Genomic DNA, 113,833 nt, shown 5'->3' on the forward strand with positions numbered 1-113,833 from the left:
GGCGACCGGAACCGAGCTACCCCCGCAGGCCGTCGCGGCGGGGCGGCGCGCACTCGGGTGGTGGCTGCTGGGCACCGGCCGAGCGATGTTGACCCTGGCCCGCGGGCATGCACTGGAACGCACCCAGTTCGGACGCCCGCTCGCCTCGTTCCAGGCGGTCCGGCACCGGCTCGCGGAAACCCTCGTCGCGCTCGATGGCGCCGAGGCCGCGCTGGACACCGCCGAGGGCGAACTCGGGGCACTGCTGGGCAAGGCCGCAGCGGGCCAGGCCGCGCTCACCGCCGCCCGGCACTGTCAGCAGGTGCTCGGCGGCATCGGATTCACCGCCGAGCACGACTTGCACCGGCACGTCCGCCGCACCTTGGTCTTGGACGGACTGCTAGGCAGCACACGGGAACTCATCCGCGAGGCGGGCGCGCAGATTCGCACCGCGGGTCGCGCTCCTCGGATGGCGCAGTTGTAGCCGGTACCCGGCGAACGGCCCGGCACCGGAATCCACTCCGGTGCCGGGCCTTTCGGTGCGCAGCGGCGATCAGCACGCCGGCGACGTACCGCCCTGGAGGGTCATCAACGCGCAGAACGTGGCGGTGGCGACCTTCCACTGGCCGCCGTCCTTGACCGCCTGCCCGGTCTGGTCCGGCAGCACCGGATTGCCGCCCATCAGCAGCGTGTAGGTGACATCGGCGTTGTTCGCGTCCACGAGCTTCACCGCCGAGACCGTCACCGACGTGCCCTGGGACTGCGGGTTGGCCGCCTGCGCCTGGAGGATCGGCAGGAAGACATCGCCCTTCTGCACCACCGCGGCCTTCTGCTCCGGCGGCGTCGAAGGGCTGAAGAAGCCGGTGTACACGTCGGTGATCGCCTTGGTGGTCGCCGCGTCGGCCTGGGCGGGCGCCGCACTGGTCGCCGCGGCGGCCGACGTGCCGGACGCGGTGCCGGTCGATTCGTCGTCGTCGCCGCAGCCGGTCAATGCCGCGGCCGCGACGACGGCCAGGCCACAACACGCCACGGCCTTGCGAAGGATGGAATCGCGCATGGAAATCCTCGTTTTCGGAAAAGGGGACAGCGAGGGCGCCGGGCGCGTACGCGCCCGATCGCCGGTGGATCGCACGGACACGGTGTCCCTCTCGAGGCGGCAAGGGCCGTGCGAATACTGCCGGAACGCTCCGGCAGACGATGGAGCCGGAGACCGGCTTACTGCATGTTGGCCTTCATGTCGTCCAGCCGGACCAGGATCGGGAATCCGTTGACGCTCAGCGCGTTGCCGTGACCGGTCTGGTGCACGTCGAACACGGATTGGATCGCGGCGTAGAAACCCTGCACATCCAGTGTCTGGTTGACCGCGCGCTTGGCCTGGCGCAGCCCGAACGCGGGCATCGTCGCGATCTGCGCGGCCAGTTCCCTGGTCTGCCGGTCGAGTTCGGCGCGCGGCACCACCTTGTTCACCATGCCGACCTGCCGCGCCTCCTCGGCGGTCACCGGCCGGCCGGTGAACAGGATCTCCTTCGCCTTACGCGCGCCGAGTTCCCAGGTGTGGCCGTGGTATTCGACGCCGCCGATACCCATGAGCACCACCGGATCCGAGAACAGCGCGTCGTCGGCGGCCACGATGAGATCGCACGGCCAGCACAGCAGCAGGCCACCCGCGATGCACCGGCCCTGCACCGCCGCGATGGACGGTTTCGGCACGTTGCGCCAGCGCAGCGAGTACTCCAGGTAGCGGCGCGACTCCAGCCCGTAGATGCGGTCGAGGGTGATCTTGCTCGGGTCCGGCCACGATTTGTCCTTCAGATCGTGGCCCGCCGAGAAGTGCTTGCCCTCCCCGCGCAGCACGATGACCGCGACGTCGTCGTCCTGCGCGGCACGCACCCAGGCGGCGTCGAGCTGGTCGAGCAGTTCGCCGTTCTGCGCGTTGGCCGCATCCGGCCGGTCCAGGGTGATGGTGGCGATCCGGTCCGCGACCTCATAGCGAATGTACAAAACGAGCTCCTCGAGTCCGGGAAGGCCGGGCGCGTGCCCGGTCATGACGGCGCGCCGGAATGCGGCCGGGCCGGCCGGAGCGGTGTCCGACGATCATCACGGCCTGCCTCCTTCCCGCGCCGATGCCTGAATGGCTGCGAGAATAGCATTCTCGATACCGGAAAGGGTAGTCTCGTCATGAGGTCGGACACGGTGACCCAGGAACCCGATGACACACCGTTCTCCGGTACAGTGCATTCATGTTCTCTTCATATGACCGAGGACCGAGGCGCCCGTGACCAGCCCGAGCGAGAAACCGGCCTGGAAGCAGCGCGCCGTCGAGCGCTCCCTCCGCACCGCCAAGCTGCGCGCCGAGGAGCGCGTGCAACGGTTCCTGGACGCCGCCCAGGCGATCATCACCGAGAAGGGCAGCACGGACTTCACGGTGCAGGAGGTCGTCGACCGCTCCCGGCAATCCCTGCGCAGCTTCTACCTGCAGTTCGACGGCAAACACGAGCTGCTGCTCGCATTGTTCGAGGACGCCCTGAGCCGCACGTCCGAGCAGCTGCGCGCCGCCGCGGACGGCCAGACCGACCCGCTGGACAAGCTCCAGGTGGCCGTCGAGCTGTTGTTCGAGCTGTGCAGGCCGGACCCCTCGGCGCAGCGGCCGCTGTTCACCGATTTCGCACCGCAGCTGCTGATTTCGCACCCCGACCACGTGAAGGTCGCGCACGCGCCGATGCTGGCCCTGTTCACCGAACTGATGGACCTGGCCAAGGACGCCGGGCAGCTGCGGCCGGAGGTCAACTCCCGCCGGACCGCGGCGATGGTGATGCAGACCGTCATGTTCACCGCGCAGTCCGCAGGAGCCTCCGACGACGAGACACAGCATCCGATCACCGCGTCCGAAGTATGGAACTTCTGCGCGCACGGTTTCGCTCGCGGTTGAGAATACTATTCTCCTCAAGGAGAATTTGACTTACACTCGGGCTCATGCCCGATCTGTGGAGTGATCTCGTCTCCTGCCTCGACTTGTCCGCGACACCCCCCGGCGACGATGTGTTCGAGGGCCGCAATCTGCGGTTGCCCTACAGCCGGGTGTTCGGCGGCCAATTGCTCGGCCAGTTCGTCCGGGCGGCCACCGCGGGCATCCCGGACAAGTCGATCAAGTCTCTGCACACGGTGTTCGCGCGCGAGGGCCGCACCGACGAGCCGATCCGCTACCGGGTGCACCGCCACCACGCTGGCCGCTCCTTCGCCACGCTGTCGTTGGTCGCCGAGCAGTCCGCCGGCGTGGTGGCGACCGCCTCGGTCTCCCTGCACGCGGAGGAACAGGGCCCGCACCGGCAGTCCGTCGCGGCGCCGCCGGAGCTGCTGTCCGCCGAGCACAAGGTGGAGTGGGACCTGCTGCCCTGGGAGACTCGCGCGAGCGTGGACCTCGACGACCTCGGGGCCGCCCCACCGGAATTCGAGTTCTGGATGCGCACCCCGCAAGTCGATCCGGGGCTGGCGCCCGCGCTGACCGCCTACGCGACCGACCTCACGCTCATCGGCACCGCGCTGCTGCCGCTGGACGGATACGCCCAGGGCGGCAACGGCACCGCGTTCGTCTCTGCCGTCACCTCGCACACCCTCTGGTTCCATCGGCCTTTCCGCACCGACGAATGGCTGCTGCTGCGCCAGCACAGCCCGCTGCTCGCGCAGGCTCGCGCCTACGGCCGCGGCGACATCCTCACCGAGGACGGCACGTTGGTGGCCTCCTACGCCCAAGAAGCCATGGTGCGCATCCCCCAGATCTGACGACGGCGTCACTGCCGCGCGGGCAGCAACAGTTCGGCCGCGCGGTAGGCGTCGCATTCGCCCGCCGCGACGGCGGCGGCCAGCCGGTCCAGCTCGGCGTGTGCGCGCAACCGCGTCTGCGCCAGTGAGAGGATCTGCGCGCGGGCCCGCGCCGTGCGCCGCGCCGGGCTGTCGGCGCGATGGTGCGCCTCGATCGCCTCGGCCAATTCGGCGACGCGCTCGCCGCGCGCGGCGACCAAGGTGAGGATCGGCACGTCGGATTCGGCCCGCAGATCACGCACGGTCTGCTCGGCGCCCTCCCGGTCGGCCTTGTTCACCACCAGCAGGTCGGCCACCTCCAGCAGACCCGCCTTCGCGGCCTGGACCGCGTCGCCCGCACCGGGATTCAGGATCACCAGCGTGGGATCCGCGACCGCCGCGATCTCGATCTCCGACTGCCCCACCCCCACCGTCTCCAGCAGCACGACGTCGTAATGCAGCGCGGCGAGCAGCCGGATGGCGGCCGGAACCGCGGCGGCCAGCCCGCCGAGGTGTCCGCGCGTGGCCAGCGACCGGATCAGCACACCGGGGTCGTCGATGTGCTGCGCCATGCGGATCCGGTCCCCCAGCAGCGCTCCCCCGCTGTAGGGCGAGGACGGGTCGACCGCCAGGACCGCGACCCGCAGCCCGCGCGCGCGGTAGACGCCGGCCAGCGCGGCGATCGTCGTCGACTTGCCCGCTCCGGGCGGGCCGGTCACGCCGATCACCCGGATCGCGCGCGGCTCGAGTGCGGCTTGCACCTCGTCGCGGCGGTCCCCTTCGACCAGGCTCAGCAACCGGCCCGTCGCCCGCGCCGACCCGGCGCGCGCCAGGGCCAGCAACTCGGCGACGGTCGCCGACGCCAGGCTCACGCCCATCCCGCCGCGCCGCTGTGCGATGCGGTCACGGAGCGGGAACCTCGATGACCGTGGCCGCGCCCATGCCACCACCCGCGCACATCGCCGCGATTCCCAAACCGCCACCGCGACGGCGCAATTCGTGGACCAACGTGACGATCATGCGCGCTCCCGAGGCGGCCACCGGGTGCCCGAGCGAGCAGCCGCTCCCGCTGACGTTCACCTTGTCCGAATCGAGGTCCAGTGCGCGGATGGCCGCGATCGGGACCGACGCGAAGGCCTCGTTGATCTCGATCAGTCCGACCGCCGACAGCGAGATCCCCGCCCGGTAGACCGCTTTGGCGATCGCCTCGATCGGAGCGAGACCGGTATCGCCGGGATCGACGCCCACCGACGACCAGGCGCGGATGTAGCCCAGTGCGGGCAGGCCGAGCCGATCGCTGGCGATGGCGAGCGCGGCGGCGCCGTCGTTGGCGCCGGAGGCGTTGCCCGCGGTGATCGAGAAGCCCTCGATCTCCGGATGCAGCACTTTGAGCGAGGCCAGTTTCTCCAGGCTGCTGTCGCGCCGGGGATGCTCGTCGGTGTCGAACAGGCCGTGCGGGGTCTCGATGGGCACGATCTCCTCTTTGAACCGGCCCTCGTCGATGGCGGCGATCGCGTTGCGGTGCGAGCGCAGGGCCCAGGCGTCCATCTCGGCACGGGAGATGCCCGCCTTCACCGCGGCGTTCCAGCCCACGGTGATGGACATGTCCAGCGCGGGGGCGTCCGGGCGGTCCGGGTGGCTCGGCGACACCCACGGATCGATCCACTCGTCCGCGCCGACCCTGAACCGCGCTTTGGGAGCGGTGGACTCGGAATTCACCCCGCCCGCGATCACGAGTTCGTCCATGCCGGAGCGAATCCCGGCCGCCGCGGTCTGCACCGCGGACATTCCCGCCGCGCAATGCCGGTTCTGGGCCAGGCCCGGCACCCTGGTCAGCCCCGTGGTCACGGCCGCGTGCCGGGCCAGCACGCCGCCGCCGTAACGGCCCTCACCCAGGACGACGTCATCGATCCGGGCCGGGTCGAGCCCTTCGGCGATCGCGCCGACCACGTGGTGAGCCAGATCGAACGCGTTGGTGTCGCGCAGCGTTCCCTTCCGTGCGGTACCGATGGGCGTCCGCAGCGCGGACACGATGACGGCTTCGGGCATTGGGGGCCTCCATTCCGGGCGACGCGATTGTGGCGCGGCGACCTTTCGGTGATCGTGCCGACAGTTATGAGAATATTATTTTCTCAATACGAGAGTACGACTTGCAAGATAGGATTACGACATGCAGATCAGTGGAAGCTCCGCGCTCGTCGTCGGCGGGACCGGAGGACTGGGCGAGGCGACCGTACGGCGCCTGCACGCCGCCGGGGCGAAGGTCGTGGTCGCGGATGTCGCCGACGACAAGGGCAAACAGCTCGAGACCGAGCTCGGAATCCGCTATGTGCACACCGACGCCACCGACGAGGACTCCGTGCTCGCCGCCATCGCCGAGGCGCAATCGTTCGGGCCGCTGCGCATCTCGGTGGACACCCACGGCGGTCCCGCGAAAGGCGGCCGCCTGATCGGCAAGGACGGCGCGCCGCTGCCCCTCGACGGTTTCCGCACCACCATCGAGTTCTATCTGACCGCCGTGTTCAACGTGCTGCGTCTCACCGCGGCCGCGATCGCGAAGAACGACCCGCAGGAGGAGGGCGGGCGCGGCGTCATCGTGAACACCGCCTCGATCGCCGCGTTCGAAGGGCAGGTCGGTCAGCTTCCCTACGCCGCGGCCAAGGGCGGCGTGGTCGGGATGACCCTGGTGGCCGCTCGCGACCTCTCGCCGGTGGGCATCCGCGTGGTGACCATCGCCCCGGGCACCGTGAACACGCCCGCCTACGGCAAGGCCGCCGACCAATTGGAAGCGTACTGGGGGCCGCAAGTGCCGTTCCCCAAGCGTATGGGCCGTTCGGAGGAGTACGCCAAGCTGGCGACCGCCATCATCGAGAACGACTATCTCAACGGCGAAGTCATCCGGCTCGACGGCGCTCTGCGGTTCCCGCCGAAATAACCGCCGCCGCGCAGGGCGCGCCCGAACTGCCTCGGCCGCCCGCTTCGCGGCATCGCCGCCCGGAGTCGTCGATGCGACACGTGACGGCCCGGCTGCGCCGGGGAACGATTTCGCTGGTTCTACACTGACCCGGGTCGGTGAATGACGTTCTAAGCTGGAATCGACGGCCTATGCCCTGGCAGTAGGGAGCGGATGAACATCGCCAAAGCGCCTCAGCCGGAATACCGGCAGGCCCGCTTCGCCGATATCGAGGACATCGCGGCCATCGAGGCCGAGGTGTTCGCCGAGCCGTACCTGTACCTGATGCTGCGCCAGCTGTTCGACCTGCACGGATCCGAATGGCTGGTCGCCGAGGTGGAAGGCGCCGTGATCGGTTATGCGCTGACGCTGGAGAAGTCCGGCCGGGCATTGCTGTTCACCTTCGCGGTGGCCAAGCGGTACCAGGGCGAAGGGTATGGCCACGCCCTGCTGACCCGCACCTTGCAGACCTGCCGGAAGATCGGCGCCGAGGTGGTGTATCTGACCGTGCGGCCGGACAACCGGCTGGCCGGCAACCTGTTCCAGCGCGCGGGATTCGAATTCGTCGAGCACGACGACCGGTACTTCGGGCCGGGCGAGCCGCGAGACGTTTTCGAGTACCGGCTGAGGGGCCGCCCGCTAGACTCGTGACATGGGGGAGATTCCGCCCTTCGTCGCATCCGTCTCGACCCGGATCACAAGGCGCGCGGACGAATACACCGCCGAGATCGATCGGGGTGAGCGCCCCGAGCAGGCCGAGCTGGAGCGGTTCACCGCACATGCCGAGGCGATCCTCGCCGACTACGACCCGCCCAGCGCGCGGCGGCATTCCGACTCGCTGGTCTTCCGGCACCTGTACGCGGCCGCGCGGCAACCGGCGCCCGACGAGGCGGACTGGCGGGTGCCGAGCGCGATCACGGCGGCGCTGCTGGCCGCCGAGGTCGAATTCCGTGGTCCGTTGCGGCTGAGCAGCCGGCAGAACACCATGCTGGCCGAGGAGTACGAACGGCTGGGTGCCCAACTCTCGGCGGCCGGATTGCCCGCTCACGCGGCGCTGGCCTACCGGAGAGGGGCCGCGCTGTACCGGATGAACGAGGACGACGAGGCGCAGGACCGCTGCGGTCTGCGGTTGGCCCGGGCCCGCACCCTCGCGCTGCCACGGGGCCCACGGCGCTGGCCGGGGCAACTGTCGTTCATCCTGTGCGGCTACGGTTACCGGCCGTTCTGGCTGCTCGGCTGGGTGGCCGTACAGCTGGTGCTGTTCACCGTCGCCGCTCTGCTGCTGAGCGGCGATTCCTCACCGGCTGCCACCGTCTACACGTGCGTGACCGGATTCATCAATCCACTCGGCCCCGGTGACACGGAGAATCTGCGCCCGGCCGCCCGGCCGCTGTTCGCCGCCGAAGCGTGGGCGGGCACGGTATCGATGTCGGTGTTCTTCGCGCTGCTGGTGCGCAAATGGTTCCGGATGTAGCCGGAGCGGTCGCTACCATTCGGTGTCGAGCTCCTTGTGCCGCAACGCGTTCAGTGTCGCGACGGCGATCCGGTTCTGTAGCTGGGCGACGAGCGCGTTCCACTGACGGGACAATCCGGGATCGACCTGAAGCTCGCGCCACAACGCACGCATCGACGCCGGGGTGTGGGCGCCCGGCATCCACAGCCCGGCGAGATCCTCGAGCACCGGGGCCAGGATGTCGGTGCGTTCCCGGCTGTGCGACGGGAAGCGCTGGGCCTCCGCCAGCGCGGCGGTGACGACGGTCAGCAGCCAGTCGTGCGCGGCCAGATCCTCACAGAACCGTTGCGCATCATCCAGATCCGCCTCGTCGCGCACGATCAACCGGACGGTGCGGAGGGTGGCGTCGTCCAGGTGCAGGGCGGCGGCGGGGCCCGCGCTGCCCCCGATCCGGGCCGTCCAGCGCAGCCGGGTGGTTCCCGCCCGCACCGGCGGCGTCTGGTCCAGTCTCGGGTCGGCGCGCAGTCGCGTCAGCAGGCGTTCGCTGATCGAGGCCAGATCCAGTGTGTCGACGTCGGCCCGGCCGGTGAGGAACCCTTCGGCGAGAGCTGTACCGGCGGTGGCTCTTTCGGGGATGCGGCTGATGACCTCGGTCATCCCCTTCTGACTGAGGTAGTGCGACCAGGTCTGCCTGCGCCGGCCTGCCGCGCGCACCACCCTGGTGCAGGCGGTGGATTGCAGCACGCGTCCGCCGGACAGGACCGCGCCGGTGGCCACGGTTCCGACGATGTGCGCGGTCTGCTCGCCCAAGGCCAGATCACAGTCGACGCCCACCGCGGTGGTCGGCGAGACCGCCAGCGTGCCCGGCCGCTCCCGCCAGCGCACCGTGCAGCCCGGCATGAGCGCCAGCAGATCGCAGGCCTCCGCGCCGGTCAGCGCGGTCGACGACGGCAGCAGGCAGGTGCGCACTTCACCGAGGACGACCAGAGGCGTGGTCGCGGCCATGTCAAGCCCCGTCGAGCAGCAGGTGGGAGAGCCGATCGCTGACCTTGCGCGGCACCGGCACCGGCGGCACCTCGCCCGCGCCGCGGGTGATGGTCTGCTCGACCACGTCGTCGTCGAGGTCGAGGTGGTCGAGCACCAGCCGCACGGCGTGCTCGATGCCGATGTACCGCTTGGGCAGCATCGACAGCGTCTTGTAGGCGGCGAACGGCGCGGCGGACGGATTGAGCTGCACCACCGGCGGCAGATCGGACCAGCGCCGTGGCGCGAGATCCTCGCGGCGCCACGGTTGCGGATCCGCCACGGCGGCACCGTGATAGCGCAGCATGCCGAGCCGCAGCAGATGCCAGACGGCGGCCAGGAACGGGCACGACCAGCGAGTGACCGTCACCCCGTCGACGACGTGCCTGCTCCACAACTCCACGTCGAGGAAGATCGAATGCTCCCGGCGGCCGAACTCCTCCGGTGGCCGATAGGTACGCCGGCGCATGGCTTGATTGTGTTCGTCCTCCGAGGACCGGCGTCCGTTGCACAGCCAGCCCGATTCCGCGGTCGGCGGCCTGCGGCCGGTACTCGGCGGCGCGGGCTCGGCGACGATGCGCGCGGCCACCATCTCCGCCACGGGAATCGGCTCGCCGAACGCCACACCCTCGACGAACTTCGAGGCCCGCCAGCAACCGGACTCGCGCGCCAGGTAGTCGATGACCAGTCCGGATTCCTCCGCGGCGTCCAGCAGCTTGGTGAGGATGGCGGAGGGATCTGTGTCGGGATGGAAGTAGTCGTCGATCAGATAGCAGGTGCTCACGCGGGCGTTCGGGCCGAACTGCACCTTGGCCGACTCGATGAAGGCCGACACCAAGGGCACGATGCGGCGGAACTCCGCGGTGACCCGCTCGATATCGGAGGTGATCTCGTTGAGGTAGAAGTGCCCGACCTCGATAGATAAGTGCGACAACGGAACCGAAGCGATCCGAGGCTGCTCGGTCGCCTCGCTGTAGCCCTGTGTATCCCGCATCTACAGCCTCTCCCACGTGGCGATGTCGACCAGTCGGCGAGCCAGTTCGGCATAGGCCAGCGCGGTCTCGGCGTTGGCGATCTGGGCGTTCACGTCGGCGTCGAGGATGAGCTGTTCGCGCCGCTGCAACACCGGTTCCATCGGGGTGTCGCCCAGCTTCGCGGTCGCGCCGAGCCGTTTGGCGGTGGCCAGCCGTCGCAACGCGGTGTCCTGCTCCTGCAGCCACGCCGCCTGCGCCGGGCGCTGGGCCACCCCGTCCCAGTTGGCGTCGGGCACGGCGGTGCGCACATAACGCACCGAGCCGAGCAACTCCTCCGGGTCGTGGCCGCATTCGGCGCCCGCCTTCAGCAGACCGTGCGGGCCGTACACCAGACCGGCGGCGGCCACGATGTGCTGACGAGTCCAACGGTGGAAGATCAACCAGCGGGCGGTGCGCCTGCGCAGTTGCGGCAACGCGGTGGCCTGTAGAGCGATCTGCAGGGCGGCCGACCGGCCCGCGCTCAGATCCACGATCACCACGCGGAACTCCTGATCCAGCGCCACCAGCAGTTCCGCGCAGCGCTCCACCACGGCGTCGTCACCGGTGAGGAATTCGGCGCCGCCCTCGTCGCCGGGCAGCAGCACCAACCGGCCGGAGTTGGGACCGATCCGGCGCAGGTCCGGCCGATCGGTCGCCGCGCCCACGTCGACGCGGGCCACGGTTCCGCTCTCGCCGAGCAGGTAGGAATGCACGCCGCCGCGCGGCACACCGCGTTCGGCCGCACCGATCTCGAACAGCGCGCCGGCGGTGGGCGAGCCGAGGTCGAAGTCGGCGTAGGCGACGTCGAGGCCGGAAAGACACAGCCGGTAGGCGATATTGCAACTGGTCACCGAGCGTCCGGTGCCGCCCTTGTCGGAGGTGGAGAACACCAGCATGCCTGCCCCTACCGCGTCGCGTCCCGGCGGGCGTACGCCAGTTCGTCGAGTTGGACCAATGCCTGGGTGGCGAGGCTGTACGCGGTGCCCGGACGCTCGCGCAGCACCCGGCGGGCTCGGTCGAGCGATTGCCGGATGCGGGTGACCGCGGCCTGTTTCGGCGAGGATTCCTGACCCTCGACCTCCAGTTCCTCCTGATTGAGCAGATGTTCGGCCTCGCTGAGCAGGTCCACCGCGCGGGCGACCATCGCCTGGGGGGCCAGCGGGGGTTGCTCGAAGGTGCTGTACGCGATGACCAAGCACTCCATCATCCGCTCGGTGACGAACCAGGACGGCCCTTCCAGCCGCGTGTCCGCCGCGCCGACCACCCGGCCGATGTCGTCCCACAGGCCGATCACCGGGCCGTCCCGCAGCACTCGCTGGTCGAGATGATCCATCGCGGCCTCGGCCAGCGCCATCAGCCGGTCGCGGGTGTCCACGTCGGTGCGCAGGCGCGCGGCCTGCAGGCAGCGTTTGAGCAGCATGGTCGCGAAATCCGGGACGTACCAGACCAATTGGGTTCCTTCGGCGGCGTCCTCGCTGCCCGCCAGGTTCAGGCGCACACCCGGATAGTGCAGCGGCGCGGCGGGATCACCCACGGTGAACCGGCTGGTGATGCGGCCGCGGCGGGCCAGTTGGTCGAGCACCGCCACCGTGCGGGTCAGATCCTCGGTGCTCTCCCGGTAGACCAGGTCCTGGATCAGCATGGCGGTGACCACGAGACTGAAGTACTCCGATTCCTCGCCGTCGGCGGTGCGCCACGGGATGTCCTCCAGCGGCCAGCGGCCGTTGCCGAAGCGAGCCACCCTCGACCAGTAGTTGCGGGTCAGCTCGAAGCGCAGTTGCAGCGCGTCGGCGAGCGTGCGCTGCTCGTCGGTCAGCAGATCGAGTTCCCGGATGCGCTGCGACGACAGGTCGATGATGCCGTCGAGGGCGACAGCGGTGAAATACAGGTACGGACGGGGCTCGGCGTGCCCGGTCGCGCTGCTGACCCGGCCCGGCACGAGGTCGATGGGTTCGGCGCTGCGCACGATGCCCCAGCTCCAGCCGCATTCGAACAGCCGCCCGTCGTCGGCGATATCGACGTCGGTGGTCTGGCTGAGCCTGACCTCGTTGGCCGCCTGCACCCGGAGGCGTTCCAGCTGGGCCGACAGCCGTTCGATGATCTCGTCGGGCGGCGTGCGGGTCTGGTTGAGCATGTAGATGATCGACTGCCCGAACTCGGTGTTCGGCTCCGGTGTGTGGATGACGAAACTGCGGACCAGGCCCGCCATCGCGGCGGTGAGCCGCGCGCTGACCAGCTCGATCACCGCGGGGATCCGCGCGCGCAATTGCCTGGCCTCCAGCCGGACCTCACCGCTGACGAAGCGCAGGAATCCGCGCAGGAACCGCAGCGCCGCGATGCACAGGCTCAGCGACATCGAGTAGGAGTCGACCACCTCCACCGCCGATTGCGCGTCGGTGAGCGTGCCGCCGTCGCCGGAGCGCAGGTAGGAGCCGCTGGCGAAGACCGGCTCGCCATCGGGTCCGGTGTAGCGGCGCAGGTATTCTTCCACCAGGGCGACCAGAACCCCGCCGATGCGGGTCTCCTCGCCGAACGGGGCGAGCGCGGACCTGACGTCGGGACTCATGTCGTTCGGTTGGTCCAGCGCGAACGCTTCGATCTCGGTCGCGGGATACAACAGGCACAGCAGCTGCTCGGCGTCGCTGATGGAATTGGCGCCGTCGCGTCCGCCCCAGATCCACGTTCCGTCCGGATAGGAACAGGCGAGCACCGCTCGCCACAGCTCGAGCAACTGCTGCCTCGGCCGAATCCTCATCTGCTGTCGGACCTCGCCCCCGCGTTCGACCGGCCGCGCCGGACGTCGTTACATAGAGTGTGCCCCGCGGATGTTCACTTGGCCAAGCACAGTTTACGGGGGCACGGTTTGCTACGAGATGTCTTGCGGGCCACGTTCTTCGCGATCACGCGGCGAGAACGATCGCGGCCTGCGATCCGGCGTCACTCCCGTCCGGCGGTGAGGGTGGCGATCACCGCCCGGAACTCCGCGGTCTGGAAGGACAGATCCTCCGCGGTGGTCGCGTAGTCCAGGGTTGCCAGCACCGCGCGTTCCAAGTGCAGGTTCAGCAGGCGCTTGGTGCTCTCGACCGCTTGGCGTGGCAATTCGAGGATGCGTTTCGCGCAGGCGAGCGCCTCGGTGCGCGGATCGGCGACCACGTGGTTGACCAGGCCCATCTCGCGGGCCCGCGCGGCGGGGATCTTCGCGCCGGTGAGCGCGTACTCCTTGGCCAGCAGCAGGCTGGTGTGCAGCGGCCAGGTCAGCGGGCCACCGTCCGCGGCGACCAGGCCGACCTGGACGTGCGGGTCCTTCAGGTAGGCGGTCTCGGCGATGTAGGCGATGTCGCTCAGCGCGACCAGGCTGCAGCCGAGGCCCACCGCGGGGCCGTTCACCGCCGCCACCACCGGCACCCGGCACCGGGCCATGCCGAGCACGATGTCGCGGCCGTGCGCGATCGTCTCGGCGCGCAGCTCGGCATCGCTGCCCAGCTCGGCGAGATAGGTGAAGTCCCCGCCCGCCGAGAACGCCTTGCCCGCGCCGGTGAGCACCGCGACGCGCGCCTCCCGGTCGTCGGACAGGCGGGGCCAGAGCCGGGCCAGACCGGTGTGCAGGTCGTCGTTGACGGCGTTGAGCGCGTCGGGCCGGTTGAGCGTGATGATGCGGATCGGTCCGTCGGCTTCGACGTGGATCTCGTCCGGCAAGTCGTACATGGTCAAACTCCTAATCCGAGGATGCGCGAGGCGATGATGTTCTTCTGGATCTGCGAGGTGCCGCCCATGACGCTCTGGGCGCGGCTGTAGAAGTAGCTGCCGAGCAGTTCCGGATCGTCCGTACCGCCGACGGCGAGCGCGGCGTGCCCGACCGACTGGTCCACCCAGGTCATGAGCAGTTTGTCCAGTGATCCGTCGGGACCGTGCACCACGCCGTCCAACTGTTCGGACAGCCGCCGCCGCACGTGCAAGCGCAGCATCTCGGTCTGCACCGCCGCCCAGGACAGTTCCTCCGGCGCGCGACCGTCGAGCCGGGAAGCCAACTCGCGCACCAGTTTTCCGTAACGGGCCGCGTACCCGAGGGTGGACGGCTCGCGTTCGTGCCCGACGACGGTCATCGCCAGCTTCCAGCCGTCACCGGGCTCGCCGACCATCTGATCGGCGGGCACCGTCGCACCGTCGAAGAGCACTTGCCCGAACTCCCTGGTGACACCGCTGATCATGGCCAGCGGCCGCTGCTGCACGCCGGGCTGGGCCATGGCGATCACGAACGCCGAAATGCCCTTGTGCCGTGGCGCGTGCGGGTCGGTCCTGGCCAGCAGCAGACACCAGTCGGCGACGTCGGAGTAGCTGGTCCAGATCTTGTGGCCGTGCACCACGTAGTGGTCGCCGTCGCGGGTCGCGGTGGTGCGCAGCGCGGCGAGGTCGGAGCCCGCGCCCGGCTCGCTGAAACCCTGACACCAGCGCTGGGTGCCGTCGATCATGCCGGGCAGGAAGCGCCGCTGCAGTTCCTTGCTGCCGTGGCGGCCCAAGCCCTGCACGAGGTAGCCGAGGCTGGGGCGCGGCGGCGCGCCTGCGAGCGCGAGTTCCTCGTCCACGATCACGTCGTAGACCGGTGGCAGCTCGTGTCCGCCGAATTCCTTCGGCCAGGACAACCCGAAGAATCCCGCCGCGTACAGCGCGCGATGCCATTCGCCCTGGCGCGCCCAGTAGTCGTCGCCCGAAGTCGGGAACTTCCCGGCCGTCTCGGCCAGCCAGGCGCGCAGCCGCGCGCGGAATTCGGCCTCCTGCGATGAATCACGAAAGTCCAAGGTCGATCTCCTCCAGGCGAACGGGGAACAGTTCGGTCGAGACCAGCGCGCGCCGCAGGTAGACGTGGGCAAGGCACTCCCAGGTGTTGCCGATGCCGCCGTGCACCTGGATCGAGGTCTCGCAGACGGTGCGGGCAGCCCGGGCGGTGTAGACCTTGGCGATCCGCGCGGCCTGTAGCGCTCGCGCCGGAGCCAATTCGTCGACCGCCCAGGCCGCGTGCCGCAGCGCGCTGATCGCCCCTTCGATCAGCGCGCGATTCTCGGCCAGCAGATGCGCAACGGCTTGGTAGGACCCGATCGCGCGGCCGTACTGCTCGCGGACCTTCGCGTACTCGACGGCGAGATCCTGCGCGCCGCGGGCGACGCCGAGCAGGTCGGCGGTGGTCGCGGTGACGGCCAGCGCGTGCCATCGGATTGCCTCCTCGGCCGCGAGTTCCCCGATGTGCCTGCGTTCGTCCGCGACCGTCGCGGTGCGCCGGGTCAGATCCGCGCCGGGCAGTGTGGCACCCAGTGGGGCGGCCAAGACCTGCTCGCCGACGACGAGCAGCGCCTCTTCGCTGCCGCGCGCGTCGACGGCGCGGTCACCGACCGCGATCGTCCAGCCGCGATCGTCGGCGCCGCAGCGCCTGCGCAGGTCGTCGGCGAGTACCGGGCCGAGGAAGGCGACGTCGACCAGACCGCGGCCGAACTCCTCGGCCACGATCGCGACCTCGACCCCGGAGGCGCCGTCGGTGCGCAGGGCTCGCCAGCCGGTGGCCGCGACCGTTCGTTCCAGGCGCGCGAGGCGGTTCTCGTCGTCGAGGCCCGCGACCGACCCGGGGCCGAGGTCGTCGGCCAATTTCGCCGCGGCATCACGCAATTGCCGTTGTTCACTCGTCAGACGGACGTCCATAGCGCTCCTCGAGTACTCGGCGCAGCGCCTTGCCCGAGGGCAGGCGCGGGATCTCGGGCACGAACACGACGCGACGCGGCCGCTTGTACCGGGCCAGGCGCTCGCCGACCAGGGCGATCAGCTCGTCGGCGGTGACCGACTCCGCGCAGGCCACCGCCGCGACGATCGCCTCTCCGTCCGCGGCGTCGGGCTCACCGAACACGGCGCAGTCGGTCACCTCCGGGTGACCGTGCAGCACGGCCTCGATCTCGGCGGGCGCCACTTGGAAACCACGCACCTTGATCATCTCCTTGGCCCGGTCGGTGAGCCGGATCCAGCCGTCGTCGTCGACGTAACCGACGTCGCCGGTGCGGTACCAGCCGTCGTCGAAGGCGCGGGCGGTCTCCTCGGCGGGCAGGTAGCCGGCCATCACCGACTCCGCGCGGCACTGGATCTCGCCGATCTCGTTGGGCGGCAGGACTTCTCCGGTGTCCAGCGCGACCACCCGTACGCGCACGCCGGGTGCGGCCTTGCCCACCGTGTCCAGCCGCGCGTCGTCCAGCGGGTTGCACGCGATCACCGGTAGCTCGCTCGCGCCGTAGGCGGGCAACCAGCGCACTCCCGTGCGCCGGGTGACGGTCTCGGCCACGCCGACCGTCACCGGCGTCGCGCCCCACATGATGTAGCGCAGCGAACCGAGGTCGTAGGACTCGAGCCGCGGGTGCCCGGCGAGGGCGAGCGCGATCGGCGCGACGGCCATCTCGACGGTGATCCGGTCGTCCTGGATGCAGCGGAGCATCGTCTCCAGGTCGAAGCGGCGGTGCAGGCGCATCCACGCACCCGTTCGCAGCGCGGTCACGATGTTGAGCAGCCCCAGGATGTGCGAGGGCGGCGTGGCGATCTGGAGCCGGTCGCTCGCGGTGAGGCCGAGAACCTCGGTCCACTGGCGCACCGCGACCGCCAGCGACGCGTGGGTGTGCCGCACCGCCTTCGGCATTCCGGTGGTGCCGGAACTGAACACCAGCACGGCGTCCGAGGCCGGGTCCGGCGGCGCGTCGCCGCGACGGGCGGGGACGATCGGCGCGTCCAGGTGCCGCATCGGCAGCACCTCGGCCAGCACCGGATTGTCGCCGACGCCCTGGCTCGGCCCGGCGACCGCCACCGCGTGCGCGACCTCCTCGTGCTTCCACGCCGGACTGATCAGCACCGCCGCGGCGCCCAGCCGCCAGATGGCCAGCACGGCGACGACGAACTCCGGCCGGTTCGACGACATGAGCGCGACGCGGTCTCCGGCGCGCACTCCGCGCTCGGCCAGTTCGGACGCCAGACCGGCCGCGAGATCGTCGAGTTCGGTCCTGGTGTAGGCCCGCCCCTCGAAGACGAGCGCGCTCGAAGCGGTGGTCGAGAACATTTGAGAGATCCCGTCTCGTGAGTGAGAATATAATTCTCATTCGGATAGAATCTTCATACCAGGAGGACGCGGTCCATGGCGAGACCCTCTTTGTTCCAGCGCGCGACCGTGACCCGGATCGTGAAGGAGAGCGCCGACGCGCGCACGTTCGTGCTCGCGCCGCACGATGGGCCGATCCCCTACCGCGCCGGACAGTTCTGCACGTTCAAGATCGCCGTGAACGGGACGGAGCTGTTCCGGTCGTACTCGATGTCCAGCGCGCCGGAGACCGACGGCGAATTGATGACGACGGTCAAGCGGGTGCCGGGCGGGGCCGTGTCGAATTGGATGCACGACCATCTCTCCGAGGGCGACGAGGTGGAGATGACCAAGGCGGCGGGGCGGTTCTGCCTGCGCGAGACCGACGTACCGCTGCTGGGCTTCAGCGGCGGCAGCGGCATCACGCCGATCCTGTCGCTGACCAAGTGCGCGTTGGCCACCACGCGGCGGCGGGTCCGGCTGCTGTGCGCGGACCGCGACGCCGATTCGGTGCTCTTCGAAGCGGTTTTGACCGAGCTGGCGCGGCGCTACCCGGACCGGCTCGAGGTGGTGCGGCACCTGGACGCCGAGGGCGGCTTCCTCGACGCCACGGCGGTGCGCGCCTTCGTCGGGACCGATGGCCATGCCGATCACTACGTCTGCGGGCCCGAGGCTTTCATGGAGATGGTCGAACTGGCGCTCCCGGGGCCGGGGGTGGTGTTCAGCGAGCGGTTCGGTGCGCCTGCGCCCCTTCCCGACGCCGTGGACGACGCCCCGGCCGACAGCGTGACCCGCCTGTCGACGGCTCCTGCCGCACCGCCCACGGCGGCGGGCAGCGTGACGATCATCCTCAACGGCAAGAAGAAGACGGTGCCACGCAAGGACGGCGAGACTCTGCTGGAAAGCGCCCGCCGGGGCGGGCTGGCCCCGCCGTTCTCGTGCGAGGCGGGCAACTGCGCCACCTGCATCGCCAAGGTGACCACGGGAAGCGCGACGCTACGCCAGAACAACGCACTGACCGACGACGAACTGGAAGACGGCTACGTGCTCACCTGCCAGGCCGTACCGGACACCGAGACGATCACCGTCGACTACGAGTGAGCGACCGGGCGGCCCGCGCCGCCGCGAGTGCCACACCGACACCGCGGCGCGCAGCCGCAGCCGGTGGCCCCCGCCTCAGCCCCCGTGTTCCCCCAGCCTCGGCGGCGGCCCGTATCGCGGCTCGTAGCCCGCGATCCGGATGGGGCTGCCGACGAGCCGGAACTCCCCCGCCGTCACCACCGCCGACGGGCTGGCATCCAGCGCCTCCGGCAGGTCACGCACCGCGGCGGCGGGAATACCGAGCGGACGCAGCCGCCGCTCCCAGCCGGTCGCGGTATCGGCCGCGAGCGCGGCGGTCACCGCGGCCAGTACCTCGACGCGACGGGTCACCCGGTCGGCCATCAGCTCGAATCCGTCGACACCCGCCTCCGCGGCGAAGGTCTTCCAGAACCCGTCGTGGGTGACGAACAGCGCGAGATAACCCTCGGCGGTCGGGAAGATCTGCGCCGGAACGTAATACGAATGCGCCCCGAAGGGGCGGCGCTGGGGTCGCTTGCCGTCGTTCAGGTAGGCGGCGGCATGGTAGTTCAGTTGCGAGAGCATGACTTCGAACAGCGACACGTCGACCTGGCCGCCACGACCGGAGAGGATCTGCGCCAGCAGTCCCAGTGCCGCCGTGAGACCGGTCGAGTTGTCCGCCGACGAGTACCCCGGCAGTGTCGGCGGGCCCGCGGGATCACCGGTGAGGGCGGCGATCCCGGCCGCCGCCTGGATCACGTAGTCGAAGGCCGGATCGTCGCCGCCGTAGAGGCCGTAGCCGGTGATCGCGACGCAGACGATCTTCTCGTTCCACCGGCGCAACGCCTCGTAGGTCAGACCGAGCCGCCGGATCGCCGAGGGTTTGAGGTTCACCAGCAGCGCGTGTGACCCCGCGACGAGTTCGCCGAGCCGTGCTTGTCCCTGTTCGGTGCTCAATTCCACGCGGATACTGCGTTTTCCGCGGTTCAGGCTGGCGAAGTAGCTGTCGCTCACCTGACGGGAGATGTCGCCGCCCGCCGGTTCCAGCTTGGTGACTTCCGCGCCCAGATCGGCGAGCATCATGGTGGCGTAGGGGCCTGCCAGCATGGTCCCCACCTCCAGGATCCGGATCCCGGCCAGCGGTCCCGCTCCCGCAGGACTCACCGCGACGCCCTGGCGAGCTCGGCGATCATCTCCCGCGTGCGCTGCTTGGACGCCACCAGCTCGTCCCGGGTTTCGCCGATCGGCAGCAGCCGCACCGAGACATCCGTGGTGCCCGCCTCCGCGTAGCGGCGCAATCCGGCCGCGATCTGCGCTTCGTCGCCGGCCAAGCACAGGTCGCCGATGTCGCGGGCGTCGCCTTGGTCGAGCAACCGTTGATAGTTGGGGGAGATCTCGGCCTCGCCCAGAATGCGGTTGGCCCGCTCGCGCGCCTCGTCCACCCGGCCGGGCTCGCACAGGCACACCGGCAGTCCCGCGACCACACGCGGAGCCGGACGGCCCGCATCGGCCGCCGCTTTGCTGATCTTCGGGACGACGTGATCGGCGATCGCGCGCTCGTCGGCCATCCACAGCACGGTGCCGTCGGCTCGCTCGCCCGCGATGCGGAGCATCACCGGTCCCAGCGCGGCGACCAGCACCGGCACGGGCGCCACCGGCCCGAGATCGAGCGGGTTGTGCACGGTGAACGTCGCGTTCTGCACGTCCACCCGGCCCGGCCCGCGCAATCCGGCGTCCAGCACCTCGAGGTAGTCGCGGGTGTAGGCGGCCGGTTTGTCATAGGGAAGGCCGAGCATGTCCCGCACGATCCAGTGGTGCGACGGGCCCACGCCCAGCGCCAGCCTGCCCCCGGCCGCGGCATGCGCCGAAAGCGCTTGCCGGGCCAGCGCGATCGGATGTTGCGCCTGTAAAGGCACGACCGCGGTGCCCAGCTCGATCCGCGAAGTACGCAGCCCCATCGCGGCGATCGTGATCAGCGCGTCGAAATCGGTGGGGATCTGCGGAATCCACGCCGTGTCCAAACCCGCCGACTCCGCCCACTCGATGTCGCGCAGCATCCGTTCGAGCTTGCGCCCCGAATCGCCTTTCTCCGGCCCGATCATCACTCCGATGCGCACGATTCCTCCAAGCTGTCCGAAGTCGGCACCCGCCCGGTCATGGGGCCGGGTGCCCGGTCAACGCGCGGATCTCGGTGACGAGCGTCTCCAGCGGAGTGCTCGTCGGAAAGACCGCTGCCGCGCCGGCTTCCAGTAGCCGCGGCACGTCCGCCTGCGGGATGGTTCCCCCGACCACCACCGCGATGTCGCCCGCGTCGGCGGCGCGCAACGCGTCCACCACCCTGGTGGTGAGCGCGATATGCGCGCCGGAGAGGATGCTCAGGCCGACGACGGCCACATCCTCTTGCAGCGCGATGGCGACGATATCCTCCACGCGCCGGCGGATTCCGGTGTAGATGACCTCGAATCCGGCGTCGCGCAGCGTGCGGGCGACGATCTTGGCTCCGCGATCGTGCCCGTCCAGGCCCGGTTTGGCGACCAGCACACGAGCGGGCATCAGAACACCACCGGCTGCTGGAATTCGCCCCACACCGACTTCAGCGCGGCGGTCATCTCGCCGACCGTGCAATAGGCGTTCGCGCAATCGATGAGGCGGTGCATGAGGTTCTCGTCTCCTTCCGCGGCGCGCGAGAGAGCGGCCAGGGTGTCGCGGACGGTCCCGGCGTCGCGCTCGGATCGCACGCGGGCCAGCCGCTTCAACTGCCGTTCGCGCCCGTCGGCGTCGAGTTCGTAGGTGCCGATGTCCGGCGCGGGCTCGTCGGAGACGAACGTGTTCACCCCGACCACCGGGCGCTCACCCGATTCCACCGCCTGGTGCAGCCGGTAGGCCTCGTCGGCGATCAGGCCCTGCAGGTACCCGTCCTCGATGCAGCGCACCATGCCGCCGTGCCGCTCGAGGTCGTGCATGATCTCGATGATCTTGGCCTCGGTGGCGTCGGTGAGCGCCTCGACGAAGTAGGAGCCGCCGAGCGGGTCGGCCACCCTGGTCACCCCGGTCTCGTAGGCGAGCAGCTGCTGGGTGCGCAGCGCCTGCGTCGCGGATTCCTCGCTGGGCAGCGCGAACGGCTCGTCCCACGCGGCGGTGAACATCGACTGCACGCCGCCGAGCACCGAGGCCAGTGCCTCGTAGGCGACGCGAACCAGGTTGTTCTGCGCTTGGGGCGCGTAGAGCGAGGCGCCGCCCGCCACGCAGCCGAAGCGGAACATCGAGGCCTTGTCGGTGGTCGCGCCGTATCGTTCGCGCACGATGGTGGCCCACCGGCGGCGTCCGGCGCGGTATTTCGCGATCTCCTCGAAGAAGTCGCCGTGCGTGTAGAAGAAGAACGATATCTGCGGGGCGAACTGATCGATGGTCATCCGCCCGCGTTCGATCACGGTGTCGCAGTAGGTGACGCCGTCGGCCAGGGTGAAGGCCATCTCCTGCACCGCGTTCGCGCCCGCATCGCGAAAGTGCGCGCCCGCCACCGAGATCGCGTTGAATCGCGGCACCTCGGCCGCGCAGAACTCGATGGTGTCGGCGATCAAGCGCAAGGACGGCTCCGGCGGCCAGATCCAGGTGCCGCGCGAGGCGTACTCCTTGAGGATGTCGTTCTGGATCGTGCCGGTGAGTTTCGCGCGCGGCACGCCCTTCTTCTCCGCGGCCGCCACGTAGAAGGCCAGCAGGATCGCGGCGGTGCCGTTGATGGTGAAGCTGGTGCTGATCCGGTCCAGCGGGATGCCGTCGAAGAGAATTTCGGCATCGGCGAGGGTGTCGACCGCGACGCCGACCCGGCCGACTTCTTCGCTCACCTCCGGGTCGTCGGAGTCGTACCCGCACTGGGTGGGCAGATCGAGCGCGACCGACAGCCCGGTGCCGCCTTGCTCCAGCAGATACCGGTAGCGGCGGTTGGACTCCTCGGCGGTCCCGAAGCCGGAGTACTGCCGGAAGGTCCACAGCCGCCCCCGGTAGCCGGTCGCGAAATTGCCGCGGGTGAAGGGGTAGGCGCCCGGAGCGGGCGGCTCATCCCGCCGGGCGTCCGGTCCGTAGCTCGGCTCCAGCGGGATTCCGGAGGAGGTCTGCACTTGGTTGTTCATCATTGAATACCGTACTTGCGAAAAATGAGAATGCCAATACCATTCGAGTGGTACCACCGGGTCGACGTGCCCGCCACGACCGAGGAGAACGATGCCGGACCAGGACCGACAGCTGATCGATCGCACCGTGGTGGTGTCCGGCGCGAGCCGCGGCATCGGCTTGGCGATCGCCCTCGCGGCCGCCGCCGAGGGCGCGAACGTGGTGCTGCTGGCCAAGACCGCAGAACCGCACCCCCGCCTGCCGGGCACCGTGCACACGGCGGCCGCCGAGGTGGAAGCCGCGGGCGGACGCGCCGCCGCCGTGGTCGGCGACGTACGCGACGAAGCGGACGTGCGGCGCGTCGTCGACACCGCGGTGCGGCGGTTCGGCGGCATCGATGTGTGCGTGAACAACGCCAGTGCGATCGCCACCGAACCGACCGAGCGGCTGCCGGTCAAGAAGTTCGACCTGATGCACGACATCAACATCCGCGGCATGTTCCTGCTCACCCAGGCCTGCCTGCCGCATCTGCGCGACTCGGCCAACCCGCACGTGCTGACCATCGCGCCCCCGATCAACCTGAACCCCCGGTGGCTGGGCGCCCACCCGGCCTACACCCTCTCCAAGTACGGCATGACGCTGCTGTCGCAGGGCTGGGCAGCCGAATTCGCCGACGCCGGAATAGGTTTCAACTGCCTGTGGCCGCAGACCTATATCGCCACCTCGGCGGTCGCGGCCCTGGCCGACGGCGAGCGGCAACTCGCGGCCGCCCGCAGCCCGCGGATCATGGCCGACGCCGCCCTCGCCATCCTGACCCGGCCGGCCGGGCAGGTCACCGGCAACTGCTTCATCGATGCGGACGCGCTGTCGTTCTACGCCGGGGTCGACGATCTGTCCGGATACGGCGGCGGCGAAAACCCCACGCCGGATTTGTTTCTGGACTGAGCGGGAGAGCCGGTGCGGCGCTGAGGCGCTACGGTGGTGGCAGCTACGGGATCGGCGTCCAGCCCCTCCACGGGCGGAAGCCGAGGCGGCCACGCAGGCAGTCGAGGCGGTGCTGCGCCTGCGGTGCATAGGAGGGGGTCTCCGCAGCGGTTTGCACCGCCATGCAGGTCATCCGCATTTCCCGGATGTCGCGCAGAAGCTCGAATCCTTCCCACGTAGTCACGTCGAAGCCGTAGGCCTCGGCGAAGTCGTCATACTCTTCTTTGCTGATCCAGCCGAATGACGTCATGCCCACCGACGTTGCCCAACAGCAAACCCATTCCGCCCGGCCCGGCGCGTTTCGGTCAGGGACCCCAGCACCGGTTGCATACACCGCGTCGGCGTCGGCGTGCTTCAGCGGCCATAACTTCCTCGACCGGTGAAATGTCAGCGCCACGTCGACGCGCATTCCTAACCCCTTGCTGGTACCCCGGACACTCGGTGCCGCGGTGAAAGACCCGTCCAGCCGTGGTGATGATGCCGATGGTGTCATCGGGAGGCCACGGCACCTTGAACTGACTGGGTCCGTGCCCCTGGGCTTCTCTCATCGCAACGACTCCAGTTACCGTCGCCCCTCTATCATTTCTCGGAACTCCTCCGCATGCGGTCCTGCCAGGGTGTATGTAACTGCGGCCGGTTCCGCCGGTCCATGCGCGCCCTTCGGTGCTCCAGGGACAATCGACTGCACCAATGCCTTGACCTCATCGAACGTCAACGCCTGCTGCGGTGCTGACGGATTGAAGTCGTTGATCTCACCACGGTTCAACGGCGTTCCGCCGCGGCGAGGCCAGTGCAGATCCAGCAGCGACAGCGGCTCCGCGGTCAGAATGGCGGCCAGCAAGTCCTCAACGCCCATCCAGTTGTGCCCGTGCTCAGCAGCAATGGCTGCCGCCCGCTTGAGCGCCACGATGGTTCCTGGCGCTGCCCCTGTGATCGTGACGGTTGACTCATCCCGCTCGGTGGTCATAGTCGGACCCTACCGAGCGCGGTACCGGGTGTCGCCCCCGAACTCCAGGATCTCCAGCGGTTCCGGGTAGCCGTAGAAGCCGCCGAAGCACCAGATCCGGGTGGATTTGCCGGGTGCCGGACACGCGACCTTGTCCTGGCGAGTCACCGGCTGCTCGGCGCAGCGGATAACGATCCCACCACCATCGACGCAATCCGAGATCGTGATTGCCCCGGCCGACCCCACGCCCAGCAGCATGGTGGCGAGCGTCAAGGCGACAGTGACGCCGAGGCGAGACATGAAGGTACGCATCAGCAACCCCCTAACTCTCAACTACGCCCTGCCTATACGACGGGGCGTCAGTGCTCGATTCAGCTATGCGGATTGAGACATTGGCTGACGTATGCTCAGGCCGTACGCCGTCCCACCGATTCAGGGCTGTCGCTGCCGCCACATATTCGGCGAGGCTCCCGACAGCGCGGGCCGCCCTGAGGTCTACACCGAACGAATCCGGTGCTGTGCCCGTGATGTCGGCGATCATCGTCCGGGCGGTGGGCTCGATGGCGCGCTTATCGTCAACCGGGGTCCAGTGGTCGATGGCTGGCACATGGACCAGCCAGCGGCTACCGCAGCAATGCACTCGTGCCGAATACTGCACCGTTCCTCGCTTTCACGGTCGGCGGGTAAGTGCCCGGAACCAGGGACCACTGAAGCTCGAGCGGCTCTCTCGCGGGTATCGACCTGGTGCCGGGGCTCGCATCTGACGGTAAAGTGCCTGGTCACAGCCATGCGATGCTTTTGCTTGGATTTGCTCCGGCCATATCTGGGCCGTTGACCGGAGGCGTCGAGACCAGCCACGATGACGTTGCTCGAGCAAATTCAGGCACTACGAGATCCAGGACGGTCGCCATGCGTTTACGATGCCTCGGTGTTGGTAGTCAGAACGGCACGTGCCCAACGCTTTTCGTCTCTGACCACGGGACATATGTCATCCAGGGGTGGCGCATTTGTCCTGATGGTTCTGCGATCGAGATTCCTCACATGCTGCTGGGATTTCTCGAACCAGGAACCTGCCTCGGCACCAAGCTGACGGATACCGGCCGCGGTACCTTCACGCTCAGTGGGACCCCAGTGACCGATTCGGGAGCCCTGCAGCAGATGAATCTGCCCGACCATGAAACTGCCATCGAGGTGGCGAAGGGAAAGGAGATTCGGCCCGTATGAAGCTGATCCGGGGTGAGGAGTTTGTCGATCTCTTCCGCGCAGGTGAGTGGGAGCGGGCCTTTCACCTGGAGACCCGAGACGAGTACTTTGTCGCCGACGAGCACGAACCCTTCCGCAAGTTTCTCGCTGGGGAGCCCGACAACTACGAATGGTGCCGTTCCTGGGATGACCTCATAAAGGACGTCACGTCGACCGGCAAGCGGGTCCATCGGGTCCGGCTGGTCAGTGTGCCGCATGTCGATTACACGCGGTTTGGTCTCACGATCGCCCCCTTGAACATCGAGGCGGGCGAGGAGATCAAGTGGCTTCCCCGTCTTCTGATCAACCCAGCCGAGTTGGCCAGTGACGACTACTGGTTGTTCGATGACCGCCTGGTAGTCTTCGTCACCTTCAAGGAGGATGGTGACTTCGGCGGGTTTGCCGTTACCGACGATTCGGTGATTGCGGCCCACTGCACGGCGGTGCGCGACAAGGTGTGGGACGTGGGAATCCCGCACGCCGAGTACGTCGAGAGCGACTACGCCGCTGCCAAGTGACCAGCTCCAGCGTTCGTGGTGCCAGAGAGGCGTTAGGCGCCCGGCTTCGGGATCTCCGCAAAGACGCGGGCCTCTCTGGTGTCCAGCTGGCCGAGCTAGCCGGATGGCATTCCTCGAAGGTGTCGAAGATCGAGGGTGGTAAGCAGACGCCATCCGAGGATGACATCCGCGTTTGGTGCCGACACTGCAAGGCCGAGCAGCAGGTAGCCGACCTTATTGCCACCCTGCGCAACGTCGAAGCGGCGTATGTCGAATGGAAGCGAATCGCCGGTATCAAGCGCAAGCAGCAGCAACTCCACACGCTGGAGGAGGAGACGCGCCTGACTCGCTGGTTCGAGCCGGTCATCATGCCGGGCCTTCTCCAAACCCAGGACTACATGCGAGCACTACTCGGCAAAGTGACCGCGTTCTATGGCCACGACGAACCGCTGGAGGACGGAATAGCGGCCCGCCTCGACCGCCAGCAGGTCCTGCAGCGCGGCAACCACCGGTTCAACTTCGTTCTGGCCGAGCAAGTCTTGTACACCACGGTTGGCACGGACAGCGTGATGATCGGTCAGCTAGACCACCTGCTCGCAATGACGCGTCGACCGAATGTCGTCGTCAGCATGATCCCGACCATGTCCGACTACCAGGTGCCGACGACGAACTTCGTCATCTTCGATCGCAAGGTGGTCCACGTCGAGACCATCACGGCTGAGCTGACCATCACGCAGCCGCGTGAACTCATCCTCTACGAGCAAGCATTCCGGACTCTTCTGAATCAGGCCGTCGTGGGGGAAGCAGCCCGCGTGTTGATCGGTAAGGCGATGAGACAACGACGACCATAGGGACGCACCCTAGCCCTGGCACGCGGCGTAAGATCAGCCTGCTTTTATCCAGCGTTTGATCAAGACGAAATTATCGAAATGGTCCACGTCGTGAGCGACACGCATCGAACGCTCGATCGGGCCAAGCATTTGTATCCCTGACTGCCTCGATCGTCCGGCTGTCGCACGTTACGAGGAGCGCTCCGCCCAAATCCCCAGAAACTCCCGAACTTCGGGTACTGCGGCATGCGGTCGAACGGCAGTGGCTATGCCATTCAACTTCTGGTGCACACGGGTGGAGGCAATCTGGCTGATGCCGTCGAAATGGTTCGTCAGAACCCGGCAGCCTTCACCAATCTCGCCGGCTCTGACCAGGTTGCGGCTGAGCAGCACGTACCACTCGGCTTGCTCGCGCGGCCATGCCGACGATCCCTCGATGGCCGCTCTGATCTGTTCCGAGGCGGCTTTGTGGTCACCGAGGTACATCTGCATCATGCCGGTCATGCCGCTCAGCAGTGCATCAGGCAGATAGACCCATTCAGGGTCGAACCCCCGACTGGATTCGTACGCACGGTAGGCCCGACTCAGCGCATCGGTGACAGCCGTTCTATTTCCGACCGGATCTTGCATTCCTAAGGCGTCGGCTTCCCGAATCGCCATGAGCGAGCGCAGCCTCGGGCCACCGTGACTCATCGCTGCCCGCGAGGCAGTCTGGGCGTACTGCACCGCTTGCCTAGTTCCCGCAGGGGTGCCGCCGTTCAGCTCGGTAAGCAGCGAACTGGCGTTACCCAACGCATGCGCGACTGCGATTCCATCACTGGCTGCGGTGGCGGCTTGGGCGGCGTCGGCGTAGTAGCGACGCGCATCCTCCAAGCGTCCCGCGTCGTAGTGAACCCAACCCGCCGCAACCATCATCTCGGCTGCAGCGCTGGTCAGTGTTCGGCCAACGTCATCGCTGTACGTGCCGTTGTCCAGCAGCTGGACGACGTAGCGCACTTCGTTGGCCGCGACATGGCACAGCCGGTCGCCACCTACCAGTAGGTCCAGCTCGTGAATCTCGTTCACCGTTGCGTTGATCTCGGCAACCTCACCAGCGCCGATTCGGACGCTGCCCGCTGTTGACGAGGTGGCCTGCGCGGAACGACTCGCCGCCGAAGACATGGCCACGCCTGCACCGATCGCACCAGTTCGTAGGAAGTTGCGACGGTTCACATCCGCCTCCTCGTTCGACTCCACAACCAGTATGGCAAGCGGTATGTGGAGCGCCTTGGCTACTCGGCGTAGTACTCGCACATCGTGCACGGCGGCACCGTCGCGTTCGAGCTGAGAAATTGCAGGCTGAGTATAACCGAGAATGGCACCGAGATCAGCCTGCGTCATGCCGAGCGACTTGCGGATACGACGAATAACCTCACCCGTTGTCATGTGCATCCCCGCCGCCCCCGCTCTCTTCTGAACGTTCATCTGCAACATCGAATTGAATATGCGAACTCGTTGCCATGCAATGCGTTTGACCCCTGCAGCCCAGCTTATACGGTTCTCCTTATATTTCAGAACCTTCGGCTATTTGCGCCGTTGAACGGCCCGAAACACCCCTTACGGTCGGGTCGGTACCCGCCACCGAGGTGACGCCGTAACCCTCCGCGGCGCACCGGTCGCCCAACGGCGCGGTGAACCGGTGGCCTAAACAGCCCTCGGTGACGGGTACCACCGTTCACCGCCCCGACCGGAAACCACCGCACCGAGGAGAGATCCGACATGCACTCACTCGCCATTCACCAGATGACCGCGCTTCGCGGCCAGGAAAGCCACCGGGCGCCGACAGAACGGTTCAGCATCGACCAAGCGCACCAGATGATGCAGTTCCACGTCGCCTGCCGAGCCAACCGCTGCTACCTGCGCAAGGTTGCCGCACTGCACGCTCTAACCGAGTCCGGCCGCGCTGTTCCCTACGCCACCAAACCCGCGGCAATTCTGACTGCCAGTATGGATGCGGCCACGGGCGCGGCCTCGTGGTAGTGCGGCGCTGCCCGGGAATCAGCGGTAGATTCGCCAAAAAATTGGATGTCGCGCGAACAGATGAGCGAGGTCATCGACCAACTCATCGACTGGATGATCCTGTAGATCCGGGCCGAGGTCGGGTGCCCCACAAGGCACCCGACTAGCGACTTCCTACCACCCGTACACCGAGAACGGCTGACCAACGGCGATCGAGACCAGCGCCGCCCGGCAATACGCAATCATCCGGTCGGGCAGCTCGGCTGGCGAGAACCATTCCAGCGCATCGCACTTGTCCGGTTCCTGATTGGTCGGAGTCCCGGCCCAGGTCCGGACCAGGAAGAAGAACGCAGCCCGGCCGCCGGAACTAGAGTTGTGCATCACATGCGCGAATTGCACATCTTTGGGGGCGATCACCACTCCGATCTCCTCGGCGGCCTCGCGGACGAGCGCATCAACGACTGACTCGCCGGACTCGAGGTGGCCGGACGGCAGATGCCAGCTTCCATCTTCGTATCCCGTGTCGGCCCGACGGCCGAACAGGTACCGCCCCTGGTCGTCGACCAGCATCAGGTGTACGTCCCCGATCAGCTTGTGCCGCTCGGTCACTGTCGCGCTCACAGCGTTCTCCTCTCGATCCATTGGCGCCGGCTGGCGTGCGCCGCCACCCGTGCCGCCCATATTCCGATATCGAATAGCCCAGGAGTGCAAATGACCACGCCCGCTGTCCTCTACCGACGAGACGGCTATCTCAGAATCCAGCCGCAAGCGCCTGGCTGGCTGCTGGCCATCATTTCGTTCAACACCGCAGCGAGAGCTGGCAGGGCCGAAGCCCGGCTGCCAGAGTCGGAACGCCGCGGCTACTCGGCAACCCTCATCAACCGCCAGGCAGGGCGACATCGGCTTCGGGACTCGACGAGCGGGCCTGAACGGCGGAACTCGTGATGGGCGTGCAGGGCTTCGCGGATACACCGCAGTCGCGTTGCCAGTTCTATCGCACGAATTGTCAGTTGCCCACGGTGGTCGACCCGGACTCGGGTCTGATCACAATGCGGGCAGGGCCGGTGTGGGGCGTAATGATGCCTATTGCTCTCGGCCAAGCCGTGAAGGCCGACCTCGAGCAGCGGCGACTCGGCGGCGGCCCGATCCTGTCCCATCCGCGGTCCAGCACCTGGACCTTCCTGACTCGCTCGGACATCTCGCAGAAGCTGCTCGACGACACCGGCGCCGAACTGTTTCGCCATGGGGTAACTGTGCTCGGTACGGGTGTCGAGATCAGGCTGCCTACGCCGTCCGCATCGCTGAATTCCCTCCGGTACTGGGTCAGCCCCGCCCGGGGCCCATTCCGTCCGTCCGGAGTAGTGGTCGTTGAGTCGATCCGCGCACGGACCGCGCGCAGGTCGATATCGGAGTCGATGCGGCATCGGAGGCACCATGCTCTGTAACGCAGTGCAGCTACACGGCACAATCTGTTGTCCGAGATGCGGCGACGAGCTTTCGTTGGCCGGGGGCTGCCTTGGTGTCCACGTGAACGCCGACGAGTCCGACGCCTGCGACTTCTCCAGCCTCATGGACGCCGTGAAGGTGCACGCCCGATGAGCGACGAGCAGCTGACCGGAAATGACCTCGACCGATTGATCGAGGCGTTACGGCAAGTGCCAGACGCCGACGACCCGGACTCGCAAGATCAGTGGCTTGATAGCCCGGTCCACTGGTTGAGTGACAACCAGGGCAACTGGTCGCCGGTCTATGCCGACGGTCGGGTTGGCGCGCATTCGTTTTCGTTCACCCAGATGGCCGCCTTCCGGGGTGAAGACCTCGGCCCGTTCCTGGAGGCATTGATCGCCGCACAGATCGTGCCGGATACCACCGCGTCGGCTTGGACGAGTTCAGCGAAGCCTGGAAGGGAGTCATCGAATGGACGGATTCGGAGTCGACAGTGTCGGAACTGGGGCCGGACAGCCATGGCCGCTAGGAAAGTTTTCGTTACGCTCGGTCGATTCGTTCTCTGCGGCCCGCGATGGGCTGAGAGTGACCGGCGGTGCAGGTGGCGTAGCCCGCTCGTCTGGATTCGGGCTCGGTAAAACCGGCTGGTTGCTTACGAGGTGAACCACTTGATGTACTGGTTGCTCGGTTCGATGATCTTGGCGGATAAAGGCACGGACTGCTGGAGTGATCGCAGTCAGATGCCGATGGCTTCTTTCGCGGCGACCCGTATTTCATCGGGGTGGATAGGCCGTTCCGTACTGGACAGCGACTGCGTGGAGCCCCCGCGCCGGACGGCGATGATCTCGGCGCCGATGGCCACGGCCGTCTCCTCCGGTGTCCGACCGCCCAATTCCAAGCCGATCGGCGAATGCAGCCGCCGCAGTTCGTCTTCGGTGAGACCGGCGGCGCGTAACTGAAACCTGCGGTCCCGGTCGGCCCGGCGCGACCCCATCGCGCCTACGTATGCCACGGGCAGGCGCAGCGCTTCGGTGAGCACCGGGATATCGAACTTCGGATCGTGGGTCAGGACGCAGATCACCGTGCGCGCATCGACTTGCGTGCCCCGCAGATACCGGTCCGGCCAGTCCCGGACCACTTCGTCGGCGTCCGGCATCCGGGCATGATCGGCGAAGGCGGGACGCGCCTCACACACGGTGACGTGGTACCCGAGCAGCCGGCCGACCCGGCACAGCGCGGTGGCGAAATCGGTGGCGCCGAAGATCAGCATGCGCGGTGCGGGGGCGAAGGATTCGACGAACACCGTGCGCTCCCGGTCCGCGCAGCCCACGACGCGCACACCGGTCGCGCCGAGGTCGAGCATCGCGCGCGCTTGGCGCACCACCGCGTCATCGAAGTCGGCGCCGGTGGCACTCGCGGGCCCCAGCGCGCCCACGGCGCCGGAGTCCAAGTCGCGCACGAACGTCATCGGACCGTCCGGATCGAGCGCGGCCTCGACGGCCGGATACTCGCTCGGGGTGATCCGGTGCACGAAGATCTCCAGCTCTCCGCCACAGGTCAGGCCGACCGCGAAGGCGTCGGCGTCGCTGTAACCGAACGTCCGGCGGACGGGTTCGCCGGACGCGAGCACCTCTCGGCACAGCTCGTAGACCGCACCCTCCACACAACCGCCCGACAGGCTGCCGCGCACGTTCCCGGATCCGTCCACCGCCATGGTCGCGCCGGCCGGCCGGGGCGCGCTACCGGCCACGCGTACCACGGTGGCGAGCACGTACTCGGCGTTCGCGACATGCCAGCGCAGCAGGTGGGCAGCGAGTTCGCGCATGGTGAACCTCTCGGCGATCGTCGCCCCGCACGGAGGCGCCTTCCGGCCCGCCCCGTCCGGCGTCTTCGCCTGCCGAAGCGGTGAGAATGGTATTCTCATCCAATACTAGCGTCATAATCATTTTCGACATAGGCGGAATTGACAGCGTGCGAACCTCGATGCTAAACACGTGCTCAGCATTCGCGAACGGCAACCGATCGGCGCCCCGGCACGAGGCTTGCCCCCGGCTCGGGGGCCCCGCCCCCGATGTCCGGATTCGCCGGGGCGACGACCGCGATGCGGGCGCGCCGCCCGGCGCCCGAGGTGAACGGAGGACCAACCGGATGACTTCGCCCGAGCCGCCCCGCGGCCGATCCCGCTCGATGCACCTGCGAGCCCCCCGATGACCCGGACCGAGTTCAGCACCACGACCGGTGTCGTCGGCACGCGAGTGCCGCGCATCGAGGACGCGCGCCTGGTGACCGGCAAGGGAACCTTCGTCGACGACGTCACCCGGCCGGGGATGGCGCACGCGTGCTTCATCCGCAGCCCGCTCCCCCGCGCCGCGATCGGCGACATCGATGTCTCCGCCGCACTCGAACTCGACGGCGTGCTGGCCGTCTACACCGCCGCGGACCTCAATTCCGGCGTCCACGAGATCTCCTACGCGCTGGACATCGTCGGTTTCCCGCCGGTGCCACGGCCGCCGCTGGCCGAGGAGGAGGTGCGGTTCGTCGGCGACCCGGTGGCCCTGGTGATCGCGGTCGACCGGTACGTGGCCGAGGATGCCGCCGAACTGGTGGTCATCGACTACGAGCCACTGGAACCGGTGGTCGACTACGTCACCGCGGCGGATTCGCCGAACCTGGTGCACGCCGCGTTCGCCGGGAACAACGCGGGCGAATTGGGCGGACGCCCCGCCGCCGATCTGGCGCCATTGTTCGATTCGGCCGCGCATGTGGTGCGGCAGACGATCTTTCAGCAGGCATACCTGCCGGTCCCGCTGGAGACGCGCGGGATCGTCGCGGAGTGGTCGGCGCCGACCGCGGAGATGACGATCTGGAGCTCCACCCAGTCACCGCACGAAGTGCGCGGGTTCTGCGCCCGGCTGCTCGGGATCGCCGAACACCAGGTGCGCGTCATCGCCCGCGACACCGGCGGCGGATTCGGCCTCAAGCAGGTCCCGTTGCGCGAGGACGCCTGCGTCCTGCTGGCGGCACGCAAACTCGGCACCGCGGTGAAGTGGATCGAGGACCGCCAGGAGAACCTGATGGCCGCGGGCATGTCGCGCCATGAGCACGCCGACGTCGGGATGGCGTTCGACAGCGAAGGGAAGATCCTCGCCGCCGCCATCGACCACGTGCAGAACGTGGGCGCCTATCCGACGCCGTCGCCGCTAACCGGCGGGGTCGTGGTCGGGATCCTGTTCCCCGGGCCGTACCGGATCACGGACGCCTCGTTCACCGCGAAATTCCGGTACTCCAACACCGTCGGCCGCCTCGCCTACCGTGGCCCGTGGCAGTTCGAATCGGTGGCCCGCGAGATCCTGCTCGACCACGCCGCCCGGCAGATCGGCATCGACCCGATCGAGCTGCGCAGGCGGAACATGCTGCGCCGTGACGAGTTGCCGTGGGCGAACCCGAACGGCATGACCTTCGACAACATCTCACCGCTGGAAACGCTGGAGCAAGCGGTCCGGATGCTGGATTACGAAGGCTTCCGCGAGCTGCAACGCCGAGCCCGCGCCGAAGGCCGCTACCTCGGCGTCGGCACCTGCACCTATGTGGAGCCGACCACCGGCGGCAGCCCGTTCCTGAGCACCGAGGGCGCCACCATCCGCATCGAGCCGAGCGGCAAGGTGAACGTCTACGTCGCGGGCGGCTCCGCGGGCAACAGCTTGGAGACCACCGTCGTCCAGCTCGCCGCCGACGCGCTCGGGGCGGAGCTGGCGGATGTGCGAACCATCCAGGGCGACACCGCGATCACACCGTTCGGCGGCGGTACCGGTGGCAGCCGGTCCGGCTCGATGACCGCGGGCGCGATCGCCCGCACGGCGTCGATGCTGCGCGAACGCATCCTGGCGATCGCCGCGCACCGGCTGGGCGCGAGCGCCGACGACATCGAGTTCAGCCGCAGCCGGGCCACCGTCCGCGGGGCGCCCGACAAGAGCTTGTCACTGGCCGAGATCGCCGAAATCGCCTACTTCCAGACCGATTCGCTGCCGCCGGGGGTACCGCCCGGGCTGGAGGCGAGCGGACGCCACAAGACCCCGCAGCTGGCGATCTGGGCCAACGCCACCCACGTGTGCACCTGCGAGGTCGACATCGAGACCGGACAGGTGAAGCTGCTGCGCTACATCGTCAGTGAGGACTGCGGTCCGATGATCAACCCCAACGTCGTCGAAGGCCAGATCTACGGCGGCACCGTGCAGGGCATCGGCGGCGCGCTCTACGAGCATCTCGCCTACGACGAAAGCGGCAATCCGGTGGCCACCACCTTCCTGGACTACCTGCTGCCGACGGCCACCGAAGCGCCGACGATCGAGGTGGGGCATATCGAGACCCCGAGCCCGGGTCCCGGCAACTTCAAAGGCGTCGGCGAGGGCGGGGCCATCGGGGCCACCCCGGCCGTCCTGAACGCCGTGATCGACGCGCTGGCGCCGTTCGGGGTGGAGATCTCGAAGCTGCCGCTGTCCCCGGCCACGATCGTGGCACTGCTGGACGAGGCGCGTGCCGCCGGAAAGGGTCCCGAATGAAGCCGGCGAGCTTCGAATACCACGCACCCGCGACCGCCGAGGAGGCCGTGGCCCTCCTGTCCGATCTCGGTGACGAGGCCAAGATCATCTCCGGCGGGCAGAGTCTCGTCCCGATGCTGGCATTGCGGCTGGCCGTCTTCGAACATCTCGTCGACCTGCGCCGCCTGGACGACCTGCGCGGCATCGAGACCGAGGGAGATTCCGTCCGGATCGGCGCGGCGACCACCCACGCGGAGGTCGGCCGCTCCGAGGACGTTCGCCGAGGAGTGCCGCTGCTCGCCAGGGCCACTCCACTCATCGGGCACTTCCAGATCCGCAACCGGGGAACGATCGGCGGCGCGATCGCGCACGCCGACGCCGCGGCCGAATACCCCGTGGTGGCACTGACCCTCGACGCCCGTATCGAGACACTCTCGCCGCGCGGGAGGCGCACGATCCCGGCAGCCGAGTTCTTCACCGGCATGTGGACCACCGACCTGGCGCCCGATGAGCTGGTCACCGCGATCGTCTTCCCCGTGTGGCACGGCCGATGCGGCTTCGCCATCGAGGAATTCACGCGCCGCAGTGGGGATTTCGCGATGGCGGGCGCGGCCGTGGCGGTCCGGCTGGACGCGGATTCCCGCGTCGAGCGGTGCGCGATCGGCTTGTTCGGCCTGGCGCCGACCCCGCTGCGGGCCACGCGGACCGAAGCCGAGCTGATCGGGCGTCCCGCCGATGCGACGCCGGAGGAGATCGGCCACAGCGCGACCGCGGGACTGAACGCGATCTCGTCGGATGTGCACGGCTCCGCCGACTACCGGCGCAGGGTCGGAGCGGCAATGGTGGCGCGCGCATGGCGGCGCGCCGTAGAGGAGGCCGGGAATGACTGACGTCGACATCGAGGTGCGCATCAACGGCGCCCTCCGCCGGGACCGCGTGCCGCCCCGGCTCACCTTGGCCGACTATCTGCGCGACAAGTGCGGTCTGACCGGCACCCATCTCGGGTGCGAGCACGGCGTGTGCGGGGCCTGCACGGTCATGCTCGACGGACAGGCCGTACGGGCCTGCCTGGTGTTCGCCGTGCAAGCCGACGGCGCCGAACTCACCACCGTCGAAGGCATCGCCGGACCCGACGGCGAACTGTCGCCGGTGCAGGCGGCGTTCCGGGAAAAGCACGGCTTGCAGTGCGGCTTCTGCACCCCCGGCTTCATCGTGTCGGCCACGGCGTTCCTGCGCGACAACCCCGATCCCTCCGAATCCGAGATCCGCGAGGCCATTTCCGGGAACCTGTGCCGGTGCACCGGATATCAGGGCATCGTCCACGCGGTGCGCGCCGCCGCCGATTCGATGAACGCCGAGACCGAGACCCGCGAGGCACGCGTGAGCACCGAAGGACTTCCATGAAACTCGACAACACCTTCACCATCCCGGTTCCGGCTGCGCAGGCCTGGCAGGTGCTGCTGGACCTGGAGCGCATCGCCCCGTGCGTTCCCGGCGCGATGATCACCTCCCGGGAGGGCGACGACTTCCACGGCAAGGTCAAGGTCAAGCTCGGACCCGTGGGGCTGAGCTACAGCGGCGTCATCAAAGTCGTCTCCCAGGACGAGGCCGCCGGTATCGCCGTGCTGGAGGGCCGCGGCCGCGAAACCCGCGGCAACGGAACGGCCAAGGCCACTATCACCTGCCGACTCGTCGAAACCGACGGCAGCACGGACGTTTTCGTGGACACCGATCTGGCGATCACCGGCAAGCCCGCGCAATTCGGGCGCGGCGCGCTCGCCGACGTGGCGGGCACGCTCATCGGCCAGTTCGCCACCAATCTCGCCGACGAGATCACCGCGTCGGCCACCCCGGAAGCGGACATCGTCGAGGCGGTCTCGAAAGCAGGCGACGTCGCGACACCGGCCGCCTCGCCCACGGCGACCGCGCCGCGCAAGCCGGCCGAGCCGATCGACCTGCTCCGAGCCGCAGGCGGGAGCGGCGCCACGCGCCTGAGCGGGCTGGCCTTCGCCGGCGTACTCGTCCTGCTGCTCGCCCTCCTGCTGCGCAAACGCTCCGCCCGATCGGCGCCCTGATGACCCGGCATATCGCGCGCATGTGGCACATCCACATCGACACCGGCGCTTTCGCCGTGGACTACCAGGCGGGCGCGGCGCAGATCGCGGACGTGGTCGCCGAGTTGGGCGCCCACACCGGATTCGTGATCACCGTCGACGACAACGTCCGCCCCGGCCTGCCTCTCCTGCCGTGCGGGGAACTCTGGGAATAACGAGGCGTGGAGTGCCCCTTGCCCACCCTCGTCGTCACGGATCTGCACATGGTGGTGTGCTGTGTGCTGTGCACTGTCTCTTGTGCGCGGTGCTGGGCTGCGGTGTGAGAAGGGGAATCGAACCCCTCGCACTGCCCATCGTGCGCCGGAAAGTGGCCGGAATATCCCGTCCGGCCCCGGGTTCGTGCACGCCTCCGCGACGACTACCTGCTCCACTCCCTCAGGTCAGTCCAGCAGCTCGACCTCCCAGTTGGAGCGCTGGATGCGCACGTCGAGTTCACGCAGCTGCCTGGCGAGGTCGTCGGCCTGACCGCGCAGTTCGGCCACCGGCAACGCGGACAACATCTTCAGCTCCGACCGTAGCTGGCGCGCGTACCCCGGCTGCCCCTTGCCCGCCGCCGCGTCGGCGGCGGCCGTGACCAGGGAGTGCCGCAGGCGCAACGCGTCCCGGCGGGCCAGTGCGTCGGTCAAGGTGCCGTCGGTTCCGATCCGCGCCGCGGCGTTGGTGCGATTGATGCGCCGGATCAGCGTCTCGTACTCGCCGAGCACCTCCTGCGCCTCGATGAGCAGTGCCGCCGCGTTCTCGGCGGGTTCCTCCCCCTCCTGGAATCGCGCATTGCTCACAACGCGAGCACGCAACTGCTCGATCCGCCGCGCCGCATCCGCGCGCAAGGTCAACGCCTCCGCCAGCTTCAAGTCCCTTACCTCCCCGATCTCGACTCGTGCGGGTCGAGTATGTGTCATTCGGCGGCACGAGTCACGCGAATTAGCCACTGCCCCGGGCGCTTCGAATTCGCGCTCACCGTCGCCACGCGCATGGTCTCGTCGTGCCGGAGCCGATCGCCGAGACCGCGGCGGTCAGTGCGGCAGCATGTCGGTCCAGCCCCGGCCGGGCGCGGACGCCAGGTCGCTCTGCTGGTAGAGACGGCCGTCCGGGCCCAGGTAGTTACCGGTCCGGGGGTCGTATCGGGCGATGCCGATCGAGGGGCCCGCGGAGTTCGCGGGAGCCGACGCGGGCGCGGCCGGTGGTGGCGCTCCCGGGGACCAGCGTGCATCCGGCGGAATGCCTTGCCCTTCCAGGCCCGGGTCGCGCGGGTAGGGGCCCAGCAGGGGTTGCTCGGTGGCGAGCGGCCGGAACTCCTCGTCGCTGTTGCACAGCGCGGCGGTCGGCGCCCGCTTGGCGGGGTTGTTCGCGCACGGGATGTTGCGCACGCCGCGCACCGCGATATCGGAATCCTGGGGCAGTTTGCAGTACAGCCCGTCCGGGGTGTCGATGGTGTCGGTATCCTCCGGCGATCGCCACGCCGACGGCGGCAGGAAACCGACCGTGCAGGCGGGCGGATCGGAGATGCCCCCGAGCCGGAAGTCGCCCAGGCCCAGCCCGGAGGCGTTGCGATTCGGTTGCACCGCCTGGATCATCGAGATCGCCGGCGGCAGCAGCACCAGGATCTGCTCCAGCCCGGCGTTGTAGGTCACGCCGAGTTGCCCGATGGACGTCAGGTCGGACAGCAGGATCGGCAGCGTGAGCTTCACCGAGTCAAGCAAATGCGCGACCTCCGTGGTGAATCCGGGTCCGGACCGCAACAAAGCGCGGATCCGGGGGTCGTCGGCGACGAGCTGACCGCTGACGCCGGCGAGGCTGCGCGTCCAGATCCGGATGGCGTCGGCGGATCGCACCTGGGAATCCAGCAGCGGCCGGGAATCTTCGATCAGCGTGCGGGTCCGGTCCCCGGCTCCGTTCAACTCGGCGGCCAGCGTCTGCGCCGAAGTCAGCAGCGAGTCCAGATCGTCTCGGGCCCCGCGCATGCCCCGGAAGAGTTCGTCGAGCAGTTCGTGCAGCTTGTCGGTCGGGATGCTGCCCACAAGGCCGCTGAGCTCGTCCAGCATCGGGCCGACCGGCTGCGGAACCGTGGTGTGGCGCAGGTCGATCACCGAGCCGTCGCGCAGGTAGGGCGGCGAGTCCGTGCGGGGCCGCAGCTCGACGTACTGTTCGCCCACCGCGGACACGCTGCGCACCTCCGCGGTGAGGTCGGCGGGGATGTGGTGGGAGCTGTCGATCTTCAACGTGGCCCGCACGCCGTCGCCGGTCAGGTCGACCGAGCTCACCTCGCCCACTTCGACGCCCCGATAGGTGACATTGCCGAAGCGATAGAGCCCACCGGTCGTGGGCAGCTCCATGGACACGCTGATGGTGCCGACACCCGCCAGGCTGGGCAGTCGCATGTAAACGGTCGCCATCGTGGTCAGCCCGACCACCGACAGGACAGCGAAGATCAGCAATTGGGCACGGACGAAACGCGACAGCAGCATCAGCGGCCTCCGGTGGGCGGCGGCGCGATCCCGGCCCCGAGCGGGTCGGAGGTCTGCCGGGCGTAACCCGGGTCCCCGACCGCCGCCTGCACCACGGCGGTCGGATCACCCCACGGCGTGCCCAGCAGCATCTCCCGTTTCAGCCGCGGCACCGTGAGATCGACGGTCGCGAACAGGTTCAGGTAGTCGCCCTGGACCGCGCGGTCGATGACGGACTGGCCGTAGGGGAACACGGTCGCGTACGCCAGCGCCGCGTCGATCTGGGGGCCGACGTCGGCCAGCGCGCGCAGCGTCGGCTCCAGGTTGCGCAGGTTCGTCAGCAGATCGGTTCGGACGTCGGTGATCACCGCCGTGGCGGTGTCGCTGAAGGTGCGCAGCCGATCCAGCGCCGCGGTGATGTTCGGCCGCTGCGCCAGCAGGACGTCGAGGGCGGGCGGAAGTCGTCGCAGGGTCTCGGTGACGACGTCGCGCTGTTCGGCGAACCGGCCGGCCAGCCGGTTGAGCGCGTCGATCGACGCGATGATGTCGTCGCGTTGACCGTCGAGCACGCCCATCATCGTGTCGAGGCGTACCAGCAGCGAACCGATCTGGTCCTGATGCCCGCTGAAGGCCTCGTTCAGGTTGCCGATGATCTCACCGAGCTGTCCGAGCCCGCCGCCGTTCACGACCACCGACAGCGACGCCAACGTCTGTTCGGTGGAGGGATAGGTCGAGGACTTGTCGAGCGGAATCCGGGTTCCCGAGGCGAGCTGCCCGGACGGCGCGGCCCCCGCGGGAGTGTTCAGCGCGAGGTGACTGGAACCGAGCAGGCTGGTCTGCCCGATCGTCGCGACGACGTTCGCGGGCACCACCGCGTCCGCGCGGATCGACGCCTCGACCACCGCGTGCCACCCGTCGAGCCGGATCCCGCTCACACTGCCGACGACCACGTCGTCGACGAGTACCGGCGAATTCGACACCAGCGTACCGACATTCGCCATCTCGACCTGGATGACTTTCGCTCCAGGCCCCTGTCCGGGCGCACCCGGCAGTGGCAGCGAATTCACTCCGTGCCAGCCGCATCCGGTGAGCGTCAGCAGCGAACAGGCGCCCACCGCCAGCAGTCGGCCACCCCGTCTCGGAAGAATTCTCACGTCAACGCCTTCCGCCGGGGAACAGGATGTCCGCGATGCCCGGCAGGGGCGGCGGAGGACTCTCGGTCGCCACCACCTGCGGAATCAAATGATCTTCGGTGTAGATGAGACTTTCCGGGCGCGCGGTCGGTCCGTGCAGCGGATTGACCGGGAACGGCAGGTAATTGAAGTTCAGCAGCCCGATCACCGGGCCGAGGTAATCGCGGCACTTGCGCGCCGCCTCCGCGGTCGTCGTCTGCTCCAGGCTCGCGATGGACGAGCACACGAATTGCACCGGACTGGAGAAGTTGTTCACGACGAATACGCCCGCTTCGGTCGCGGTGTCGGGGTTGTAGATGTTGTAGAAGTTGGCGATGCTCGTCGGGAAAATGTGCAGCAGTTCCTCGACGTCGCCGCGGTGATCCACCAGATTCCGGGTCACCTCCGCCAGCCGCTGAACCTGTTCGGACGCGCCGCTGCGGTTGGCGGCCACGAACCGCTGGACGTCCGCGACCGCGACCGACAGTTCCGACAGCGCGGCGTCCAGCTCGGATCTGCTGTCGTCGAGCACGCTCGAGAGGCTGGCCAGCCGGTTCTGGAATTCGACGATCTGCACATCGCTGTCGCGCAGCACCGTCACGAAGTGCTGCAGTTCGGTGATGATGCCGACGATGTCGCCGCTGCCCTCGGCCAGTACCCGCCCGATCCCGGACAGCTGCGCCAGTGTCTGCCGCAACTTGTCGCCGTTGCCCGCCATCGCGTCCGCCGCGCGGTCGATGAACCGGCCGGTGGAACTGCCTGCCAGGTCGAGTCCGGGACCGAGTTCGGTGGCCAGCCGGGTGAGCTGGGTCTTGACCTCGTCCCATTCGACCGGGACGGCGGTGCGTTCCAAGGGGATGACCGCTCCGTCGGGCAGCGTCGGTCCTTGCGAGCGGTAGGCGGGCGTCAGCTGCACGTAGCGGGCGCCGACGAGACTCCGGGCGACGATCACCGCCTTGGCGTCGGCCGGAATCGGTACGTCGCGGTCGACGGCCAGCACCATCTCGGCACTGGTACCGCGCGGTTGGATGGAGACGATCCGCCCGACTTCCACACCCGCCACGCGCACCTCATCGCCCTGGTAGATGGCGGTGGCGGAAGCGAAGACCGCACGAATCGTCCTGGGGCCGAACGCGGCCCGGTATCCGAGGTGAGCGCCGATGACGATCAGCGACAAAGCCAGCACCGCTGCCAGGATTCTCTTCTTCATCGGGGCGGCTCCGGCGTCGGAATCGGGAACTGGCTGGGCGGCTGGATGCCGAAGGCCTGATCGATGGCGGGCTGGATGAGCTGGGCCGGGATCAGATTCGCGACGTAGGCGTTGTAGAACGGCCCGCCGGACACGGCTTCGCCCTGGGTGAGCGCGACTTTCGCCAGGCCGGGAATCGCCGCCGCGATGTTGTCGCGGTTCTTCTCCAGCATCGCCACCACCGAATTCAGCCGGTCCAGGGTCGGCGCGAGCTCGGCTTCGTTATCGGCGACCAGGCCGGAGAGTTGCGTGGCCACCGCGGCGGTGTTGGCAAGCAGGTCGACGATCGCCTGCCTGCGCGCGGCCAGCACGCCGAGCAGCGAATTCGCGTTCAGTATCAGGGTGTTCACCTGTTCGCCGCGCTGCCCGAGAATCGCGGTCACATCGGCGGTGGCGTGCAGCATGTCGCGTAGCGAGCCGTTGCGGCTGTTGATCGACCGGGACAGCCGGGTCAGCCCGTCGAACGCCGGGCCCAGCTGCGGCGCGATCCGGTCCAGTGTCGCCGACAGCATGTCCAGTGACCGGTTGAGCGCGCCGGTGTCGATCTGCGAGACGTTGGCGGCCAGATCGCCCACCGCGTCGGTCAGCGAATAGGGCGAGGACGTCCGCTCCAGCGGGATGACGCCCGACGGCCGCAGGGTGTGTTCCCCGGCGGAGACCAGGGTCAGCACCCGCTTTCCCAGCAGCGAACCGGTTTTGATGTGCGCCGCGCTGTCGTCCCCGAGCCGGATGGTCTCATCGATCGCGAACGTGACCCAGGCGTCGCCCCCGCGCAGCGAGACATCCGACACCCGGCCCACTCGCATGCCGGAGACGAGCACGTCGTCGCCGGCCGCGAGCCCGCCCGCCTCGCTGAAGACGGCCTGGTATCGCACGCTGTCGGCCCACTCGAGGAATCGCTGGGATTGCAGCCCGATCGCGATGACGCAGATCGCGAGCACGACGCCGATCACCCCGTGCCGGGCCAGATGGCTTCCGCGGTACTCCAGCATGGCTATCCGCTGCACCTTCCGGTTTCCTGCTTGATCCAGGGCAGCACCGCCACCTGCCCCGAGTCGTCGGTCACCCGGACCGTGACCGCGCAGATGTAGTACTGGACGAAGTTGCCGTAGGCGCCGGTGCGCACCAGTTTGCGGAAGTTTCCCGGGGCTCGCTGCAAGGCGTCGTCGAGCAGCCGCTTGTCCTGGTCGACCAGCGGAGCCAGCCGCGCCAGCTGGTCGACAGTGCCTGCCAGCGGCGGCCGGGCCCCGGTCAGCAGATCGGCGATGGTCGCGGTGCCGTTGTCCAGGGCGTCGATCGCCGCGGCGATCGGATCGCGATCCTCGGACAGGTGCGTGACGAGCTGTTCGAGCCGATCGATGGTGCCCGCGAACTGGTCGCCGTCTTTCGCCAGCGTCGCCATGACGGTGCCGAGGTGATCGATCAGCTGCTGGATCACCTCGGCGTGGCCGGCGAGCGCGGTGGTGAACGCGGAGGTGCGCGACAGCAGCGAGTCGAGCGTGCCCTCCTTGCCTTGGAAGATCTCCAGCAACGACCAGGTCAACGCGTTCACCTCGCGGGCGTCCAAGCCTTGGATCACCGGCTTCAGGCCGCCGAGCAGCAGGTCGAGGTCGAGCGCGGGCGACGTCCGCTCGACCGGGATCTCGGTGCCCGCGGCCAGGATTCCGGCCGGTCCGGCGGTGTCGGACAGTTCCAGATAGCGGTCGCCCACGAGGTTGAGATACCGGACGGCCACCGCCGTGCCGTTCGTCAGCGCGACGCCGCGCTCCGCGTCGAAACTCACCCTGACCTTGTGGTCGTCACGCAACGACACCCGCCGGACCGTGCCCACCTCGACGCCGGCGATCCGGACGGTGTCGCCCGGACGCAACCCGGACGAGTCGGTGAACACCGCGGCGTACTCCACGCGCGATCCGCTGCGGTATTGGCCGAACACGAGCAGCAGGAATCCGGACAGCACGAGCATGACCGCCGCGAATACACCGAATTTCAGCAGCGGTGAAGTGCGCGGGCTCATCGCGGACCGCCGTGGCCCGGTTGCCCGGCGTAGGGGCCGAACAACGCCTGCGGCAGGTTGCCGACGTTCAGCTCCACGGTCTGGTTTCCCTCCTCGAAGGGGTTGGCGCCGACATCGGCGACGACGAACGGCGGCCGCCCCTCGTACGGGACCGGCAGCACCGAGCACTGCGGACCTCCTGTGGCGGCCACCTTCGGCAGATTGCGCGGATACCGGTACGGTTCGGTGCCGAACAGGAAGTTCGCCGACAGGCCGAGCCCTGGCACGTCGACCGGTTTCGACCGCGACAGCCACCCGAGACCGTCGAGCGCGCAGGTCAGCGCCTCGTGGTATTCGTTGGTGAGCGTGGTGGTCGGCACCAGCGCTGTCAGCGCGCTGTCCAGCGCGGCATGGTTGTCGGCGAGCACCGGAGTTCCGGTGTCCGACAAGCCGATCAGCCCGATCAGCAGGGCGTCGAGATTGTGTTGTTCGTCCATGATCGTCCGGCTGATCGCGCTTGCGTTGCGTGCGGTCTCCAGCAACGGGTCGGTCGCGTCGGCATAGGCGTTCAACACCGGCGGCGCCATGGCGAGATCCGCGCGCAGCGCGGGCAGTCCCGGCTCCAGCCGCGCGAGGAAGTTCTCCAGGTCGCCGAGCATCAGGCCCAGCTTGTCGCCGCGTCCGCCGGTGGCGGCGGCGATCGCGCCGAGCGTCTCGTTGAGCTTCTCCGGCTCGATGCGCCCGAGCACCGTGGTCAGTTGCTGGAACACGGTGTTGATCTCCACCGTGACGTGCTCGGCGTCGAGCACCTGCCCGGCCCGCATCGCCTGCGCCGCGGGATGTTCGGGCGGGACGAGCTGCACGAATTTCGCGCCGAACACCGTCGTGGAGGCGATGTCGACCCGCACGTCGGCGGGAATGAGGCGCAGCTGTCCGGCATCGATCGCCAGCCGGATCGACGCGAGCCCGTCGGCGCGTTCGCCGATCGACTCGACCTTGCCCACCGTGACGCCACGCATCTTGACATCGGCGTCCGGATACATCACCAGTCCGGCGCGCGGCGACAGCACGGTCACCGGCACGGTGTCGGCGAATCCGCCGTTGAACATGGTCACGCTCAGGCCGATCACCGCGATTCCCACGGCGATCGAGGTGAGCCCGGCGGCGGGGCGGGCCGTCGCCCGGGCGAACGACTTCATCGTCGACAACATCGGCACCTCTCAACCGGACAGATCGAAGTTTCCGTTGGCGCCGTAGACCGCCAGCGACACCAGCAGCGTCACCGACACGACCCCGATCAGCGACGTCCGCACGGCGTTTCCCACCGCGATGCCGACACCGGACGGTCCCCCGCTGGCGAAGTAGCCGAAGTAGGTGTGGATCAACAGGATGGTCAGGGCCATCAGGATCGCTTGCAGGAACGACCACACCAGGTCGATGGGGTTCAGGAAGGTCCCGAAGTAGTGGTCGTACAACCCGGCGGACTGACCGAGCAGCACGACGGTGGTCACCCTGCTCGCGATGAACGACGCGATGACCGCGAGGGCGTACAGCGGGACGATCGCGATCATGCCCGCGACGATCCTGGTGCCGACGAGGTACGGGATGGGTTCGATCGCCAGCGATTCGAGCGCGTCGATCTCCTCGTTGATCCGCATCGCGCCCAGCTGCGCGGTGGCCCCGGCGCCGAAGGTCGCCGCCAGTCCGATGCCCGCGACCACCGGCGCCGAGATGCGCACGTTGATGAACGCCGACAGGAAGCCGGTCAGCGCTTCGATGCCGATGTTGCCCAGCGAGCTGTAGCCCTGGACGGCGAGGGTGCCGCCGGTGGCCAAGGTGAGGAATCCGACGATCACCACCGTTCCGCCGAACACCGCCAGCGCCCCGGAGCCCATGCTGATCTCGGCGATGAGCCGGACGGTCTCACGACGGTAGTGCCAGGCCCCGAACGGCGCGTACACCAGTGCCTTCACGTAGAAGACGGCATGGTCGCCGATCCGGCCCAGCGCCTGGTACGGCCGCCGGATCCGTCGAATGGTTTTGGGGTAGCGCGCGATCAGAGTCACCAGCGCCGCTCCTTCATCGCACGGTCATCTGGATGCCGATCGCCGTGACGACGACATTGATCACGAACAGGGACATGAAGGCGTAGACCACGGTCTCGTTGACCGCGTTGCCGACGGCCTTCGCCCCGCCGGTCACGATCAAGCCCCGGTAGCAGGCGACGAGACCGGCCACCAGACCGAACAGCAGGGCCTTGACCGAGGAGATGATCACCTCATCGACCCCGGTGAGCAGCGTGATCCCCGCGGCGAAAGCGCCCGGATTCACGTCCTGGACGTAGACGGAGAACACGTAACCCCCGATCACGCCGATGATGCACACCAGGTTGTTCAGCAGGAACGCCACCAGGCCGGAGGCCAGCATCCGAGGCGTCACGAGTCGTTGCACCGGATCGATGCCCAGCACCTGCATCGCCGCGATCTCCTCGCGGATGGTGCGCGAGCCGAGGTCGGCGCACATCGCCGTCGCGCCGGACCCGGCGACGATCAGCACCGTGACCATCGGACCCACCTGGGTCACCGCGCCGAACGCGGCGCCCGCGCCGCTGAGATCCGCGGCGCCGAGTTCGCGCAGCAGGATGTTGAGCGTGAAGCTCACCAGCACCGTGAACGGGATCGCCACGAGCAGCGTCGGCACCAGCGAGACGCGCACGATGAACCACGACTGCTCGAGGAATTCCCTGGTCTGGAACGGTCTTCGGAACAAGAACCGCACCGCGTCCGCCGACATGGCGAACAGCCCTCCGACGGCCTGCATCGGACCCGCCGCAGCCCGAGTGATCGTGCTACGCACCTCGTGTGCCGGTAGCAGGCGGCGACGCCTCCGCGTCGTATCGGCCTCGGATTGCATTAATCACCCTCTCGGTGGTGGAAAATGCCATTCTCATATATGCACACGGTGACACACCTCATATGAGAATTCAATACGCGGAGGAAGTGGTCCGGGGCGCGGGCCCCTTCCCATGACGCGCCCTACCGGGGGAGCAGGCGGCTCTACGGGCAGCGGGGCAGACGACCGCGGCACAGAGAACCGGGAGTGCGCAAACGTACGGGATCAGCTGTGCGCGAAGCGGTTTCGAGACGGAGCGGGGGTCAGCCGACGGGACTGAGGTCGGCGCCGATCGGGGGGAACGCCGACAGCCCACTGCGGAAGACCTCGGTGGTCCCGACCGAGTCGGCCGGAACCGCCGCCGCGGTCAGCGCCTGGGCTTTGAACGCCTGCGCGGCCACACTGAGCCGGTGCAGCACCGGATCGACCCGATGCTCCGGCGGCGACGGCCAGCCCTCACCCCAGACCACCACCTCAACGCCACCGTCATCCAGGGCCTTCAACAGCCCCCGGCGCGCCCGGCGATCACATTCGCAGACGTCGGCGGCGACCGCGAGCGCGTGCGGCTGACGCCCCTGCCCCCGTGAGGCGAGCACCTGCTCGAGTTCCAGCACCTCCGCGCCGAGGATGCGCAGCGGCCGCGTATCCGACAGGTCGGCGACGAGCACCGTGACGTCCCATCCGGCGACGGAGCGGTCGAACAGCCAGCCGCCCGCGTGTTCGACGACATCGACGACGCTGGTCGCGACGACGTCGAGCCGGTATCTCATCGTTCCCCATCCGGCGCGAAGTCGCGGGCCAGTGACCTGGTGTACTCGTGGAACACCTCGGCCAGCGGGATCGAGTGGTCGAGCATCCATGAGATCTCCATTCCATTGATGAAAGCGACGATTTCCACGGCCCGGATGTCAGGATCGAAATCGGGCCGGAACCGTCCGATCTCCTGGTTGCGACGGATCACGTCGGCGACGATGCCGACGGCCACCTTCCAACGGTCGAGCAGTCGCTCGTGCAGTGGAGCCTCGGGCAGCAGGTTCTCCACCAGCAGTACTACGAAGGTGCCCACCAGTTCCGGTGAGCGCTGGATACGGTCGGCGACCTTGCGGATCTCCGAGAACAGGTCTCCGGTCACGTCGGCTTCGCGGGCGTCGTCGGCGTCGCGGGCATCGAGCACGGCGTGCAGGAGTTGCTCCTTGGACGAGAAATGGTGCAGCAGTCCGGCCGGACTCACGCCGGCTTCGCGGGCGATCTGCGCCAGCGTCGTACTGCGCCAACCGTTTCGGGTGAGCAGTCGCTGAGCGACGGCGAGGATGCGCTGCCTGCGGTCTTCACCCTTGGCCAGCAGGGAGGCATATGGACGAGGAGTGGTCACGGGAATCCCTGTTTCGATCAAACCTAGTGAACACACAGTAGGTTGGTTTTGCCGATGTGACAAGGGTCTCACGACCGTTCCGGACGGTCTGGAAACGCCCCTCTCTCGCCGCGCTGGAGCTCGATCCCGACAGCGGCAAGCTTCGCCAACCCGGGGCGCATCGTCCGACCCACGCCTTTCTCACCGCCGTGGAGCGATAATTACATTCTCGCTGCTGAGACCATAATTCCTGGGGGCGTGGCAACAGAATCTGTATGTCTCCTTCTCTGATTGTGATAACGTCATTCCCACGACGGAGCCGCAGCGATCCGAGCAGGATCGCCGCCGCGCGGGTCGTCGCGAGCCCGGCCACCGAAGCCGGGCGGATCCGCGGCCGCGGTCCAGTACGCCGCCGCCGAAGTCCGCGATCGCCAGCCCGCCGACGTGACCGCGGTCCCGTGCAGCGAACAGATCCATGGGAGGGTCAAGATGTCGGTTCCGACCAGCAGTGCCTCGTTGTACCCGCCCGGCGGATTCGGTCCGCCGAAGGACCGCCGCGGCCACGCCGAGGGTTCGGTGGGCCTTCCGCCCGGCACCGAGGTCTTCTCGGCGGACAACCACATCTCGCTGGCGCACGACATCTTCTACGAGCGATTCCCGGAATCGCTGAAGGACCGCGCCCCGCGCGTGTGGTACGAGGACGGCGCCTACCAGCTGGGCCGCAAGGGCAGGTCGTTCCTGCCCGGCGACTTCAGCCACGTGCTGATGCAGTACGACCCGCTGGACGGATCCGGCAGCGCCAACCTGGACGCACGCATCGCCGATCTGCGCGCCGACGGCATCGCCAAGGAACTCGCGTTCCCCAACGCCCTGCTCGCGCTGCTGTTCTACCCGGACAAGGAGATTCGAGAGCTCTGCTTCCGGGTGTACAACGCCTACATCGCGGAGTTGCAGGAGCAGTCCGGCGGCACCTTCTACGGCGTCGGGCTGATCAATTGGTGGGACGCCGACGGCGCGCGCCGCACCCTCGCGGAACTGAAGTCGCTGGGACTCAGGACTTTCCTGCTGCCGCTGTCGGCGGGCAAGGACGACGAGGGCAACGTCATCGACTACGCGAGCACCGCGATGATCCCGGTGTGGGACGCGATCGAGGAGTCCGGTGTTCCGGTCTCCCACCACATCGGTGAGTCGCCGCTGTCGAGCCCCTGCGAGGTGAACAGTGTCGCGGTCGGCATGATGCACAACGTCGCCCCGTTCCGTGAGCTGTTCTCCAAGTACATCTTCAGCGGCATCATCGACCGGCATCCCGGTCTCAGCATCGGCTGGTTCGAGGGCGGGGTGAACTGGGTGCCTTCGGCGATCCAGGACGCCGAGCACATGCTGGCCTCCTTCCAGCACATGCTCGATCGCCCGGTCGAGCACGACGTGCGCCACTACTGGGACAACCACATGCGCGCGTCGTTCATGGTGGACCCGCTCGGCCTGTCGCTGATCGACCACATCGGCCGCGACCGGGTCATGTGGTCGTCGGACTACCCGCACAACGAGAGCACCTTCGGTTACTCGGAGAAGTCTCTGGAAGCCGTCGTGCAGGCCGTCGGCGCGGAGGACGCCGCCCGGATCGTCAGCGGCAACGTGGCGGAATTCCTGGGTCTGTCATGACGTCGTCCCCCGCCGCGGCCACCTCGTCCGTCGAGATCCCCGAGGTACCGGATCGCGCCCGCATGCGGCGCGACACCGGAGCGCGGCTGCGATCCGCCATGGCCGAGCAGGGCGTCGACGCCCTGATCCTGCTGAACAACAGCAACGTCGCGTATTCGACCGGGGCGAACTGGCCGCTCGGCGACGCCGGGCTCGCCCACGTCGAGCGGCCCGTCGCCGTGGTCGTGGCGGGCGATCCGTGGCCGCACCTGTTCCTGCCCTTCCGGGAGGGAGCCTCGGCGGAGTCGGATCTTCCCGCCGATCACCTGCACGGACCCGTCTACCTCGAATTCGACGAAGGCGTGGCGGCTTTCGCGCGGCTGATCGCCGATCTGGTTCCGGCCGGGTCGGCCATCGCGGTGGACGAGTGCACCGGCGCCATGCTGCGCGCGCGGTCCGCGCTGTTCCCCGGCGGCCCTCCGCCGGACGCCGCCACCGTGATCGGCGCCGCGAAACTGATCAAGACGCCCGACGAGATCGCCTGCATCCGCACCGCGTGCCGGATCACCGAGCAGGCCATGGTCGACGTACAGGCGGCGCTTGCGCCCGGGCGCAGGCAGATCGACCTGTCGGCGAGCTTCGTGCGCCGGGCCTTCGAGCTGGGCGCCACCGCCACCATGCTCGACGCCATCTGGCAGGTCATGCCGGAGACCAAGGCCGACGGCGTCTGGACCACGCACGGCGATCTCGCCCTCCCGCTGCTGACCACCGAGCGAGAACTGGCCGCGGGCGACGTGCTCTGGACCGATGTCAGCATCACCTACGGCGGCTACTGCTCCGATTTCGGCCGCACCTGGACGGTGGGCACCGAGCCCGGCGCACGCCGGCAGCGGCAGTTCGAGCGCTGGCGGGAGATCCTCACCGCGGTGCTGGACGTGACCCGGGCCGGCGCCACTGCGGCCGACCTCGCCCGGGCGGCGATCGCCGCCAACGGCGGCGCCAAGCCGTGGCTGCCGCATTTCTACCTGGGACACGGAATCGGCGTGAGCGCCGCCGAGATGCCGATGATCGGCACCGATCTCGGCGACGAGTTCGACGAAAACTTCGTGTTCGAACCCAACATGGTGCTGGTTCTGGAGCCGGTCGTCTGGGAGGACGGCACCGGCGGCTACCGAAGCGAGGAAATCATCGTGATCACCGAGGAGGGCTGGACGGCCCTCACCGACTATCCCTATGCCCCCTATGGCCACTGAGGTCGTGCCGGACGATCGCGCCCTGCGACATGGGCGGCGCGATCGTGCCCTGGCACAGATGGAAGCCCATGATCTGGACGTCCTCGTTCTCGGACGTCAGGCCAACGCCCGCTACGTGTCGGGCACACCGCAACTGTGGGTCGCGGGCACCCGCCCGTTCGGTCCGGTGGCGACAGTGGTGCGCCGGACGCGCGCGGTGCATCTGCTGAGCACCTGGGACGAAGGCGTGCCCGACGACATCCCGCACGAGCACCTGTACGGCATCGCGTGGAACCCGGTGAACACCATCGCCGTGCTGCGCGACATCGAGGGAGCCGCCACCGCGCGGCGGGTCGGCACCGACGCGCTGTCGCCCACCTTCGCGAAACTGCTGCCGACCGCCTTCCCCGGCGCCGAATTGGTGGACGGTGAGCTCGCGATGCGCGCCGCGCGCCGGATCAAGACCGCCCACGAGGTGGAGGTCCTGCGCGGGACGCTCCGGATCGCCGAGACCGGCTTGTCCGCTGCGGTGGCCCGGCTCGCGCCGGAGGTCACCGAACAGGCGCTGATCGGTGCGCTGCTGGAAGCGATGACCGCCGGTGGCGTCAGCACCCCCGCGTCGCAGGACTCGGCCTGGGTGACCTCACGGGAGCACCCGTGGCGCCGGGCGGGCGCGGACCGGCGCGTGCGAGCGGGCGATCTGGTGGCCTTCTCCTCCGGTGTCCTCGGCGAGGGCTACATCGGCGAGGTGGGCCGCACCTGGCCGGTCGGCGGGGAAGGCGACGACGGCGTCCGCAAGCTGTACCGGCGCTGGGACGGGTTGTGGGCGCGCCTGATCGAGGCCTGCCGTCCCGGATCGGCAGGCACGGATCTGCTCGCTGCCTACGAGATCGCGGGCGAACCGCTGCCGCCGATGCCGGTCGCGCGTGGACTCGGCATGGGTTTCGATCCGCCGGTGGTGACCTCCCAGCTGCGGGCGAGTGCCGAGGCCGAACGCCTGGAACCGGGCATGGTGCTGGCCGTCACCGCGTACGTGTGGGAATCGGGGGTCGGGGCGGTGTTCGGACGCGACGCGGTGCTGATCACCGAGGACGGCGCCGAGGTGCTCACCGTCGCTCCGCACTGGGAGCACTAGGGTTCGGCGCTCCGGAACCGCCGGAGCACCGAACAACCGTGTCCGGCAAGAGGTTCCGGACACATTTCGAATTCGGCAAAGGAGCCCGCCCATGCCCGGTACCGAGCAGCCCTCGGCGGAGGAGATCATCCGCTACGAGAAGGACCCCGCGAGCCGGATCGCGACCATCACGTTCGACCGGGCCGACCATCTCAACGCGCCCACCATCGCGGCGCGCCTGCGCTACGCCGATCTGTTGCACCGCGCGAACGTCGACGACGAGGTGAAGGTGCTCGTCGTGCGCGGCGCGGGCGACGATCTGGGCACCGGCGCCGACCTCCCCGAGTTCATGGCGGTGCAGAACGCGCCGACCCAGGGTCCGCGGTTGAGCGAGTACAAGATCGGCGAGGACGAGGTGCGGTATCCCCCCAAGGAGTCCTTCCGGCACGGCGCCACGATCAGCCAGTGGTACGCCAATGCCCAAGCCGGTTGCCGCAGCCTGCAGGAGTTCAAGAAGATCAGCATCCTGGAGGTGAAGGGCTACTGCTACGGCTGGCACTTCTACCAGGCCGCCGACGCCGACCTGGTGATCTCCTCCGACGACGCCCTCTTCGGTCACCCGTCCTTCCGGTACTACGGCTGGGGACCGCGGATGTGGACATGGGCGCAGACCATGGGCCTGCGCCGGTTCCAGGAGATGGTCTTCACCGGCCGGCCGTTCACGGCACGGGAGATGTACGAGTGCAACTTCCTGAACAAGGTCGTGCCCCGGGCGGAACTCGAAGCCGAGACCGAGAAGTACGCGCGGGCCTGTGCGCGCAACCGCCCCACCGACACGGTCTTCATGCAGAAGGTCTTCTTCGAGGTGATGAAGCAGCACCAAGGCGAGTACATGGGCAGCTTGCTGAGCGGGTTCTTCGAGTCGATGGGCGGCCACATCCACGCCGACGACGACGAACTCATGCTGGACAACGCCTTCGAGGGCGGGCTCAACAACTCGGTCAAGGACAACGACGCGCAGTTCCCGCCGGAGTTCCGGCTCAGCAAGTCGGGTCGTGAGAAGCAGGTCTGAGTCCGCCGCGCGCCGGGGATCGGAACGGTGAGGGTCATGGCATCGCAGAAATCCGCAAGCAGCGCCGAACGCCCTGTCGAGCCGCCATTGCGCGGATGCGTGGTGGTCGACCTCTCCTCCGGGATCGCCGGTGCGTATTGCACCAAACTACTGGCCGACGGCGGCGCGGAGGTAGTCAAAATCGAAGCGCCGGAGGGGGATCCGCTGCGGCGCTGGTCGGCCTCGCACGCCGAACTCGCCCCCGGCGCCGACGGCGCGCTGTTCGCTTTCCTGGCCTGTTCGAAGAAGAGTGTGGTGGCCGACCCGGGCGCGCCCGCCGATCTGGAACTCGTCGACGGTCTGCTGGCCTCGGCCGACATCGTGGTGTGGTCGCGGGGGTCGCGCCTCACCGAGCATCCGCGGTTCACCGCCGCCGCGCTGCGGCGCACGCACCGGCACCTGGTGGTCACCGCGATCACCCCCTTCGGTCTCGACGGGCCGTGGCACGATCGCCCGGCCACCGAGTTCACCCTGCAGGCCTGGTCCGGCGGCATCGTCGGGCTCGGCCGGGGTGCGCCGGACCGCGCTCCGGTGCACGTGGGCGGCCGGATCGGTGAGTGGTTCGCCGGCGCCTACGCCTGCGCGGCCACCATGACCTCGCGGCTGCGCACGCTCGGAACCGGTGCCGGCGAACTGGTCGACCTGTCCGTGCTGGAAACCCAGATCCTCGGGCTCACCTATTTCCCGGTCTCGTTCTTCGACGCCCTCGGACGGCCGTTCCGCACGGAACGACGGCGCAGCGTGCCCGGGGTCGCGACCGCCGCCGACGGCTTGGTGGCGGTGGGCTGCGGCACCGCGCAGCAATGGTTCGACCTGTGCGCGATGGTGGGGCATCCGGAGTGGATCGAGGAAGACCCCAACCCCGCGATCACCCAGCGGGCCAACGAGAAAGCGCCGGAGATCTTCGCCTGGATGGCCGAGCAGCCCGCCGAGGTGATCCGCGACCTGGCGACGGCCTTCCGCATTCCCAACGGTCCCGTGGTCAACGGGGCCGACGCGCCCACCATGGATCATCATGTGGCGCGCAAGTTCTTCACGGTCAACCCCCGGGACGGCTTCGTCCAGCCCGGTCCGCCGTACCGCACCCGGCCCACGCTGCTGCGCGACCCGCAACCCGCTCCCCGGCTCGGCGAGCACACCGAGCAGTACCGAGCCCGGCGCCGCGAGCGCGCGAGCGTGGCCCGTGTCGGCGTGCCGGATCCGTTGCCGTTCCGCGAACTGCGCGTCCTGGATCTCACGACGTTCTGGGCAGGACCGTCGTGCACCCATTACCTCGCCATGCTCGGCGCGGAGGTCATCCATGTGGAGTCGGCCGGGCGACCCGACGGCACCCGCCTCATCGCGGGCGTGCCGCCGACCGAAGAGCGATGGTGGGAGAAGTCCCCGATCTTCTCCGGACTCAACACCGGCAAGAAGAGCCTCACGCTGGACTTCCGTTCCGAGCGAGGGCGGGATCTGCTGAAGCGGCTGGCCGCCACGTGCGATGTGCTCGTCGAGAACTACACGCCGCGCGTCCTGGAACAGATCGGCTTGGACTATCCGGCCGTGCGGGAACGGCGCCCGGACACGATCATGGTCCGGATGCCGGGATTCGGCCTCGACGGTCCCTGGCGCGACAATCCCGCCTTCGCTTACGTCATCGAGGACACGTCCGGGTTGACCTGGCTGACCGGTTACCCGGACCAGAACCCCGTGGAGCCCTACGCCATCGGTGATCCCAATGCGGGCGTGCACGCGCTCAACGCCCTGCTGCTGGCCTTGGAACACCGGCGGCGCACCGGTCAGGGAGTGCTGGTGGAGGCCGCTATGGTCGAGGCCGCGCTCAACGTGGCCGCCGAGCAAGTGATCGAATACTCGGCCTACGGCGCGCTGCTGGAGCGGGACGGCAACCGCGGCCCCTGCGCGGCGCCACAGAATCTCTATCGAGCGGCGGGAGTGGACGAATTCGGTCGGGAGGATTGCTGGGTGGCGATCGCGGTCGCCACCGACGCGCAGTGGCGGCGATTGCGCGAAGCGCTCGGCACCCCGTTCTGGGCCTTGGATCCCGAACTCTCCTCCGCACCGGGGCGCCGCCGCAGGCACGACCTGATCGACGAGCGGCTCGCCGAATGGTGCGCGCAGCGCGACAGCGACGAGATCGTGCGCGTCCTCTGGAACGCCGGTGTCCCGGTCGCGAACGTCATGCAGCCGCATCGGCAGACCGAACTGCCCCAGCTGCGGTTCCGTGACTTCTTCGAGCCCGTCGCCCACCCCGTCGCCCGGACGGCCGGGCACAGCACGGTGCCGTTCCGGTCCTCGGCCGGTCCGCGGCGCTACCACCGGACGCACGCGCCCCTGCTCGGCGAGCACAACACGGAACTGCTCACCGCCCTCGGCCTGAGCGAGACGGAGATCCGCGCGCTGGAGGCCGACGACGTCATCGGAGGCTTTCCCGCCGTCGCGCGGTGAATGCGGCGCGGAGGACACCCACCGTCGCGAAGCGGCCGTGCGCGGCGTGCGGCATCACCGACTGCGAGCCGGAACCGGTACCGCGGGAGCGAACCCGAGTCCCGCGGCAACCGCGGCCGGCTCGCTGATCTTCGGTCCGGGTCTCCCCTCCATCACCCGGGCGCCCGCGGAATCGCTGTGGGTGCCCCCGCATCCGCCACGCGCGGCACCGGAACCGGTTCAGGAGGTGAACGCGGGCAACGTTTCCCAGCCGCGGACGGTCGAGGTGGGCGACAGCTTCGCGTTCGCCAGGTCCACCTCCCACTCCGGGAATCGCGCGAGGATTTCCTCGAGCGCGACCCGTCCCTCCAGGCGAGCCAGCGCCGATCCGAGGCAGTAGTGCGTGCCGACGCTGAAGGAGAGGTGCTGGCGGGTGTCGCGGTGGATGTCGAAAACATCGCCGTCCGGCGGGAATTGCCGGTGGTCCCGGTTGGCCGCGCCGATGAGCATCATCATGGCGCTGCCCTCCGGCACGGTCCGGCCGTGCACCTCGACATCGCGGGTCACATACCGCGCCACATGCGGCGCGGGTGGTTCGAAGCGCAGCAGCTCTTCGATGGCGTTCGGAATCAACCGCGGGTTCGCCACGAGCTCGCGGCGCTGGTCCGGATGCTCCGCGAGAACCTTGCCCGCCCAGCCGATCAGCCGGGTCGTGGTCTCGTTGCCCGCGCCGGAGACCACGTTCACGTACGTGAGCAACTCCTCGCGGCGCAGCTTGCGCACGGCGCCGGTCTCGTCCTCGAATTCGACGTTGAGCAACTCGGTCATGATGTCATCGGAGGGATGCTCGGCCCGCCAGTCGATGTAGGCGGCGAAGATGTCGCCGCCGGCCATGCCCTCGGAGGCGGCCTTCATCGGCTTGCCCTCCTCGGTCCGCATCTGCTCGTTCGCGAAATCGCGGATGGCCTCCTGATCCTCCTCCGGGATGCCGAGCAGCATGCCGATGGTGCGCATCGGCATCTGCGCGCCGATGTCGGCGATGAAGTCCAGCCGTCCGGTACCGACGTGCGGATCGAGACTGCGCGCGCAGAATTCACGGATCTTGTCCTCCAGCGCGCGGATCTTGCGCGGGGTGAACATGCGCGACAGCAGGCTGCGGTGGATGTCGTGGATCGGCGGATCCTCGAAGATCAGCACGCCGGAGGGAATCTCGATGTTCGCTTTGATCAGTTCGATGATCGCACCGCGCGCGGAGCTGTAGGTGTCCTTGTCCAGCAACGCCGCGTTGACATCCGCGTGGCGACTGACCGCGTAGAAGTCGTGCTTCTCGTTGTAGTACAGCGGCATGTCCTCGCGGAGCCGTTTGAACATCGGATAGGGATCGGCATTGAGATCGACGTCGTACGGGTCGTAGTAGACGTCGCGGGCCGCGCTGATGGTCACAGGGGTTCGCCTCTTCTCTTTCTTGGAGATCGACATTCGCAGGGCTCGTCCGGAAATCTTGCGGCCGAGCGCATTCGGCTCGACGCCCTACCAGCTCACCGGCAGCTCGTACAACCCGTAGGCGAGCCGGTCGTGCTTGAACTGGACTTCCTCGAACGGAATCGCCAAGCGCAGCGTGGGAACGCGCCGAACCAGCGTCCGGAAGACGATCTGTAGTTCGGCCCGGGCGAGCTGCTGCCCGACGCACTGGTGCGGGCCGAAACCGAACCCCAGGTGCTGACCGGCGGGCCTGCGCAGATCCAGCCGATCGGGTTGCTCCCATGCCTTTTCGTCCCAGTTGGCCGGTGCGAGGTCGAAGATCAGGCCGTCTCCGGCCCGGACGGTCTCCCCCGCGATCTCGATGTCCTCGATCGCGACGCGCCGCTGTCCGTTCTGAATGATGCTGAGGTACCGCAACAGCTCCTCGACCGCGCTGACGACGATCTTCGGATCGTCGGTATCGCGCAACAGGGCGAACTGATCGGGGTTGCGCATCAGGGCCAGGGCTCCGAGCGAGATCATGTTGGCGCTCGTCTCGTGGCCCGCGATCAGCAGGCCGGTCCCCAGCTGCGCGGCCTCCTTCATATCGATCTCCCCGGCGCGGACCCGCTCCGCGATATCGGAAACCACGTCCTCGGCGGGGCTTTCCAGCTTCTTCTTCACCAGGTCGACCAGATAGCGCGCCAGTCCCGCGCGCCCCTCGGCGGCCTGCTCCTTGGTCGCGTACCGGTCGACGTTGACGGTGGCGTGCTTCTGGAAGAACTCGTGGTCCTCGTAGGGCACGCCGAGCATCTCGCTGATCATCAGCGTCGGCACCGGCAGCGCCAGCGCCTCGACCAGGTCGGCGGGCTGTGGCCCGGCCAGCAGCCGGTCGATGTGCTCGTCGGTGATCTGCTGGATGACCGGCCGCAGCGCTTCCACCCGCTTGAAGGTGAACGGCTTGGTGAGCATCCGCCGGTACCGGCTGTGCTCCTCGCCGTCGGTGGTGAACAGCGACTTCGGCCTGCTGTCCACGATCGCCGCCATGCCCTCGTTCCAGTGCGGGAAGCCGGGCCGATGATCGTCCACGCTGACCCTCGGATCCGACATCAGGGTCTTGAATTCGGCGTATCCGGTGACCAGCCAGGGGGTGCTGCCGTCCCAGATGCGGACGCGGTTGAGCGGCTTGCCCCGGCCCAGCCGCAACGCCTCGGGCGGCGGCGCGAACGGGCATCCGGCCGACCTGGGCATGGGATAGTCGGGAACCTCCGTGGCGGCGGTGGTCGTATCGGTCAATGCTTCGGACACTGTTCACTCCTGGGTGATCGGGTTCGGCAGAACCGCGGGATGCCGGTTCATTCCTCGATGTGGATGGCCATGGCCGGGCAGACCGCCGCGGCCTGGCGCACGTCCTCGGCGAGTTCGTGCGGCGGGTTCTCGTCGAGCAGGACGACGATGCCGTCCTCGTCTCGCTGATCGAACACGTCGGCCGCGTGCATGACGCAATGCCCGGCCGCGACGCATTTGACTTGGTCGACAGTCACTTTCATCGGGACCCTTCTTTCCTACGGGGAGTGAGCGGGGGTCGGGGGCGAGGCGAGCAGGGCGTGCGCGTCGGCCACCTGCTGCCGCTGGATCCTGGCCTGTTTGGGCATGTTCCAGCCCAGCACCGCGGTGATGCCCCCGCCTCGCTCGAAGCGCGCGACGAACCGGCCGTCGTCCGGGTCGCCGTCGACGATCGTGGCCCGCGCGTCGGCCGTGATCGTCCCGTACACCTGGATCTTGGTGCCGAATTGATCGCTCCAGAAGTACGGAATCGGCTGATACGCCCGCTCGGCGCCGAGGATGTTCGCCGCAACCACCCCTGCTTGTTCGGTCGCGTTCGTGCGGTTCTCCAACCGGAGGGTGGTCCGCAGCGCGGGATGGTGCCACCGGGCGACGTCGCCGACGGCGTAAATGCCGTCGGCGGCGCGGCAGCACGCATCGCAGACCACACCGCCGGCGAGGGAGAGCCCGCTGCCGACCAGCCACTCGGTGGCGGGCACCGCCCCGATCGCGACCACCACCAGGTCCGCGGGCAACGTCTCGGACGTCTCCAGGACGACGCCGGTGACTTCGCCGTCGCGGTCGGTGAGACCGGAGACGCCGACGCCGAGCCGCAGGCGGACTCCGTTGCCGGTGTGCAGATCGGCGAGCCGGTCCGCCGCCGGAACGCCGAGCTGCGCCGCCATCGGGGCGCGCTGCGGACCCGTCATCGTGACGTCGTGGCCGGACTGCCGTGCGGTGGCGGCGATTTCCGCGCCGAGCACACCCTCGCCCACCACGACCACACGCGAACGGGCTGCCAGGTCGTCGCGCAGCGTGAGCGCGTCGTCGAGCGTGCGCAGTACGTGGACGCCGCGTAGTCCGGGCGGCGCGGGAAGCCTTCGCGGTCGCGCTCCCGTGGCGATCACGATGTTCTCGGCCGTCACCGCGCCGGTCGCCGTGTGCACGGTGCGGGTGGCGGCGTCCAGGGCGAGGGCAGGCGAACCGAGGACGACGTCGATGTCGAGTTCGGCCAGCAGGCGCGGCGCACGCAGGAGAGTGCGCTCGGGCCGCCACGCGCCGGAGAGGATCTGCTTGGACAGCGGCGGGCGGTCGTAGGGCAGGTGCGGCTCGGCGCCCAGCAGTGTGATGCGGTCGCGGTACCCGCCCCGCCGCAGCGCCTCCACGGTGGCCAGGCCCGCGGCCGAGGCTCCGACGACGAGAACTCCGGTGCGGCGGGTCATCGCGGACCCGCCGCGACGGACTGCTCCGCCGGCTTCTTGCGCGGTTTCAGGGGTTTACCCGCGACCGTGCCGCCGTCCACCGGCAACATCGTGCCGGTGACGTACCCCGATCGGTCGCTGCCGAAATACACGGCGACCTCCGCGACATCCTCGGGCGTGCCCTCGCGCGGCAGCGGTCGGTCGGCCGCCATGGACTCGCGCATCGCCTTGGTGAACCGCTCGCCGTGCTCGGCCGACATCGTCGCCGCCGAGGAGGCGAGCAACGAAGTCGGTATGTTGCCGGGCGCGATGCAGTTGACGCGAATGCCGAACCGCGCCAGCTCGATCGCCGCCGATTTGGTGAAGTGCACGACCGCCGCCTTGGACGCCCGGTAGCTCTGCACTCCCCCGCCCGCCTGGATGCCGCCGACCGAGGACACGTTGACGATCGAGCCGCCGCCGTTGTCGGCCATGTGCCGGGCCGCGAAGCGGGTGCCCGCCATGACGCCGAGCAGGTTCACGCCGAGCACCCGGTGGAAGTCGGCGAGATCGTCGTGCAGCAGGCTCCTGTGCATCGTGCCGGAGATGCCGGCATTGTTGCACATCACGTCCAGTCCGCCGAAGGTACGCACCGCGCGGTCAACGAGCCGCTCGACCTGCTCCGGATCGGCGACGTCGATCTGCTCGAAGATCGCCGCCGCGCCGTAGCCTGCCACCGACGCCGCGCCGCGTTCGGAATCGACGTCGGCGACCACGACGCGGGCGCCTTCGGCGACGAACCGCGCCACGATCGCGCCGCCGATGCCCGACGCGCCGCCGGTGACGACGGCGACCTTGCCCGCCAATTCCTCGGTCATGCCATATTTCCTTTCGTCAGCTCACCGAGGAATGCCGGCAGCAGGTCGTTGACGACCTCGGGCTGCTCGATCTGGGGACAGTGCCCCGCATTCGCCACGGCGACGGAACGTCCGTCCGGGATGCGCGCCGCGATGTCCGCGGACCAGCCCGCGGGCAGCAACTTGTCGCAGGCGCCTTCGACGAGGAGGACGGGCACGCGGATGCGCTCGTAGGCCCGCTCACTCGACGGGGCGGGCGGCGCCTCGGCGCCCGGGCGGCGAAACCGCGCGGCCGCCAACGCCTCCCACGCACCGGGGGCGATGCTCGATTCGTATCGTCTGCGCACATAGTCCTCGTCGGCGGGGTACGACTCCGCGTGGAACAGCGCCCGGACGATGGCTCGCATCCCGGACAGCGTGGCGTCGTAGTCGTAGAGCGCTCGCATGTGCTCGTTGCGCTGGATCTCCCCGCCCCCGCAGATCGCCACCAGGCTGCGCATCGGGAGCTTCGGCGCCGTCGAGGTCGCGTCGACGAGCAGGTTGATCGCGCCCATGGAATTGCCGGCGAAGTGCGCCGACTCGACGCCGAGGGTCGCGAGGAAGCGTGCGATGTGCCGGATCCGCAGACCGCGGCCGTCATTGAAGTCGATCACTTTCGCCGACCCGCCGAAGCCGAGCATGTCCGGGGCCAGCACCCGGTAGCGCGAGGCGAGGGCGTCGATGGTGTGCTCCCAGCCCAGTTCGGCGCAGGCGCCGAACTCGCCGCCGTGCAGCAGCACCACCGGTTCGCCCGCTCCCGCTTCCAGGTAGGCGGTTGTGCAGCCGTCCACCACGACGGTTCTGCGCTGCGCGATCACGAGACGCTTCCTATCCGGTCGATGTGCGGCGGTGCGAGAGTCACCGCGCCTCGGTGGCTGTCCGGCAACGCAATTCGTTCGACGATGCGCACCCGCTCCGGTTCGACCGCGTCGCCGAGTAACCGGACTTCACGCAACCCGAGTTCCCCGAGAATGTCGAAGGCCGATCGGACGTCGCTGCAGTCGGCGGAATGCGCCTGTGCGCACCGGGTTTCGGCGTCCGGCCGGCAAGCGCGCAAGGTATCCCGCACGGCGGTGCTGCGCGCGCGGATGTAGACGAGCACGCCGCTGCCGGACCGCGCGATGCGATCCAGTGCGTGATCGAGTTCGGCCCGGCATCCGCAGTGCCGGGAGCCGAAGACGTCACCGGCGAGGCATTCGAAGTGCAGGCATACCAATGGCGCGAGGTCCGCCAACGGATCGCCGTGCACGAACGCGACGTGTTCGCGATCCAGTCCGTCGGTGAAGCCGATCGCACGGAACTCCCCCATCGGCAGCGGAATCCGGGCGACGCCGCGTCGGCGCACCCGGCACAGCTCGCGGCGGCGGTAGGCGACCAGGTCATCGATCGACACCACCGGCAACCCGTGTTCGCGACCGAGGTCGAGCAGTTCGGTCCGCCCGGCCTGTTCGCCGTCGGCGCCGCAGACCTCGCACAGCACGCCCACGGGCGCCATTCCGGCCAGCTCGACCAAGTCGACCGCGGCCTCCGGGGATGCGGGCACCGACAGCACACCATCGGCGGCGCAGCCGAGCGGGAAGACGTGCCCGGGCCGGGTGAACGTGCTCGGCGTGCTCGCCGGGTCGGCGAGCGCGCGAATCGTGTGTGCGCGGTGGGAGGCACGGACGCCGCCCGCCTCGGTTCCGGCCAGGCCCACCGACACCCGGAACAGCTCGCGGCCGGGCCCGGTGGAGGTCGGATCGGCCGGTGGTATCCCGAGCGCGTCCAGCGCCGCCGAGCGCATCGATACGTGGATGAGCCCGCATCCGATGACGGTCATGGCCTTGGCCGCTTCGGCTGTCATGCGTTGCGCCGCCATCACCAGGTCGCCCCGGCACCCACCGTCCGCCTCGCCGAGGACGAGGATCATCCGCCCGTCCCGGAGGGCGGCCGTCGCCTCGGCCACCCTGGTCCGGGCCGCCTGCCGGGGCGAGGTCGTCATGCGCGGGCCCCGCCCGCCGGGGCGAAGGTCAGCACCTGCGTGGCGAGCAGCTCGAGCTGAGCGCTGACCGTCTCGTCGGTCAGCCTGCCCTCGGCATCCCAGATCGGTTCCGCGGAATTGATCGCGACGCCGAGCGGAGTCGGCCACGCGCGCAACGCGTGACCGATCACCCGCAACTGTCCGAGCGTTCCCACGGCGGCCTGCCAGCCGTAGGCGCAGGTGATGCAGCCCCACGGTTTGTTGTCCAGGTACACCGTCGCGTCCCCGCGCAGATCCTCGATGTAGTCGAGGGCGTTCTTCACCAGGCCGGAGACGCCGCCGTGGTAGCCGGGCGAGCCGATCACCACCGCGTCCGCGCCGCGCAGCGCCTCCACCAGTGCGGTCGCCCGCTCGGTGCGGACCGGGTCGTGCGGGTTGTACATCGGCAGGTTGATCTCCTCGCCGCAGAACAGCGCGGTGCGCCCGCCGTGGCGTTCCACGGCCGCCAGGCAGTGCCGCAGCGCTTGCTCCGTCGACGAACCCGCCCGCAGCGTGCCGCCGATGCCGACGACGAACGGGCGCCCGTCACCGGCCACCTCGGGAGCGGTCGCACTTCTCGCGCCTGCGGTCATGACCGATACCTCGTGCTTTCCTCTGGATCCCTACTTGATGGCGATCGGATTGATGGGGGATCCGACGGCGCCGATCACGCGCAACGGCGGTGCGATGAGCTGGAATTCGTAGACGCCGTCCGCGGCGCAGTCGGCCGCGAGCGCGGTGAGATCCCAGTACTCGCCGAGCATCAGTCCGATGTCCCGCAGGCAGAGCATGTGCAGCGGCAGGAAGGTGCCGTCCACTCCGGACACCGGGTCCTCGACCATGAGGTTGTCCGCGGCCACGGCCGCGATCTCCCGTTCGTGCAGCCAGGTTGCGCACCGCCAGTCCAGGCCCGAGTACGGTTCCGTGCCGTCGCCCGCCTCGAGGAAGCGAGCCCACCAGCCGGTGCGGATCAGCACGATGTCGCCGCGTCCGACTTCGACGCCCTGCGCCTCGACGACCTCGTCCAGCTCGTCGGGGGTGATCGGGTCGCCCCCCGCGAGGAAGGTGTCGGCGCCGCGGTGGCGGACCAGATCCAGCAGCACGCCGCGGGTCGTGATGCCCTTGCCGTCGACTTTGTCGATCCCGCAGTGGTACGCGCCCAGACTGGTGACCGAGCTCGCCGGGAAACCGTTGTACAGGTGGTCGTCGTAGTAGACGTGCGAGAGCGCATCCCACTGCGTCGCCGCCTGTAGCGGCATGATGATCAGATCGTCGTTGAAGCGGAACGGGTTGTCCTCGAAGAAGCCGCTGAGTTCGCGTCCGACACTGTTGCGCAACCACTTCGGGCCGTACTCGGTCAGGGTTCGCGCGTCGCCGCCGTCCACCGTCATCACGTGCACGGGGTTGTGCCGGAACTTGAACGCGCCCTGCGGTCCGGACGAGCCGAAGTCGACGCCGAGCGGGAACACCCGTCCGTGCCGTACCAGGCGCGCCGCCTGGGTGACCTTGTCCGGGGTGATGAAATTGAGCGTGCCGAGTTCGTCGGCGGCGCCCCATCGGCCCCAATTGCGCACACCGTCGGCGACACGCCGGAATTCCGTCAGATCGGCCACGCTGCTTCTCCTTTCACGCTGAGTGCCGGCGTTCCGGCGGTCATGAGCCCGCGTCCACACCGGCGATCCGGGCGCCCACGTTCCCGCCGTCGACCCAGAGCACCTGGCCGGTGACATAACTCGCCGCCCGGCTGTTGAGGAACAGCAAGGCGGCCGCTTGTTCGGCCGGTTCGCAGACCCGGCCCAGCGGCTTGGGAATGGTGTCGAGATACTCCTGGCCGTAGGCCGAGCGCAGTTGCTCCAGGATGGGCGTCTCCGTCACTCCCGGCCCCGTGCAATTGATCCGGATGCCGCGCGCCCCCAGGGCGACGGCGTTACGCATCGTGTAGTAGATGATCGCCTCCTTCGACAACCGGTAACCGCCGTCGGCCACGGCGTCGGGATGGGCTTCGCACCAGGCGATTCCGGCGTGCATGTCCGCGGTGTCCAGCAATCCGCCGACCTGTTCGCGGTGCTCGAGATAGCCGGCCGCCGCGAGCGAGGACACGCTCGCGATCGTGGCTCCCGGCGCCATCGACCGCGCCAGCGCATCGGTGAACTGCCGCAGGCCGAGGAAATTGATCGTGACCACGCGGATGGGGTCGCCGATGCCAGAGGAGACGCCCGCGACGTTGAACAGGGAGTCGACGCGGCCGCCGAGCGCGGCGACGGCGCGCTCGATCGACGCGGCGTCGGCCATGTCCACTCGATGGAATTCGTCGAGGTCACCGGCCGGCTCCGCCACGTCCAGACCGGTCACGCGGCCGCCGAGTGCCCTGACCTGACGGGCCACGCAGGCGCCGATCCCGGACGAGCATCCGGTCACGACGACCCGCTTGCCGTCGTAGCGCCACAGCTCATCGGCTCGTTCGACCTCGGGCATCTGCTCTGTCTCCCTCTCGTCCGGCTCGGCCGGGTGCGGCGACACCGCCCGTGCGGTCGCGGCGCGGAACGCGGCACGACCGCACGGGCCGGGGGTCACTGCGCTTCTTCCTTGGCGCGTTGCGCGGCTTGCACCCGGCCCTCGTTGATCTCGGCCATGGCTTCGGGGATCTCGCTGGCGGTGAAGGAGCCGCCTCGGCCGGTGGGCAGGCCGCCGAACGCGTAGTTCTCGTCGAATGCCGGGGAGATCAACGGCTTACGCCGCGCCTCGACCTTCTCGATGACCGGCTCGAGGCGCTTGGCCTTCGCGGCGACGGCCTTCTCGTCGCGCTCGATGAACTCCGGCAGCACGTGCTTGCCCATGAGTTCGATGGACTCCATGGTGGCCTCGTGGCTGCGCGGGTTCAGCAGCAGGATGATCTCGTCGACGCCGCTCTCCTCGTAACCGCGCAGGAATTCGCGTACGGTGTCCGGCGATCCGATGGCGCCCCGGCCCGGCCCGTAGGCCAGCGTCTCGTCCTCCTCGACGGCGTCGAGGTAGCGGTCCCACACACCCGTGCGACCGGGGGTGTGCTGGCCGGTCATGTAGTAGTGCATGATCCCGAAGGAGAAGAACCCGCCGCCGAGTCCCAGCCGCTGGAGAGCCTGCTCGTCGGTGGGCGCGACCATCATCGACAGATCCCCGCCGATGGCCAGGATGTTCGGGTTGAGCACCGGCAGCCACGGCTCGGCCTTGTCCTCGAACTCCTGGTAGTACCCGCGGACCCGATCCGCCAGCGGCCCTGGTCCGGTGTAGGCGAAGCTCAGCGCACCCGCGCCCAACCGCGCCGCCATCTGCACCGAGGAAGGCCGGGTACAGGCCACCCACACCGGGGGATGCGCGCGCTGGTGCGGCTTGGGAATCACATTGCGCGCGGGCATCTGGATGTGTTCGCCCTTGAAACCGGTGAACGGCTCCTCGATCATGCAGCGGATGGCGACCTCCAGGGCCTCCTCCCACTGCCCGCGCTTGTCGGCGGGATCGATGTTGAATCCGCCGAGTTCGCCCACCGACGACGATTCGCCGGTGCCGAACTCCACCCGTCCATCGGAGATCAGGTCGAGTGTGGCGACCCGTTCGGCGACCCGGGCCGGATGGTTGATCGCCGGAGGCAGGTGCATGACGCCGAAACCGAGCCGGATGTTCTCGGTCCGCTGGCTGGCGGCGGCCAGGAAGATCTCCGGCGCGGTGGAATGGCAGTACTCCTCGAGGAAGTGGTGCTCGGTCAGCCAGACGGTGGAGAACCCCGCCTTGTCGGCGGCCTCCACCTCCGCGAGACCTTCCTTGAAGAGCAGTCGCTCGTCGTCCGGCACCCACGGCCGCGGCAGCGCGAATTCGTAGAACAGGGAAATCTTCATTTACTTACTTCCTCCGATGGAATCGAACGTCGAGTTGTCGCGGGCGGATTCGGTGTGGTCGGCCGTCGCGCTACCCGCCAGGTGCTCGACCGCGACATAGCCGAACGTCATCGCGGGCCCGATCGTGGCGCCCGCGCCCGCGTAACTGCGGCCCATGACCGCCGCGGAGGTGTTGCCCACGGCGTAGAGACCCGGGATGACGGTGCCGTCGGACCGCAGCACCCGGGCGTGCTCGTCGGTGCGCAGGCCGCCCGAGGTGCCGAGATCGCCGAGGATGATCCGGAACGCGTAGTACGGGGGCTTGCCCAGCGGATACAGGTTGGGGTTGGGCAGGGTGGGGTCGCCGTAGTAGTTGTCGTAGACGCTGTCGCCGCGCTGGAAGTCGTCGTCGTGGCCGTTGCGGGCGAGTTCGTCGAATCGCTTCGCGGTGGCGCGCAGGCGATCCTCGGGCACGCCGATCTTCGCCGCGAGTTCCGTCCAGGAGTTCGCCGCCACGACGACACCCGAGTCCAGCCAGGCCTGCGGGATCTTTCGGCCGGTCGGCACCGGTGCGAACGGGATCTTCGGCAACGGCAGGTGCCCGGCGACGACGTAGCGGCGCCAGGAGCGCACGTCGGTGATCAGCCAGCTCGGGATGTGCGTGGTCCCCGACCGCTGGCCCTCGATCATCGCGTGGCCGAAATCCATATACGGCGCGGCCTCGTTGATGTACCGCTCGCCCGCGCCGTTGACGATGAACTGGGCAGGCATCATGCGCTCGTTGAGCATGAATTGCAGCCGGCCGTCCGGCCATTGGATGGCCGGGAACCACCACGCCTCGTCCATCAGGTCGGTGGCCGCGCCGACTTGCTGCCCGGCGCGGATGCCGTCGCCCATGGACTGCGGATTGCCGAAGCTCCAGTCCTGGTCCACGACCGGCTGGTGCTCCTTGCGCCAGGCCATGTCGTGATCGAAGCCGCCGGTGGCCAGGATCACGCCGCGTTCGGCCCGGATCCGCGACGGCTGCCCGTCGCGCTCGACCACCGCGCCGGCCACGCCGCCGTCGGCTCCGGTGATCAGGGAGGTCATCGGCGCGTTCAGCCAGAGCGGGATGTCGCGCTCCCGCAGTGCGAGCCGCAGCCGGGCCACCAGGGATTGGCCGATGGCGGCGATCCGGTCACCGAACACCCTGGCGCGGAACATCCGCCAGACCAGTTTCACCAGCACGGCTTTGCCGCGCCAGGACTGGCGCACCTGGTAGAACAGCCGCAAATCCTTGGGCCCCAGCCAGATTCCCTTCGGAGCCAGGGCCAGCGGACGCAGCAGGTTCTGCTCTTCGTCGCCGAGCATGCGCAGATCGATCGGCGGCACGTTGATGGTGCTGCCCTGCGTGGAGCCGCCGGGCAGTTCCGGGTAGTAGTCGGCGTAGCCGGGTTTCCACACGAACCGCAGCCACGGACTGCGCTGTTCGAGGAATTCCATCATCCGCGGCGCCTTCGCGACATAGGCCCGCAGGCGCGCGTCGCCGACCAGGCCTTCGGTGATCGCGCGCAGGTACTCCACCACCCCGTCGGGATCGGGTGCGTAGCCGTCGCGCTTCTGCGCCGGGGCGCCGGGCACCCAGATGCCGCCGCCCGACAGCGCGGTCGATCCGCCGTAGTAGGCCGCCTTCTCGACCACCAGGACGGACAGTCCGGCCGCCTCGGCGGCGAGCGCGGCGGTCAGCCCGCCGCCACCGGAGCCGACGATCAGGACATCGACGGAATGGTCGAACTCCGTTGACTGTCCGGGATTTCCGGACTTCGCGGTGCCGGACGCGGGTGCGTCGATCGGTTCGGATGTCACGCTCGCCTCCTGGCGGTCGAATCGTTGTCCCGGCCCACGTCCGCGAGGGCGGTTCGCACGGCGAATCCGGCGATCAGCGCGGGAGCGGATCGGTAGTAGCGCACCGTCGTCCGGTACGGCCCCTGGCTTGCCAGCGCGGCGAAGGCGGCGACCCAGGTGCGCACCTCGTGCGCGGAGTTGCCCGCCGCCTCGGTGATCGCCGCGTTGGCCCAGTCGTCGAACTCGCCGAGCCGCCCGTGGTCGAGGATCTCGAGGAAGCGCCCGTCCCACTCGGGGTTGAGCGGCCGGAGCCCGCCGCGCCCGGCGGCGAATTCGCGGGCGGCTTCGATCACCTTCTCCTGCCGGGCATTTCGCTGTTGCGAGGTCATGTTCCCGCCGTGCACGATCCGTTCCAGCACGGGTCCGGTGGCCGTGGCCAGCGCGGGCACCGGTGGGTCGTGGGACAGGCCGCCCGAACCCAGCACCAGCACCCGCTTGCCGAGTGTCGCCAGATACGCGCCGGCGGCCGCGCCCAGCGCTCTGGCGCGATGCAGCGGACCGAGCGGCACGGCCACCGAGTTGACGAAGATCGGGACGACCGGTCGCGCGGTCGCGGCGCCCAGCAGCCGCTGCAACGGCTGGACCGTCCCGTGATCGACGTCCATCGTCATCGAGACGGCGACGTCGACACCGGCCGCGAGCACCGCCTCGGCCAGCTCGGCCGCCAGGTCGGCGGGGACGTCCAGCGGCCCGGCGTGCGTGCCGTAGTCGCCGACTCCGGTGGCCGCCGTGCCGATGCAGAACGGCGGCATGAGCTTGTAGAAGAACCCGTTGTAGTGGTCGGGCGCGAACACCACGACCAGTTCGGGGTCGAAGTCGCGCACGAACCGCGACGCCTCGTCGAGGGCCGACTCGATGTCCTCGAGCAGCTCCCGTTCCGGCCCGGGCAGGTCAAGAAGAGGGCTGTGCGAGACGCAGCACACGGCCAGCGGCATCGTTTCCTCCTCGGAGCAGGTCGAGCGTGTCGAGCACGGCCGCGCTCAGTTCCGGCGCCTGTTGCGCGATGGACGCCCCCGCCACGCAGCGGTCCGGCCGCAGGAACAGCACCGAGTCGAGCTGGCCGTCGAACCAGCGTTTCAGCGCGCCGGTGCGGTCGCCCACGACGACGACGTCGGGGTCGTCGTGACCGGTCCAGCGCAATTGGGCGGACGGGCGGACCTCGAAGAACCGCGCTCCCAGGGCTTTCCATCGTTCGAACGCCGTCGCTCCGAGCACATCGCGGGGCCGGTTGTTCCAGCACAGCACGGCGAACCACGGTCCGAGCACCTCGTCGAGCAGGACGTCGGCACGGTCTCTGGTGTCCACCCGGGGCTGCACGAACAGGGTGCCGACCGAGGACTTCGGCGAACGGGACCAGTCGTGCACCACCGCCCCGTGCTCGTAGCGCGGCATCGGCTTGAACCGCATGCCCAGCACATAGCGTTTCACCGGGGGAATCGCGGCCGCGGCGCGAACCAGCGCGTCGCGGACCGCCGCCACCTTGCGATCGGTCGGCGAGATCACCCGGCCGACCATCGTCGAGAGATCGATCATCGCCCTGGCGTGCTTGCGGCGCTCCAGGTCGTAGCTGTCGAGCAGGGCGTCGCCCGCCTGCCCCCGGACGACGGCGGCGAGTTTCCACCCGAGGTTGGCCGCGTCCCTGATGCCGCTGTTGTAGCCCTGCCCCTGCCACACCGGCATCAGGTGCGCGGCGTCGCCTGCCAGCAGCAGGCGACCGCGCCGGAAGGCGCCCGCGATCCGGGAATGGTGCGTGTAGACCCGGCGCCGGATGACCTCGAGCCGCTCGGGATGCGGGACGAACGGCGCGACCAGCCGCGCCACGAACGCCGGATCCTCGGCCAGTTCGTCGGGTTCGTCGTCGTGGATCATGAACTCGAAGCGCCGGATGCCGTGCGCGATCGACACCGACACGTTCGGCCGCGCCGGATCGGCGGCGACCTCGATGTTGGGATGCCCCAGCGGATCCGAGGCGAGATCGACCACCAGCCAGCGCGTCGGCGAGGTGGTGCCTTCGAAGGAGACCCCCATTTGCCGCCGGGTGGCGCTGCGCCCGCCGTCGCAGCCCACCACGTATCGCGCGGTCACGGTGGACGGCCCGCTGTCGGTGGCGAGTTCGACCGTCACCCGTCCGCCTGTCTCCGCGCACGAGGTCATGGCCGTCCCCCAGGCCACCTCGACGTGCGGGTAACGGGCCAGCCCGGCGAGCAGCTCGGCGTCGACCAGCGGCTGGACGAATCCGTTGCGTTTCGGCCAGCCGAACTGCTCGTCGGTGGGGGCGATCTCGGCGAGCAGCCTGCGCCGGGCGTCGACGAACCGCATGATCTGGTTGGGGGTGGTGTGCGGCAGAACGCGGTCGGCCAACCCGATCGCCTGGAACGTCCGCAGCGATTCGTCGTCCAGGCCGACCCCGCGCGGGTAGTCGATGAGGCTCGGGCGTTCCTCGACCACCCGGGCGCGCACACCGTACATCCCGAGCATGTTGGCCAGCGTCAAGCCGACCGGGCCCGCGCCGACGACGAGCACGTCGACGTCGGGCGCGGTGGAGATCCTCCGCTCGGCCATGGTCAGCCGCCCAGCAGGAAGTCGAGGTGCAGGGCGTTGAAGGTCTCGGCGTCCTCGTACTGCGGCCAGTGCCCGCAGCCCGGCAGGACTTCGAAGCGCGCACCGGGGATCATCGACGCGATCCGCTTGCCCTCACCGACGTCTGCGGTGGGGTCGTCACTGGTCCACAGCACGAGGGTCGGCGCGGTGATCCGGCCGTAGTCATCGGGCCCCAGCAGGTTTCGCCGCCGGATCTCCGGATCCTGCAAGGCCATGATGTCGCGCATGGCGGAGGCGAAGCCCGGTTGCCGGTAGATGCGCTGCCTGCTGGCGACCACGTCGTCGTAGTCCTTCGACTTGTCGGCCATCAGCCACTTGATCCGGGCCTGCACCGTCTCCCAGGTGGGGTCGGTGGCCGCCGCCATCGACAGCGTCACGATGCGGCGCATGACCTCCGGGTCGGCCTGGGACCCGCCCGCGGTGTTGAGCACCAAGCGGTCGACGCGCTCGGGATGATCGATCGCCACGCGGGCGGCCACCCAGCCGCCCAGCGACTCGCCGCTGACGCGGGCGCGGCGCGCGCCCACCGCGTCGAGGAATCCGATGACGTGCTCGACGTAGTGCGAGATCTCCAGCGGATGCCCGGGTTTGCCGGTGTAGCCGTGCCCCAGCATGTCGATCGACCACGTCGAGAAGTGCGCGGAGTGGGACTCCAGATTGCGGACGTAGGCTTCGGCGTGCCCGCCGGACCCGTGCAGCAGGACGAGAGCCGGGTAGGTCGGATCGCCCGCGTGTAGGTAGCGGGTCCGGACGCCGCCGACGTCCAGGTATCCCTGGGTGAAGGGGACGCCTTGGAGATCGCTCCAGATGCTCTCGTATTCCGGCAACTCGTTATCCTCCGTAGAACCCGGCCTGTTCGCCATCGCGGCGGGACAGGCGCGATGCCTCTCGCTCCGTGCTCAGATCTCGACCGATTTGCCGGTCGCCGCGGCGTATCCGGCGCGAAAGCCCCACACCATCCCGGGGCCGATGGTTCCGCCCGCTCCGCCGTAGGCCCGGCCGGTCACCCCGGCCATCGCGTTGCCCGCGGCGAACAGCCCGGGGATGACCGTCCCGCTGACGTGCCGCACCCGTCCGTCCCGGTCGGTGCGCGGGCCGCCTTTGGTTCCCATCGCCCCGACGGTGACGGGCACGGCGTAGTAGGGAGCGGTATCGATCGGACCGAGGGTGCGGCCTGCGACGGTGGCGGCGCGCTCGTCGCCCCACCAGCCGTCGTAGGCGCTCGAACCGCGCCCGAAATCGGGGTCGACCTCGGCGGCGACGTGACGATTCCACTCGGACACGGTCGCGGCGAGACCGTCCGGGTCTATGCCGGTCTTCTTCCCGAGCTCGGTGAGATCCGCGGATTCGCAGAACCATTCGGGGACCGGATCGCCGGGCGCGATACCGAGGAAGCCGTAGCGTCGCAGATGGACGGCGTCGAAGACGATCCAGCCGGGATCGTTGACGTAGCCGCCCTTGGGATCGAGATAGTGGAACGCGCCTGCCATCGAGTTGTACTCCGACGCCTCGTTGACGAACCGCCTGCCCGCGCGATTGACCATGATGCTGCGCGGGCGCGTCCGTTCGAGGCGCACACTGCGGCTGCGCGGCTTGCCCTCGATGGTGTCGCCGGGAATCCGGACGATCGGCACCCACCATGCCTCGCTCATCGTGCCGAGGTCCGCGCCGTGCGCCATCGCCATGCGCAGCCCGTCTCCGGTGTTGTTCGGCGGCGACACGGCGCCGTGCATCGGGCCGCGCAGGTAGGAGCGGATCAGGGTGGGGTCCCATTCGAATCCGCCGGTCGCCAGGACGACACCGCTGCGCGCCCGGATCGTCGATTCTCCTGCGGCCGTGACGATCCGGACACCGGTGACGGCGCCGTTCTCGGCGATCAGCTCCGTGGCCCTCGCCCCGGTTCGTGGGATCACTCCGGCGTCGAGCACGCCGGCGAGCAAGCCCGCGACGAGCGCGGTTCCGGCTACGCAGAGGTCGGCCGACTCGTCGGCGACCGTGGCGTGCAGCCGGGCGCGCGTCTCGGCGTCGAATCCGACGTTGCTCCAGTCCGCCGGGAAGGCGGTGATGCGGTCGCGCCACACTCCGATCCGGGCCAGGTCGAAGGCGACCGGGCTCAGCGAGCGGCCGCCGCCGGGCCTGCCGCCGGGCAGTTCCGGTTTGTAGTCCGGGAAGCCGTCGGCGATCTCGAAGCGCACACCGCTGTGCGCCTCGACGAAGTCGACCATCGCCGCACCGGTGCGCACGAAGACCTCGACCAGCTCGTCGTCCATCGAGTCCAGCGATTGGGCGTGCAGGTAACTCAGCGCGTCGGCCACGCTCAGCGGTCCGTCGGCGCAGCGGTCGTGGGCGGGAATCCACGCGATGCCGCCCGACACCGCGCTCGTCCCGCCGACCGTCGACGCCTTCTCGAAGACCGCCACCGACGCGCCGTGCACCGCCGCACCGAGGGCGGCGGTCAGGCCGGCGGCGCCGGTCCCGAGGACCACGACGTCGACCTCGGTGTCCGCCGTCGTTGCGGACCGTTCCTGCTGCTGCGAAGGCACTGCGCGACTTCCTTTCGGCTGCACGGGTGAGCCTCTGGCGTGCCGGACCCGCTCGTTGGAGCCGGACTCGGCGGGCGCTTCGAGGCCCCTGCCGAGCCGACGGATTCGAAGTCGAGATCGCGCGGGCGCCCGGAGCGGATCGGCACGGTCGACTCCGAGCCGGGGCCCGGAGGAATGCGTGTGGGGGAACCGCGAATCCGCCGGCCGGATGCTTCGAGGACCTGTGGTCGCCCGAAGTAGCGAGACCTCCATTTGCAACTGAGAAGAATGGTATTCTCATCTCGCGGATGTGGCAATCCCCGCCCGGACGAGATGTTTCTGCACCTTGCCGCTCGCCGTCCGCGGATAGTCCTCGACCTCGAACAACCGCTCCGGCCACTTCTGGCGCGCGATGCCCGCGGCGGCGAAGTGCGCGCGCACCTCCTCCGCGGACGGCAGCACGCGGCCCGGCCGGATGCGCAGCACGGCGCCGACCGTCTCGCCGAAGCGCTCGTCCGGCACGGCCACGACCACCGCTTCGGCGACCGCGGGCAGTTCGGCGAGCACCTCCTCCACTTCCAGCGCGCTGATGTTCTCGCCACCGCGGATGATCACGTCGGATTTGCGGTCGGTGACCGTGAGGCAGCCGTCCGCGCCGAGGACGCCGATGTCACCGGTGTGATACCAGCCGTCCGCGTCGAAGGCGCGGCCGGTGAGCAGGTCATCGGTATAGCCGAGGCACAGATCGGGTCCGCGGCTGAGGATTTCGCCGTCCTCGGCCAGCCGGATCTCCACGCCCGGCATCGGCCTGCCGTCGGTGTAGAGCCGTTCCTCCTCGGGCGCCGTGTACCGCGACCCGGTGATCGACGGATGCTCGGTACTGCCGTAGGCGCGGAACGGGAGGAGGCCGAGATCGGCGAGCCTGCGGGTCACCGAGACCGGGACAGCGGATCCGCCGAGTCCGACGTATCGGACGTGCCGCAGATGCTCGGGGGTGAAGTCCGGGTGGTCGAGCAAGCTGGTGACGAAGTAGGGCGGACCGCCACCGATCGAGATGCCGTCGCTGCGCATCAGCGCCAGCGCGCGGCCGGGGTCCCAGACGTCGGCCAGGTGCACCGGCTCGGCGTGCAACACCGGAATCAGGAAGGCGCCGACCATGCCGATGAAGTGCCCCACCGGGGTGGCCGTGAGCTGCTTGCCCCGATCCGACGCGGTCCGCTCGGCGAGCTGCCTGGCTTCACAGCCCAGTGTCTGATGACTGTGCACGACGCCCTTCGGCGCGCTGGTGGTTCCCGAGGTGAAGGCGATCAGGGCGGGACTCGCCGGATCCACGGCGGCCACCCCCGCCATGGGCTCGTCGGCAAGCAGGTGATCGAAGTCGATCTCCACCAGCCCGACCAGCGGAACCCCGGCGCTCACCTCGGGGTCGAAACTCAGCCTGCCGAACCGGTGGGCCGTGATGAACACGGCGGGCCGGACGACCCCGAGGATGTGCCCGACTTCCTTGCGGCCGTAGAAGTGGACGATCGGCACCACCACCGTCCCGAGGATCGCGGAGGCCCAGAAGGTCGCGGCGGCCTCCATCCAGTTCGGCAACTGGAACGCGATCGCGTCACCCGGACCGACGCCGCGTGCCCGCAGGCCCGCCGCGAGCCTGCGGGCGACGCGTTCGACATCGGCGAAAGTGCCCGACCACGGGCGGACATCGGAATGCACCCGGAACTCGGTGCCGGGGGCGGCGGCGAGACCACGAACCAGCAGCTCACCCAGCGTCTCCCGGCGCCACCATCCTTCCCGCTCGTAGCGGACTCGCAATTCCTCGGGAACCGTTCGCATGTCGGCACTCTCACTCACTTCTCGGGACCGGCGCGCCGTCGTGCGCGGCCGTTCGGCATCGGCGGGCAACGACCCGGCCGCACGGCCGCCGTCGGCCGACACGTCCGGGCAAACCGCTTCCCACCACGACGGAAACATTATTCTCCTAAAACGAGATCAATTCATCCGATCATGCGTCGGCGGTGTCGCCTCAGACATCCAGCCGATCCGCAGACCCGCACCCGGATGTCACTCGAGCAGGTGAAACCCATTGACCCGGCGCGGCTTGCGGCGAAACTTTTGGTAGAGTACCGTTCTCATTGACGGCGAGGATGATTCTTTTATCGAGACGGTTGGTGCGTACCCGATCCGGCGAGCCGTGCGCCAGGACCCCCGGCTGCGCGAGCGTCGGCCGCCCCGCGGACGCACCACCAGTGCGGGCACACCGCATCGGGTTCGCCCGGGCGTACCGGCCGATGCGTGATCGGTCGTCATGGCGTGGCCGTCGTGGCCATCGAAGAGAACGGAAGGTTCAGCTGTGGGGCGTGCCGAAGGCGTGGCCGCGTTCATCACCGGCGCCTAGTTGATCGACGCGCCGGGCGCGTGGCACCCCACGACGATTGCGGAGGAACGAACGATGAAGGTCCGAGTCGATCCGGATCGCTGCCAGGGACACACCCTGTGCTCGATCAACGCACCGGCGGCATTCGAGCTGAGCGACGTCGACGGACACGCGACGGCCATCGCGGGCGAAGTCCCCGCCGACCAGCAGGAGCAGGTGCGGGAAGCGGTGCGATCGTGCCCCGAACGGGCCATCTCCCTCGCCTGAGACGCTCGGGCGTCGGGCGCGCCGCATTCCGTGAGCAGCAGAGGAACACATTGTGAGCATTGACGACGCAGTCGCCGGCGAGGACCGCAAGAAGAACCGGTACCAGTTCGACCGGCACACACCGGAATACCGGCACCGGTTCCAGGAGATCACCGAGGAACTGCACGCCAAGTGCCCGATCGCGTGGAGCGACACCTACGACGGTCACTGGGTGGCCGGCGGTGGCAACGCGGTCTTCGAACTCGCCCGGTGCCCGTACGTCTCCAACGACCACGATCTGCACGGCGAACGCAAGGGCTACAAAGGGATCTCCATCCCATCCGCCCGGCGCGCGCAGGTGGTGCGCGGCGGCATGCTGGAGATGGACGATCCGGAGCACCGCCTCTACCGCCAGGTGCTCAATCCCTACCTCTCCCCTGCCGCGGTCCGCCGCTGGGAGCCGGTCATCGACGAGATCGTGCGGGCGAGCCTGGACGAGAGGATCGAGAGCGGGCACATCGATTTCGTCGACGACCTCGCCAATGTCGTCCCGGCCGTGCTGACCCTGGCCATGCTCGGAATCCCGTTGCGGCAGTGGTCCATCTACAGCGAGCCGGTGCACGCCTCGGTGTACACGCCGGAGGATTCGCCCGACGCCGCACGGGTCGCCGAGATGCACCGCGCGATGGGCATCGATCTGCTGACCAACCTGGCCGAGATCAAGCAGAACCCGCGGCCCGGCCTGGTGCACGCCCTCACCGAGCTGCGGATCGACGGCGAGCCCGCGCCGGACCTCGAACTGCTGGGCATGCTCGGCCTGCTCATCGGCGGCGGATTCGACACCACCACCGCGCTCACCGCGCACTCGCTGGAATGGCTGTCGGATCACCCCGACCAGCGCGAGCTGCTCAGCCGCGAACGCGACACCCTGCTGGCCCCGGCGACCGAGGAGTTCCTGCGCTTCTTCACCCCCGCGCCGGGTGATGGGCGCACCATCTCGGCCGACTGCGTCGTCGAGGACACCCGGTTCGAAGAGGGCGACCGCCTGTGGCTCTCCTGGGCGATGGCCAACCGCGATCCCGCGATCTTCCCCGATCCGAACGAGGTCGTCCTGGATCGCAAGGGCAACCGGCACTTCAGTTTCGGCCTCGGCGTGCATCGCTGCATCGGGTCGAACGTCGCGCGCACCGTGTTCAAGTCCATGCTCACCGCCGTGCTCGACCGGATGCCCGACTACCGCTGCGATCCCGAGGGCACCGTGCACTACGAGACCATCGGGGTGATCCAGGGCATGCGGCATCTGCCCGCCACCTTCACACCGGGGCCGCGCCTGGGCGCCGGATTGGAGGAGACCTTGGAGAGATTGCAGCGGATCTGCGACGAGCAGCGACTGGCGGCGCCGGTGACCGAGCGCCCCGACGTCGCGCGGATCGACTGACGCCACCGGGAGATATCGGATGATTACGCTTTCCGACGGCACCGGCACGCCCGTCATCGACGCCAGCGTGCACATCTTCTTCGCCTCGAACGACGATATGCGCGGTTTCCTGCGCGAGCCGTACAAGAGCCGTGGCATCCCGGATGCCGAGCTGGACTGGTACGGCGCTCCCGGCGGGGAGTACGCCGAGGGCACCAGGGGACCCTCCCGCGGATACCCGGGTTCCGATCCGGACGTGGTCGGCGAGCACCTGTTCCAGACCCGAGGCGTCGACGTCGCGATCCTGCATCCCATGACCCGGGGCATCCTGCCCGACCGGCACCTGACCACGGCGATGCTGGCCGCGCACAACGAGATGATGGTGGGCCGGTGGCTGGATTCCGGGGCGTACGCGTCCCGCTATCGCGGCACCATCCGGGTGAACCCCGAGGACATCCCCGGCGCGCTGCGCGAGATCCGCAGGTGGGCGGACCATCCCGGCGTCGTCCAGGTCGGTGTCCCGTTGCAGTCGCGCGAACTGTACGGCAAGCCGCAGTTCTGGCCGTTGTGGGAGGCGGCGGCCGAAGCCGGGCTGCCGGTGGCCGCGCACATCGAGACCGGCGAGAGCATCGCCTTCCCGCCCACGCCGTCGGGGCATACCCGCACCTACGAGCAGTACCTCGGGTTCATGTCGCTGAACTACGTCTACCACCTGATGAACATGATCGCCGAAGGAGTGTTCGAGCGGCTGCCTCGGTTGCGGTTCGTCTGGGCCGACGGCGCGGCCGATCTGCTCACCCCCTTCACCTGGCGGATGGACACCTTCGGCAGGCCGCATCTGGAGCAGACGCCCTGGGCGCCACGGATGCCCAGCGACTACCTGCCCGGTCACGTGTTCTTCGTCCACGGCAGCCTCGACGGGCCGGGCGACACCGAATGGGCCTCCGAATGGCTCGGTTTCACCGGCAAGGAGGACATGGTGATGTTCGGCTCCAGTTATCCGCACTGGCACTGCGCGAATGTCGATGTGCTGCCGTCCACGCTCACCACCCAGCAGCGCGAAAAGATCTGCTGGCGCAACGCCGCCCAGCTCTACGGGATCGATGTCCCGGCCGGGCTGGTCACCGAGTAGTCGCGAACAAGGGAGACGACCATGACGCTGTCCCACCAGCAGCACCGCGCCCCGGCGCCCGATCAGGTCGACGTCCGGGTTGTCGACTCGGACGTGCACCCCGTGCCACGGCGCCGGGAACTCGTGGAGTACATCCCGGAGCCGTATCGCACCTCGTACTTTCTCAGCCACCGGGTCGGCGAGACGATCATCTACGACGCTCCCGACTACGCGCATTCCTTCGCGATGCGGGTGGACACCTTTCCCGCCGACGGCGACTTCCCCGGCAGCGACCCGGAACTGGCCTTCCGGCAGTTGATCGTGGAAGCCGGCTCGGACATCGCGATCCTCGAGCCCACGGTCAAGGCCACCCGCCTTCCCGAGGCCACCCAGGCGCTGGCGACGGGAGTCAACCACTGGCTGGCCAACCACTGGCTGGGCCCGGAGAACAATTGGCACCAGCGGTGGCGCGGCTCGATCTGCGCGGCGATCGACGACCCGCAGGGCGCGGTCCGCGAGATCGAGCACTGGGCCGGGCACCCGTACATGGCGCAGATCCTCATCAAGGCCGAACCACGCCCGGCCTGGGGCGATCCGAGGTACGACCCGATCTGGGCGGCGGCAACCAAGCACGATCTGGTGGTCAGCTGCCATCTCGGCCGCGGCGCCTACGAGACGATGCCCATGCCGCCGGTCGGTTTCCCCAGCTACAACCACGACTTCATGGTCACCTACTCGTTGCTGGCGGCGAACCAGATCATGAGCCTGATCTTCGACGGCGTGTTCGACCGTTTCCCGACGCTGCGAATCGTGTTCGTGGAGCATGCCTTCACCTGGATCCTGCCCCTGATGTGGCGGATGGACGCGATCTACGCAGCGCGCAAGTCCTGGACCGGAATTCGGCGCAAGCCGTCGGAATACGTCAAGCAGCACATCAGATTCACCACCCAGCCGCTGGACTATCCCGAGGACAAGACCGAACTCACCCGGGCGTTCGAATGGATGGAGGCGGACAAGATCCTGCTGTATTCCTCGGACTATCCGCACTGGACCTTCGACGACCCCCGCTGGCTGGTCAAACACCTCCCGGCATACGCCCGCGACCGGGTGATGTACCGCAACGGCATCGAGACCTATCACCTTCCGGAGACGGTGCCCGCCATCGACGGCCAGAGGCGGGTGTTCTGAGTGCCGGACGAATCCGAGACGCCACGGCTGGCACAAGGGCGCGAGCACGTCGTCGCGACCGTCGACGAGATCCCCCCGGGCTCGTCCAAGGTGGTGCCGATCGGCCGGCACGGGGTCGGCGTGTACAACGTCGACGGGACCTTCTACGCCATCGCGAACTACTGTCCGCACGAGGGCGGCCCGCTGTGCGCGGGCCGCGCCCGCGGACGCACTGTCGTCGACGAGTCCGTTCCCGGTGACGCGGTCATGGTGCGCGACAAGGAATACATCTACTGCCCCTGGCACCAGTGGGGTTTCGAACTGGCGACCGGCACCACCGCGGTGAAACCCGAGTGGAGCATTCGCACCTATCCCGTCCGGATCGTCGGCGACGACGTCGTGGTCATGGCCTGAGGCGCCGCATGCACAGCGAAATCGGCGCCGCGGGCGTGTCCTCGGTGGAGATCAACGGCGGCAAGGTGGTGTACGAGGTCCTCGGTGACCGCGGCGAACTCGTCGTCCTGACGCCGGGCGGCCGGTTCGGCATGGACGTGCCGGGGTTGCGCCCGCTGGCCGAAGCCATCGTCGCCGGCGGCTACACGGTGCTGCTGTGGGACCGCCCCAACTGCGGCGGCTCCGATGTGCAGTTCTACGGGCAGACGGAGTCGCACATGCGGGCGGAGACGCTCGACGGCCTGCTCGCCGCGCTGGGCGCGGGCCCGTGCGTGCTCGCGGGCGGATCCGGCGGCGCCCGCGACTCGATGCTCACGGCCATGCGCTACCCCGACCGGGTGAGCAAACTGGTGCTCTGGAACATCGTGGGCGGCATCTACGGGGTGTTCAACCTGGGCGCGTATTACGTGCTGCCCAGCCTGCAGGTCGTGCGCGGAAGCGGCGTCGCGGGCTTGCCGCGGCTGCGGGAGTGGCGCGAGCGCATCGCCGCGAACCCCGCCAACGAGCAACGCCTGCTGAACCTGGACCGCGACGAGTTCGTGAAACTGTCGTTGCGCTGGCTGGGCGCCTATGTCCCGAAGCCGGGACAGACGATCCCCGGCGTGGACGACGAGATGTTCGACCGCATCCGCGTCCCCACGTTGATCATCCGTGGCGGGGCGGGGGATCTCGACCATCCCAAACGTACGTCACTCGAGGTGAGCTGCCTGATCGAGGGCTCGACGCTGATCGATCCGCCGTGGCCGGAGGATGCCTGGGAGCGCGCGATCGAGGAACGCGCCGCCGGGAAGGCCGGCCACTACAACATGTTCGACACCTGGGTGCTTGCCGCGCCCGCGATCCTGAAGTTCCTGGACGGCTGATGGCCGGGCCCCCACCGTTGCCCGGCGCCCGCCCGCCCCGTTCACCGGGTGAGGATTCGTACCTCGCAGTTCAACGACGCCTCCAGGGCGGTGTGGATCCGGCTCTCCGGCACCCGTTCCAGGTCGGACTCGAGCAGCGTCACCGACACCACGTCGAAGCCGTCGGCGTCCGGCGCCCGGGTGATCTCACCGGTCACGCCGAAACCGGCCAGGACGCCGTGGGCGTCGTCATCGGTCCCTCGGCTGACGAAGGTGACCACACCCGCCACCGGGGCGGTGCCGAACGCCGCGGCGCACAGCCGCACCGCCTCGCCCATCGCGGCGTCGGGATCGTCTGTCTCCACCAGCAATCGGACTTCACGTCCTCCCGCGGGCCGCGCCGCCGGATCGTCGTCCATCAGCTGGGCCGGAATCGAGGCGGCATGGGCGCGCAGCTCGGCCGACCCGTCCGCCATCTGCGCCGCGGTGAGCTGCCCGGCCGGGTCGACATTGATACGCAGCACCGCGGTTCTCATGGCGGAAAGCGTAACCGCCGCATCCGGACGACGGGGCGTCCCTCGCTCGGAATCCAGCCAGAAGAGGTTGCCATGCAAGAAACTGTCGAGCCGGTCGCGGGGCTCACCGTGGCCCCCGCGCCCGGCTGCGTGCCGCGCCTGCTGCGGATGAGCGACAGCGCCGAAGATCTCGCCGCGTACCGGGAGGCCGGAGGCTACCTGCCGCTCGGCTCGGTCGAGGCGGTGCTGGAAGAGGTACGGCGCAGCGGGCTGCTCGGCCGTGGCGGCGCGGCATTCCCGATCGCGATCAAACTCACCGGGGTCCGGGACGCCGCGCGGCGCGGGCGCGAGACCGTGGTCGTGGCCAACGGCGAGGAGGGCGAACCCGCCTCCGTCAAGGACAAGTGGCTGATGCGTCACCGCCCGCACCTGGTGCTGGACGGAGTGCGCCTGGCAGCGGCCACCGTCGGCGCACGTCGGGCCTATGTCTACGTCTCGGATCCGGCGTCCGCGCGCCGTATCGACGCCGCGCTGTCCGAACTCGACGCCGCCGGAATCGGCGAGGTCGCCATCGAATTGGTCACCGTCGACCCGGCCTATGTCGCCGGTGAGGAGACCGCGGCGATCCGGGCGATCAACGGCGGCCCCGCCAAGCCCTCCGACAAGCCGCCGCGCCCGTTCGAACAAGGGGTCGACGGGCTGCCGACGATGGTCGGCAATGTGGAGACCCTGGCGCATCTGCCGTTCATCCAGCGGCACGGCGCCGCCGCGTTCCGTGCGGTGGGCACCGAGCAATCCCCGGGAACCTTCCTGGCCACCGTCACCGGAGGCGGCCGCCCGCCCGCACTGTACGAACTGCCGCACGGCACGAGATTCACCGATGTCCTCGCCCTGCACGGCGTGCCGTCCGAGAACGTGCGCGGCGCACTGATGGGCGGCTATTTCGCGGGCATGCTCGACCGCGCGGTGCTGACGGCCACCCTGGACCACGAGTCGATCCGAGCCCTCGGCAGCGGGCTCGGGTGCGGGGCGATCTCGGTGCTCACCGACGAGTGCCCCGTCGCCGTGGCCGCGGCGGTGCTGAGCTACTTCGACCGCGAGAACGCGGGCCAGTGCGGGTCCTGCTTCAACGGGACCGCCGCGATGGCGGCGGCGGCCACCGCGCTGCGGGACGGGCAGGCCACCGCCGCGGACATCGAACGATTGCGGCGATGGTCGGTGGCGCTGCGCGGCCGCGGCGCGTGCGGAACCCTCGACGGCGCGGCCAACGCGGCGGCCACACTGCTGGCGCGGTTCGGCGCGGAGGTCAGCGCACATCTCGACGGCCGGTGCCCCCTCTGCGCCCGCGGCGTCCGGGTGGCCGAGCGGCCCTTCGACGTGGAAGGGGTGGCCTGATGAGGATTCGTCTCGACCGCACGCTGTGTGACGGCTTCGGCCTGTGCGCCAAGCACGCGCCCGCGCACTTCTCGCTCGACGACTGGGGCTACGCCTCGCTGGAGGGAACCGGTGTCGTGGCGGCGGCCGACCAGGACGCGGTGCTGCGCGCGCTGCTGGATTGCCCCGTGCACGCCATCATCGCAATGCCTGAACCCGGAACCCAAACTCTCCCACCGGTTTCGACGTCGGTTCCAGCGGCCGACGGGGCGGGTCAGGAGCCGCTTCGATGAATGAGCAGCGGGGCGGCGCACATCGGCCCACCGCGGCGGCGATCCGCCGGGCAGACCCGGAGCCGCTTCGATGAGCGAACACGGCACGCGGGCGGCGCACACCGCAACCACGGCATCGGCGGCTCGCGCGGCGGGCCGGTCACCCTGCGAGACGAAGGCGGCGCGATGAGGATCCGGGTCGATTACCGGGCCTGCGAGAGCAACGGCATCTGCATGGGCATCGTCCCCGAGGTGTTCGAACTGGACGACGAAGACGAACTGCACGTGCGGCGGCCGGAGGTGACCCCGGACGTCGAATCCCCCGTGCGTGACGCGGTGGCGCAATGCCCGCGCGCCGCCATCTCGCTCATCGAGTGATCCGGGCGACCGGCCCCGACCATCGGCCGGTCGATTCGAAATGCGCGGGTGCGCAACGGGTTCACCGGTCGGCGGCCGAGGCGTGAGCCGATGCCGACCGGCGGGCCCGTCACTGCCGGGGCAGGCCGAGGATCCGCTCGGCGATGATGTTGCGCTGGATCTCCGAGGTGCCGCCCGCGATGGTGCCCGCGAAACTGCGCACGAACCGCTCGAACCAGCCCGGCGCGGTCTCTTCCAGGTTGAACACGCTGTGCCGCGCGGTGACATCGGGATGCGGCAGACCGTTCGGCCCCGCGGCCGCCAAGGCGTGTTCGGCCCCGCGTTGCACCGCTTCGGATCCCAGCAATTTGAGCACCGAGAGCGCGGCCCCGTCGTCTTCGCCGCGGGCGGCCTTGGCAAGCGCATCGGATCCGAGCAGGCGCAGCGCGTGCGCGTCGAGCACGAGACCGGCGTAGCGATCGGCGGCCACGGCCGTGTCCGGCCGGAAGTCGGCCAGCAGGCCGTCGAGCCGGTCGGCGAAACTGAGCCACAGCAGCGTGCGCTCGTGCCCGAGCGATCCGTTGGCCACCCGCCAGCCCTTGTTCAGCTCGCCGACCAGGTTCTCGGCGGGCACCTCCACCTCGGTGAAGAACACCTCGTTGAAATCCAGGTCGTCCGGATCGCACACCGAGGCGAACGGACGGCAGCGCACTCCGGGCAGATCGGTCGGAACGAGCAGGGCCGAGATGCCCCGGTGTTTCGGCGCCTCGGGATCGGTCCGCACGAACGCGAGCACGACGTCGGCATCGTGCGCGCCCGAGGTCCAGATCTTGTGCCCGTCCACGACGAACCGGTCCCCGCGCAGGACCGCCCTGGTACGCAACCCGGCCAGATCCGAGCCCGCCTCCGGCTCGCTCATTCCGAGCGAGGCGGTGAGATCGCCGCGCAGGATCGGCACCGCCCAGCGCCGCTGCTGCTCCGCCGTCCCGAAGGTGATCAGCGAGGCGGCGACGATACCGACGCCCTGCGGATTGAAGTTCTCGTAGATGCCGCGCCGGGCCAGTTCCTCGCGGTGCACGTACTGCTGGAGGATTCCCGCGTCGCGGCCGCCGAACTCCGGCGGGTAGCCCGGCACCAGCCAGCCGTGCTCGAACAGCAACCGCTGCCACTGCCGCGCCCAGTCGGGGATATGGGAGGTCGATCGCGGACGTTCGCCCGCCGCGGCCTGCGGCGGCAGATACCGGTCGAGGAATTCGACGAATTCGGCGCGGAACGCTTCCACATCGTCATCGAAGCTCAGCTGCACGGTATTCCCTCGCAATCGTGGCGCGATGCTCGTCGGCGCCGCCGAGGAGCAGTTCCCCGGCCTTGGCCCGTTTCAGCGCGAACTGCACATCGTTCTCCCAGGTGTAGCCCATGGCGCCGAAGAGCTGCAGGCCGTGCCGGAAGACCACCGCCTGGCACTCGCCCGCGGCCGCCTTGGCCATCACGGCGGCCAGATGCCGCCGCGGATCGCCCGCGGAGACGGTCAGCGCGGCCCAATAGGTCAGCGCGCGCGCACGCTGTACGGCGACGTGCATATCGGCGGCTTTGTGCGCGACCGCTTGGAACGCGCCGATCGGCTTCCCGAACTGGCGGCGCACGCCGACATGCTCGACGACCAGGTCCAGCACCCGCTGACACGCTCCCACCATGGTGGCCGCCAGGCCGGTGAGCGCGACCTCCCTGGCGTGCCGCACATCGCGGTCGAGCCGGTCGCCCGCGTCGACGCGTACCTGTTCCAGCGTCACCTGGGCGACGTGCAGCAGCGGGTCGAAGACCGTGATCCGGCGCGCGGCGACTCGATCCGCGGGAAGTACGAACACCCCGGCCGGGGTAGCGACCGCCACCCGTTCGGCCCGGTCGCCGTCGAGCACCTGGGCGGTGCCGTTCAAGATCCATGTCGCACCGTCGCGATGCGCCGAGATGCCGTCGAACACCGCGGTTCCCGCCGTCGCGGGGTCGGGCTCACCGGTCAGGGGCGCGTAGTGGGTCATCGTGGCCAGGTACGGGGTCGGATCGGTGGCACGCCCCAGTTCTTCCAGCAGGATCGTCAGCTCGACCACGTCACCCGGGTCGGTCAGCGAGGTCCACCCCTGGTCGCGATAGACCTTCCACAGGGGCGCGGCATCCGCGCCACGATCGGCGATGTCCCTGATCAGCGCGGCGGGACAGTGCCGCGCGAGCACCTCGCGCGCGGTGTCCTGCCACAAACGCTGATCGGAGTCGAACTCCAGCAACATCCGATCGTCCTCCTCCACGACTGTCCGGGAAACCAGTTCCCTCGCATCGTATTGAGAATATGGTTCTTCATTCAAGATAATAGTAGTTTCACTTCTCAGATATTAAGCCCCGGAGGCGAAGAATGAGGGTTCCGAACGAGTATCATGCGGTGATGCGTGGTTCGCGGCGAGTGCGGGCGAGTCGGCGCGCGGGACGCGGCGACCATGACTGACGTGGAGGGGCGGCGCGAGCCTGCCTGGAAGCAGCGCGCGGTGGAGCGGTCGCTGCGAACAGCGAAGCTGCGGGCGGGGCAGCGAGTGCAACGGTTCCTGGACGCGGCGCAGGCGATCATCACCGAGAAGGGCAGTACGGATTTCACCGTCCAGGAGGTCGTCGACCGGTCGCGCCAATCGTTGCGCAGCTTCTATCTACAGTTCGACGGCAAGCACGAACTGTTGCTCGCGCTCTACGAGGACGCGCTGGGCCGCACCGTGGAGCAGATCCGGGCGGCCACCATCAACAGCGGCGAACCCCTGGACCGATTGCGGACGGCGGTGGAATTGCTGTTCCAGTTGTGCCGGCCGGATCCGGACGCACGGCGGCCGCTGTTCACCGAATTCTCGCCGCAGCTGCTCAGCTCCCATCCCACGGAGGTCAGGATGGCGCACGCGTCGCTGTTCGCACTGTTCGCCGAGCTGATGACGGAAGCGCAGGCGGCGGGCAGGCTCACCGCCGCCGCCAATCCGCGCCGTCTGGCCGCGATGATCATGCATACGGTGATGTTCACCTCGCAGCCGGCGAACGCGGATCCCGACGCGAAACCGCTCACGCCCGAGGAGGTCTGGACCTTCTGCGCCCACGGCATCACGGGCCGACGCACGCCCTGAGCGAGAATACCATTCTCTTACAGAGATAATTTGACTTACACTTCCGGTGGGCCCTGGCGGTTCGCGCCATACTTCGAGGAGGTCAGCCGGTGGCTTACGTCATCACCCAGAACTGCTGCAAAGACGCCAGTTGCGTGGCGGCATGCCCGGTCGATTGCATCCGTCCCACCGAGGGGGCCGACGCACCCGGCACCCAGATGCTGTTCATCGATCCGGAGACCTGCATCGATTGCGGGGCCTGTGTCGATGAGTGCCCGGTCGACGCGATCTACTCCGAGTACGACCTTCCGCCCGAATCGGAACGGTTCAGGGAGATCAACGCGGCGTACTTCCGCCGCCACCCCTTGGAGCCGGGGGTGATCGAGCCGCCGAGCACACGCGCGCCGATCGCTCAGGGCACGCTACGCGTGGCGGTCGTCGGCGCGGGGCCCGCGGCCTGCTACGCCGCGGCCGAACTCCTCGACAGCGGCGTCGAGGTCGACCTCTTCGAGCGGCTGCCAACGCCGTTCGGCCTGATCCGGGCCGGAGTGGCGCCCGACCACCAGCGCACGAAGTCGGTGGTGCGAATCTTCGATGCCGCCTTCGCCGACAATCGCTTCGGCTGCCATCTCAATGTGGAGATCGGACGGACGCTGACCCATGCCGATCTGCTCGCCCACCACCACGCGGTGATCTACGCGGTCGGCGCCTCCGCCAGCCGCGATCTCGGTATCCCCGGCGAGCACCTGCCCGGCCACCACGCGGCCGCCGATTTCGTCGGCTGGTATAACGGCCACCCCGACCATGCCGCGCACCGATTCGACCTGTCGTCGCGCCGGGCGGTGATCGTAGGAAACGGGAACGTCGCACTGGACGTGGCCCGGGTACTGCTGATGACGCCGGAGGACCTCGCCGCCACCGATATCGCCGAATACGCCTTGGAAGCCCTGGCGCACAGCCGCATCGAGGAGGTCGTCGTCCTCGGGCGCCGCGGTCCGCGTGACGCCGCGTTCTCGGTGGGCGAATTCCACGCGCTCGGACACCTCACCGGTGTCGACGTGATCATCGAGGGCGGCGACCTCGCCGCGCACCCGGACGACGACGTGGAGACGGCGATCGAATTGGAGATCGCGCGCGAATTCGCCGCGCGGCCCGCCACTTCCGGCAACAAGCGGATCGTGTTCCGGTTCCTCACTTCGCCGGTCGAGATCGTCGGCGGCGAACGGGTGGAGCACTTGCGTACCGTCCGCAACCACCTCACCGCCGAGGGAGCTTTCGTCGCGGCCTCTCCCGACGGCGACACCGACTCGATCGAGACCGCACTGGTGCTGCGGTCGATCGGCTACACGGGAAGTCCGGTCGACGGCCTGCCGTACGACACGCGCACCGGCACCGTGCCCAACGAGCGGGGCCGTGTCATCGACGACACCGGCGCCGCGCTGCCCGGCGTCTACGTCACCGGATGGATCAAACGCGGGCCGCGCGGTGTGATCGGCACCAACCGCGGTTGCGCCGCGGAAACCGTCGCGGCGCTGCTGGCCGACTTCCACAGCGGAGCCCTGTCCCGGGAGGTGGCCGACCGGGCGGCTTTGCGCGCACGGCTGGCCGAGCGGGGCGCCGACGCGGTCGGCTGGCCAGGGTGGCGTGCCATCGACGCCGCGGAGCGCGAGCGCGGCGTCGCGGCCGCTCGGCCCCGGGTCAAGTTCTTCTCCGTCGAGGAGATGCTGGCGGTGGCACGGCGATGAGTCACCGGGGGCGACGCCTTCGACGCGCCCCCGGTGGATCCGTCAGTCCGCCGCGGGCCCGTCGCCGCGGGCGCGCCACACCGACACGGCGAGCGTCGACGCATCCAGCGCCTTGCTGAGCCGGATCTCCCCGTTGGCCGCCCGGGCCAGGAACGCTTGCACGACCGTGTCCGGATCGTCGCTCAGCTCGTACACCGCCAGGTACCGGTGCGCGGGCACCTCGCCGTTTCCGCCGGGCAGGGCGGCGGGCACGATCTCGAACCGTTGCCCGCTCGACACGCCCGGCACGTCGACCACCTCGGCGAGATGCTGATTGTCGTACCAGTCGTTGAACGCATCGTCCTGGCCCTCCACGGCATTGGAGAACACCAGCATCTTCGATTCCGCCACGTTTCGCGTCCTTCCGCTCCACCTTTACACCGGCCACGCGCCGCAGCCGTGAGGCTATGAGAAGCCGGTCAGGTCAGTCGCTGGCCGGGAGAGGCTTTGCTTCCTTCAGCGCCAACGGTGTGGCGCCTACGCTGAGCGTGCCGATCCCGGCCTTCGTCACGAGGATCTCCGCGCCGGAATCGTCGACATAGCGCTTGCCCATCAGATTGCCGTCGGTGCAGCCCGGGGCGGGCTCGGCGCCCGCAGCGCGTTCCGCGCCGATCGGGATCATCGGAACGCCCCCGGCGCGCAGGTCCGCGAGGCTGTCCGCCGCCTTCACCACGATCACCTCGGTGTCGCACACCTGGCTGCGCAGGCGAGTGCCGTTCTTGACCATTGTCGTCCTTTCCTGACGGTGACTACGTATTGACGGCGGCATCCGCCGCGGGCTGCGGGCCGTACTCGTCGACGAGCGCGCGGCGCAACACCTTCCCGGTCGGTGTCGCGGGCAGCGAATCCCGGAAGACGACCCGGTCGGGCGTGCGGGAGCCGCGCAGCCCGGCCCTGACGTAGTCGCGCAGTTGCTCCGGGTCCGGCGCGGCGCCGTCGGCGGGCACCACCACCGCCACGATGATCTGGCCCCACTGCGCGTCCTCCACGCCGATCACCGCCACCTCGCGCACCGCCGGGTGCTCCACCAGTACATCCTCGATCTCGGCAGGCGCGATGTTCTCGCCGCCGCGGATGATCGTGTCGTCGGAGCGGCCGCCGATGAACAGGTAACCGTCCGCGTCGAGCATCGCCACGTCCTTGGTCGGGAACCACCCTTCGTCGTCCAGCACCGAGCCGATCCCGGTGTACCGGCCGGACACCTGAGGCCCTCGGACGAACAGTTCCCCGGTCGCGCAGGCGGGCAGCACCCGCCCGTGATCGTCCCGGATCTGCACCTCGATGCCGGGCACCGGCTGCCCCACCGAGCCGAGCCGCCGCGCGACCGCCGGGTCGGCGCAGCGGTGCGCGGCCCGGTGGTCCTCCGGTCCGAGCACCGCGATCGTGGAACTGGTCTCGGTCAGGCCGTAGGCGTTGACGAAACCCACTTCGGGCAGCAGGTCGAGCGCTTTGCGAACCAGCGGCAGCGCGACTTTGGATCCGCCGTAGGCGAGGGTCCGCAGGGTGGGCAACCTCGCCCCCGAGCGCTCCAATTCGGTCACGATGCGATCGAGCATGGTCGGCACCACGGTCGCGGTGGTGACCGACGCACCGGCGACCAGCTCGATCCACCGCGCGGCGTCGAAGTTGCGCAGGTACACCATCGTTCGACCCGCGTACAGGTTGGACAGCGCCGCGCCGATACCGGCGATGTGGTAGGGCGGCACGCAGATCAGCGCCGCGTCCGCGGGTTCGGCCGAGTCGAATTCGACCGTCCCGGTGATGTAGCTGACCAGGTTGTTGTGCGAGAGTTCGACCGCCTTGGGCTTGGAGGTGGTCCCGGAGGTGAACAGCACGACGGCCACCTGATCCGGATCGGGCGGCTCGGCGTCGGTGACCGGATCGACGGCGTCCGCCGCCTCGACCAACGCGGACGAGCGCATGATCCTGGCGCCGGAGGCCGCCACGATGTCGTGGTACTCCTCGTCGCAGACCACCAGCGGATCCTCCAGCCGAGCGATCAGTTCGGCCAAGGAGTCGGCGGCGAGCCGATAGTTCAAGGGCGTGAACGGAATTCCCGCGCCCGCCGATCCGAAGATCGACAACGGCAGCAGGTGTCCGCCGGTACCGACGTAGGCCACGCTCCGCGCGCCGGAGTTCGCGATCACCGCGGCCGCCCCCTGGACGCGCGCGCTCAGCTCGGACGTGGTCCAGCGCACCTCGTCGCACACCACCGCGAGCCGGTCCGGGTGGCTCGAGGCAGCCATGTCCAGCAAGAGCGAAACGCTCATTCCGCACCCTCCGCACGACGATATTGTCATTCTCGAATTCGGAGAATAGCATATTCACGATGGATGAAAGGTCGGCCGAGGAACCCTTTCGCGACCGCCACCGGCGAGGACGCCGACGCACGAGGAAGGCCGAAAACTGGTGTTCCGAGTGATCGAGGCGACCTCCGCACCGGACGCGGGAATCGACGCGGCGCCACCGGGAGTCGTCGTGGCGGTCGGCACGAACCTCACCGGGCCCGCGGCCGAGCACTGGCTGGAACAGGCCAGTTTCACCCTGACCGAAGCGGAGAGCGACGATCCGCGGGTCGTCACCGTCGCTTCGGTCGAGGAGACCGTGGCCGAACTGCGCGAACGCTTCGAGCGCCGCCCCATCGCCGCCACGATCTGCGACGACGTCCTGCGCGCCGCGCAGACGACGGACGCGCGGACCGGCCTGCTCACCGAGTCGCTGGCGTACTCGACCCTGCAAGGCGGACCGGAGTTCCGCACCTGGCTGCGCGAACGCGGACCGGCGGCGATCCCGCCGGAGGAGTCCGGCCCGCTGGAAGTCGTCCGCAGCGGCCACACGGTGACGATCCGTTTCGACCGGCCGCAGCGGCACAACGCGTTCGACAACCGCACCCGGGCCGCCCTGCTCGACGCACTCGCGATCGCCCGGCTCGACCCTTCGGTGCGGGTGGTCGAACTCGGCGGCAACGGTCCGTCGTTCTGTAGCGGCGGCGATCTCGCCGAGTTCGGCGCCTTCACCGACGTGGCCGACGCGCATCTGGCGCGCACCCGCCACAGCCCGGCGCTCGCGTTGCACGAGGTGACCGAACGCCTCGGCCGCGACTGCCGCGCCGTCGTCCACGGACGGGTCCTGGGCAGCGGATTGGAAATGGCCGCCGCCTGCGGCACCGTCATCGCCGACCCCGGCACCGAATTCGGCCTGCCCGAACTGAACCTGGGGCTCCTGCCCGGGGCGGGCGGGACGGTCAGCGTCACCCGCCGCATCGGCCGCTGGCGGACCGGCTACCTGGTGCTCAGCGGCCGCACCATCCCGGCATCGACCGCGCTGGTGTGGGGGCTCGTGGACGCCGTCGCGCCGCATCGGCACACTCGACGACCGTGAGCACCCTCTCCCCCGAGGCCGCGTGGGCGGCAGGCGGGCTGGCTCGGCTGACCGGGTTGCGCGACGGTCCACCCGATTTCACGCGCGCCGGGATTCTGTCCCGGGCCGCCGCCGTCGCCGGCGGATTCACCGCGCGCACCGGCGTCCGGATCGACGTTCCCGTCGAACTGAGTGGGCGGGCCGCGCTGTCGGGAGCATCGCGGCGCGGACGTGTTTCGGTGGGTGGCGCGAGCCGCCTGCTCGCCACCCGCGACGGCTGGTGCGCGCTCACTTTGTCACGTACCGCCGACCTCGAAGCCATCCCGGCGTTGCTGGAGACGGCGGCGCCGCCGGAAGACCCGTGGGCCGCGGTGGCGGCGTGGGCCGCGCACCGCCCGTCGGCGGCGGTCACCGAACGGGCGAGACTGCTCGACATTCCCGCCGCGACACTCGGCGAAGCAGACGCGGCGCCCCCACGCGTCCGCCCGCTGGGTGAGCGCAGCCACCCGCGCCCCGTAGCCGAATGCCTGGTGGCCGACCTCACCTCGATGTGGGCGGGTCCACTGTGCGGCAGGTTGCTGGCCGCGGCGGGCGCCACGGTGGTCAAGGTCGAGAGCCCGCGGCGGCCCGACGGCCCACGCCGCGGCTCGCCCGCGTTCTTCGACTGGATCAACGCCGGAAAGCTCTGTTACGCGGCGGATTTCGACGCCGACGGCGCGGCATTGCGGGAGCTGCTCGAGGTCGCGGACGTGGTGCTGGAGGGTTCCCGCCCGGCCGCCCTGATGCGCAGGGGGCTCGGTCCCGATCGCATCGCGCACCGCCCCGGCCGGGTATGGCTGCGCGTCACCGCCTACGGCATCGACGGCCAGGACGCCGACCGCCCCGGATTCGGGGACGACACCGCGGTGGCCGGTGGGCTGGTCGGCGTCGGCGGTGCGGGCCCGGTCTTCTGCGCCGACGCGATCGCCGATCCGCTCACCGGGTTGGAGTCCGCACGCGCGGTCGCCGAGTCGCTCGCGCGCGGCGGAGGCGAAATGATCGAGGTGTCCATGGCCGCCGTCGCCGCGACGTACGCGGCGATGCCACCGTGCCCGGCCGACGCGCCGTACGCCGCCCTCGCACCGACGCCGCCACCCCGCCCCGCTTCGCGCGCCTCCGCGCTCGGCGCGGACACCACGGCGGTCCGGCAGGTCGTCGCCGCGCGACGCTCGCTCGAGGGCCGCGCGACGCTCACATGAGGATTGATCCGCATGCGCGGATCTGTGCACCGACCGAAGTGGCACGGCCTCATCCGAATCGGCCGAAAATGCCATTTCCGCTAGCAAATCGACCTTTATCGGTGGAAACAGCGGCCGAACCCGGCTCGTATCCACATTGTTGTGATAACGTCATTCTCGTCAAAGTCGACGCAATCGGAGTCGTGACGACCAGTCCCGCTCGACGATCCGTTGCGACACCGCGGAGGTGGTGATGAGCCCGAGCACCGGACGCACCGTCGAATCGCCACCCCTGTCGGACGGTGATGAACAGGCCCCGGCCGGCAGCCCGCTCGACGAGGCCGACGCCGAAGAACTCACGCTGGCCGCCGAGGCCGCGGAGGCGGAGGCACAGGCAGCCGAGGCGCGCGCCGAGGCAGCCCGCGCCCGGGTTCGGGCGGCCGAGTCGCGCCGCCGAGCGCGCACCGCCCCGCGGCGGCCCGTCGCCGCGGAAACGAAGATCGCGCAAGCGCCTTCACGGCAGGCGACCGCAGGGGACGAACCCGGTGCCGAGCAGACGACGGGCCACCTCCCGGAAACGCACTCGGCCGATCCGGCGCAGCCGATCACGTCGACGGACGACGACCCCGGTGACGTCACGCATCCGGCCGGGGCCGAATCGCTTCCGCGCAGCGCCCGCCTCCGCGGCACTCTCCTTCGCCGCCTCCACAGTCGTTCCACGATGGTCGCCGCCGCCCTCGTCGTGATCGCCCTGACACTGGCAGGCAGCGGATACTCGATCCGGCACCATCACGACATCACCGAGAACGACCGGCGCGCGGCGGAATTCACCGCCGCCGCCCGGCAAGGCGTCGTCGCTTTGACAACTCTCGACTTCAAACGGGCGAACGCGGACGTGCAGCGGGTCCTGGACAATTCCACCGGATCCTTCCGCGGCGACTTCCAAGCGCGGGCCACGGATTTCACGACTGTGATCCAGCAATCGCAGGTCGCCACCGAGGGCAAGGTGAACGCCACCGCGATCGAGTCGATGACGAAGGATTCCGCGGTCGTCCTCGTCGCCGCGACCTCGCAGGTCACCAATTCCGCCGGGGCACGCCAAGAACCTCGCGCCTGGCGGCTGAGCGTGACCGTGACCCGGGACGGAGATCAGCTCAAGATGTCGAAAGTCGAGTTCGTACCGTGACCACCGACAGCGCATCGGTCGCCGCGCGTGAGACCGGAACCGAGCAGGACGCGCACGCGCCGACGGACACGAAATCTCCCGGAACGAAGCGCATCCGGAAGGCGGGCTCAGCGCGCGGTTTCTCCCGCACGCTGCGGAACGAGTACGTCCCTGCCCTGCTCGCCGTACTCGTAGTCGCCTCGGTCGCCACCGCAGCATGCTTGTTCTTCCTGCAATACCGGCCCGACAGTCGGACCGACGACGACGCCGCGGCGGCGCTGGACGCCGCCTCGCGCGGCACGGTGGCGCTGCTGTCCTACGCACCCGACACCCTCGACCGGGATCTGGATTCCGCGAAGTCCTTTCTCACCGGCGACTTCCTGTCGTATTACAGCCAGTTCACCCAGCAGGTCGTCGCGCCCGCCGCCAAGCAGAAGTCGGTCCGGACCACCGCGACCGTCGTGCGCGCCGCGGTGTCGGAACAGCGGCGGGACGAGGCGGTGGTCCTGGTGTTCATCAACCAGAGCACCACGAGCGCGGAGAAACCCGACCCGGCCCTCGCCGCGAGCAGCGTCCGGGTCACCATGCGCAAGGCCGACAGCGCATGGCGGATCTCGGCGTTCGACCCGGTCTAGCCGGTCGCGGCCGCTTCGGGAAATTTAATTCTCGTCTACGAGAATCGACGTACACTTTAGGTGTGCATGACCTCTGGAGTGAGCTGCTCACCTGCCTCGACCTACGCCAGCGGCCGACTTCACCGGCGTCCGGAGCGGCGGAAACCCGGCCCGCGACCGATGGCCGCCGCCGGGAGACGTTGACCGTGTACGAGGGTCCCAGCCAGCGGCTGGACCACGGTTGGCTGTACGGCGGGCAGCTACTGGCGCAGATCGTGCGCGCGGCCATGTGCGCCTGCCCCGCCAAGGCGGTCAAATCCCTGCACGTGGTGTTCGCCCACGAGGGAAAGGGCGACTCGCCGGTCTTCTACATCGTGCAGCGCCGGCACGAAGGCCGCTCGTTCGCCGCGCTCACCGTCACGGCCCGGCAGAAGCGGGACGTCGTCGCCACCGCGGTCGTCTCGATGCATGCCCATGAGGACGGTCCGGAGCACCAGACCGCCGCGGGCATCCCGCCCGTGCCCGGCCCGCGGCACCGCACCGACGTGCCGATCCTGCCTTGGGAGACCCGATCGACCACCGACCTCGATTCGACCGACGCGCATCCGCCCGACTACGAGCTGTGGATGCGGACCCCGCGGGTACCCGAGGACTTACACGCCGCTCTGACCGCCTACGCGACCGACCTGAGCCCCATCGGAACCGCGTTGCGCCCGTTGGAAGGAATCGGCCAGAGCGGCAACGGCACCGCGTTCACCTCGGCGACGATCACCCATTCGATCTGGTTCCACCGCGCGTTCCGCACCGATGAGTGGTTGCTGTTGCGCCACCACAGTCCACTCGTCGCGCACGGCCGCTGTTTCGGCAAGGGCGACGTCTTCGGCCGAGACGGGACGCTCGTCGCCTCGTTCGCGCAGGAGGGCCTGCTCAGGTTCCGGCCGTAACTCCTTCCTCCCCGACTACGGAACGGACGCCCCCATGGACCCGAATCGCCGGCCGCACGGTCACGACGCCACGCGAGGCCCCTATCGGGTCATCCAGTGGGCAACCGGCGGCGTAGGGGCGCACGCGTTGCGCGCCGTGCTCGAACATCCCGACCTCGTGCTCGCGGGTGTTCGGGTGCACGATCCCGCCAAGGCAGGCGTCGACGCCGGCGTCCTGTGCGGATCCGGCAGCACCACCGGCGTCGCCGCGACCACGGACGTCGACGAGATCCTGGCATTGGGCGCCGACTGCGTGCTGTACATGCCGCGCTTTTTCGACGTGGACGACGTCTGCCGTCTCTTGGTCGCCGGCGTCAACGTGGTCACCACACACGGCGACCTGCGGCACCCCGACACCGTGGACCCCGAGGTATGCGCGCGGATCGAGGCGGCGTGCTGGTTCGGCGGGGCCTCGATCCTGAGCACGGGCATCGCGCCGGGTTTCGTGACCGAAACGCTTCCCGTCGCACTCAGCTCGATCCAGCGCAGGATCGACCGGCTGACGATCGAGGAGAGTGTCGACCTCGCCCGCCCGGGTACGTCGCGATTGCTCGTGGAGACGATGGGTTTCGGTACCGCGCCGGCACCGTTCGACGAACAGCGCCTTGCCCACGCCACCCATACCTTCGGTCCGTCGTTGCGGCTCGTCGCCGACGCCGTCCGCCTGCCCCTCGACGCGTTCGAAGTGGTCGGCGAGGTCGCGCTCGCCGAGCACGACGTACCGCTGGAGTTCACCACACTGGCGGCGGGAACCGTGGCCGCACAGCGCATCACGGTCTCCGGACGGGGCGGCGGCCGTGTCCTGCTGCGCTTGCGGTCCACCTGGTACTGCACCTGCGCACTGCGACCGGGCTGGCCGGTGCGCGAGACCGGATGGCATGTGGCCATCGACGGCGAGACACCGATCGAGATGGATCTGCGCTACCCGGTGGACCCGAGCCGGATGAGCGCCATGTCCCCGCGATACGCGGCCAACCGCGCCGTCAACGCCGTGACCTACCTCTGCGCCGCACCGCCCGGGATCCGCACCACCCTCGATCTGCCCCCGTTGACCGCGAATCTCGGCTGATTGCGGCTCGGGGCCGCGCACGGCCCGAACCGGCGACGCGCGATCCGGCGGCCGGGTTCGCACTTCCATGCTCGGAACACTACTTTCCAAATACGAGAATGCTATTCTCGTATATATGGACGAAGGCAGCGCGCCGACTGCGCACAGCGAAACCGGTTTCGCACGAGGCCATTCCGTGCCTTTCGGGCACACCGAGCAGAGCCTGCCCGCACCTGGTTCACCGCGTTGCCCCGAGAGCACCCGGGCGGGTGCACCGCGCGCCCGCGAAATCCGCGCACGCTTGTGGCGACACGACCGGCCGAGGAAGGCCACGCCGGACGCCGACGCTCCGCTGCGCGTGACGGTGCGGGAGGTGCTCGACTACTTCGCGAAATGCCCCGAGTGCGGATACCCCGCCCAGGCGTCGGCGACCGTGCGGGAACTGCGCGACGGACGGGTCGAGACCGAGGTCAGGCCCAGTTGCGGGCTTCCATGCGGCTGGCAGGGGAACCCTCAGATCTCCACGAGCCCCGCCGGTCCGACTCCGGCGCGGTCCCGATCCGAGTAGCGGGCCGGCGGGCGAATCCGTTCCCGGCCCGCACTTTTCGCGTTCAGCCCGCCGTGACGAGGTCGGTGCCGCCCCACAGTCCGGTCAGTAGCAGTTCTCCGCTGCGGAACACCTCGGCGGCGCCGACGTCGGAGGCGGGCACACCCGCCGCGGTCAGCGCACAGCTCTTGAATGCCTGCGCCGCGACGCTCAGCGGGTGATGCACCGCACCGAGCCTGCGGTCGAGTTCCTCCGGTAACCCCTCGCCCCACAGCGCGACTTCGATCAGCCCGTGGTCCAGGCAGTCCAGCACACCCTGCCGGACCCGGGCATCGGCGGCGAACAGCTCCGGGGCCACCGCCACCGCATGCGGCCAGGTGTCGTGCACGGGCGTGGCCAGCGAGCGCTCGAGATCCAGGACGGTGGCGCCGAGGATTTGCAGCGCCCGCGCGTCGGAGCAGTCGGCGAGCAGCACGGTCACCTCCCAGCCCGCCATCGTCCGGTCGCACAGCCAGCCGCCGGCATGGCGCACCACATCGACGGCGTTCGCCGCGACCACCGCCAGCCGGTATCGCAGCAGATGCTTGCGCGCGTGGGCGCGCCACCCCGTGACCGAATGCGCTCCACCGAAGCCCCGGTCGACGGATTCGAAGTCTCGAGCAGCCATGCTCACCCTCCCTGCACTGGGCCATCGGCCGATCTCCGAGCGGCGGGGTGGTGCCCCGCGGAGGCGGCCGACCACCTTCGGTAACACACTCTCGCCAAATGAAAGGTAGCTTCTCTTCAAGAGAGAATCAATACTCGAGAGCGCTCAGAGCGACAGGCCGAACGGAGGCGGAGGCAGCCCAAGAGACACCCGTGCGTCCTTCACGACGCCCGGCGTCGAACGGCCGCGTCCCTCTCGCATTGACTGGGGTCATGGAGTTTGAAAATGTAGTACTCGAATAAGAGAGTTACATTCTCACAAAGGATAGGAGAAGGCGATGAAGGTGAGCCCACTGCCGGAGGACCAGTGGGACGACACGGTGAACGCCGCGTTGTCCCGCATGCTGCCCGCCGACCGCCGCAACCCCACGGCGGCGGGAAACGCCCTCGCGACCCTGGTCCGTCATCCGGCCCTGACGAAGGCCTTCCTCGGCTTCAATGTCCATCTGTTGTTCGGGTCAACGCTGGAGCCCCGGCTGCGCGAACTGGCCATCCTGCGGGTAGCCCATCAGCGCGGGTGCGAGTACGAGTGGCATCACCACGCCCGAATGGGCGCCGCGGCCGGACTCACCGAAGGTGATATCGCCGCGGCCCGGGGCGAGGCGGCCGCCGACGACGATTTCGACCGCTCGCTGCTGCGGGCCGTGGACGAACTCGGCGAGAAGTCGGCGCTGTCCGACGAAACCTGGGCCGCCTTGGGCGAACGTCTCGACGAGCGGCAACGCATGGATCTCGTCTTCACGGTGGGCGGCTACACGACGCTGGCCATGGCCTTCAACACCTTCGGTGTCCAAGTCGAACACTAGTGCTCACCGTCGTTGCCGACCCGGCACTTCCGCGTGGAAGGATCGGGTGGGCAACGGCTTTCGCAGGTCAGCCGCGCGGCAGGCCGAGCACGCGCTCGGCGATGATCGTCCGCTGGATCTCCGAGGTGCCGCCGGCGATGGTGCCCGCGAAACTCCGGATGTAGCGCTCGAACCAACCGGCGGAGAAGTGGTCCAGATTCAGGAAATTCGGGCGGGAGCTCATCGCGGGGTGAGCCAGCCCGTCCACCCCGACGGCGTTCAGCGCTTGTTCCGACGCCGATTGCACGGCTTCCGAACCCAGCACTTTGAGAATCGAGAGGGCGGGCACGTCCTGCTCCCCGCGTGCCTCCCGCGCCAGGGCCGCCGACCCGAGCAATCGCAGGGCGTGCGCGTCCATGACCAGCTTCGCGTACGCGTCGCGGTCGAACACGGTGCGGGGCCGGAAGTCCCCGAGCAGATCCTCCAGCCGGTCGGCGTATCCCAGCCACAGCAGCGTGCGTTCGTGACCGAGCGACCCGGTGGCCACCGACCAGCCCTGGTTCGGCGCGCCGATCAGGTTCGCCGCGGGCACCCGGACACCCTCGAAGTAGACCTCGTTGAAATCCAGATCGTCCGGCGAGCACACCGAGGGGAACGGGCGTCGCGTCACTCCGGGCGAGTCGGTCGGAATCAGCAGGACACTGATGCCCCGGTGCTTCGACGCCGTGGGATCGGTGCGCACGAAGGTCAGCAGCACGTCGGCCGCATGGGCGCCGGAGGTCCACACCTTCTGGCCGTCGACGACGTACTCGTCCCCGTCTCGCACCGCCCTGGTGCGCAGCGAGGCCAGGTCCGAACCGGCTCCCGGCTCGCTCATGCCCAACGCGGCGGTGATCTCGGCCCGCAGGATCGGCACCGCCCAGCGCCGCTTCTGCTCCTCGGTGCCGAACGACAGCAGCGAAGCCGCGACGATCCCGACACCCTGCGGATTGAAGCTGTGGTAGATCCGCCGCTTGGACAGCTCCTCCAGATGCACGTACTGCTGTAGCACCGTGGCGTTGCGCCCGCCGAACTCCGACGGATTCGCCGGAAGCAGCCAGCCGTTGTCGAACAGCAGGCGTTGCCAGCGCCGCGCCCATTCCGGCACGTGCGCGCTGGAGAGGGAGCGCTCCGTGGCCTCGGCTTCGCTCGGCAGATGGGCGGTGAGGAACGCGACGAATTCGGCGCGGAACGCCTCGACGTCGGGATCAAAGGTGAGCTGCACGGTACTCCTCGGCGATGAGCGCCCGGTGTTCGGCCGCGCCGCCGAGCATCAGCTCGCCGGCCTTGGCCCGCTTGAGCGCGAACTGTAGGTCGTTCTCCCAGGTGAATCCCATGGCGCCGAACAGCTGGAGACCATGGCGGAAGACCAGCGCCTGGCACTCCCCCGCGGACGCCTTGGCCATGGACGCCGCCATCCGCCGCCGCGGGTCGTCCGCGGCAAGGCACAACGCGGCGAAGAACCCCAGCGCGCGGGCGCGCTCGATCGCGATGTGCATATCGGCCGCCTTGTGCTGCACCGCCTGGAACGATCCGATCGGCCTGTCGAACTGGCGACGGCCGCGCACGTGCTCCAAGGCGAGATCGAGAATGCGCTGACAGGCGCCGACGGTGGTCAGCGCGAGCCCGGTGAGCGCGTGCTGCCGGGCGCGTTCGGTATCCGCCCCGCTGCGGTCCGCGTCGGTGACCCGCACGCCGGCGAACCGGACCTCCGCGACGTGCAGCACCGGGTCGAAGACCGACGTGCGGTCGGCGGTCACCGCCTCGGCGGGCACCACGAACACACCGGCGTCGGTGACCACGGCGAAACGCTCCGCCCGGTCGCCGTCGAGCACGGTGCGCGCGGTGCCGTCCAACCGCCATCCCGAGCCGTCGCGCCGGACGGCCACGCCGGAATACACCGCCGTGCACGGTCGTTCGATCCGTCCCCCACCCGGGACGAGCGGGGCGAACTGGGTCATCGACGCCAGGAAAGGAGTGGGGTCGGTGGCGCGTCCGAGTTCTTCGAGCACGATGGCCAATTCGACGCCGAGGGCCGGATCGGTCAGTTCGGTCCAGCCGACGTCGACGTAGGTCTGCCACAACGAGCCGGGTTCGAGGTCCTTGTCCACGATGTCCCGGATCAGGGCGGGCGGACACTGCTTCGCCGTGACCTCACGCGCCGTCTCGCGCAATAGTCGCTGGTCGGCGTCGAACTCGAACAGCATCTCGACCCTCTTCCCTCTCGCAGCATCGCGTGCACCGGTCTGAGAATAGCATTCTCATTTTGGAAAGCGACACTCCGGGACGGAGTCGACGCGCGGTCAGACCGCGCGTGCCTCGGAGACCCGGCCGGTCGCGCGGACGAGTGCCGAGTTGACGTCGCGCACGAAAGTCAGCAGGGTCAGCAGGGTCGCGTCATCGTCCGGCAGGCCTCCGTCGAGCGCGGCGAGTTCACCGAACAGCGGGGCCACCGCCACCTCCGCCCGCACCGCGACGAGCTCCACCCGCACCCGCCGCCGGTCCTCCGAATCCCGGCTCCTTCGCACGTATCCCGCGCGCTCCAGCCGGTCGACGACGGTGGTGATCGCGCCGCCACGGGTGATGCCGAGCCGATCCGCCAACTGCCCCGGGGTGAGCGGCCCCAGCATGCTCAGCAGGTTCAGCGCACTGAGATCGGTGACCGTGATGCCGAGCCGTGCGGCGACGGCCGAATGGAACACCACCGTCTGGGTCGCATGCCTGCGCAACTCCTCACGCAGCGCACCCAGTGCCTCCTCGCGGGTGCTCGGTGCCGACATCACGTCTCCCTCCTCCGGATTCTCTGATATCGAGATTCTCTCATAGCGAGAATAGCGTTACATGCGACGATGCGGTTCGCCGAGCGGCCTTGCGGATTACCTCGAAGAGCGAGGTAATCGATCAGAGCGGGTGAGCACCGAATCCGCTCTGTCGCCGGGTCCAGCCACCCGGCGGCCCGAGCATCCATCGACCAGCCGAATTCGCCGGGGAGGGAGGAGCCCGGCACCGACCACAGCGAGGTTCGTCATGCACAAGAAGTTGCGCGCCGGGGCGACAGCCCTGGTGCTCGCCCCCGCCATCGCAGCCGCTTCGGCCACGGCCACCGCCGAACCCGGGCCCGCACCGCAGCGACAAGAAGTCATGGCCGGGTTCTCGGCACCGCCGTGCTTACCCTTGATCCTTCCGCCGGCCGTGAACGTCAACGCGTTCCTGATCTGCCTCGCGTGAGGTTCGGTGATTCCCGGCCCGGCGCCCAGCGATATCAGCTGGGCGGCGTGTCCGCGCTCGCACGCCGTGCACGGGCGCGGCGCTTGCCTTCGTGCATCGCCTGCACCCTGGCTACCGGAATCGTGTGTCCCTCCTCGACCAGGTCTCGCGGAAGCTCCTGTGGGGCAGGCATTTCCGTTGCCCAGGGATCGTCGTCGCCGATCAGGCCCGGCACCGTCCGCACCGTGAAATCGGCCGGCGTCACCTCATCGAGGTCCGACCAGCGCAGCGGGAAGGACACGGTGACGCCCGGCCGGATACGCGGGCTGTAGGCCGCGGCCACGGTAGCACCGCCCGCACGGGTGGCGTCCAGAAAAACTTTGCCGCCGCGATCTTCCCTGATGAACGCTGTCGTGCCGACCGAAGGATCGATCCGCTCGGCTCGCGCCGCCACGGCCCGCGTCGCCGCGGCCGCATCCTCGACGTCGATCCCCGGGACCACCGGCACGAACACATGCAATCCCCTGGAACCGCTCGTCTTCACCGCTCCGGACAGCCCGTCCGCAGTCAGCGCTTCCCGGATCAGCCGGGCGCCTGCCACGGCGTCGGCGAAGACCTGCCCCGGTGAGGGATCGAGATCGAGCACCAGATGCGTGGGTTGCGGTGCGGATTCCACGAGGAACAAGGTGGGGTGGTATTCGACCGCCCGTTGATTACCGAACCAGATCAGGGTCCGCAGGTCGTCACAGAGCGCGTAGGTGATCTCCCGCCGCGAACTCTCCGCCCAGACCTTCGTCCGCGCCACCCACTCCGGCGTGTACTTCGGAAGGTTTTTCTGGGTGAACGGCTTCTGTCCCGGCCGCACCCGTACCACCGAGAGCGGCCGTCCGCGCAGCACTCCTAGCAACCGTTCCCCGACGAACTCCAGATAGTCCACCAGATCGCGTTTGCTCGCCTCGGCCTCTTCGAACAACGGCTGATCGAGATTGGACAGTTCGACCCCGTGACGCAGCTCGCCTCCCGCCATCGCTCCACCCTCCACCACCCACCGGCCGCCGGTCAATCACCGGAGTCGTCGTGCCCAGCCGCAGGGCACCTCGGTGTATAGCCGCTATCGCAACGCCTGCCGACACCGCGTCGCCGGCCGGGAGATCGCGATCGCCCGGCCGTGCTGCGCCGGCCCCGAGCGCAGACGGTGACGCTGGGGCAGGTGCCGTGCTCGGCTAGGCGTTCTCGATGACGACCAGCACCTAGCGAATCGGTCGGACTCTCCTGCACGAGGATTCACGTTCGATCGGGTCGATCCAGCAGAGCGGCTACGCCTTCACGGGCCTGACCGACGTCGAGGAAGATCGAAGCGCGGCTCTGATCGCGGTGCTCATCCGCCGCACAACAGTCCCATTCCGAGGCCGAGCAGCACCGCCGCGATCAGCGAGTCCAGCACCCGCCAAGCCAGCGGACGGGTGAACAGCGGACCGAGCAGGCGCGCACCGAAGCCCAGAGCGGTGAACCACAGCACGCTGGCCAGCATCGCCCCCGCGCCGAGAAACCATCGATCCGGGCTCGCATAAGTGCTGGCGAAGGAACCCAACAACACCACGGTGTCCAGGTAGACGTGCGGATTGAGCCAGGTCAGGGCCAGGGTGGTCGCCACCGTCGCGCCCAGTGCCGCGCCGGCCCGCCCCGCCTCGGTGCGCAGCACCGCGGCGCCGAACGCCCGCCGGACCGCCAGGACCGCATAGCCGATCAGAAACGCCGCGCCCGCGTAGCGCGCCACCCCGAGCACCGCGGGAGCCGACTCGACGAGCACGCCGAAGCCGGCGACCCCGGCCGCGATCAGCACCATGTCCGACACCGCGCACACCGCCACCACCGCGTGCACATGGCTGCCGCTGATCCCTTGACGCAGCACGAACGCGTTCTGCGCGCCGATCGCCACGATCAGCGACAAACCGAAGCCCAAACCGGAGGCGGCGGCCAGCGCCGCGGATGAAACGCTCACGTCCAGCGACGCTAAGCGTGCGGATCATACCCAGGCAAGCTAAAGATTCTTAAGTATCATTAGCATCTCTTGATATGGATCTGCAACTCGACCAGCTTCGCGCACTCGACGCCGTGATCAGCGAGGGGACGTTCGACGCCGCGGCGCGGCGCTTGAGCGTGACGGCGTCGGCGGTCAGCCAGCGCATCAAGGCACTGGAGGACGCCGCGGGCCGGATCCTCGTGCAACGCACGAAACCGGTGCGCGCCACCGAATCCGGGCTGGCGGTGCTCCGGTTGGCCAGGCAGATCCAGCTGCTGTCGGCAGACACCGCGCGCGAACTCGGCGCCGAGCCCGCCGACGGTCCGATCCGGGTGCCGATCGCGGTCAACGCCGACTCACTGGAAACCTGGGTGCTGCCCGCGCTCGGCCGCGCGCCACGGGGCGTGAGTTTCGAGATCCACCGCGAGGACGAGGAACACACCACGCGCCTGCTGCGCGACGGCACCGTGATGGCGGCGATCACCTCGACCGCGCAACCGGTGCAGGGATGCAAGGTCGAGCGGCTCGGCGCGATCCGCTACCGGCCGATGGCCAGCCCGGAATTCGCCGCCACCTGGTTCGCCGACGGCGCGACCGCGAAAGGCTATGCCGCCGCTCCGGTCGTACTGTTCGACCGCAAAGACGATCTACAGGATCGCCTGTTGCGCAAACGCGGTCGCAAACCACTGGATCCGCCGCGCCATTACGTACCGTCCTCCACAGGATTCGCCGAGGCGGTCCGGCTGGGGCTCGGCTGGGGCATGCTGCCCGACCTGCAGACCCGAGACGACCAGGCCACCGGCCGTTTGGTCCCGATCGACCCCCGCGTCGTCATCGATGTCCCGCTGTACTGGCAACAGTGGCGGCTGGACTCCCCCGCCCTCGCCGCCGTCGCCGCCGCCATCGCGGCCGAAGCGGCGGACGTGCTGCGCTGAACACGAGTTGCACTGCCCGGCATCGTGTTCCGTTTCCCGAACCATTGCGGGCAAGGCCGTGCTGATGCCGGCCTGTTCGGCCGCCCACCACCGCAACGACGCGGAGCTGTCACGGTGAAAGATGAGTCCGGGCTCGCGGCCGCTCGCCCGCTTCTGGACCAACTCGGCATCCGCCCTTGTACGCCGCCGGGGTCGTCGCGGCACCGATTCTGTTCGGCCGGTGGTCGGACGTGCTCGGACGTCGACCACCGCTCATGGCCGGGCTGGCCTTTTCCGCAGCCAGTTCGCTGGTGTTCCTCACCGCGGGGCCGCTGTGGCAGTTGCTGCTCGGACGAGCGCTGTCGGGTTCGCCGCCCAGCACTGGAACCTGTCCCACATCGGCATCGTCTTCGGAGCCATCATCGGCGCTGTAGCCGCGGTGTCACTACTCGGTACCGTTTGCGCCGGAGTACCGGATTCTACGCCCGCGCCCGCCGCGGCGGCGCGGCGTCACATATCCGCCACGTCGGCACCGCAGCGCAGTAATGGCCAGCTATCTGCGGTAACACATGCCGCCGGACGCCGCTCGGTGATATCGGAACCGCTTGACGTGACTATCAGCGATTCTGGTCCCATCTGCCTAGCCGTCGTGGCGGCTGCGGGCATCGCCAGATTCACCCGCAATGAGTGAATCCGCGACCGGTGTGTAGTTGGGAATCTGGTTGAGTCAGTGATTTCGGTTTCAGCGTCAGCGCAGTGTTACCCGGCAGCAGAGCAACTCGGTGGCCTGCGCTCACAGTCGATCGAAGGAGGGACAGGACAATGGCTGTAATCACAGGACTGAGTCCCAGCGATGCCAAGAAGTGGGGTGGCACTGAGATCACCGTGACCGGGTCGGGCCTGGCAGGTGCCAGCGAGCTGTACTTCAGGGATATGAACGGCAAACGGTATGACGTGGTGGACTACGCGGTGCACAGCGATAGCCGGATCACCCTGATTACTCCTGCGACGGGGCAGATCGGAAGATTCGACCTGTATGTCATCGTCGGCGGACGAGCGGCGACGACCCCGCTGGAGAACACCACGGTCTGGGACGGAGATCGCTTGGGCGCCACTGGAACGGCTGGGGGCAGCGTGGTGCAGGTCCAAAACAACGCCAACCGGATTTGGGTGGCGGATCGTTGACGCCCGCTTCTGGCGCAGCCCAACTGTTCGGGCCGGGTCCGCGCCCGCTGCCCGCGAGCAAGTACGGGGACGACACCCAACCTCGGCCGGACGCCGCTTCCCAGCGCCTTGCACCCAAACCACTACTGAGACACGGCCTAGCAGCGTTCATACCGACGCGCGTAGGGCTGCGACCACCCTGGACGTCGCGATAATGGCGGGCAACCGCCGACGCAGACCGCGAACCCCGGGCAGTTGCGTGTTATGGGAGTTGCGCGGCCCCCGCAGGCCCGCTGTCCGTAGAGCGCGTTCTACCGCCGTCAGCGGTGTTGCCCACTGGGCGTGACAGCTCGTTCAAGGTTTCGCTGTGGTCGGCCGCCTGTGCCGGCCGCCGTCGGTCGGCCGCGCCTACAAGTTTGTCGGCTACCAGGATTCGATCAGCGGGGCATCCTGCCGGCGCCGCTGCCATTGTTCGGTGAGGCGGCCCAGGCGGCTCGGGGCGGCGATACCGCGTATGCCCGCGATCTTGTCGTCGCGGATCTCCAGGATCGTGACGCCCAGGACCCGGGCCTCGAGTGTGAAGAGCACGGCCGGGCAGCCGTTGATCACGGCGGCATGGACAGCGGGAGAGCCGCCGGCGAGTTTGTGTTTGGCCGCGGACGGTTTGAAGCCGGCTCGCACCGCACGGGCGATCTGCCCCGGGTTCAGGTAGCGGATCAGCTTCTCGGCCATGCCCGCGGCGCCGTCGGAGACGCCGGTCGCGTCGTCGGTCAGCAGCGCCACCAGCCGTTCGGTCCGGCCCGAGGAGGCGGCGGCAACGAACGCCTCGACGATGCGGCGCGCGGAGGCCTGATCGACCTCGGTGCGTTTGCCTGCGGCGGCGATTCGACGCCGGGCTCGGTGCGCGTGTTGCTGACTCCCGGCCTCGGTGATGCCGAGGATCTCGGCGATCTCGGCGTGGCTGTACGCGAAAGCTTCGCGCAGAACGTAGACAGCTCGCTCGGTCGGCGACAGGCGTTCCATGAGGGTCAGCACCGCCAGGGTCACCGATTCGCGCTGCTCGGCGGTCTCCGCGGGGCCCAGCATCGGGTCGCCGTCGAGCAGCGGTTCGGGCATCCAGGCGCCGACGGCGCGTTCGCGCCGCACCTGCGCCGAACGAAGGCGATCGAGGGCCAGATTGGTGACGATCTTGGTCAGCCAAGCTTCGGGGACCTCGACGTACTCCAGGTCGGCGGCCTGCCACCGCAGGAACGCGTCCTGCACCGTGTCCTCGGCGTCGGCGGCCGAGCCGAGTAGCCGGTAGGCGAGCGAGGCCAGCCGGTTCCGGCTGGCCTCGAAACGCGTCACGGTGGCGGTGTTCATGCGCCCGACCCTATGCGGTGAGCACTTCGGGCGAGCGCTCTCGCGCGGTCGCCGAGCGGTGCCGGCGACTCGGCATTCCGTAGGTCGGTCGGCTGATGGCCCAAGCGCTGGTCGCCACGATCGCCGACTTGACTCGCGCCGCGGGCCTGCCGCACAGGGCCCCGGCCTTCGCGCGCCCGGCACCGTCGACAAGCTGGAAGATCCCGTCCTCACGTCCGAGGCTGATGTGGTTGCCGACATAGCGCAGCGCGGTCGCCTTGATCTTGCGGCCGGTCAGATCCCCGACGATCGCGGCCGCCGCCTGCGTGCCGGTGAATCCCGCCGAAGCACACGACATCGGCAACGGCCGACCGTTCGCACCGATGACGAAGACGCTGTCACCGGCGACGTAGACATCCGGGTGCGAGACCGACCGCATCTGACGGTCTACCGTGATCCGCCCGTCGGCTTCCACCGCGAGACCGCTGGCGGCGGCGATCGGGTGGACGGCGAAGCCCGCGGTCCACACGGTCGCATCCGCGGCGAACACGCTGCCGTCGGCGGCGACGGCCTTCGTCTCCTCGACACGCTCGATCTCGGTGTGCTCGTGGACCGCGATGCCGAACCGCTCGAAGGAACCCAGCAAGTGACGGCGCGCCTTCGGACCCAGCCAACCCCCCAGTTCGCCGCTGGTGACCAGGATGACCCGAAGACCGGGACGGGCCTCGGCGATTTCGGCGGCGGCCTCGATCGCGGTCAGGTTACCGCCGACGACCAGCACCTTCCCGTTCTCGCCCAGCTCATCCAGGCGGGCGCGCAGGCGCAGCGCGGACGGCCGTGCGGCCACGTGGAAGGCGTGCTCGGCGACGCCGGGCACGCCATGGTCGGCGGCGGTGCTGCCGAGCGCGTAGAGGAGGGTGTCGTATCCGATCCGGTCGATGCCCTCGCCATCGGCCACCGTGACGGTCCGCCGCGCGACGTCGACGTCGGCGACCCGCGCGACGCGGAGCCGAATTCCGGTGCCCGCGAACACCTCCGCCAGCGGTCGGTGGGGAAGATCGTGCCCCGCGGCGAGCTGGTGCAGGCGCAGCCGCTCGACGAAATCGGATTCGGCATTGACGACGGCGATCTCGAAATCGTCGGAGTGCAGCGTGCGGGCCAGATATCCGGCGGTGAAGGCTCCGGCGTATCCGGCTCCGAGAACGACGATGCGGTGCTTCATGATTCGCTCCTGTCTGGTTCACGTGTTTCCTGAACGCGACAGCCCCTGAATTCCTGACAACCACCAAAGTGATCTGCGTCACCAGTTGTCAGGAAATTCGTTGCCATGCCATCAGGTCGATGAACCCTCTGTAGCGAAGGAGCGGACATCATGATCCCCACCCTGCGCATCGGCTTCGGCCGCGAGGGCGGAATCCTCCAGCTGCGCTCCACCGCCTTCTTCGAGGGCCACGGCGCCACCCACGCCCTCACCGTCCTTGCCGTCTGGATCGCACTCGGTGCGGCCCTCTGCCTGACCGGCAGCCCATACTCCCAGCGTCGTCGTCTGCACAGGTCGTGATCCGACGTGCCGGCTTCTGGTCGGCCCGGTATCCGTCGATCGGGAGACCGACACCGCCATGAGCGTGACGAGGACGGCCAGCACAACAGCGAATGCCACGCCGATCAATCTGCGCGGAATCGGATCCGTGTTCGGAGTAGGCGGTGGTAGGCCACCGAAGCCGCCGTAGGGTCTGTAGCGCTTCACCGATTCCAATACATATTCGCTCCCACCCGAATATCGGTCGGTGGTGAAGGAGAAGGTTCCGCCGTCTTTACCCCCGGTGTTGCGGTAGGCTTCGACTTTCAGATCGCAAATGAGGAGTTGGCGTGTACTCGCGTCCCAGCGGGGCCAACCGCCGGTTTGCTTGTACTTCTCTTGCACCTGGGGATCGACCATGCGCGCGACGAGGAAGACACTTTTGCCGGTGGGATAAATCGCCAATCGGTCGATTTCGCGCCACGAGAAGCGGTGGACGACGCCGACTTTCCGGACCTCGACTCCGCCCGCATCGATCGCCAGTTTGTCGCCGCGGCTGAGCATGTAGAAGTGTCCGGCGACGACGGAGACACCGAAGAGCACCGACAGCAGATCGCGCAGTTCGCCGTGCACCCGGAATACGAACCAGACGAACAAGGGGATCGCTGTGCCCGCGATCGCCACGTTGAGATAATGACTGGCGTTCTCTCCGGTATCGGGAAAGACGGTACCGCTCTCGACCCTGCGATCCGGGACCGATTGGGCGACCAGACCGTCGACGATGCGGATGAGCCTGTCGGTGTCGTCGTCGTAGACCTCCGACCTGATCCTTGCCGTGTTGTGCTCGAGCAGATTCCGGATACTCGGCGGCAATTCGCCCGGGTGGGGCAATCGGGCGTCATCCACCAGAAGAGGGAGTATCACCTTCCCCAGACGCAGTGCGGTCTCGATTTCCATGCGTACCGGGTCATCGGGGGCGTGCAACCGGCTCCTGTTGTGGGCGCTGAGCCACTCCGATCCGATGACCACGATGACCACGGCCGACCCGGCGATGGCTTGCACGATCGCCTCACGGAAGGGCACCCCGACATCGATCGAGTCCCTGTCGAAGAAGGTCAGATCGTCCGGAAGCTCCTTTTCGAAGGTGGCTCGAAGCCGGCCGACGAAGTGGTGTGTGCCATCTCTGCGATAGCTGAGAAATATCCGATAGCGATTCACGTACCCCCGGCCTTCCCCCGCAGGAGAGCTGCTACCGAGCCCTCGACACATGGCGAGATCTTGAACGGCCATCATTATGGCGTAGCCGAACAGAGAATGTCGGCCGGTGGCGATTTTTCCGCCATTTTTCGGATGCCCGAAACTACATCTGCGTCCCGACCGCGGCGGCGGTGAAGTTACGCCGATCGTCGCTTCTTCACCCGGGTGTGACCGTCCGGCGAGAGGATGGGCCGGTGTGGCGGATATGCGTGGCAGGGGTTCTGGCGGCCGGTGTCCTGACGGTCGGCGTGGCCCCGGGAGCGGCCGATGGTCCGGCCGCGTTCGACCTGCAAGCCCATCGGGGCGGTTTGGGGCTGGTGGCAGAGAATACGTTGCCCGCGTTCGCGAACGCGCTGGAGCTCGGGGTGAGCACGCTGGAGTTGGACGTGCAGATCACCGCGGACGGGTACGCGGTGGTCACGCACGATCGCGATCCGAATCCGGCGAAGTGCGTGGACACCACACCCGCCGTTCCCGGCGACCCGAAATTCCCCTATGTCCCGGGAACCACCTACATCCGGGATCTGACCCTGGCTCAGGTCCGGACGATCGACTGCGGCTCGGTGCCGTCGGCCGAGCAACCCGAGCAGCGGAGGGCGCCGGGAGCGCGAATACCGTTGCTCGCGGAGGTTTTCGACCTGGTGCGCGCGTATCGCGCCGATCAGGTGAAGCTGAACATCGAGACCAAGGTCGAGGCAGCCGCCCCCGAGCAGACCGCGCCGCGTGACCAGTTCGTGGACGTCGTGGTGGCGGAAATCCGCCGGGCGGGAATCGAGCGGCAGGTCACCATCCAGAGTTTCGACTTCGGCACCCTCATACGGCTGCGGGAAATGGCGCCCGACCTGCCGATCATCGTCTTGACCGATGGTCAGCCGAAGTTGCGTCCGGGCGAACCCGGCGGCTCCCCGTGGCTGGGCGGCATGGATATCGACGACTTCCCTGGATCGTTGCAGGAGAAGTACGTCGCGGCGGCGGCCGCCATCGGCGCCGCCGCGGTCTCACCAGTGCACGGCACTCCGCAGAACGCCGGCGTCACCGCCCCCGACTACCGGCCTTTCACCACGATGGATCTCGTTCGCGCCGCTCACCGCCGCGGCATGCGGGTGGTGCCTTGGACGGTGGACGATCGGCCCACCATGACCGCCCTGCTCGACCTCGGCGTGGACGGCTTGATCACCGATCGGCCGGACGTTCTGCGTGCGCTGCTGTCCGACCGCGGGTATCGCCTGCCACCGGCCTGGCACCGCCCCTGACAGGTACGTGGACCGGACCACGGGCGCGGCGTCGATGCCGTCGCATTCGCACGCCGCGCCCGCTCACCGGCCGGACCGACAGTCGGCTGTGGTCAAGAAAGCGCCTTCAGCAACTCGTCGGCCACACCGCCGGAGGATGCCGGATTCTGGCCGGTGATCAGAGTGCGGTCCACGACGACCTTCGGAGCCCACGGTTCGCCCTCGCGGAAGTCGGCTCCGATCGCGACCAGCCGATCCTGCAACAACCACTCGGCCCTGTCCGCGAAGCCCGCCTGGGTCTCTTCGGCGTTGGTGAAGCCGGTCAGGGCGTAGCCCGCGAAGATGTTCGCTCCGTCTTCTCCCTCGGCGGCGAGTAGAGCCGCAGGCGCATGACACACCACCGCCAGCGGCTTGCCGGACGCCAGGATGTCGGCGAGCAACCGACCGGAGTCGGCGTCGACGGCGAGGTCTTCCATCGGGCCGTGCCCACCGGGGTAGAACACCGCCGCGTAGTCGGCGAGGTCCACCCCCGCCAAGTCCACGGGGTTGTTCAGTTCGGTGCTCGTGCCGATCACATGCGCTCGATGGTCGGCGTTCTCCTGACCGCCGTTGGCCTCGGGCGCGAGGCTGCTCTTGTCCACGGTCGGTACGACGCCACCCGGGGTGGCCACCACGATCTCGTAACCCGCCGCTTTCAGTTTCTCGAAGGGCACCACGAATTCCTCGGCCCAGAAGCCGGTCGGGTGCTGGGTCCCGTCGGCCAGCGTCCAGTGATCGGCCCCGGTCATCACGAAAAGGATTTTCGGCATGGTCTGTAGTCTCCTCGTCCTGAACCCGGCCGGCCGGGTTCGGTCATCGAGTCCTGTCTCGCTGGTCCGAGCGCTGCCGGACGCCGACCCCGCACGCCGGGATCGTCAGCGACGACACTGTCGACGCTAGCCTTCCCGATCTTCGGGATACCAAAAGACCGGGTTCGCGGCCATTCCTGTTTCACTTTTCGCGCCTACCCGGCGATGCGGCGGCCCCGGTCCGGGAGGTGCGCGCCACACAACGCCACACCTCCCGCCTGACCTGGGGTTGTCTTCGGGCCATACTGGACCGGTGACTGAGATGGGACAACGCGAGCGGGAGACTGCACGCAGGATGCTCGGCGGTTGCCCCGATATCGGCAACTTCAGATTCTGGTTCGCAGACCAGCGGTGGGAATGGTCCGAGGAAGCCGCCGGGATCTTCGGGTACGCACCGGGCGAGGTCGAGCCGTCCACCGAACTCTTGCAGAGCCACCAGCACCCCGACGACCGCCAGCGGGTCGCCGAGGCTCTCGCCGACGCCATCGAGACCGCGACTCCGTTCTGCACCCGCCACCGGATCATCGACACCGAGGGCGAGACGCACGACGTGATCGTCATCGGCGACCAACTGTTCGACGAGCAAGGCACCGTGGTCGGCTCCGCCGGTTACTTCATCGACGTCACCGAGACGCTCGAGGGCAACCTCCAGGAAGCCCTCGACGACCTGCTGCCCGACGTGATCGACGCCCGCGCGGTGATCGAACAGGCCAAGGGCGTCTTGATGTTCGTCTACGGCGTCAACGCCGATCAGGCGTTCCGGGTGCTGCGCTGGCGCTCGCAGGAGACCAATGTCAAGATTCGCACGCTGGCCGAGCAGCTCGTCGCCGACGTCGTCGCGATGGGCGGTGCGCTGGTCCAGCAACGCACCCGCTTCGATCATCTGCTGCTGACCATCCACCAGCGGGTGGCGCCCCCGGAACCCGTCGCGGACTAGCCGACCATCGCTACGGCCCCGCCGAGCGGATTCGCGCATCCTCGGGACCAGCGCCGATTGGGGGGCGAATCCAGCGCGGCCGGCGTCCGAGCCCGTGCCGCCCCTCATCCCGCGATCAGCCGAATCGGGAAAAACAGGTATGCCCCCGGGTCATTCCACCGTCGCTCGGCGTGGCTCCCCGGGGGAGTCTGGAACGGAAGTTGCCAGCATCGTTCCGGAGAAGCTCGTATGCACACC

General features: G+C 68.8%; 112 protein-coding genes. 46 read left to right on the forward strand and 66 right to left on the reverse strand.

The genetic code is table 11. The features are described 5' to 3' along the window. Window positions 1–463: acyl-CoA dehydrogenase family protein (locus ON29_RS00005; RefSeq protein ID WP_040864008.1), on the forward strand; the 463-nt coding region annotated here is incomplete at its 5' end. Window positions 464–532: 69 nt separating this feature from the next. Here the strand turns inward: ON29_RS00005 and ON29_RS00010 are convergent. Then, window positions 533–1,036, reverse strand: a complete 504-nt coding sequence (locus tag ON29_RS00010; RefSeq protein WP_040864009.1) for an MTB12 C-terminal domain-containing protein — start codon at window positions 1,034–1,036, stop codon at window positions 533–535. A gap of 158 nt (window positions 1,037–1,194) precedes the next feature. After that, a complete protein-coding gene (locus ON29_RS00015) occupies window positions 1,195–1,980 on the reverse strand; it encodes an enoyl-CoA hydratase (RefSeq protein ID WP_040864097.1) in 786 nt (261 codons plus the stop codon). A gap of 274 nt (window positions 1,981–2,254) precedes the next feature. Between ON29_RS00015 and ON29_RS00020 the strand changes: the two genes are divergently transcribed. Together ON29_RS00020 and ON29_RS00025 are read left to right on the forward strand one after the other, a co-directional pair. After that, the gene (locus ON29_RS00020) at window positions 2,255–2,908 is read left to right on the forward strand and encodes a TetR/AcrR family transcriptional regulator (protein WP_040864010.1); all 654 of its coding nucleotides are present in this window, start codon (window positions 2,255–2,257) and stop codon (window positions 2,906–2,908) included. Window positions 2,909–2,952: 44 nt separating this feature from the next. Continuing rightward, on the forward strand, window positions 2,953–3,759 hold the full coding sequence (locus ON29_RS00025) for an acyl-CoA thioesterase (RefSeq protein WP_040864011.1): 807 nt from the start codon (window positions 2,953–2,955) through the stop codon (window positions 3,757–3,759). 8 nt (window positions 3,760–3,767) lie between these two features. Here ON29_RS00025 and ON29_RS00030 read toward each other — a convergent pair whose 3' ends face one another. Together ON29_RS00030 and ON29_RS00035 are read right to left on the reverse strand one after the other, a co-directional pair. Further along, the gene (locus tag ON29_RS00030) at window positions 3,768–4,655 is read right to left on the reverse strand and encodes an ArgK/MeaB family GTPase (RefSeq protein WP_040864012.1); all 888 of its coding nucleotides are present in this window, start codon (window positions 4,653–4,655) and stop codon (window positions 3,768–3,770) included. A 25-nt stretch (window positions 4,656–4,680) separates the two neighbouring features. Continuing rightward, window positions 4,681–5,826 carry a thiolase family protein gene (locus tag ON29_RS00035; RefSeq protein WP_040864013.1) on the reverse strand — a complete coding sequence of 382 codons (1,146 nt, stop codon included), beginning with the start codon at window positions 5,824–5,826 and terminating at the stop codon, window positions 4,681–4,683. A 121-nt stretch (window positions 5,827–5,947) separates the two neighbouring features. Here ON29_RS00035 and ON29_RS00040 point away from each other — a divergent pair, with 121 nt between their 5' ends. The 3 genes from ON29_RS00040 to ON29_RS00050 all read left to right on the forward strand — a co-directional run bounded on the left by ON29_RS00040 (window position 5,948) and on the right by ON29_RS00050 (window position 8,204). Then, the gene (locus tag ON29_RS00040; protein WP_040864014.1) at window positions 5,948–6,712 is read left to right on the forward strand and encodes an SDR family NAD(P)-dependent oxidoreductase; all 765 of its coding nucleotides are present in this window, start codon (window positions 5,948–5,950) and stop codon (window positions 6,710–6,712) included. Between the two features lie 192 nt (window positions 6,713–6,904). Next, window positions 6,905–7,381 (forward strand): GNAT family N-acetyltransferase, encoded by a 477-nt coding sequence (locus ON29_RS00045; protein WP_040864015.1) that lies wholly within the window; start codon window positions 6,905–6,907, stop codon window positions 7,379–7,381. A gap of 1 nt (window position 7,382) precedes the next feature. Then, on the forward strand, window positions 7,383–8,204 hold the full coding sequence (locus ON29_RS00050) for a hypothetical protein (RefSeq protein ID WP_040864016.1): 822 nt from the start codon (window positions 7,383–7,385) through the stop codon (window positions 8,202–8,204). 12 nt (window positions 8,205–8,216) lie between these two features. Here ON29_RS00050 and ON29_RS00055 read toward each other — a convergent pair whose 3' ends face one another. The 8 genes from ON29_RS00055 to ON29_RS00090 form a co-directional block, all read right to left on the reverse strand. Further along, on the reverse strand, window positions 8,217–9,188 hold the full coding sequence (locus tag ON29_RS00055; RefSeq protein WP_040864017.1) for an SCO2521 family protein: 972 nt from the start codon (window positions 9,186–9,188) through the stop codon (window positions 8,217–8,219). A 1-nt stretch (window position 9,189) separates the two neighbouring features. Continuing rightward, complete coding sequence (locus tag ON29_RS00060) at window positions 9,190–10,200, reverse strand: SCO2522 family protein (RefSeq protein WP_040864018.1); 1,011 nt, start codon at window positions 10,198–10,200, stop codon at window positions 9,190–9,192. Then, on the reverse strand, window positions 10,201–11,115 hold the full coding sequence (locus ON29_RS00065) for an SCO2523 family variant P-loop protein (protein ID WP_040864019.1): 915 nt from the start codon (window positions 11,113–11,115) through the stop codon (window positions 10,201–10,203). A gap of 8 nt (window positions 11,116–11,123) precedes the next feature. Then, complete coding sequence (locus tag ON29_RS00070) at window positions 11,124–12,974, reverse strand: SCO2524 family protein (RefSeq protein ID WP_040864020.1); 1,851 nt, start codon at window positions 12,972–12,974, stop codon at window positions 11,124–11,126. A 182-nt stretch (window positions 12,975–13,156) separates the two neighbouring features. After that, window positions 13,157–13,924, reverse strand: a complete 768-nt coding sequence (locus ON29_RS00075) for an enoyl-CoA hydratase/isomerase family protein (RefSeq protein ID WP_040864021.1) — start codon at window positions 13,922–13,924, stop codon at window positions 13,157–13,159. A gap of 2 nt (window positions 13,925–13,926) precedes the next feature. Continuing rightward, window positions 13,927–15,015, reverse strand: a complete 1,089-nt coding sequence (locus ON29_RS00080; RefSeq protein WP_040864022.1) for an acyl-CoA dehydrogenase family protein — start codon at window positions 15,013–15,015, stop codon at window positions 13,927–13,929. Then, on the reverse strand, window positions 15,002–15,907 hold the full coding sequence (locus ON29_RS00085; protein WP_040864023.1) for an acyl-CoA dehydrogenase family protein: 906 nt from the start codon (window positions 15,905–15,907) through the stop codon (window positions 15,002–15,004). Before ON29_RS00085 ends, ON29_RS00080 begins: the two co-directional genes overlap by 14 nt. Beyond that, window positions 15,885–17,297, reverse strand: a complete 1,413-nt coding sequence (locus ON29_RS00090; protein WP_040864024.1) for a class I adenylate-forming enzyme family protein — start codon at window positions 17,295–17,297, stop codon at window positions 15,885–15,887. Before ON29_RS00090 ends, ON29_RS00085 begins: the two co-directional genes overlap by 23 nt. Window positions 17,298–17,372: 75 nt before the next feature. On the opposite strand from ON29_RS00090, the gene ON29_RS00095 reads away from it, so the two are divergent. After that, a complete protein-coding gene (locus ON29_RS00095; protein ID WP_040864025.1) occupies window positions 17,373–18,416 on the forward strand; it encodes a ferredoxin--NADP reductase in 1,044 nt (347 codons plus the stop codon). Between the two features lie 75 nt (window positions 18,417–18,491). Here the strand turns inward: ON29_RS00095 and ON29_RS00100 are convergent, their stop codons facing one another. The 4 genes from ON29_RS00100 to ON29_RS00115 are packed head-to-tail and all read right to left on the reverse strand — an operon-like array spanning window position 18,492 to window position 22,504. Then, window positions 18,492–19,538, reverse strand: a complete 1,047-nt coding sequence (locus tag ON29_RS00100; RefSeq protein WP_040864026.1) for a CaiB/BaiF CoA transferase family protein — start codon at window positions 19,536–19,538, stop codon at window positions 18,492–18,494. Then, complete coding sequence (locus tag ON29_RS00105) at window positions 19,535–20,491, reverse strand: LLM class F420-dependent oxidoreductase (RefSeq protein ID WP_040864027.1); 957 nt, start codon at window positions 20,489–20,491, stop codon at window positions 19,535–19,537. Before ON29_RS00105 ends, ON29_RS00100 begins: the two co-directional genes overlap by 4 nt. Window positions 20,492–20,528: 37 nt before the next feature. Next, window positions 20,529–20,927, reverse strand: a complete 399-nt coding sequence (locus tag ON29_RS00110; RefSeq protein ID WP_040864028.1) for a cobalamin B12-binding domain-containing protein — start codon at window positions 20,925–20,927, stop codon at window positions 20,529–20,531. Beyond that, window positions 20,927–22,504: a methylmalonyl-CoA mutase family protein gene (locus tag ON29_RS00115; RefSeq protein WP_040864098.1), complete on the reverse strand. Its 1,578-nt coding sequence runs from the start codon at window positions 22,502–22,504 to the stop codon at window positions 20,927–20,929. Before ON29_RS00115 ends, ON29_RS00110 begins: the two co-directional genes overlap by 1 nt. 91 nt (window positions 22,505–22,595) lie before the next feature. Here ON29_RS00115 and ON29_RS00120 point away from each other — a divergent pair, with 91 nt between their 5' ends. Then, window positions 22,596–23,429 (forward strand): SDR family oxidoreductase, encoded by an 834-nt coding sequence (locus ON29_RS00120; RefSeq protein ID WP_040864029.1) that lies wholly within the window; start codon window positions 22,596–22,598, stop codon window positions 23,427–23,429. Window positions 23,430–23,472: 43 nt separating this feature from the next. Here the strand turns inward: ON29_RS00120 and ON29_RS35520 are convergent, their stop codons facing one another. From ON29_RS35520 to ON29_RS00135, 3 genes are all read right to left on the reverse strand, one after another. Further along, complete coding sequence (locus ON29_RS35520; protein WP_157172609.1) at window positions 23,473–23,877, reverse strand: hypothetical protein; 405 nt, start codon at window positions 23,875–23,877, stop codon at window positions 23,473–23,475. A gap of 153 nt (window positions 23,878–24,030) precedes the next feature. Then, the gene (locus ON29_RS00130; protein WP_040864030.1) at window positions 24,031–24,435 is read right to left on the reverse strand and encodes a hypothetical protein; all 405 of its coding nucleotides are present in this window, start codon (window positions 24,433–24,435) and stop codon (window positions 24,031–24,033) included. Between the two features lie 9 nt (window positions 24,436–24,444). Beyond that, window positions 24,445–24,726 carry a hypothetical protein gene (locus ON29_RS00135; RefSeq protein ID WP_157172610.1) on the reverse strand — a complete coding sequence of 94 codons (282 nt, stop codon included), beginning with the start codon at window positions 24,724–24,726 and terminating at the stop codon, window positions 24,445–24,447. A gap of 729 nt (window positions 24,727–25,455) precedes the next feature. On the opposite strand from ON29_RS00135, the gene ON29_RS36800 reads away from it, so the two are divergent. From ON29_RS36800 to ON29_RS00155, 3 genes are read left to right on the forward strand one after another with little or no spacing between them, the layout of a single operon-like run. Then, the gene (locus ON29_RS36800) at window positions 25,456–25,638 is read left to right on the forward strand and encodes a hypothetical protein (RefSeq protein ID WP_245548741.1); all 183 of its coding nucleotides are present in this window, start codon (window positions 25,456–25,458) and stop codon (window positions 25,636–25,638) included. Next, window positions 25,635–26,174, forward strand: coding sequence for a DUF6879 family protein (locus ON29_RS00150; protein ID WP_040864034.1), 540 nt, complete (start codon window positions 25,635–25,637; stop codon window positions 26,172–26,174). The genes ON29_RS36800 and ON29_RS00150 overlap by 4 nt, the downstream gene beginning before the upstream one ends. Next, entirely contained in the window at window positions 26,171–27,004 is an 834-nt protein-coding gene (locus ON29_RS00155) for a helix-turn-helix domain-containing protein (protein WP_040864035.1), read from the forward strand. The genes ON29_RS00150 and ON29_RS00155 overlap by 4 nt, the downstream gene beginning before the upstream one ends. Window positions 27,005–27,172: 168 nt before the next feature. Here ON29_RS00155 and ON29_RS00160 read toward each other — a convergent pair whose 3' ends face one another. Further along, entirely contained in the window at window positions 27,173–28,456 is a 1,284-nt protein-coding gene (locus ON29_RS00160) for a helix-turn-helix domain-containing protein (RefSeq protein WP_040864036.1), read from the reverse strand. A gap of 285 nt (window positions 28,457–28,741) precedes the next feature. Between ON29_RS00160 and ON29_RS00165 the strand changes: the two genes are divergently transcribed. Beyond that, the gene (locus ON29_RS00165; RefSeq protein ID WP_040864037.1) at window positions 28,742–29,002 is read left to right on the forward strand and encodes a hypothetical protein; all 261 of its coding nucleotides are present in this window, start codon (window positions 28,742–28,744) and stop codon (window positions 29,000–29,002) included. A 153-nt stretch (window positions 29,003–29,155) separates the two neighbouring features. Here the strand turns inward: ON29_RS00165 and ON29_RS00170 are convergent, their stop codons facing one another. Next, complete coding sequence (locus ON29_RS00170; protein ID WP_245548743.1) at window positions 29,156–29,602, reverse strand: NUDIX hydrolase; 447 nt, start codon at window positions 29,600–29,602, stop codon at window positions 29,156–29,158. Between the two features lie 1,561 nt (window positions 29,603–31,163). After that, window positions 31,164–32,252, reverse strand: a complete 1,089-nt coding sequence (locus tag ON29_RS00180; RefSeq protein WP_040864039.1) for an XdhC family protein — start codon at window positions 32,250–32,252, stop codon at window positions 31,164–31,166. Between the two features lie 382 nt (window positions 32,253–32,634). Here ON29_RS00180 and ON29_RS00185 point away from each other — a divergent pair, with 382 nt between their 5' ends. The 5 genes from ON29_RS00185 to ON29_RS00205 are packed head-to-tail and all read left to right on the forward strand — an operon-like array spanning window position 32,635 to window position 37,234. Further along, window positions 32,635–34,986, forward strand: coding sequence for a xanthine dehydrogenase family protein molybdopterin-binding subunit (locus tag ON29_RS00185; RefSeq protein ID WP_040864040.1), 2,352 nt, complete (start codon window positions 32,635–32,637; stop codon window positions 34,984–34,986). Beyond that, window positions 34,983–35,855 carry an FAD binding domain-containing protein gene (locus ON29_RS00190; protein ID WP_040864041.1) on the forward strand — a complete coding sequence of 291 codons (873 nt, stop codon included), beginning with the start codon at window positions 34,983–34,985 and terminating at the stop codon, window positions 35,853–35,855. The genes ON29_RS00185 and ON29_RS00190 overlap by 4 nt, the downstream gene beginning before the upstream one ends. After that, a complete protein-coding gene (locus ON29_RS00195; protein WP_040864042.1) occupies window positions 35,848–36,369 on the forward strand; it encodes a (2Fe-2S)-binding protein in 522 nt (173 codons plus the stop codon). Before ON29_RS00190 ends, ON29_RS00195 begins: the two co-directional genes overlap by 8 nt. Next, window positions 36,366–37,040 (forward strand): SRPBCC family protein, encoded by a 675-nt coding sequence (locus ON29_RS00200; protein WP_040864043.1) that lies wholly within the window; start codon window positions 36,366–36,368, stop codon window positions 37,038–37,040. Before ON29_RS00195 ends, ON29_RS00200 begins: the two co-directional genes overlap by 4 nt. Further along, a complete protein-coding gene (locus ON29_RS00205; RefSeq protein ID WP_040864044.1) occupies window positions 37,040–37,234 on the forward strand; it encodes a hypothetical protein in 195 nt (64 codons plus the stop codon). The genes ON29_RS00200 and ON29_RS00205 overlap by 1 nt, the downstream gene beginning before the upstream one ends. Window positions 37,235–37,459: 225 nt before the next feature. Here ON29_RS00205 and ON29_RS00210 read toward each other — a convergent pair whose 3' ends face one another. The 11 genes from ON29_RS00210 to ON29_RS00260 form a co-directional block, all read right to left on the reverse strand. Further along, window positions 37,460–37,930 carry a DIP1984 family protein gene (locus tag ON29_RS00210; RefSeq protein WP_040864045.1) on the reverse strand — a complete coding sequence of 157 codons (471 nt, stop codon included), beginning with the start codon at window positions 37,928–37,930 and terminating at the stop codon, window positions 37,460–37,462. Between the two features lie 162 nt (window positions 37,931–38,092). Continuing rightward, window positions 38,093–39,541 (reverse strand): MCE family protein, encoded by a 1,449-nt coding sequence (locus ON29_RS00215; RefSeq protein ID WP_063825226.1) that lies wholly within the window; start codon window positions 39,539–39,541, stop codon window positions 38,093–38,095. 2 nt (window positions 39,542–39,543) lie between these two features. Continuing rightward, window positions 39,544–40,677 carry an MCE family protein gene (locus tag ON29_RS00220; protein ID WP_245548745.1) on the reverse strand — a complete coding sequence of 378 codons (1,134 nt, stop codon included), beginning with the start codon at window positions 40,675–40,677 and terminating at the stop codon, window positions 39,544–39,546. Window position 40,678: 1 nt separating this feature from the next. Then, window positions 40,679–41,905: an MCE family protein gene (locus tag ON29_RS00225; RefSeq protein WP_051174722.1), complete on the reverse strand. Its 1,227-nt coding sequence runs from the start codon at window positions 41,903–41,905 to the stop codon at window positions 40,679–40,681. After that, window positions 41,902–42,936, reverse strand: coding sequence for an MCE family protein (locus ON29_RS00230; RefSeq protein WP_040864047.1), 1,035 nt, complete (start codon window positions 42,934–42,936; stop codon window positions 41,902–41,904). Before ON29_RS00230 ends, ON29_RS00225 begins: the two co-directional genes overlap by 4 nt. 2 nt (window positions 42,937–42,938) lie before the next feature. Next, the gene (locus ON29_RS00235; protein WP_040864048.1) at window positions 42,939–43,961 is read right to left on the reverse strand and encodes an MCE family protein; all 1,023 of its coding nucleotides are present in this window, start codon (window positions 43,959–43,961) and stop codon (window positions 42,939–42,941) included. Continuing rightward, window positions 43,958–45,139, reverse strand: a complete 1,182-nt coding sequence (locus ON29_RS00240) for an MCE family protein (protein ID WP_040864103.1) — start codon at window positions 45,137–45,139, stop codon at window positions 43,958–43,960. Before ON29_RS00240 ends, ON29_RS00235 begins: the two co-directional genes overlap by 4 nt. Window positions 45,140–45,160: 21 nt before the next feature. Further along, window positions 45,161–46,006: an MlaE family ABC transporter permease gene (locus ON29_RS00245; protein WP_373283831.1), complete on the reverse strand. Its 846-nt coding sequence runs from the start codon at window positions 46,004–46,006 to the stop codon at window positions 45,161–45,163. A gap of 13 nt (window positions 46,007–46,019) precedes the next feature. Next, the gene (locus ON29_RS00250) at window positions 46,020–46,760 is read right to left on the reverse strand and encodes an MlaE family ABC transporter permease (protein WP_217999058.1); all 741 of its coding nucleotides are present in this window, start codon (window positions 46,758–46,760) and stop codon (window positions 46,020–46,022) included. A 335-nt stretch (window positions 46,761–47,095) separates the two neighbouring features. After that, window positions 47,096–47,602, reverse strand: coding sequence for a hypothetical protein (locus tag ON29_RS00255; protein ID WP_040864049.1), 507 nt, complete (start codon window positions 47,600–47,602; stop codon window positions 47,096–47,098). Beyond that, complete coding sequence (locus tag ON29_RS00260) at window positions 47,599–48,204, reverse strand: TetR/AcrR family transcriptional regulator (protein WP_373283832.1); 606 nt, start codon at window positions 48,202–48,204, stop codon at window positions 47,599–47,601. The genes ON29_RS00255 and ON29_RS00260 overlap by 4 nt, the downstream gene beginning before the upstream one ends. 468 nt (window positions 48,205–48,672) lie before the next feature. On the opposite strand from ON29_RS00260, the gene ON29_RS00265 reads away from it, so the two are divergent. From ON29_RS00265 to ON29_RS00285, 5 genes are all read left to right on the forward strand, one after another. Next, window positions 48,673–49,845 carry an amidohydrolase family protein gene (locus ON29_RS00265; protein WP_040864107.1) on the forward strand — a complete coding sequence of 391 codons (1,173 nt, stop codon included), beginning with the start codon at window positions 48,673–48,675 and terminating at the stop codon, window positions 49,843–49,845. Further along, window positions 49,842–51,077 (forward strand): M24 family metallopeptidase, encoded by a 1,236-nt coding sequence (locus ON29_RS00270; protein WP_040864050.1) that lies wholly within the window; start codon window positions 49,842–49,844, stop codon window positions 51,075–51,077. The genes ON29_RS00265 and ON29_RS00270 overlap by 4 nt, the downstream gene beginning before the upstream one ends. Then, the gene (locus ON29_RS00275; RefSeq protein WP_040864051.1) at window positions 51,067–52,191 is read left to right on the forward strand and encodes a M24 family metallopeptidase; all 1,125 of its coding nucleotides are present in this window, start codon (window positions 51,067–51,069) and stop codon (window positions 52,189–52,191) included. The genes ON29_RS00270 and ON29_RS00275 overlap by 11 nt, the downstream gene beginning before the upstream one ends. A gap of 91 nt (window positions 52,192–52,282) precedes the next feature. Continuing rightward, on the forward strand, window positions 52,283–53,242 hold the full coding sequence (locus ON29_RS00280; protein ID WP_040864052.1) for an enoyl-CoA hydratase/isomerase family protein: 960 nt from the start codon (window positions 52,283–52,285) through the stop codon (window positions 53,240–53,242). A 36-nt stretch (window positions 53,243–53,278) separates the two neighbouring features. After that, on the forward strand, window positions 53,279–55,729 hold the full coding sequence (locus ON29_RS00285; RefSeq protein ID WP_051174724.1) for a CaiB/BaiF CoA-transferase family protein: 2,451 nt from the start codon (window positions 53,279–53,281) through the stop codon (window positions 55,727–55,729). 219 nt (window positions 55,730–55,948) lie between these two features. Here ON29_RS00285 and ON29_RS00290 read toward each other — a convergent pair whose 3' ends face one another. From ON29_RS00290 to ON29_RS00370, 17 genes are all read right to left on the reverse strand, one after another. Further along, entirely contained in the window at window positions 55,949–57,151 is a 1,203-nt protein-coding gene (locus ON29_RS00290) for a cytochrome P450 (protein WP_040864053.1), read from the reverse strand. Window positions 57,152–57,238: 87 nt separating this feature from the next. Then, on the reverse strand, window positions 57,239–58,477 hold the full coding sequence (locus ON29_RS00295) for a cytochrome P450 (RefSeq protein WP_040864054.1): 1,239 nt from the start codon (window positions 58,475–58,477) through the stop codon (window positions 57,239–57,241). Between the two features lie 47 nt (window positions 58,478–58,524). Next, the gene (locus ON29_RS00300; protein WP_040864055.1) at window positions 58,525–58,719 is read right to left on the reverse strand and encodes a ferredoxin; all 195 of its coding nucleotides are present in this window, start codon (window positions 58,717–58,719) and stop codon (window positions 58,525–58,527) included. A gap of 15 nt (window positions 58,720–58,734) precedes the next feature. Continuing rightward, on the reverse strand, window positions 58,735–59,937 hold the full coding sequence (locus ON29_RS00305; protein ID WP_040864056.1) for an NAD(P)/FAD-dependent oxidoreductase: 1,203 nt from the start codon (window positions 59,935–59,937) through the stop codon (window positions 58,735–58,737). Continuing rightward, the gene (locus ON29_RS00310; protein ID WP_040864057.1) at window positions 59,934–60,773 is read right to left on the reverse strand and encodes an SDR family NAD(P)-dependent oxidoreductase; all 840 of its coding nucleotides are present in this window, start codon (window positions 60,771–60,773) and stop codon (window positions 59,934–59,936) included. Before ON29_RS00310 ends, ON29_RS00305 begins: the two co-directional genes overlap by 4 nt. Further along, window positions 60,770–61,606 carry an alpha/beta fold hydrolase gene (locus tag ON29_RS00315; protein ID WP_373283833.1) on the reverse strand — a complete coding sequence of 279 codons (837 nt, stop codon included), beginning with the start codon at window positions 61,604–61,606 and terminating at the stop codon, window positions 60,770–60,772. The genes ON29_RS00310 and ON29_RS00315 overlap by 4 nt, the downstream gene beginning before the upstream one ends. After that, window positions 61,606–62,772, reverse strand: a complete 1,167-nt coding sequence (locus tag ON29_RS00320; protein WP_051174725.1) for a 3,4-dihydroxy-2-butanone-4-phosphate synthase — start codon at window positions 62,770–62,772, stop codon at window positions 61,606–61,608. The genes ON29_RS00315 and ON29_RS00320 overlap by 1 nt, the downstream gene beginning before the upstream one ends. After that, a complete protein-coding gene (locus ON29_RS00325) occupies window positions 62,769–63,383 on the reverse strand; it encodes an NADPH-dependent FMN reductase (protein WP_051174726.1) in 615 nt (204 codons plus the stop codon). The genes ON29_RS00320 and ON29_RS00325 overlap by 4 nt, the downstream gene beginning before the upstream one ends. A 30-nt stretch (window positions 63,384–63,413) precedes the next feature. Then, window positions 63,414–64,403, reverse strand: coding sequence for a cyclase family protein (locus tag ON29_RS00330; RefSeq protein WP_040864059.1), 990 nt, complete (start codon window positions 64,401–64,403; stop codon window positions 63,414–63,416). A 40-nt stretch (window positions 64,404–64,443) separates the two neighbouring features. Beyond that, window positions 64,444–65,265 (reverse strand): coniferyl-alcohol dehydrogenase, encoded by an 822-nt coding sequence (locus ON29_RS00335; protein WP_040864111.1) that lies wholly within the window; start codon window positions 65,263–65,265, stop codon window positions 64,444–64,446. A gap of 95 nt (window positions 65,266–65,360) precedes the next feature. Further along, a complete protein-coding gene (locus ON29_RS00340) occupies window positions 65,361–66,662 on the reverse strand; it encodes an LLM class flavin-dependent oxidoreductase (protein WP_040864060.1) in 1,302 nt (433 codons plus the stop codon). Beyond that, window positions 66,663–68,471: an FAD-binding protein gene (locus ON29_RS00345; RefSeq protein ID WP_051174738.1), complete on the reverse strand. Its 1,809-nt coding sequence runs from the start codon at window positions 68,469–68,471 to the stop codon at window positions 66,663–66,665. Window positions 68,472–68,482: 11 nt separating this feature from the next. Further along, window positions 68,483–69,460, reverse strand: a complete 978-nt coding sequence (locus ON29_RS00350; protein ID WP_051174727.1) for a 3-carboxyethylcatechol 2,3-dioxygenase — start codon at window positions 69,458–69,460, stop codon at window positions 68,483–68,485. Then, window positions 69,417–71,087, reverse strand: a complete 1,671-nt coding sequence (locus ON29_RS00355) for a bifunctional 3-(3-hydroxy-phenyl)propionate/3-hydroxycinnamic acid hydroxylase (protein ID WP_040864061.1) — start codon at window positions 71,085–71,087, stop codon at window positions 69,417–69,419. The genes ON29_RS00350 and ON29_RS00355 overlap by 44 nt, the downstream gene beginning before the upstream one ends. 2 nt (window positions 71,088–71,089) lie before the next feature. After that, window positions 71,090–71,953: an alpha/beta fold hydrolase gene (locus ON29_RS00360; protein ID WP_040864114.1), complete on the reverse strand. Its 864-nt coding sequence runs from the start codon at window positions 71,951–71,953 to the stop codon at window positions 71,090–71,092. Window positions 71,954–72,025: 72 nt separating this feature from the next. Further along, window positions 72,026–73,669, reverse strand: coding sequence for an FAD-dependent oxidoreductase (locus tag ON29_RS00365; RefSeq protein ID WP_051174728.1), 1,644 nt, complete (start codon window positions 73,667–73,669; stop codon window positions 72,026–72,028). Window positions 73,670–73,945: 276 nt separating this feature from the next. After that, on the reverse strand, window positions 73,946–75,484 hold the full coding sequence (locus ON29_RS00370) for an AMP-binding protein (protein ID WP_040864116.1): 1,539 nt from the start codon (window positions 75,482–75,484) through the stop codon (window positions 73,946–73,948). Between the two features lie 616 nt (window positions 75,485–76,100). Here ON29_RS00370 and ON29_RS00375 point away from each other — a divergent pair. Genes ON29_RS00375 through ON29_RS00400 form a run of 6 tightly spaced genes read left to right on the forward strand, consistent with a single transcriptional unit; the run spans window position 76,101 to window position 81,282 of the window. Continuing rightward, window positions 76,101–76,292, forward strand: coding sequence for a ferredoxin (locus tag ON29_RS00375; RefSeq protein ID WP_040864117.1), 192 nt, complete (start codon window positions 76,101–76,103; stop codon window positions 76,290–76,292). 52 nt (window positions 76,293–76,344) lie between these two features. Beyond that, a complete protein-coding gene (locus ON29_RS00380) occupies window positions 76,345–77,709 on the forward strand; it encodes a cytochrome P450 (RefSeq protein ID WP_040864062.1) in 1,365 nt (454 codons plus the stop codon). Window positions 77,710–77,728: 19 nt separating this feature from the next. Then, the gene (locus ON29_RS00385; RefSeq protein ID WP_040864063.1) at window positions 77,729–78,820 is read left to right on the forward strand and encodes an amidohydrolase family protein; all 1,092 of its coding nucleotides are present in this window, start codon (window positions 77,729–77,731) and stop codon (window positions 78,818–78,820) included. Between the two features lie 21 nt (window positions 78,821–78,841). Continuing rightward, a complete protein-coding gene (locus ON29_RS00390; protein WP_040864064.1) occupies window positions 78,842–79,987 on the forward strand; it encodes an amidohydrolase family protein in 1,146 nt (381 codons plus the stop codon). Then, window positions 79,988–80,380: a Rieske (2Fe-2S) protein gene (locus tag ON29_RS00395; protein WP_040864065.1), complete on the forward strand. Its 393-nt coding sequence runs from the start codon at window positions 79,988–79,990 to the stop codon at window positions 80,378–80,380. Between the two features lie 35 nt (window positions 80,381–80,415). Continuing rightward, window positions 80,416–81,282, forward strand: a complete 867-nt coding sequence (locus ON29_RS00400; protein ID WP_040864118.1) for an alpha/beta fold hydrolase — start codon at window positions 80,416–80,418, stop codon at window positions 81,280–81,282. A 41-nt stretch (window positions 81,283–81,323) separates the two neighbouring features. Here the strand turns inward: ON29_RS00400 and ON29_RS00405 are convergent, their stop codons facing one another. Next, complete coding sequence (locus ON29_RS00405; protein WP_040864066.1) at window positions 81,324–81,797, reverse strand: hypothetical protein; 474 nt, start codon at window positions 81,795–81,797, stop codon at window positions 81,324–81,326. Window positions 81,798–81,869: 72 nt separating this feature from the next. On the opposite strand from ON29_RS00405, the gene ON29_RS00410 reads away from it, so the two are divergent. The 3 genes from ON29_RS00410 (at window position 81,870) to ON29_RS00420 (ending at window position 83,800) form a co-directional block, all read left to right on the forward strand. Further along, window positions 81,870–83,171 carry an NADH-ubiquinone oxidoreductase-F iron-sulfur binding region domain-containing protein gene (locus ON29_RS00410; RefSeq protein WP_051174729.1) on the forward strand — a complete coding sequence of 434 codons (1,302 nt, stop codon included), beginning with the start codon at window positions 81,870–81,872 and terminating at the stop codon, window positions 83,169–83,171. After that, window positions 83,171–83,443 (forward strand): ferredoxin, encoded by a 273-nt coding sequence (locus tag ON29_RS00415; RefSeq protein WP_040864067.1) that lies wholly within the window; start codon window positions 83,171–83,173, stop codon window positions 83,441–83,443. Before ON29_RS00410 ends, ON29_RS00415 begins: the two co-directional genes overlap by 1 nt. A 165-nt stretch (window positions 83,444–83,608) precedes the next feature. Then, window positions 83,609–83,800, forward strand: coding sequence for a ferredoxin (locus ON29_RS00420; protein ID WP_040864120.1), 192 nt, complete (start codon window positions 83,609–83,611; stop codon window positions 83,798–83,800). Between the two features lie 109 nt (window positions 83,801–83,909). Here the strand turns inward: ON29_RS00420 and ON29_RS00425 are convergent, their stop codons facing one another. Next, on the reverse strand, window positions 83,910–85,085 hold the full coding sequence (locus tag ON29_RS00425; protein ID WP_040864068.1) for an acyl-CoA dehydrogenase family protein: 1,176 nt from the start codon (window positions 85,083–85,085) through the stop codon (window positions 83,910–83,912). Then, window positions 85,066–86,061, reverse strand: coding sequence for an acyl-CoA dehydrogenase family protein (locus ON29_RS00430; RefSeq protein WP_040864121.1), 996 nt, complete (start codon window positions 86,059–86,061; stop codon window positions 85,066–85,068). Before ON29_RS00430 ends, ON29_RS00425 begins: the two co-directional genes overlap by 20 nt. Before the next feature lie 204 nt (window positions 86,062–86,265). Here ON29_RS00430 and ON29_RS00435 point away from each other — a divergent pair, with 204 nt between their 5' ends. Both ON29_RS00435 and ON29_RS00440 read left to right on the forward strand, forming a co-directional pair. Then, the gene (locus ON29_RS00435) at window positions 86,266–86,928 is read left to right on the forward strand and encodes a TetR/AcrR family transcriptional regulator (protein ID WP_040864122.1); all 663 of its coding nucleotides are present in this window, start codon (window positions 86,266–86,268) and stop codon (window positions 86,926–86,928) included. Between the two features lie 89 nt (window positions 86,929–87,017). Further along, on the forward strand, window positions 87,018–88,652 hold the full coding sequence (locus ON29_RS00440) for an FAD-dependent oxidoreductase (RefSeq protein WP_040864069.1): 1,635 nt from the start codon (window positions 87,018–87,020) through the stop codon (window positions 88,650–88,652). 42 nt (window positions 88,653–88,694) lie between these two features. On the opposite strand, the gene ON29_RS00445 is transcribed toward ON29_RS00440, so the two are convergent. The 3 genes from ON29_RS00445 to ON29_RS00455 all read right to left on the reverse strand — a co-directional run bounded on the left by ON29_RS00445 (window position 88,695) and on the right by ON29_RS00455 (window position 90,961). Next, window positions 88,695–89,042, reverse strand: coding sequence for a DUF4286 family protein (locus tag ON29_RS00445; RefSeq protein ID WP_040864070.1), 348 nt, complete (start codon window positions 89,040–89,042; stop codon window positions 88,695–88,697). Between the two features lie 73 nt (window positions 89,043–89,115). Then, complete coding sequence (locus ON29_RS00450) at window positions 89,116–89,418, reverse strand: hypothetical protein (RefSeq protein WP_040864071.1); 303 nt, start codon at window positions 89,416–89,418, stop codon at window positions 89,116–89,118. Window positions 89,419–89,440: 22 nt separating this feature from the next. Next, on the reverse strand, window positions 89,441–90,961 hold the full coding sequence (locus ON29_RS00455; protein ID WP_051174730.1) for a class I adenylate-forming enzyme family protein: 1,521 nt from the start codon (window positions 90,959–90,961) through the stop codon (window positions 89,441–89,443). A 139-nt stretch (window positions 90,962–91,100) separates the two neighbouring features. Here ON29_RS00455 and ON29_RS00460 point away from each other — a divergent pair, with 139 nt between their 5' ends. The 6 genes from ON29_RS00460 (at window position 91,101) to ON29_RS00485 (ending at window position 97,099) form a co-directional block, all read left to right on the forward strand. Continuing rightward, window positions 91,101–92,072: an enoyl-CoA hydratase/isomerase family protein gene (locus tag ON29_RS00460; RefSeq protein ID WP_040864072.1), complete on the forward strand. Its 972-nt coding sequence runs from the start codon at window positions 91,101–91,103 to the stop codon at window positions 92,070–92,072. Continuing rightward, window positions 92,069–93,289 (forward strand): CoA transferase, encoded by a 1,221-nt coding sequence (locus tag ON29_RS00465; protein ID WP_040864073.1) that lies wholly within the window; start codon window positions 92,069–92,071, stop codon window positions 93,287–93,289. Before ON29_RS00460 ends, ON29_RS00465 begins: the two co-directional genes overlap by 4 nt. Window positions 93,290–93,521: 232 nt before the next feature. After that, window positions 93,522–94,454 (forward strand): Rv1363c family protein, encoded by a 933-nt coding sequence (locus ON29_RS00470; protein ID WP_245548746.1) that lies wholly within the window; start codon window positions 93,522–93,524, stop codon window positions 94,452–94,454. Further along, on the forward strand, window positions 94,451–95,068 hold the full coding sequence (locus tag ON29_RS00475) for an Rv1363c family protein (RefSeq protein ID WP_051174731.1): 618 nt from the start codon (window positions 94,451–94,453) through the stop codon (window positions 95,066–95,068). Before ON29_RS00470 ends, ON29_RS00475 begins: the two co-directional genes overlap by 4 nt. Window positions 95,069–95,130: 62 nt before the next feature. Then, window positions 95,131–95,991: an acyl-CoA thioesterase gene (locus ON29_RS00480; protein ID WP_040864074.1), complete on the forward strand. Its 861-nt coding sequence runs from the start codon at window positions 95,131–95,133 to the stop codon at window positions 95,989–95,991. 34 nt (window positions 95,992–96,025) lie between these two features. Beyond that, the gene (locus ON29_RS00485; protein ID WP_051174732.1) at window positions 96,026–97,099 is read left to right on the forward strand and encodes an NAD(P)H-dependent amine dehydrogenase family protein; all 1,074 of its coding nucleotides are present in this window, start codon (window positions 96,026–96,028) and stop codon (window positions 97,097–97,099) included. 590 nt (window positions 97,100–97,689) lie between these two features. Here the strand turns inward: ON29_RS00485 and ON29_RS00495 are convergent. Further along, on the reverse strand, window positions 97,690–98,202 hold the full coding sequence (locus tag ON29_RS00495; RefSeq protein WP_040864127.1) for a hypothetical protein: 513 nt from the start codon (window positions 98,200–98,202) through the stop codon (window positions 97,690–97,692). 406 nt (window positions 98,203–98,608) lie between these two features. On the opposite strand from ON29_RS00495, the gene ON29_RS00500 reads away from it, so the two are divergent. Then, the gene (locus ON29_RS00500) at window positions 98,609–99,136 is read left to right on the forward strand and encodes a carboxymuconolactone decarboxylase family protein (RefSeq protein WP_040864076.1); all 528 of its coding nucleotides are present in this window, start codon (window positions 98,609–98,611) and stop codon (window positions 99,134–99,136) included. 67 nt (window positions 99,137–99,203) lie between these two features. On the opposite strand, the gene ON29_RS00505 is transcribed toward ON29_RS00500, so the two are convergent. From ON29_RS00505 to ON29_RS00515, 3 genes are all read right to left on the reverse strand, one after another. Then, entirely contained in the window at window positions 99,204–100,379 is a 1,176-nt protein-coding gene (locus ON29_RS00505; protein ID WP_040864077.1) for an acyl-CoA dehydrogenase family protein, read from the reverse strand. Next, window positions 100,363–101,361: an acyl-CoA dehydrogenase family protein gene (locus ON29_RS00510; RefSeq protein ID WP_040864078.1), complete on the reverse strand. Its 999-nt coding sequence runs from the start codon at window positions 101,359–101,361 to the stop codon at window positions 100,363–100,365. The genes ON29_RS00505 and ON29_RS00510 overlap by 17 nt, the downstream gene beginning before the upstream one ends. A 96-nt stretch (window positions 101,362–101,457) precedes the next feature. Continuing rightward, a complete protein-coding gene (locus ON29_RS00515) occupies window positions 101,458–101,934 on the reverse strand; it encodes a MarR family transcriptional regulator (RefSeq protein WP_040864079.1) in 477 nt (158 codons plus the stop codon). A gap of 247 nt (window positions 101,935–102,181) precedes the next feature. Here ON29_RS00515 and ON29_RS00520 point away from each other — a divergent pair, with 247 nt between their 5' ends. Next, the gene (locus tag ON29_RS00520; RefSeq protein WP_040864080.1) at window positions 102,182–102,382 is read left to right on the forward strand and encodes a hypothetical protein; all 201 of its coding nucleotides are present in this window, start codon (window positions 102,182–102,184) and stop codon (window positions 102,380–102,382) included. Window positions 102,383–102,416: 34 nt separating this feature from the next. Here ON29_RS00520 and ON29_RS00525 read toward each other — a convergent pair whose 3' ends face one another. Further along, window positions 102,417–103,388, reverse strand: a complete 972-nt coding sequence (locus ON29_RS00525; RefSeq protein WP_040864128.1) for a DNA polymerase domain-containing protein — start codon at window positions 103,386–103,388, stop codon at window positions 102,417–102,419. A gap of 351 nt (window positions 103,389–103,739) precedes the next feature. Then, the gene (locus ON29_RS00530) at window positions 103,740–104,363 is read right to left on the reverse strand and encodes a LysE/ArgO family amino acid transporter (protein ID WP_245548748.1); all 624 of its coding nucleotides are present in this window, start codon (window positions 104,361–104,363) and stop codon (window positions 103,740–103,742) included. A gap of 74 nt (window positions 104,364–104,437) precedes the next feature. On the opposite strand from ON29_RS00530, the gene ON29_RS00535 reads away from it, so the two are divergent. From ON29_RS00535 to ON29_RS00540, 3 genes are all read left to right on the forward strand, one after another. Further along, complete coding sequence (locus ON29_RS00535; protein WP_040864081.1) at window positions 104,438–105,319, forward strand: LysR family transcriptional regulator ArgP; 882 nt, start codon at window positions 104,438–104,440, stop codon at window positions 105,317–105,319. Window positions 105,320–105,495: 176 nt separating this feature from the next. Next, a complete protein-coding gene (locus ON29_RS34370) occupies window positions 105,496–105,732 on the forward strand; it encodes an MFS transporter (protein ID WP_083863147.1) in 237 nt (78 codons plus the stop codon). 388 nt (window positions 105,733–106,120) lie between these two features. Continuing rightward, window positions 106,121–106,483 (forward strand): IPT/TIG domain-containing protein, encoded by a 363-nt coding sequence (locus ON29_RS00540; protein ID WP_040864082.1) that lies wholly within the window; start codon window positions 106,121–106,123, stop codon window positions 106,481–106,483. A 402-nt stretch (window positions 106,484–106,885) separates the two neighbouring features. Here the strand turns inward: ON29_RS00540 and ON29_RS00545 are convergent, their stop codons facing one another. The 3 genes from ON29_RS00545 to ON29_RS33530 all read right to left on the reverse strand — a co-directional run bounded on the left by ON29_RS00545 (window position 106,886) and on the right by ON29_RS33530 (window position 110,615). Further along, window positions 106,886–107,824, reverse strand: coding sequence for a sigma-70 family RNA polymerase sigma factor (locus tag ON29_RS00545; protein ID WP_040864083.1), 939 nt, complete (start codon window positions 107,822–107,824; stop codon window positions 106,886–106,888). A gap of 10 nt (window positions 107,825–107,834) precedes the next feature. After that, complete coding sequence (locus ON29_RS00550; protein WP_040864084.1) at window positions 107,835–109,025, reverse strand: NAD(P)/FAD-dependent oxidoreductase; 1,191 nt, start codon at window positions 109,023–109,025, stop codon at window positions 107,835–107,837. A gap of 111 nt (window positions 109,026–109,136) precedes the next feature. Continuing rightward, window positions 109,137–110,615 carry a toll/interleukin-1 receptor domain-containing protein gene (locus tag ON29_RS33530; protein WP_083863148.1) on the reverse strand — a complete coding sequence of 493 codons (1,479 nt, stop codon included), beginning with the start codon at window positions 110,613–110,615 and terminating at the stop codon, window positions 109,137–109,139. Window positions 110,616–110,788: 173 nt separating this feature from the next. Between ON29_RS33530 and ON29_RS00560 the strand changes: the two genes are divergently transcribed. Continuing rightward, window positions 110,789–111,832 (forward strand): glycerophosphodiester phosphodiesterase family protein, encoded by a 1,044-nt coding sequence (locus ON29_RS00560; protein WP_245548750.1) that lies wholly within the window; start codon window positions 110,789–110,791, stop codon window positions 111,830–111,832. Window positions 111,833–111,924: 92 nt separating this feature from the next. Here ON29_RS00560 and ON29_RS00565 read toward each other — a convergent pair whose 3' ends face one another. Beyond that, on the reverse strand, window positions 111,925–112,620 hold the full coding sequence (locus ON29_RS00565; protein ID WP_040864085.1) for a type 1 glutamine amidotransferase domain-containing protein: 696 nt from the start codon (window positions 112,618–112,620) through the stop codon (window positions 111,925–111,927). A gap of 301 nt (window positions 112,621–112,921) precedes the next feature. Here ON29_RS00565 and ON29_RS00570 point away from each other — a divergent pair, with 301 nt between their 5' ends. Beyond that, a complete protein-coding gene (locus tag ON29_RS00570; protein WP_040864086.1) occupies window positions 112,922–113,596 on the forward strand; it encodes a PAS and ANTAR domain-containing protein in 675 nt (224 codons plus the stop codon). Window positions 113,597–113,833 lie beyond the last annotated feature (237 nt).

The organism is Nocardia exalbida NBRC 100660, from assembly GCF_000308575.1.
Taxonomy (GTDB): Bacteria; Actinomycetota; Actinomycetes; order Mycobacteriales; family Mycobacteriaceae; genus Nocardia; species Nocardia exalbida.

Coding starts and splice junctions, on each gene's coding strand:
- ON29_RS00275 (WP_040864051.1), top strand. CDS start 51,067: ATGGCCACTGAGGTCGTGCCGGACGATCGCGCCCTGCGACATGGGCGG.
- ON29_RS00255 (WP_040864049.1), bottom strand. CDS start 47,602: ATGAGATACCGGCTCGACGTCGTCGCGACCAGCGTCGTCGATGTCGTC.
- ON29_RS00230 (WP_040864047.1), bottom strand. CDS start 42,936: ATGCTGGAGTACCGCGGAAGCCATCTGGCCCGGCACGGGGTGATCGGC.
- ON29_RS00150 (WP_040864034.1), top strand. CDS start 25,635: ATGAAGCTGATCCGGGGTGAGGAGTTTGTCGATCTCTTCCGCGCAGGT.
- ON29_RS00190 (WP_040864041.1), top strand. CDS start 34,983: ATGAAGCCGGCGAGCTTCGAATACCACGCACCCGCGACCGCCGAGGAG.
- ON29_RS00070 (WP_040864020.1), bottom strand. CDS start 12,974: ATGAGGATTCGGCCGAGGCAGCAGTTGCTCGAGCTGTGGCGAGCGGTG.
- ON29_RS00450 (WP_040864071.1), bottom strand. CDS start 89,418: ATGGTCAAGAACGGCACTCGCCTGCGCAGCCAGGTGTGCGACACCGAG.
- ON29_RS00160 (WP_040864036.1), bottom strand. CDS start 28,456: ATGTTGCAGATGAACGTTCAGAAGAGAGCGGGGGCGGCGGGGATGCAC.
- ON29_RS00420 (WP_040864120.1), top strand. CDS start 83,609: ATGAGGATCCGGGTCGATTACCGGGCCTGCGAGAGCAACGGCATCTGC.
- ON29_RS00225 (WP_051174722.1), bottom strand. CDS start 41,905: ATGAAGAAGAGAATCCTGGCAGCGGTGCTGGCTTTGTCGCTGATCGTC.
- ON29_RS00340 (WP_040864060.1), bottom strand. CDS start 66,662: ATGAAGATTTCCCTGTTCTACGAATTCGCGCTGCCGCGGCCGTGGGTG.
- ON29_RS00240 (WP_040864103.1), bottom strand. CDS start 45,139: ATGAAGTCGTTCGCCCGGGCGACGGCCCGCCCCGCCGCCGGGCTCACC.
- ON29_RS00030 (WP_040864012.1), bottom strand. CDS start 4,655: ATGGGCGTGAGCCTGGCGTCGGCGACCGTCGCCGAGTTGCTGGCCCTG.
- ON29_RS00550 (WP_040864084.1), bottom strand. CDS start 109,025: ATGAAGCACCGCATCGTCGTTCTCGGAGCCGGATACGCCGGAGCCTTC.
- ON29_RS00310 (WP_040864057.1), bottom strand. CDS start 60,773: ATGACCGAGGAATTGGCGGGCAAGGTCGCCGTCGTCACCGGCGGCGCG.
- ON29_RS00285 (WP_051174724.1), top strand. CDS start 53,279: ATGGCATCGCAGAAATCCGCAAGCAGCGCCGAACGCCCTGTCGAGCCG.
- ON29_RS00405 (WP_040864066.1), bottom strand. CDS start 81,797: ATGAGAACCGCGGTGCTGCGTATCAATGTCGACCCGGCCGGGCAGCTC.
- ON29_RS00200 (WP_040864043.1), top strand. CDS start 36,366: ATGAAACTCGACAACACCTTCACCATCCCGGTTCCGGCTGCGCAGGCC.
- ON29_RS00540 (WP_040864082.1), top strand. CDS start 106,121: ATGGCTGTAATCACAGGACTGAGTCCCAGCGATGCCAAGAAGTGGGGT.
- ON29_RS00570 (WP_040864086.1), top strand. CDS start 112,922: ATGGGACAACGCGAGCGGGAGACTGCACGCAGGATGCTCGGCGGTTGC.
- ON29_RS00165 (WP_040864037.1), top strand. CDS start 28,742: ATGCACTCACTCGCCATTCACCAGATGACCGCGCTTCGCGGCCAGGAA.
- ON29_RS00065 (WP_040864019.1), bottom strand. CDS start 11,115: ATGCTGGTGTTCTCCACCTCCGACAAGGGCGGCACCGGACGCTCGGTG.
- ON29_RS00300 (WP_040864055.1), bottom strand. CDS start 58,719: ATGAAAGTGACTGTCGACCAAGTCAAATGCGTCGCGGCCGGGCATTGC.
- ON29_RS00045 (WP_040864015.1), top strand. CDS start 6,905: ATGAACATCGCCAAAGCGCCTCAGCCGGAATACCGGCAGGCCCGCTTC.
- ON29_RS00265 (WP_040864107.1), top strand. CDS start 48,673: ATGTCGGTTCCGACCAGCAGTGCCTCGTTGTACCCGCCCGGCGGATTC.
- ON29_RS00430 (WP_040864121.1), bottom strand. CDS start 86,061: ATGTTGCTGGAGTTCGACTCCGATCAGCGTTTGTGGCAGGACACCGCG.
- ON29_RS00055 (WP_040864017.1), bottom strand. CDS start 9,188: ATGGCCGCGACCACGCCTCTGGTCGTCCTCGGTGAAGTGCGCACCTGC.
- ON29_RS00010 (WP_040864009.1), bottom strand. CDS start 1,036: ATGCGCGATTCCATCCTTCGCAAGGCCGTGGCGTGTTGTGGCCTGGCC.
- ON29_RS36800 (WP_245548741.1), top strand. CDS start 25,456: ATGCTGCTGGGATTTCTCGAACCAGGAACCTGCCTCGGCACCAAGCTG.
- ON29_RS00500 (WP_040864076.1), top strand. CDS start 98,609: ATGAAGGTGAGCCCACTGCCGGAGGACCAGTGGGACGACACGGTGAAC.
- ON29_RS00250 (WP_217999058.1), bottom strand. CDS start 46,760: ATGCAGGCCGTCGGAGGGCTGTTCGCCATGTCGGCGGACGCGGTGCGG.
- ON29_RS00470 (WP_245548746.1), top strand. CDS start 93,522: ATGAGCCCGAGCACCGGACGCACCGTCGAATCGCCACCCCTGTCGGAC.
- ON29_RS00180 (WP_040864039.1), bottom strand. CDS start 32,252: ATGCGCGAACTCGCTGCCCACCTGCTGCGCTGGCATGTCGCGAACGCC.
- ON29_RS00435 (WP_040864122.1), top strand. CDS start 86,266: ATGACTGACGTGGAGGGGCGGCGCGAGCCTGCCTGGAAGCAGCGCGCG.
- ON29_RS00075 (WP_040864021.1), bottom strand. CDS start 13,924: ATGTACGACTTGCCGGACGAGATCCACGTCGAAGCCGACGGACCGATC.
- ON29_RS00270 (WP_040864050.1), top strand. CDS start 49,842: ATGACGTCGTCCCCCGCCGCGGCCACCTCGTCCGTCGAGATCCCCGAG.
- ON29_RS00130 (WP_040864030.1), bottom strand. CDS start 24,435: ATGACCACCGAGCGGGATGAGTCAACCGTCACGATCACAGGGGCAGCG.
- ON29_RS00090 (WP_040864024.1), bottom strand. CDS start 17,297: ATGTTCTCGACCACCGCTTCGAGCGCGCTCGTCTTCGAGGGGCGGGCC.
- ON29_RS33530 (WP_083863148.1), bottom strand. CDS start 110,615: ATGATGGCCGTTCAAGATCTCGCCATGTGTCGAGGGCTCGGTAGCAGC.
- ON29_RS00410 (WP_051174729.1), top strand. CDS start 81,870: ATGCAAGAAACTGTCGAGCCGGTCGCGGGGCTCACCGTGGCCCCCGCG.
- ON29_RS00035 (WP_040864013.1), bottom strand. CDS start 5,826: ATGCCCGAAGCCGTCATCGTGTCCGCGCTGCGGACGCCCATCGGTACC.
- ON29_RS00525 (WP_040864128.1), bottom strand. CDS start 103,388: ATGGCGGGAGGCGAGCTGCGTCACGGGGTCGAACTGTCCAATCTCGAT.
- ON29_RS00455 (WP_051174730.1), bottom strand. CDS start 90,961: ATGAGCGTTTCGCTCTTGCTGGACATGGCTGCCTCGAGCCACCCGGAC.
- ON29_RS00520 (WP_040864080.1), top strand. CDS start 102,182: ATGCACAAGAAGTTGCGCGCCGGGGCGACAGCCCTGGTGCTCGCCCCC.
- ON29_RS00195 (WP_040864042.1), top strand. CDS start 35,848: ATGACTGACGTCGACATCGAGGTGCGCATCAACGGCGCCCTCCGCCGG.
- ON29_RS00025 (WP_040864011.1), top strand. CDS start 2,953: ATGCCCGATCTGTGGAGTGATCTCGTCTCCTGCCTCGACTTGTCCGCG.
- ON29_RS00320 (WP_051174725.1), bottom strand. CDS start 62,772: ATGACGACCTCGCCCCGGCAGGCGGCCCGGACCAGGGTGGCCGAGGCG.
- ON29_RS00565 (WP_040864085.1), bottom strand. CDS start 112,620: ATGCCGAAAATCCTTTTCGTGATGACCGGGGCCGATCACTGGACGCTG.
- ON29_RS00060 (WP_040864018.1), bottom strand. CDS start 10,200: ATGCGGGATACACAGGGCTACAGCGAGGCGACCGAGCAGCCTCGGATC.
- ON29_RS00370 (WP_040864116.1), bottom strand. CDS start 75,484: ATGCGAACGGTTCCCGAGGAATTGCGAGTCCGCTACGAGCGGGAAGGA.
- ON29_RS00385 (WP_040864063.1), top strand. CDS start 77,729: ATGATTACGCTTTCCGACGGCACCGGCACGCCCGTCATCGACGCCAGC.
- ON29_RS00280 (WP_040864052.1), top strand. CDS start 52,283: ATGCCCGGTACCGAGCAGCCCTCGGCGGAGGAGATCATCCGCTACGAG.
- ON29_RS00535 (WP_040864081.1), top strand. CDS start 104,438: ATGGATCTGCAACTCGACCAGCTTCGCGCACTCGACGCCGTGATCAGC.
- ON29_RS00335 (WP_040864111.1), bottom strand. CDS start 65,265: ATGCCCGAGGTCGAACGAGCCGATGAGCTGTGGCGCTACGACGGCAAG.
- ON29_RS00355 (WP_040864061.1), bottom strand. CDS start 71,087: ATGGCCGAGCGGAGGATCTCCACCGCGCCCGACGTCGACGTGCTCGTC.
- ON29_RS00235 (WP_040864048.1), bottom strand. CDS start 43,961: ATGAGCCCGCGCACTTCACCGCTGCTGAAATTCGGTGTATTCGCGGCG.
- ON29_RS00050 (WP_040864016.1), top strand. CDS start 7,383: ATGGGGGAGATTCCGCCCTTCGTCGCATCCGTCTCGACCCGGATCACA.
- ON29_RS00415 (WP_040864067.1), top strand. CDS start 83,171: ATGAGGATTCGTCTCGACCGCACGCTGTGTGACGGCTTCGGCCTGTGC.
- ON29_RS00110 (WP_040864028.1), bottom strand. CDS start 20,927: ATGCCCGCTCGTGTGCTGGTCGCCAAACCGGGCCTGGACGGGCACGAT.
- ON29_RS00325 (WP_051174726.1), bottom strand. CDS start 63,383: ATGACCGCAGGCGCGAGAAGTGCGACCGCTCCCGAGGTGGCCGGTGAC.
- ON29_RS00085 (WP_040864023.1), bottom strand. CDS start 15,907: ATGGACGTCCGTCTGACGAGTGAACAACGGCAATTGCGTGATGCCGCG.
- ON29_RS00350 (WP_051174727.1), bottom strand. CDS start 69,460: ATGCCGCTGGCCGTGTGCTGCGTCTCGCACAGCCCTCTTCTTGACCTG.
- ON29_RS00115 (WP_040864098.1), bottom strand. CDS start 22,504: ATGAACAACCAAGTGCAGACCTCCTCCGGAATCCCGCTGGAGCCGAGC.
- ON29_RS00545 (WP_040864083.1), bottom strand. CDS start 107,824: ATGAACACCGCCACCGTGACGCGTTTCGAGGCCAGCCGGAACCGGCTG.
- ON29_RS00135 (WP_157172610.1), bottom strand. CDS start 24,726: ATGCGTACCTTCATGTCTCGCCTCGGCGTCACTGTCGCCTTGACGCTC.
- ON29_RS00095 (WP_040864025.1), top strand. CDS start 17,373: ATGGCGAGACCCTCTTTGTTCCAGCGCGCGACCGTGACCCGGATCGTG.
- ON29_RS00120 (WP_040864029.1), top strand. CDS start 22,596: ATGCCGGACCAGGACCGACAGCTGATCGATCGCACCGTGGTGGTGTCC.
- ON29_RS00040 (WP_040864014.1), top strand. CDS start 5,948: ATGCAGATCAGTGGAAGCTCCGCGCTCGTCGTCGGCGGGACCGGAGGA.
- ON29_RS35520 (WP_157172609.1), bottom strand. CDS start 23,877: ATGCGCGTCGACGTGGCGCTGACATTTCACCGGTCGAGGAAGTTATGG.
- ON29_RS00185 (WP_040864040.1), top strand. CDS start 32,635: ATGACCCGGACCGAGTTCAGCACCACGACCGGTGTCGTCGGCACGCGA.
- ON29_RS00390 (WP_040864064.1), top strand. CDS start 78,842: ATGACGCTGTCCCACCAGCAGCACCGCGCCCCGGCGCCCGATCAGGTC.
- ON29_RS00375 (WP_040864117.1), top strand. CDS start 76,101: ATGAAGGTCCGAGTCGATCCGGATCGCTGCCAGGGACACACCCTGTGC.
- ON29_RS00205 (WP_040864044.1), top strand. CDS start 37,040: ATGACCCGGCATATCGCGCGCATGTGGCACATCCACATCGACACCGGC.
- ON29_RS00485 (WP_051174732.1), top strand. CDS start 96,026: ATGGACCCGAATCGCCGGCCGCACGGTCACGACGCCACGCGAGGCCCC.
- ON29_RS00515 (WP_040864079.1), bottom strand. CDS start 101,934: ATGTCGGCACCGAGCACCCGCGAGGAGGCACTGGGTGCGCTGCGTGAG.
- ON29_RS00305 (WP_040864056.1), bottom strand. CDS start 59,937: ATGACCCGCCGCACCGGAGTTCTCGTCGTCGGAGCCTCGGCCGCGGGC.
- ON29_RS00510 (WP_040864078.1), bottom strand. CDS start 101,361: ATGCTGTTCGAGTTCGACGCCGACCAGCGACTATTGCGCGAGACGGCG.